Source organism: Streptomyces sp. NPDC088746, from assembly GCF_044751065.1.
GTDB lineage: Bacteria > Actinomycetota > Actinomycetes > Streptomycetales > Streptomycetaceae > Streptomyces.
The window spans coordinates 815,922-926,919 of sequence record NZ_JBIVLA010000003.1 but is presented as its reverse complement, the minus strand read 5'-3'; the positions used below and the strand labels follow the sequence as shown (position 1 = coordinate 926,919).

Annotated in this window: 111 protein-coding genes, 1 pseudogene and 1 riboswitch (1 of these 113 running past the window's edge); of the genes and pseudogenes, 53 read left to right on the top strand and 59 right to left on the bottom strand. The window is 71.3% G+C overall.

Annotated elements, in window-relative coordinates; all coding sequences use genetic code 11:
• Positions 1-776, top strand: partial view of an MFS transporter gene (locus ACIP63_RS18590; RefSeq protein ID WP_401516812.1) — the 3' portion only. 706 nt of this gene lie to the left of the window's left edge; 776 of the gene's 1,482 nt are visible here — the last part of the coding sequence; its start codon lies off the left edge, out of view; the stop codon is at positions 774-776.
• On the top strand, positions 773-1,837 hold the full coding sequence (locus ACIP63_RS18585) for a GDSL-type esterase/lipase family protein (protein WP_401516810.1): 1,065 nt from the start codon (positions 773-775) through the stop codon (positions 1,835-1,837). The genes ACIP63_RS18590 and ACIP63_RS18585 overlap by 4 nt, the downstream gene beginning before the upstream one ends.
• Before the next feature lie 84 nt (positions 1,838-1,921).
• Here the strand turns inward: ACIP63_RS18585 and ACIP63_RS18580 are convergent, their stop codons facing one another.
• Positions 1,922-2,413 (bottom strand): hypothetical protein, encoded by a 492-nt coding sequence (locus ACIP63_RS18580; RefSeq protein ID WP_401516809.1) that lies wholly within the window; start codon positions 2,411-2,413, stop codon positions 1,922-1,924.
• A gap of 293 nt (positions 2,414-2,706) precedes the next feature.
• Here ACIP63_RS18580 and ACIP63_RS18575 point away from each other — a divergent pair, with 293 nt between their 5' ends.
• The gene (locus tag ACIP63_RS18575; RefSeq protein ID WP_401516807.1) at positions 2,707-3,222 is read left to right on the top strand and encodes a shikimate kinase; all 516 of its coding nucleotides are present in this window, start codon (positions 2,707-2,709) and stop codon (positions 3,220-3,222) included.
• A 94-nt stretch (positions 3,223-3,316) separates the two neighbouring features.
• Here ACIP63_RS18575 and ACIP63_RS18570 read toward each other — a convergent pair whose 3' ends face one another.
• Entirely contained in the window at positions 3,317-4,153 is an 837-nt protein-coding gene (locus ACIP63_RS18570) for an alpha/beta fold hydrolase (RefSeq protein ID WP_401516805.1), read from the bottom strand.
• A gap of 238 nt (positions 4,154-4,391) precedes the next feature.
• Here ACIP63_RS18570 and ACIP63_RS18565 point away from each other — a divergent pair, with 238 nt between their 5' ends.
• Complete coding sequence (locus ACIP63_RS18565) at positions 4,392-5,279, top strand: LysR family transcriptional regulator (protein WP_401516803.1); 888 nt, start codon at positions 4,392-4,394, stop codon at positions 5,277-5,279.
• Positions 5,280-5,350: 71 nt separating this feature from the next.
• On the opposite strand, the gene ACIP63_RS18560 is transcribed toward ACIP63_RS18565, so the two are convergent.
• Positions 5,351-5,926: a TetR/AcrR family transcriptional regulator gene (locus ACIP63_RS18560; RefSeq protein ID WP_401516801.1), complete on the bottom strand. Its 576-nt coding sequence runs from the start codon at positions 5,924-5,926 to the stop codon at positions 5,351-5,353.
• A gap of 74 nt (positions 5,927-6,000) precedes the next feature.
• Between ACIP63_RS18560 and ACIP63_RS18555 the strand changes: the two genes are divergently transcribed.
• Positions 6,001-7,050 carry a zinc-binding dehydrogenase gene (locus ACIP63_RS18555; protein WP_401516800.1) on the top strand — a complete coding sequence of 350 codons (1,050 nt, stop codon included), beginning with the start codon at positions 6,001-6,003 and terminating at the stop codon, positions 7,048-7,050.
• 59 nt (positions 7,051-7,109) lie between these two features.
• Here ACIP63_RS18555 and ACIP63_RS18550 read toward each other — a convergent pair whose 3' ends face one another.
• The 6 genes from ACIP63_RS18550 to ACIP63_RS18525 all read right to left on the bottom strand — a co-directional run bounded on the left by ACIP63_RS18550 (position 7,110) and on the right by ACIP63_RS18525 (position 14,376).
• Positions 7,110-8,135 carry a hydroxyacid dehydrogenase gene (locus tag ACIP63_RS18550; protein WP_401516799.1) on the bottom strand — a complete coding sequence of 342 codons (1,026 nt, stop codon included), beginning with the start codon at positions 8,133-8,135 and terminating at the stop codon, positions 7,110-7,112.
• Positions 8,136-8,411: 276 nt separating this feature from the next.
• Positions 8,412-9,485 (bottom strand): hydroxyacid dehydrogenase, encoded by a 1,074-nt coding sequence (locus ACIP63_RS18545; protein WP_401516797.1) that lies wholly within the window; start codon positions 9,483-9,485, stop codon positions 8,412-8,414.
• Between the two features lie 2 nt (positions 9,486-9,487).
• Complete coding sequence (locus tag ACIP63_RS18540; RefSeq protein WP_401516795.1) at positions 9,488-10,441, bottom strand: carbohydrate ABC transporter permease; 954 nt, start codon at positions 10,439-10,441, stop codon at positions 9,488-9,490.
• Positions 10,438-11,358 (bottom strand): carbohydrate ABC transporter permease, encoded by a 921-nt coding sequence (locus tag ACIP63_RS18535; RefSeq protein WP_401516793.1) that lies wholly within the window; start codon positions 11,356-11,358, stop codon positions 10,438-10,440. Before ACIP63_RS18535 ends, ACIP63_RS18540 begins: the two co-directional genes overlap by 4 nt.
• A 463-nt stretch (positions 11,359-11,821) precedes the next feature.
• On the bottom strand, positions 11,822-13,138 hold the full coding sequence (locus ACIP63_RS18530) for an ABC transporter substrate-binding protein (RefSeq protein ID WP_401516791.1): 1,317 nt from the start codon (positions 13,136-13,138) through the stop codon (positions 11,822-11,824).
• 131 nt (positions 13,139-13,269) lie between these two features.
• A complete protein-coding gene (locus ACIP63_RS18525; RefSeq protein WP_401516789.1) occupies positions 13,270-14,376 on the bottom strand; it encodes a substrate-binding domain-containing protein in 1,107 nt (368 codons plus the stop codon).
• A gap of 182 nt (positions 14,377-14,558) precedes the next feature.
• Here ACIP63_RS18525 and ACIP63_RS18520 point away from each other — a divergent pair, with 182 nt between their 5' ends.
• The 10 genes from ACIP63_RS18520 (at position 14,559) to ACIP63_RS18475 (ending at position 25,926) form a co-directional block, all read left to right on the top strand.
• A complete protein-coding gene (locus ACIP63_RS18520; protein ID WP_401516787.1) occupies positions 14,559-17,012 on the top strand; it encodes a polysaccharide lyase 8 family protein in 2,454 nt (817 codons plus the stop codon).
• Positions 17,009-17,731 (top strand): heparin lyase I family protein, encoded by a 723-nt coding sequence (locus ACIP63_RS18515; RefSeq protein WP_401516785.1) that lies wholly within the window; start codon positions 17,009-17,011, stop codon positions 17,729-17,731. Before ACIP63_RS18520 ends, ACIP63_RS18515 begins: the two co-directional genes overlap by 4 nt.
• Before the next feature lie 38 nt (positions 17,732-17,769).
• Positions 17,770-19,512 (top strand): beta-galactosidase family protein, encoded by a 1,743-nt coding sequence (locus tag ACIP63_RS18510; protein ID WP_401516782.1) that lies wholly within the window; start codon positions 17,770-17,772, stop codon positions 19,510-19,512.
• 252 nt (positions 19,513-19,764) lie between these two features.
• On the top strand, positions 19,765-20,646 hold the full coding sequence (locus ACIP63_RS18505) for a HipA family kinase (protein WP_401516780.1): 882 nt from the start codon (positions 19,765-19,767) through the stop codon (positions 20,644-20,646).
• The gene (locus ACIP63_RS18500; protein WP_393765499.1) at positions 20,643-21,026 is read left to right on the top strand and encodes a DUF3037 domain-containing protein; all 384 of its coding nucleotides are present in this window, start codon (positions 20,643-20,645) and stop codon (positions 21,024-21,026) included. The genes ACIP63_RS18505 and ACIP63_RS18500 overlap by 4 nt, the downstream gene beginning before the upstream one ends.
• Positions 21,027-21,227: 201 nt before the next feature.
• Positions 21,228-21,989, top strand: a complete 762-nt coding sequence (fabG, locus tag ACIP63_RS18495) for a 3-oxoacyl-ACP reductase FabG (protein WP_037831334.1) — start codon at positions 21,228-21,230, stop codon at positions 21,987-21,989.
• A gap of 22 nt (positions 21,990-22,011) precedes the next feature.
• Positions 22,012-22,767, top strand: a complete 756-nt coding sequence (locus tag ACIP63_RS18490) for an SDR family oxidoreductase (RefSeq protein ID WP_356717139.1) — start codon at positions 22,012-22,014, stop codon at positions 22,765-22,767.
• Between the two features lie 119 nt (positions 22,768-22,886).
• Positions 22,887-24,467, top strand: a complete 1,581-nt coding sequence (locus tag ACIP63_RS18485) for an ABC transporter substrate-binding protein (protein ID WP_401516777.1) — start codon at positions 22,887-22,889, stop codon at positions 24,465-24,467.
• A 90-nt stretch (positions 24,468-24,557) separates the two neighbouring features.
• Positions 24,558-25,277, top strand: coding sequence for a uracil-DNA glycosylase (locus ACIP63_RS18480; RefSeq protein WP_393765495.1), 720 nt, complete (start codon positions 24,558-24,560; stop codon positions 25,275-25,277).
• 76 nt (positions 25,278-25,353) lie between these two features.
• The gene (locus ACIP63_RS18475) at positions 25,354-25,926 is read left to right on the top strand and encodes a hypothetical protein (RefSeq protein ID WP_401516774.1); all 573 of its coding nucleotides are present in this window, start codon (positions 25,354-25,356) and stop codon (positions 25,924-25,926) included.
• 63 nt (positions 25,927-25,989) lie between these two features.
• Here ACIP63_RS18475 and ACIP63_RS18470 read toward each other — a convergent pair whose 3' ends face one another.
• The gene (locus ACIP63_RS18470) at positions 25,990-26,628 is read right to left on the bottom strand and encodes a TetR/AcrR family transcriptional regulator (protein ID WP_401516772.1); all 639 of its coding nucleotides are present in this window, start codon (positions 26,626-26,628) and stop codon (positions 25,990-25,992) included.
• Between the two features lie 82 nt (positions 26,629-26,710).
• Between ACIP63_RS18470 and ACIP63_RS18465 the strand changes: the two genes are divergently transcribed.
• A complete protein-coding gene (locus ACIP63_RS18465) occupies positions 26,711-27,922 on the top strand; it encodes an FAD-dependent monooxygenase (protein ID WP_401516770.1) in 1,212 nt (403 codons plus the stop codon).
• 33 nt (positions 27,923-27,955) lie between these two features.
• On the top strand, positions 27,956-28,861 hold the full coding sequence (locus tag ACIP63_RS18460) for a Gfo/Idh/MocA family protein (protein WP_401516769.1): 906 nt from the start codon (positions 27,956-27,958) through the stop codon (positions 28,859-28,861).
• Here ACIP63_RS18460 and lnt read toward each other — a convergent pair.
• The 3 genes from lnt to ACIP63_RS18445 all read right to left on the bottom strand — a co-directional run bounded on the left by lnt (position 28,785) and on the right by ACIP63_RS18445 (position 31,933).
• Positions 28,785-30,413, bottom strand: a complete 1,629-nt coding sequence (lnt, locus tag ACIP63_RS18455) for an apolipoprotein N-acyltransferase (RefSeq protein WP_401516767.1) — start codon at positions 30,411-30,413, stop codon at positions 28,785-28,787. The two genes, ACIP63_RS18460 and lnt, sit on opposite strands and share 77 nt — an antisense overlap.
• A gap of 109 nt (positions 30,414-30,522) precedes the next feature.
• A complete protein-coding gene (locus tag ACIP63_RS18450; RefSeq protein WP_401516765.1) occupies positions 30,523-30,993 on the bottom strand; it encodes a nuclear transport factor 2 family protein in 471 nt (156 codons plus the stop codon).
• 76 nt (positions 30,994-31,069) lie between these two features.
• Entirely contained in the window at positions 31,070-31,933 is an 864-nt protein-coding gene (locus ACIP63_RS18445; RefSeq protein WP_401516763.1) for a universal stress protein, read from the bottom strand.
• 216 nt (positions 31,934-32,149) lie between these two features.
• Here ACIP63_RS18445 and ACIP63_RS18440 point away from each other — a divergent pair, with 216 nt between their 5' ends.
• Positions 32,150-36,286 (top strand): molybdopterin-dependent oxidoreductase, encoded by a 4,137-nt coding sequence (locus ACIP63_RS18440; RefSeq protein WP_401516761.1) that lies wholly within the window; start codon positions 32,150-32,152, stop codon positions 36,284-36,286.
• Between the two features lie 2 nt (positions 36,287-36,288).
• Here the strand turns inward: ACIP63_RS18440 and ACIP63_RS18435 are convergent, their stop codons facing one another.
• From ACIP63_RS18435 to ACIP63_RS18425, 3 genes are all read right to left on the bottom strand, one after another.
• Positions 36,289-37,071, bottom strand: a complete 783-nt coding sequence (locus tag ACIP63_RS18435) for an SGNH/GDSL hydrolase family protein (RefSeq protein ID WP_401516759.1) — start codon at positions 37,069-37,071, stop codon at positions 36,289-36,291.
• 781 nt (positions 37,072-37,852) lie between these two features.
• Complete coding sequence (locus tag ACIP63_RS18430; RefSeq protein ID WP_401516757.1) at positions 37,853-38,473, bottom strand: hypothetical protein; 621 nt, start codon at positions 38,471-38,473, stop codon at positions 37,853-37,855.
• Positions 38,473-39,117, bottom strand: a complete 645-nt coding sequence (locus ACIP63_RS18425; RefSeq protein ID WP_401516755.1) for a PASTA domain-containing protein — start codon at positions 39,115-39,117, stop codon at positions 38,473-38,475. The genes ACIP63_RS18430 and ACIP63_RS18425 overlap by 1 nt, the downstream gene beginning before the upstream one ends.
• A 197-nt stretch (positions 39,118-39,314) precedes the next feature.
• On the opposite strand from ACIP63_RS18425, the gene ACIP63_RS18420 reads away from it, so the two are divergent.
• Complete coding sequence (locus tag ACIP63_RS18420; RefSeq protein WP_401516754.1) at positions 39,315-39,854, top strand: hypothetical protein; 540 nt, start codon at positions 39,315-39,317, stop codon at positions 39,852-39,854.
• A gap of 251 nt (positions 39,855-40,105) precedes the next feature.
• Here the strand turns inward: ACIP63_RS18420 and ACIP63_RS18415 are convergent, their stop codons facing one another.
• The 3 genes from ACIP63_RS18415 to ACIP63_RS18405 form a co-directional block, all read right to left on the bottom strand.
• A complete protein-coding gene (locus ACIP63_RS18415; protein WP_401516753.1) occupies positions 40,106-40,978 on the bottom strand; it encodes an undecaprenyl-diphosphate phosphatase in 873 nt (290 codons plus the stop codon).
• 171 nt (positions 40,979-41,149) lie between these two features.
• On the bottom strand, positions 41,150-41,896 hold the full coding sequence (locus ACIP63_RS18410) for a TVP38/TMEM64 family protein (RefSeq protein ID WP_401516751.1): 747 nt from the start codon (positions 41,894-41,896) through the stop codon (positions 41,150-41,152).
• A gap of 204 nt (positions 41,897-42,100) precedes the next feature.
• The gene (locus tag ACIP63_RS18405) at positions 42,101-42,586 is read right to left on the bottom strand and encodes a hypothetical protein (RefSeq protein ID WP_401516749.1); all 486 of its coding nucleotides are present in this window, start codon (positions 42,584-42,586) and stop codon (positions 42,101-42,103) included.
• 465 nt (positions 42,587-43,051) lie between these two features.
• Between ACIP63_RS18405 and tuf the strand changes: the two genes are divergently transcribed.
• From tuf to ACIP63_RS18390, 3 genes are all read left to right on the top strand, one after another.
• On the top strand, positions 43,052-44,221 hold the full coding sequence (gene tuf / locus ACIP63_RS18400; RefSeq protein WP_401516747.1) for an elongation factor Tu: 1,170 nt from the start codon (positions 43,052-43,054) through the stop codon (positions 44,219-44,221).
• A 68-nt stretch (positions 44,222-44,289) separates the two neighbouring features.
• Positions 44,290-45,141: a patatin-like phospholipase family protein gene (locus ACIP63_RS18395; RefSeq protein ID WP_401516745.1), complete on the top strand. Its 852-nt coding sequence runs from the start codon at positions 44,290-44,292 to the stop codon at positions 45,139-45,141.
• 64 nt (positions 45,142-45,205) lie between these two features.
• The gene (locus ACIP63_RS18390) at positions 45,206-46,051 is read left to right on the top strand and encodes a spermidine synthase (protein ID WP_401516743.1); all 846 of its coding nucleotides are present in this window, start codon (positions 45,206-45,208) and stop codon (positions 46,049-46,051) included.
• Here the strand turns inward: ACIP63_RS18390 and ACIP63_RS18385 are convergent.
• Both ACIP63_RS18385 and ACIP63_RS18380 read right to left on the bottom strand, forming a co-directional pair.
• Positions 46,013-47,323, bottom strand: coding sequence for an MFS transporter (locus tag ACIP63_RS18385; RefSeq protein WP_401516741.1), 1,311 nt, complete (start codon positions 47,321-47,323; stop codon positions 46,013-46,015). The genes ACIP63_RS18390 and ACIP63_RS18385 overlap by 39 nt on opposite strands.
• A gap of 67 nt (positions 47,324-47,390) precedes the next feature.
• Positions 47,391-48,425: a hypothetical protein gene (locus tag ACIP63_RS18380; RefSeq protein ID WP_401516739.1), complete on the bottom strand. Its 1,035-nt coding sequence runs from the start codon at positions 48,423-48,425 to the stop codon at positions 47,391-47,393.
• Positions 48,426-48,534: 109 nt separating this feature from the next.
• Here ACIP63_RS18380 and ACIP63_RS18375 point away from each other — a divergent pair, with 109 nt between their 5' ends.
• Complete coding sequence (locus tag ACIP63_RS18375) at positions 48,535-48,972, top strand: DUF4442 domain-containing protein (RefSeq protein WP_401516947.1); 438 nt, start codon at positions 48,535-48,537, stop codon at positions 48,970-48,972.
• 131 nt (positions 48,973-49,103) lie between these two features.
• Positions 49,104-49,763, top strand: coding sequence for a DedA family protein (locus ACIP63_RS18370; protein ID WP_401516737.1), 660 nt, complete (start codon positions 49,104-49,106; stop codon positions 49,761-49,763).
• Positions 49,764-49,796: 33 nt separating this feature from the next.
• Here the strand turns inward: ACIP63_RS18370 and ACIP63_RS18365 are convergent, their stop codons facing one another.
• The gene (locus ACIP63_RS18365) at positions 49,797-50,330 is read right to left on the bottom strand and encodes a gamma carbonic anhydrase family protein (protein ID WP_401516735.1); all 534 of its coding nucleotides are present in this window, start codon (positions 50,328-50,330) and stop codon (positions 49,797-49,799) included.
• A 147-nt stretch (positions 50,331-50,477) separates the two neighbouring features.
• Between ACIP63_RS18365 and ACIP63_RS18360 the strand changes: the two genes are divergently transcribed.
• The gene (locus ACIP63_RS18360) at positions 50,478-51,230 is read left to right on the top strand and encodes an acyltransferase (RefSeq protein ID WP_401516733.1); all 753 of its coding nucleotides are present in this window, start codon (positions 50,478-50,480) and stop codon (positions 51,228-51,230) included.
• 37 nt (positions 51,231-51,267) lie between these two features.
• Here ACIP63_RS18360 and ACIP63_RS18355 read toward each other — a convergent pair whose 3' ends face one another.
• Positions 51,268-52,134: an EamA family transporter gene (locus ACIP63_RS18355; protein ID WP_401516731.1), complete on the bottom strand. Its 867-nt coding sequence runs from the start codon at positions 52,132-52,134 to the stop codon at positions 51,268-51,270.
• A gap of 93 nt (positions 52,135-52,227) precedes the next feature.
• Here ACIP63_RS18355 and ACIP63_RS18350 point away from each other — a divergent pair, with 93 nt between their 5' ends.
• Together ACIP63_RS18350 and ACIP63_RS18345 are read left to right on the top strand one after the other, a co-directional pair.
• Positions 52,228-52,812: a helix-turn-helix domain-containing protein gene (locus ACIP63_RS18350; protein WP_401516730.1), complete on the top strand. Its 585-nt coding sequence runs from the start codon at positions 52,228-52,230 to the stop codon at positions 52,810-52,812.
• Between the two features lie 31 nt (positions 52,813-52,843).
• On the top strand, positions 52,844-53,398 hold the full coding sequence (locus tag ACIP63_RS18345; protein ID WP_401516728.1) for a YbaK/EbsC family protein: 555 nt from the start codon (positions 52,844-52,846) through the stop codon (positions 53,396-53,398).
• Between the two features lie 24 nt (positions 53,399-53,422).
• Here the strand turns inward: ACIP63_RS18345 and ACIP63_RS18340 are convergent, their stop codons facing one another.
• Together ACIP63_RS18340 and ACIP63_RS18335 are read right to left on the bottom strand one after the other, a co-directional pair.
• The gene (locus tag ACIP63_RS18340) at positions 53,423-54,232 is read right to left on the bottom strand and encodes an aminoglycoside N(3)-acetyltransferase (RefSeq protein ID WP_401516726.1); all 810 of its coding nucleotides are present in this window, start codon (positions 54,230-54,232) and stop codon (positions 53,423-53,425) included.
• Positions 54,233-54,314: 82 nt separating this feature from the next.
• Entirely contained in the window at positions 54,315-54,731 is a 417-nt protein-coding gene (locus ACIP63_RS18335; RefSeq protein WP_401516724.1) for a CoA-binding protein, read from the bottom strand.
• Positions 54,732-54,813: 82 nt separating this feature from the next.
• On the opposite strand from ACIP63_RS18335, the gene ACIP63_RS18330 reads away from it, so the two are divergent.
• From ACIP63_RS18330 to ACIP63_RS18320, 3 genes are all read left to right on the top strand, one after another.
• The gene (locus tag ACIP63_RS18330) at positions 54,814-55,449 is read left to right on the top strand and encodes a YigZ family protein (RefSeq protein WP_401516722.1); all 636 of its coding nucleotides are present in this window, start codon (positions 54,814-54,816) and stop codon (positions 55,447-55,449) included.
• Positions 55,450-55,581: 132 nt separating this feature from the next.
• Positions 55,582-56,748 carry an exonuclease SbcCD subunit D gene (locus ACIP63_RS18325; RefSeq protein ID WP_401516720.1) on the top strand — a complete coding sequence of 389 codons (1,167 nt, stop codon included), beginning with the start codon at positions 55,582-55,584 and terminating at the stop codon, positions 56,746-56,748.
• Positions 56,745-59,798 (top strand): AAA family ATPase, encoded by a 3,054-nt coding sequence (locus ACIP63_RS18320; RefSeq protein ID WP_401516718.1) that lies wholly within the window; start codon positions 56,745-56,747, stop codon positions 59,796-59,798. The genes ACIP63_RS18325 and ACIP63_RS18320 overlap by 4 nt, the downstream gene beginning before the upstream one ends.
• Here ACIP63_RS18320 and ACIP63_RS18315 read toward each other — a convergent pair.
• Positions 59,788-60,234: an Lrp/AsnC family transcriptional regulator gene (locus ACIP63_RS18315; protein WP_401516716.1), complete on the bottom strand. Its 447-nt coding sequence runs from the start codon at positions 60,232-60,234 to the stop codon at positions 59,788-59,790. The genes ACIP63_RS18320 and ACIP63_RS18315 overlap by 11 nt on opposite strands.
• 93 nt (positions 60,235-60,327) lie before the next feature.
• Between ACIP63_RS18315 and ACIP63_RS18310 the strand changes: the two genes are divergently transcribed.
• Complete coding sequence (locus tag ACIP63_RS18310) at positions 60,328-60,813, top strand: rhodanese-like domain-containing protein (RefSeq protein ID WP_401516714.1); 486 nt, start codon at positions 60,328-60,330, stop codon at positions 60,811-60,813.
• 23 nt (positions 60,814-60,836) lie between these two features.
• Here ACIP63_RS18310 and ACIP63_RS18305 read toward each other — a convergent pair whose 3' ends face one another.
• The 3 genes from ACIP63_RS18305 to ACIP63_RS18295 form a co-directional block, all read right to left on the bottom strand.
• On the bottom strand, positions 60,837-61,706 hold the full coding sequence (locus tag ACIP63_RS18305; protein ID WP_401516712.1) for an ATP-grasp domain-containing protein: 870 nt from the start codon (positions 61,704-61,706) through the stop codon (positions 60,837-60,839).
• 82 nt (positions 61,707-61,788) lie between these two features.
• The gene (locus tag ACIP63_RS18300) at positions 61,789-63,477 is read right to left on the bottom strand and encodes a DUF885 domain-containing protein (protein ID WP_401516711.1); all 1,689 of its coding nucleotides are present in this window, start codon (positions 63,475-63,477) and stop codon (positions 61,789-61,791) included.
• A 56-nt stretch (positions 63,478-63,533) separates the two neighbouring features.
• The gene (locus ACIP63_RS18295) at positions 63,534-64,016 is read right to left on the bottom strand and encodes an Lrp/AsnC family transcriptional regulator (protein WP_401516709.1); all 483 of its coding nucleotides are present in this window, start codon (positions 64,014-64,016) and stop codon (positions 63,534-63,536) included.
• Positions 64,017-64,075: 59 nt separating this feature from the next.
• Here ACIP63_RS18295 and ACIP63_RS18290 point away from each other — a divergent pair, with 59 nt between their 5' ends.
• Positions 64,076-65,296: a trans-sulfuration enzyme family protein gene (locus ACIP63_RS18290; RefSeq protein ID WP_401516707.1), complete on the top strand. Its 1,221-nt coding sequence runs from the start codon at positions 64,076-64,078 to the stop codon at positions 65,294-65,296.
• Here the strand turns inward: ACIP63_RS18290 and ACIP63_RS18285 are convergent.
• From ACIP63_RS18285 to ACIP63_RS18275, 3 genes are all read right to left on the bottom strand, one after another.
• On the bottom strand, positions 65,226-66,623 hold the full coding sequence (locus ACIP63_RS18285; RefSeq protein WP_401516705.1) for a GNAT family N-acetyltransferase: 1,398 nt from the start codon (positions 66,621-66,623) through the stop codon (positions 65,226-65,228). The two genes, ACIP63_RS18290 and ACIP63_RS18285, sit on opposite strands and share 71 nt — an antisense overlap.
• 156 nt (positions 66,624-66,779) lie before the next feature.
• Positions 66,780-68,360 carry an alkaline phosphatase D family protein gene (locus ACIP63_RS18280; RefSeq protein ID WP_401516703.1) on the bottom strand — a complete coding sequence of 527 codons (1,581 nt, stop codon included), beginning with the start codon at positions 68,358-68,360 and terminating at the stop codon, positions 66,780-66,782.
• Positions 68,361-68,500: 140 nt separating this feature from the next.
• A complete protein-coding gene (locus ACIP63_RS18275; protein WP_401516701.1) occupies positions 68,501-69,988 on the bottom strand; it encodes a PLP-dependent aminotransferase family protein in 1,488 nt (495 codons plus the stop codon).
• A gap of 47 nt (positions 69,989-70,035) precedes the next feature.
• Between ACIP63_RS18275 and ACIP63_RS18270 the strand changes: the two are divergent.
• A pseudogene (locus ACIP63_RS18270) lies at positions 70,036-70,836 on the top strand (EamA family transporter); the annotation flags it as partial.
• 63 nt (positions 70,837-70,899) lie between these two features.
• On the opposite strand, the gene ACIP63_RS18265 reads toward ACIP63_RS18270, so the two are convergent.
• On the bottom strand, positions 70,900-71,706 hold the full coding sequence (locus tag ACIP63_RS18265; RefSeq protein ID WP_401516945.1) for an alpha/beta fold hydrolase: 807 nt from the start codon (positions 71,704-71,706) through the stop codon (positions 70,900-70,902).
• Here ACIP63_RS18265 and ACIP63_RS18260 point away from each other — a divergent pair.
• The 3 genes from ACIP63_RS18260 (at position 71,654) to ACIP63_RS18250 (ending at position 73,866) form a co-directional block, all read left to right on the top strand.
• Positions 71,654-71,833, top strand: coding sequence for a hypothetical protein (locus ACIP63_RS18260; RefSeq protein ID WP_401516957.1), 180 nt, complete (start codon positions 71,654-71,656; stop codon positions 71,831-71,833). The two genes, ACIP63_RS18265 and ACIP63_RS18260, sit on opposite strands and share 53 nt — an antisense overlap.
• A 100-nt stretch (positions 71,834-71,933) precedes the next feature.
• On the top strand, positions 71,934-72,818 hold the full coding sequence (locus ACIP63_RS18255) for an RNA polymerase sigma-70 factor (protein ID WP_401516700.1): 885 nt from the start codon (positions 71,934-71,936) through the stop codon (positions 72,816-72,818).
• Positions 72,819-73,098: 280 nt separating this feature from the next.
• Positions 73,099-73,866, top strand: a complete 768-nt coding sequence (locus tag ACIP63_RS18250; protein ID WP_401516698.1) for a GntR family transcriptional regulator — start codon at positions 73,099-73,101, stop codon at positions 73,864-73,866.
• Between the two features lie 217 nt (positions 73,867-74,083).
• Here ACIP63_RS18250 and ACIP63_RS18245 read toward each other — a convergent pair whose 3' ends face one another.
• The 3 genes from ACIP63_RS18245 to ACIP63_RS18235 form a co-directional block, all read right to left on the bottom strand.
• Positions 74,084-75,241: an ROK family protein gene (locus ACIP63_RS18245; RefSeq protein ID WP_401516943.1), complete on the bottom strand. Its 1,158-nt coding sequence runs from the start codon at positions 75,239-75,241 to the stop codon at positions 74,084-74,086.
• 133 nt (positions 75,242-75,374) lie between these two features.
• Positions 75,375-76,025 (bottom strand): response regulator transcription factor, encoded by a 651-nt coding sequence (locus ACIP63_RS18240; RefSeq protein WP_362927793.1) that lies wholly within the window; start codon positions 76,023-76,025, stop codon positions 75,375-75,377.
• A gap of 4 nt (positions 76,026-76,029) precedes the next feature.
• Entirely contained in the window at positions 76,030-77,208 is a 1,179-nt protein-coding gene (locus ACIP63_RS18235; protein WP_401516696.1) for a sensor histidine kinase, read from the bottom strand.
• Between the two features lie 107 nt (positions 77,209-77,315).
• Between ACIP63_RS18235 and ACIP63_RS18230 the strand changes: the two genes are divergently transcribed.
• The 3 genes from ACIP63_RS18230 to ACIP63_RS18220 all read left to right on the top strand — a co-directional run bounded on the left by ACIP63_RS18230 (position 77,316) and on the right by ACIP63_RS18220 (position 79,572).
• Positions 77,316-78,257: an ABC transporter ATP-binding protein gene (locus ACIP63_RS18230; protein WP_401516694.1), complete on the top strand. Its 942-nt coding sequence runs from the start codon at positions 77,316-77,318 to the stop codon at positions 78,255-78,257.
• Between the two features lie 5 nt (positions 78,258-78,262).
• Entirely contained in the window at positions 78,263-79,006 is a 744-nt protein-coding gene (locus ACIP63_RS18225) for an ABC transporter permease (RefSeq protein WP_401516692.1), read from the top strand.
• A gap of 128 nt (positions 79,007-79,134) precedes the next feature.
• Positions 79,135-79,572: a hypothetical protein gene (locus tag ACIP63_RS18220; RefSeq protein ID WP_401516690.1), complete on the top strand. Its 438-nt coding sequence runs from the start codon at positions 79,135-79,137 to the stop codon at positions 79,570-79,572.
• 136 nt (positions 79,573-79,708) lie between these two features.
• Here ACIP63_RS18220 and mug read toward each other — a convergent pair whose 3' ends face one another.
• From mug to ACIP63_RS18185, 7 genes are all read right to left on the bottom strand, one after another.
• On the bottom strand, positions 79,709-80,254 hold the full coding sequence (gene mug / locus ACIP63_RS18215; RefSeq protein ID WP_401516688.1) for a G/U mismatch-specific DNA glycosylase: 546 nt from the start codon (positions 80,252-80,254) through the stop codon (positions 79,709-79,711).
• Positions 80,255-80,273: 19 nt separating this feature from the next.
• Complete coding sequence (gene purB, locus ACIP63_RS18210; protein WP_401516686.1) at positions 80,274-81,716, bottom strand: adenylosuccinate lyase; 1,443 nt, start codon at positions 81,714-81,716, stop codon at positions 80,274-80,276.
• Between the two features lie 96 nt (positions 81,717-81,812).
• Positions 81,813-82,613, bottom strand: a complete 801-nt coding sequence (locus ACIP63_RS18205; RefSeq protein ID WP_401516684.1) for an SAM-dependent methyltransferase — start codon at positions 82,611-82,613, stop codon at positions 81,813-81,815.
• Positions 82,614-82,763: 150 nt separating this feature from the next.
• Entirely contained in the window at positions 82,764-83,600 is an 837-nt protein-coding gene (locus ACIP63_RS18200; RefSeq protein ID WP_401516682.1) for an SGNH/GDSL hydrolase family protein, read from the bottom strand.
• Positions 83,601-83,717: 117 nt separating this feature from the next.
• Positions 83,718-84,737, bottom strand: a complete 1,020-nt coding sequence (locus ACIP63_RS18195; RefSeq protein WP_401516681.1) for a hemolysin family protein — start codon at positions 84,735-84,737, stop codon at positions 83,718-83,720.
• Positions 84,734-86,071, bottom strand: coding sequence for a hemolysin family protein (locus ACIP63_RS18190; RefSeq protein WP_401516679.1), 1,338 nt, complete (start codon positions 86,069-86,071; stop codon positions 84,734-84,736). The genes ACIP63_RS18195 and ACIP63_RS18190 overlap by 4 nt, the downstream gene beginning before the upstream one ends.
• 210 nt (positions 86,072-86,281) lie before the next feature.
• Positions 86,282-86,701, bottom strand: coding sequence for a GNAT family N-acetyltransferase (locus tag ACIP63_RS18185; protein WP_401516677.1), 420 nt, complete (start codon positions 86,699-86,701; stop codon positions 86,282-86,284).
• A 120-nt stretch (positions 86,702-86,821) separates the two neighbouring features.
• On the opposite strand from ACIP63_RS18185, the gene ACIP63_RS18180 reads away from it, so the two are divergent.
• Both ACIP63_RS18180 and ACIP63_RS18175 read left to right on the top strand, forming a co-directional pair.
• Positions 86,822-87,049: an antitoxin gene (locus ACIP63_RS18180; RefSeq protein WP_073718784.1), complete on the top strand. Its 228-nt coding sequence runs from the start codon at positions 86,822-86,824 to the stop codon at positions 87,047-87,049.
• Positions 87,046-87,417, top strand: coding sequence for a fic family toxin-antitoxin system, toxin component (locus ACIP63_RS18175; protein ID WP_362927781.1), 372 nt, complete (start codon positions 87,046-87,048; stop codon positions 87,415-87,417). The genes ACIP63_RS18180 and ACIP63_RS18175 overlap by 4 nt, the downstream gene beginning before the upstream one ends.
• A 10-nt stretch (positions 87,418-87,427) precedes the next feature.
• On the opposite strand, the gene ACIP63_RS18170 is transcribed toward ACIP63_RS18175, so the two are convergent.
• From ACIP63_RS18170 to bioB, 4 genes are all read right to left on the bottom strand, one after another.
• Entirely contained in the window at positions 87,428-88,123 is a 696-nt protein-coding gene (locus ACIP63_RS18170) for a class I SAM-dependent methyltransferase (protein WP_401516675.1), read from the bottom strand.
• A gap of 66 nt (positions 88,124-88,189) precedes the next feature.
• The gene (gene bioD / locus ACIP63_RS18165) at positions 88,190-88,879 is read right to left on the bottom strand and encodes a dethiobiotin synthase (protein ID WP_401516674.1); all 690 of its coding nucleotides are present in this window, start codon (positions 88,877-88,879) and stop codon (positions 88,190-88,192) included.
• Position 88,880: 1 nt separating this feature from the next.
• Positions 88,881-90,185: an adenosylmethionine--8-amino-7-oxononanoate transaminase gene (locus ACIP63_RS18160; protein WP_401516672.1), complete on the bottom strand. Its 1,305-nt coding sequence runs from the start codon at positions 90,183-90,185 to the stop codon at positions 88,881-88,883.
• A complete protein-coding gene (gene bioB, locus ACIP63_RS18155; protein ID WP_401516670.1) occupies positions 90,178-91,341 on the bottom strand; it encodes a biotin synthase BioB in 1,164 nt (387 codons plus the stop codon). Before bioB ends, ACIP63_RS18160 begins: the two co-directional genes overlap by 8 nt.
• 143 nt (positions 91,342-91,484) lie before the next feature.
• Here bioB and ACIP63_RS18150 point away from each other — a divergent pair, with 143 nt between their 5' ends.
• Positions 91,485-92,633, top strand: coding sequence for an 8-amino-7-oxononanoate synthase (locus ACIP63_RS18150; protein WP_401516669.1), 1,149 nt, complete (start codon positions 91,485-91,487; stop codon positions 92,631-92,633).
• Here the strand turns inward: ACIP63_RS18150 and ACIP63_RS18145 are convergent.
• Both ACIP63_RS18145 and ACIP63_RS18140 read right to left on the bottom strand, forming a co-directional pair.
• Positions 92,626-92,832, bottom strand: coding sequence for a DUF397 domain-containing protein (locus ACIP63_RS18145; RefSeq protein ID WP_401516668.1), 207 nt, complete (start codon positions 92,830-92,832; stop codon positions 92,626-92,628). The genes ACIP63_RS18150 and ACIP63_RS18145 overlap by 8 nt on opposite strands.
• On the bottom strand, positions 92,769-93,722 hold the full coding sequence (locus ACIP63_RS18140) for a helix-turn-helix domain-containing protein (protein WP_401516666.1): 954 nt from the start codon (positions 93,720-93,722) through the stop codon (positions 92,769-92,771). The genes ACIP63_RS18145 and ACIP63_RS18140 overlap by 64 nt, the downstream gene beginning before the upstream one ends.
• Before the next feature lie 231 nt (positions 93,723-93,953).
• Between ACIP63_RS18140 and ACIP63_RS18135 the strand changes: the two genes are divergently transcribed.
• Entirely contained in the window at positions 93,954-94,385 is a 432-nt protein-coding gene (locus tag ACIP63_RS18135; RefSeq protein WP_401516664.1) for an ATP-binding protein, read from the top strand.
• 114 nt (positions 94,386-94,499) lie between these two features.
• Here ACIP63_RS18135 and ACIP63_RS18130 read toward each other — a convergent pair whose 3' ends face one another.
• Positions 94,500-95,414 carry a LysR family transcriptional regulator gene (locus tag ACIP63_RS18130; RefSeq protein ID WP_401516662.1) on the bottom strand — a complete coding sequence of 305 codons (915 nt, stop codon included), beginning with the start codon at positions 95,412-95,414 and terminating at the stop codon, positions 94,500-94,502.
• Positions 95,415-95,486: 72 nt separating this feature from the next.
• Between ACIP63_RS18130 and ACIP63_RS18125 the strand changes: the two genes are divergently transcribed.
• Entirely contained in the window at positions 95,487-96,128 is a 642-nt protein-coding gene (locus ACIP63_RS18125) for a LysE family translocator (protein ID WP_401516660.1), read from the top strand.
• Between the two features lie 18 nt (positions 96,129-96,146).
• Here the strand turns inward: ACIP63_RS18125 and ACIP63_RS18120 are convergent, their stop codons facing one another.
• The 3 genes from ACIP63_RS18120 to ACIP63_RS18110 form a co-directional block, all read right to left on the bottom strand.
• Positions 96,147-96,617: a C40 family peptidase gene (locus tag ACIP63_RS18120; RefSeq protein ID WP_401516658.1), complete on the bottom strand. Its 471-nt coding sequence runs from the start codon at positions 96,615-96,617 to the stop codon at positions 96,147-96,149.
• Between the two features lie 3 nt (positions 96,618-96,620).
• Positions 96,621-96,817, bottom strand: a riboswitch (cyclic di-AMP (ydaO/yuaA leader).
• 340 nt (positions 96,818-97,157) lie between these two features.
• Positions 97,158-97,466, bottom strand: coding sequence for a hypothetical protein (locus ACIP63_RS18115; RefSeq protein ID WP_401516656.1), 309 nt, complete (start codon positions 97,464-97,466; stop codon positions 97,158-97,160).
• Positions 97,467-97,473: 7 nt separating this feature from the next.
• Positions 97,474-98,109, bottom strand: a complete 636-nt coding sequence (locus tag ACIP63_RS18110) for an ATP-dependent Clp protease proteolytic subunit (RefSeq protein WP_401516654.1) — start codon at positions 98,107-98,109, stop codon at positions 97,474-97,476.
• Between the two features lie 79 nt (positions 98,110-98,188).
• Here ACIP63_RS18110 and ACIP63_RS18105 point away from each other — a divergent pair, with 79 nt between their 5' ends.
• Positions 98,189-98,488, top strand: a complete 300-nt coding sequence (locus ACIP63_RS18105; protein WP_401516652.1) for a type II toxin-antitoxin system Phd/YefM family antitoxin — start codon at positions 98,189-98,191, stop codon at positions 98,486-98,488.
• A 99-nt stretch (positions 98,489-98,587) separates the two neighbouring features.
• Here ACIP63_RS18105 and ACIP63_RS18100 read toward each other — a convergent pair whose 3' ends face one another.
• Positions 98,588-99,583, bottom strand: coding sequence for an ABC transporter permease (locus ACIP63_RS18100; protein WP_401516650.1), 996 nt, complete (start codon positions 99,581-99,583; stop codon positions 98,588-98,590).
• A gap of 106 nt (positions 99,584-99,689) precedes the next feature.
• On the opposite strand from ACIP63_RS18100, the gene ACIP63_RS18095 reads away from it, so the two are divergent.
• From ACIP63_RS18095 to ACIP63_RS18060, 8 genes are all read left to right on the top strand, one after another.
• The gene (locus tag ACIP63_RS18095; RefSeq protein WP_401516648.1) at positions 99,690-100,310 is read left to right on the top strand and encodes a TetR/AcrR family transcriptional regulator; all 621 of its coding nucleotides are present in this window, start codon (positions 99,690-99,692) and stop codon (positions 100,308-100,310) included.
• Positions 100,311-100,449: 139 nt separating this feature from the next.
• Entirely contained in the window at positions 100,450-100,752 is a 303-nt protein-coding gene (locus tag ACIP63_RS18090; protein WP_104790628.1) for an urease subunit gamma, read from the top strand.
• Positions 100,753-100,766: 14 nt separating this feature from the next.
• Positions 100,767-101,078, top strand: coding sequence for an urease subunit beta (locus tag ACIP63_RS18085; RefSeq protein ID WP_393756989.1), 312 nt, complete (start codon positions 100,767-100,769; stop codon positions 101,076-101,078).
• A complete protein-coding gene (locus ACIP63_RS18080) occupies positions 101,071-102,792 on the top strand; it encodes an urease subunit alpha (RefSeq protein WP_401516647.1) in 1,722 nt (573 codons plus the stop codon). The genes ACIP63_RS18085 and ACIP63_RS18080 overlap by 8 nt, the downstream gene beginning before the upstream one ends.
• A gap of 17 nt (positions 102,793-102,809) precedes the next feature.
• Positions 102,810-103,475 carry an urease accessory protein UreF gene (locus ACIP63_RS18075; RefSeq protein ID WP_401516645.1) on the top strand — a complete coding sequence of 222 codons (666 nt, stop codon included), beginning with the start codon at positions 102,810-102,812 and terminating at the stop codon, positions 103,473-103,475.
• Positions 103,476-103,519: 44 nt separating this feature from the next.
• Entirely contained in the window at positions 103,520-104,197 is a 678-nt protein-coding gene (ureG, locus tag ACIP63_RS18070; RefSeq protein ID WP_401516643.1) for an urease accessory protein UreG, read from the top strand.
• Positions 104,194-104,979: an urease accessory protein UreD gene (locus tag ACIP63_RS18065; RefSeq protein WP_401516642.1), complete on the top strand. Its 786-nt coding sequence runs from the start codon at positions 104,194-104,196 to the stop codon at positions 104,977-104,979. The genes ureG and ACIP63_RS18065 overlap by 4 nt, the downstream gene beginning before the upstream one ends.
• A gap of 154 nt (positions 104,980-105,133) precedes the next feature.
• Complete coding sequence (locus ACIP63_RS18060) at positions 105,134-106,714, top strand: alpha/beta hydrolase (RefSeq protein ID WP_401516640.1); 1,581 nt, start codon at positions 105,134-105,136, stop codon at positions 106,712-106,714.
• 78 nt (positions 106,715-106,792) lie between these two features.
• On the opposite strand, the gene ACIP63_RS18055 is transcribed toward ACIP63_RS18060, so the two are convergent.
• From ACIP63_RS18055 to ACIP63_RS18035, 5 genes are all read right to left on the bottom strand, one after another.
• On the bottom strand, positions 106,793-107,821 hold the full coding sequence (locus ACIP63_RS18055; protein ID WP_401516942.1) for an NAD-dependent epimerase/dehydratase family protein: 1,029 nt from the start codon (positions 107,819-107,821) through the stop codon (positions 106,793-106,795).
• A gap of 86 nt (positions 107,822-107,907) precedes the next feature.
• Complete coding sequence (locus ACIP63_RS18050; RefSeq protein WP_393756975.1) at positions 107,908-108,618, bottom strand: lysophospholipid acyltransferase family protein; 711 nt, start codon at positions 108,616-108,618, stop codon at positions 107,908-107,910.
• 522 nt (positions 108,619-109,140) lie between these two features.
• Positions 109,141-109,299, bottom strand: coding sequence for a hypothetical protein (locus ACIP63_RS18045; RefSeq protein WP_401516638.1), 159 nt, complete (start codon positions 109,297-109,299; stop codon positions 109,141-109,143).
• 67 nt (positions 109,300-109,366) lie between these two features.
• The gene (locus tag ACIP63_RS18040) at positions 109,367-110,317 is read right to left on the bottom strand and encodes a cytochrome c oxidase assembly protein (RefSeq protein WP_401516636.1); all 951 of its coding nucleotides are present in this window, start codon (positions 110,315-110,317) and stop codon (positions 109,367-109,369) included.
• A 111-nt stretch (positions 110,318-110,428) separates the two neighbouring features.
• Positions 110,429-110,998: 6-phosphofructokinase (locus ACIP63_RS18035; protein ID WP_401516635.1), on the bottom strand; the 570-nt coding region annotated here is incomplete at its 5' end.

Genomic DNA, 110,998 nt, shown 5'->3' with positions numbered 1-110,998 from the left:
GGGGCTCCGCCGCCACCGTGGGCGGCCTGGTGGCGTCCGTGGTGCTGCTCGTCGTCTTCGTCGTGATCCAGAGCCGGCGTACGGACCCCCTGGTCGACCTCTCGATCTTCCGCTCACGCACCCTGTCCACCGCCAACATCGTGGGTATCGCCTGGGCCTGCGCCACCATCGGCTGGCAGTTCATCGCCCTGCTCTACCTGCAGAACACGCTCGGCTACAGCGCCCTGAAGGCCGGTATGGCGATCGTGCCGATGGCCGTCTCCATCCTGGTCGCGGTGAACATCGCCCCCCGCCTCATCGGGAAGGTCGGTCTGCGCATCCCCGCCGTGGTCGGTCTGCTGCTCCAGGGTCTGGGCATCCTCCTCTTCCTGCGCGCGGACGAGAACGCCTCCTACGTCACCGTGCTGCTGCCGGCGCTGATCATCCACGGTCTGGGCAACGGCACGAGCTTCCTGGGCTTCAACATCGCGGGCGTCGGCGGGGTCGCCGACGACAAGCAGGGCCTCGCGGCTTCGCTGATCCAGTCGGCCGTGCAGCTGGGCGGCGGCCTCGGTGTCGCGGTCGGTGCGGCCGTCCTGGCCGCCGGGTCGGCGGGCGAGGTGAGCACGTACCACCACGCCTTCCTCGCGGTCGGCATCTTCTCGCTCGTGGGCGCGGCCGCCTCGGCCGTGGGTCTCGGCGCCTCCGGCCCGGCCGGGGGCGCCGAAGAGGAGCCGAGTGCCGGTGAGGCCGTGCAGCCCCAGCCGAAAGCCGGACTCGAGGGCGGGCGCGCATGAGCGGGCCCGCGGGGCCCGGGGCGGGGGACGGCGCCACCGAGTGGCTGTCGCCCGACGATCCCAGGCTCTCCTGGGACGGGGTCGCGCAGGCGGAATGGTCCCAGGGGGCGTGGCTGCCCCGGCGGATCCCCGGGGACCGGCTCGCCACCACGCTGTCGCCCAACTTCGCGCGCCTCGCGGCGATGCCCGCCGGCATCCGGTGCGGTGTCCGCACGGACGCGGAGGAGCTGCGGCTGCGGCTGATCGGGGAAGCGGGCAGCGCACCGGTGGACATCCGGGTCGACGGAGCCCTGGAACGCCGGGTCGAGATCTCCGGCGAGCGGGAGGTCGCCGTCCCACTGACCCCCGGCGCCGCCCCGTCGGCCGACGGCGGGCTCCGGGACGTGGAGGTGTGGCTGCCGAACCTGGGCCGCGCGCTCGTCGGAGGGATCGGCTTCCGCGGGCAGGGCACGGTGCTGCCCGCGGAGCGCACCGGCCCGCGCTGGGTCACGTACGGGAGCTCCCTCACGCACAGCATGTTCGCCTCGGGGCCGTCGGAGACCTGGACCGCGCTCGTCGCGGCGGAGCAGGGCTGGCGGCTGCACAACCTCGGCTTCGCCGGCGAGGCGCACCTCGATCCGGTGGTCGCGCGGACGATCAGGACCCTGCCCGCCGACCTGATCTCGCTGGAACTGGGGATCAACGTCTACACGCGGGACACGTTCTCGGTGCGCAGCTGGGCCCCCGCGGTCTGCGGTTTCATCGAGACCATCCGGGACGGTCATCCCGACGTACCGATCGCGGTGATCACCCCCCTGTCGTCACCGGAGCGCGAACAGGCGGCGAACAACGTCGGGTTGACGCTCGAGCAGGTGCGTGCGTACACCGAGGAGGCGGTGCGGGTGCTCGAAGGGCTCGGTGACAAGAACCTCCGTACCGTGGACGGACTCTCCGTCGTCCCGGTGGCCGAGGCGGCCGAGGTCTTCGCCGACGGCCTGCATCCGACGGCGGCCGGCGAGCACGTCCTGGCCGCGAGGATCGGTTCCGCGTTGCGCGAGACCCTGGCGCCGGTCGGTCCCTGACCCCGGCCGGGGTCGCCACGAACCACCCGCGGTGGCGGACGGGTACATCCCCCGGCCCGCCCGCCACCGCGGGTCTCCTTGTGCTCAGGCGGCCTCGTAACCGATCCGGGCGAGCACGCCCCACCGTTCGCCCTGCCGCGTCACGACGTAGACCGAGTCGAAGACGCCGAGCGGACGCCCCTCGGCGTCATGCCGGCTGAACCGCACCTGGGCGTGCACCTGATCGGCGGAGACCTGCGGGAACTCCACCTCGGCCCAGGCGCTGTGGTGCCAGCCCGACGCGAGCAGCGCCTCCAGTTCCGCCTGCGAACTCCGTATGTACTCCTCGGGATTCTGCCAGAGCGTCACAGCCCCTTCGTGGATACGGACCTGGGGGAAATGAAGCGTGCTGGTCCATTTCTCCAGATCATGGCTGTTGAGCCCGTCGAGAAAGGCATCGAGGGCGGCGCGGGCCTCCTTCACGACATGGGCGGAATCGGAGGAAGAGAATGCGGTCATGGTGAGCCTTTCGTGCGCGATCGCCAGGGCGACGCGTTGAGTTCGAGAAAGGTGTTCCAGAGCGGAAATCGCGGGCATGAAGCGGCGACTGTCAAAAATGTTAACCCACACCGGTCGGCCGGAGAGGCAATTCGGGGGCCGGCTGTGGTGCAGGGCGAAATGCCGTACGTGGACCTGGTCCTGAGACCAGTGGCAGACTGGTCGAAAGGCCGATGCCGAAAGGAAGTAGCGCGGTTGAGACTTGAGTTCCTCCGGTCGGCCGGATGCGCGGGAGACATGTCGATGAACAATTCCGGCCGACCGGAATTCAGAAGGGGTGTCATGACGATCCTGGCTGAACGCGCGACGGTCACCGAGCCTCCGTGGGTCCGATGAGCGGGCCGCGCGTCGTCCTGGTCGGCCCCATGGGTGTGGGGAAGTCCACGGTCGGCAGGCTGCTGGCCGGGAGACTCCGCTGCGGATTCCGGGACACCGACGAGGACATCGTGGCCGCCCATGGCCGGTCGGTCAGAGACATTTTCACCGAAGAGGGTGAACCGTACTTCCGTGACCTGGAGAAGCGGGCGGTGAGGGACGCGGTCGCCGGACACGGCGGGGTGCTCGCGCTCGGCGGCGGCGCCGTCCTGGACGCCTCGACCCGTGCCCTGTTGCTCCGCCACCCCGTCGTCCACCTCACGGTGGAGCATGCCGAGGCCATGCGGCGCACCGGGCTGGACACCCCCAGGCCGCTGCTGGGCGACAGCCCGCGTCGGCGCTGGCGCGAACTGATGGAGGCCCGCCGCCCCCTGTACGCCGAGGTGGCCCGGGTCGTGGTGGCCACCGACGCCCGCAGTTCCGAGGAGGTCGCCGAAGTGGTCCTCGACGCCCTCGGGTTGCACGAGGCGTGACGGCGGGACGCGGGCGCGCCTGCCGGCGACCACCACGGCACGCCCTCGCCGCGCTCACGGCCCGGGGTGTGGGCGTGTCGTCCCCGCGTCGAGCTCAGGAGGGCAGCGGGGGCAGCGTGGCCAGCCAGCGGTCGATCTCGGAGTTCACGTACGCGGGAATCTCCTGGTGGAAGAAGTGCCCGGCGCCCTGGACGGCGACGGCCTTGCTGCCCGGGTGGGTGAAGGACTGTTCATCGGCGCGCATCCGGGCCGTGTCGCGGTGCAGGGCCAGCACCGGCTGAAGCCGCCGGCGGAGCAGAGCGTCGGCTTCGGGCCGGAACCGGATGCTGCCCGGGTGGAAGGCGTTGTCACGGAAGAGGCGCGCCCGGGTCTCCGGCGACAGCCGCATGGCGGCCACCCGTTGCTGTTCGACGATGTGCGCGGGCGTGTCAGGTCCTTGGGCCAGGGTGGTGACGATCCTCGACGCGGCGGCCTCGGCCGAGGGGCCGTCGAGTTCGTCGGCCAGCGCCCGCAGGCCGGCCCGGCTGTCGTCGGTGCCGGCGTAGTCCGGGTCGACCGACACCAGGGCGTGCACCAGGTCGGGCCGGCGGGCCGCCAGTACGGCTGCCACGGATGCGCCCATCGAATGTCCGATCAGGACCACCGGGCCGAGCGCGAGCCGTTCGACGAAGGCTTCGACGTCCGCAGCATGACGGTCCGTCGAGTACCCGCCGGCGGACGGCCCGGTGCGGCCGTGCCCGCGCAGGTCGACGGCGAGCGTGCGGCACCGGGTCCGCAGACGGGGGAGCTGGTGGGTCCAGGTGTCGGCGCTGCCCCACAGGCCGTGGATCAGCACGGTCGGCAGGCCGAGGGCACCAAGGTGAGGGACGCCGGCCGGGGGGAGCCGGTCGATGTGGAACAGCGTCACGTCGGGCAGATCGATGAACGGCATCACGTATGCTCCCGCCTCGCGCGCGGAACGGTGGACTGTCGGGCCCCGGGACCGGACCGGCCCGTTCCTCCGCAGCGGAGACCCGCTCTTCGCTTCTCAGACTCGCCCGGCGCTCCGGACCCGCCTCGTGTCGCACGGTCCGCTCCATTAGAGACCGCTGCCCCCGCCTCGGTCCAAGTCCTTCGCGGCAGACCGGATATGCTCGCGAGGCATTACCGAGAGGTGTTCGGGAGACCGGATGGAACTGCGTCACCTGCGGTACTTCGTGGTGGCCGCCGAAGAGGGGTCGCTGAACCGTGCGGCACAGCGCCTGCTGCTCTCCCAGCCCTCCCTCAGCCGTCAGATCATTCATCTCGAGCGGGAGCTCGGGCAGCGATTGCTGCAGCGGACCTCACGGGGCGTCGAGCTCACACCGGCCGGCCAGGCCCTGCTGCCGCATGCCCACCAATTGCTTGCGATGGCCGACGCGACCCGGGAGACGGTGGCCGGTGCGAAGGCCGTCCGTCAGGCGGTCACCGTCGGCGTCCCACCGGGAACCGAAGGCTCCTGGCTGATGGACATCGTCGACGCCGTCCGGGCCCGGGCCCCCCGCGCGGAACCGGACTACGTCGAAGCCGGCAGTTTCGAACAGCTCCGGCTGTTCGGACAGGGACGGCTGGACATCTGCCTCGTGCACCAGCCTCCGCCCGAAGGGCACACGGTGCGGAGCGTGCGGCGGGACCCGCTCGGAATCGCCGTCCGGCCGGACCATCCCCTGGCAGCCGAGGAAACGTACCGGCTGAGCGACCTCGACGGCCTGCGGACCCTCCTGCACTCCCAGGACCAGGTTCCGGCCCAGCAGCACGGGCTCATCGCGGCCGCGCAGGCCGCCGGCATCCGGCCTCACTGGCACTTCTCCCGGTTCACCGAACACGCCCTCGCCCACGCCTACGCGACCGGTTCCGACGCGGTGCTGGTGGCCGCCCACACCGCGGCGGCCCAGCTGCCGGCATGGTGCTGGGGGCAGCTGGTCGACATGCCGCTGATCATGACGACCTGGCTGGCGACGGAATCCGACACCCGTGCGGTCGTGCGAGAGGTCGCGGAAGCGATCGTCGGGCTCTCCTCCGACGACGGTCCCACCTGATCCACCGGGACGGTCCCGCCTCATCCTCCGACGACGGTCCTGCCTGATCCCCCGACGGCCAAGGGCCTTGGTCAGCGGCTCCCGGGCGCACCGGCCCGGACCAGGGCTCGAGCCAGGTCGACGCTCGCCGAAAGGGTTTCGAGGAGGAGCGGCTGCGTGGCGAGAGCGCCCTCGTGGAGCAGGAGGAGCCGGGTGGCGAGAACGGCGGGCTCCGGGCAGCCCGCCGCGGTGGCCAGCTCGCCGAACAGGTTCAGCAGCCAGAGTTTCTGGTCCGCGGCGATGCGGTGCGCGGGATGCGACGGGTCCGGGAGCTCGGCCAGCGCGTTGATGAACGCGCATCCGCGGCTGTTGGTCCCGCTCCAGGTCCGCAGCACGTCGAAGGGCGCGGTGACGGCCTCGACGGGGCTGTCGGAGGCGTCGACGGCGGCGCGGACGAGTGACCGCCACCGCCGGTCACGCTCCGCGAGGTAGGCGGCCACCAGGTGATCCTTCGAACCGAACCGGTTGTAAAGGGTCCTCTTGGTCACGCCTGAGTGCGCAGCGATCAGATCCACGCCCACGGCCGTGATCCCGCGGTTGTAGAACAGCTCCTCGGCGGCCGCCACGATGCGGCGGCCTGCCGGTGTCATGGACTGTGCTTCCGGCATCGGGCGCCTCTTCACTGATCGGTGTAGGGTGGGTGAGGTATACAGATCAGTATACCTGTGAGGAGGTTCGAACGATGGGTGTCCCGGAGACCATGCGGGCGGTGCGGATCGCGGAGCACGGAGGGCCGGAGGTTCTCGAACTGACAGAGGTGGCCGTGCCGTCCCCGCGGGCGGGGGAGGTGCTGGTCCGGGTGAGCGCCGTAGCGCTGAACAACACCGACCTGTGGACCCGGGAGGGCGCCTACGGCCGCCCGGGAGACCCGAAGGCGCTGTCGGGCTGGCGGGGCCCGATCGCCTTCCCGCGCATCCAGGGCGCCGACGTGGCAGGCCGGGTCGTGGCGGTCGGTGCCGACGTGGACGGCGGCCTGGTCGGCCGACGCGTGGTCGTCGACCCGGCGATCTACGACACCGAAGGCCCGGACGCGAACCCGGTGGGCCTGATGGGGAGCGAACGCGACGGCGGCTACGCCGAGTACGTGACCGCGCCGGCCGCGCAGGTGCACGACGTGACGGAATCCCCGCTCACCGACGAACAGCTCGCGACGCTGCCGACGGCCTACGGCACGGCGCTTGGCATGATCGAGCGGGGCCGGCTGCGGGAGGGGGAGACCGTCCTGGTGTCCGGAGCGTCCGGCGGTGTCGGCCTCGCGCTGATCCAGATCGCCCGCGCGCGCGGGGCGCGGGTGCTCGCCGTCAGCAGCGGATCCAAGATCGACGCGGTGCGCGAGGCGGGCGCACACGACGTCGTCGACCGTGCGCACGACGTCGCCGGGCAGATCCGCGCCGCCGCCCCGGAAGGCATCGACGTCGCACTCGACGTGGTCGCCGGGGACCTGGTGAGCGAGTGCCTGCCGCTGTTGCGCGAGGGCGGCCGATGGGTCGTCGCCGGCGCGCTCGGCGGGTTCGACGTGGCTTTCGACGTGCGCCGCCTCTACCTGCACAACGCGCAGTTGATCGGCTCGGCGATGCACACGCCCACGCACTTCGGCCTCCTCATGGAGCTCGCCCGCCAGGCCGCGATCCAGCCCGTGGTCGCCGCGACGTTCCCGCTGGACCAGGCCGCGCGGGCGCAGGAACAGCTCGCCCGCAGGGAACACGTGGGAAAGATCGTCATTCGCCCCTGACGGCCGCCGTCCGTAGGAAGGGCCTGGTCTCCTGCCGGGGACGCGTACGGATACGACGCTCAGCGCAGCCGGACGAGGGCTTCGGCGGTGACGGCATGGACCGGCGGACGCCCCGCGAGCAGGCGCAGCACCTCGTTGACGGCGCTGGCGCCGAGCCGCTGCCTGCACTCGACGCTGCCGGCCCCCTGGTGCGGGGTGAGCAGCACGTTCGGCAGGGAGCGGAAGGGGTGGCCGACCGGCAGCGGCTCGGCGTCGAAGACATCGAGCGCCGCGTCCAGCCGGCCGCTGGTCAGTTCGGCGAGGAGCGCGTCCTGGTCGACCAGCCACGCGCGGGCGGTGTTCACCAGACCTGCCCCGTCAGGCATCAGTGCCAGCTGCTCGGCGCCGAGCATCCGGTGGGTCTCCTCGGTGACCGGGGCGTGCACGGCGACGATCCGGCTTCCCGTGAGCAGTGTCTCCAGCGGAACGGATTCCACGCCGAGCTCCCGGGCGTCGGCGTCGGAGAGGTACGGGTCGGTGACGCGTACCCGTGCTCCCATCGCCCGGGCCATCCGGATGTAGGCCCGGCCGGTGCGGGAGGCGCCGATCACCCCGATGTCGCTGCCGTGGATCTCGTGGCGCGGCGGTGCCTCGCTCGCCGTGGCCCAGTCCAGCCCGCCGCGAAGGGAGTGGTCGAAGCGCTGGATGCGATGGAGCAGCGAGAGGGTGAAGGCGAGCGCCACCTCGGCGACCGGGCGGGCCATCTCGTCACCGGCCTGGGTGACGAGGATGCCCCGACGGAACACGTCCTCGGTGACATAGGGGGCGACCGCCGAGCCGGTGTGCGCCACCAGCTCCAACCGGTCGGCGTGGGACAGGAGCTCGGCATCCACCTTGGGCGCCCGCCACGAGAGGATCAGCGCACGGGCGCCGGGCAGTGCGGCCGCCACCGCCGCCCGGTCGGTGTGCTCGTCGACGACCGTGATCCGCGCGAAGCGTTCCAGCTCCCGCCACACCTCGGGGGTGAAGAACTGGGCGCGCAGGTGCGGCGGTACGGCGACGACCACCCGGGAGGAGCGGTCGGCGATTTCAGGTGAGCCAGGCATCGGGTGCTCCGCAACGAAGGCGTCGTCGGTCACCCAGGGTAGGCCGGGGCCGCCGGGGCGATCTCCTCGGCCTGTCCGGGACGGCGTCCCGGCGCACCGCGAACTCCTGTGCCCCCAGGGCCTGTCGGCGGACGGCCGCTGCGTGCGGCCGGCCACCCGGCGGGCGACGGAACACGGAGGACGGGGCGGCCACCGCAGGCTGCCTCCGCATCCGTACGGGCCACGGTCACGGCGCCCGGCGCGCGCAACCGGTACGGCGACCGCTTCCGATTACCGTCACGCTGTCCGAGCCAGGTCCTGGGGCTCCACACTGTGGGCGAAGGGCATGCCCCGGGCGTAGCGGGTGATCTCGGCGGATGCGTAGTCGGTCATGCGGCCCAGCTCGCTGCCCAGCGAGCCGGCGATGTGCGGGGTCAGGAGCACGTTCGGCAGCCGGAACAGTGGTGATTCGACGGGCAGTGTCTCGGGGTCGGTGACGTCGAGCACTGCCTGGATGCGTCCGGACGTCAGGTGGACGATGAGCGCGTCCGTGTCGACCAGGGAGCCGCGTGCGGTGTTGATCAGTGTGGCCCCGTCGGACAGCAGGGCCAGCCGCCTGGCATCGAACATGTGGTGCGTTTCGGGTAGTTGAGGGGCATGGATGGAGATGACCTGACTGAGCCGGGTCAGTTCGTCGAGGCCGACGGACCGTGCCCCGAGGCGGGCGGCACCGGCGTCGTCCAGATAGGGGTCGTGGACCAGGATGGTGAAATCGAACGGCCGCAGTAGTTCGATCACGCGCCGGCCGGTGCGCGAGGCGCCGACGATGCCGACGACCCGCCGGTAGTTGCCGTGACCGGCGAAGTAGGGCAGCAGCGGGTACGGGGCGCGCCGATCACGGTAGGCACCTGCGCTCTCCAGGATCCGCTTGCCGGTGAGGAGGATCGCGGCCAACGTGTACTCGGCGACCGGCAGCGCGTTGGCCGCCGCGGCGCTGGAGACGGTGATGCCGCGCTCCCACACGGCGTCGGTCACATGGTGCTTGACGGACCCTGCGGCGTGGACGACGGCCCGTAGCCGGGGCATTGCCGCGAGCGCCCGCTCCGTCAGTGGCGGACATCCCCAGTGGGTGAGCAGCACCTCTGTCCGGCCGAGGGCCTTGGCGGCTGAGGGGTCCGCGAAGTCGGTGACCAGCAGGTCCGGATCGAGGTCGGCCACCTCGCGGAGCAGGTCGATGGCACCCTCGTCACGCAGGGCGTCGCGGGTCTCCCGCGACATCGCGAGGGCGGTGCGGGGACGCCGCGGACGGGGGCCGGGTGCGAGCGGGGGAAGGACCTCGGCGGCCGGCGCCGTGGTGTGCCGTGCGGTCATCGTCACTTCACCGCGCCCGCGGTGAGCCCGGCGCGCCAGAAGCGCTGGAGACAGACGAAGGCGATGATCAGGGGAAGGACCGAGACCAGCGCCCCCACGATCGTCAGCATGTAGAACTCCGGGTTCTGCTGGGAGGACTTGCTCCAGATCGCCAGGCCGAGGGTGACGGGGTAGAGCTTGTCGTCGCTCAGCATGTACAGGGGCAGGACGAAGTTGTTCCAGCTCGAGGTGAAGGTGAAGAGGAACAGGGTGACGAAGCCGGGCGCGATCATCGGCAGGCCCACCGAGCGGAAGACGCGCCACTCTCCCGCGCCGTCCATCCGGGCGGCCTCGATCACCTCGTCGGGGATGTACCCCTCTGAGAAGACCCGGGCGAGGTAGACGCCGAAGGGGTTGACCAGCAGGGGGACCAGGACGGCCCAGTAGGTGTTGTCCAGGCCCGCCTTGCCGGCCAGCAGGTACTGGGGCAGCACGAGGACGGCACTCGGCACGAGGACGCCCAGCAGCACGATGCCGAACAGCTTCTCCTTGTGCGGGAAGTCGTACTTGTCGAAGGCGTAGCCGACGGCCGTGCTGACGAGGGTGGAGGCCAGGCAGCCCAGGCCGAAGTAGAGGATGCTGTTGAGCAGCCAACGCCCGTAGATTCCGTCGCCGTAGGTGAACAGGTCACCGAGGTTGGCGAAGAGGTTGAAGTCGGCGAAGGTGAATCCGCCGGTGCCGACGAGATCACCGTGGTCCTTCGTACTGGCGACGAACAGCCACGTCAGGGGCATCAGGGTGTAACAGGCGAAGAGGGCGAGGAGGCCGTTGACGACGGCCTTGGAGGTCCACGAGCGGCTCGGGCGGGCGTGGCCCCGGCCGCCCGGGCGGGGGCCGGGCGGCCGGGTTCGCGTGGGTCCGCTCCCCTCGCCGGCCGTGCGGGGGGTGGGCTGCCCGGTGACGGTGTGCGTGGTCATGCTGCCTTCCAGCGGTTGCCGAGCTTGGTGACTGCGTAGGACAGAAGGCCGGCCAGGAGAGCGATCAGGATCGCCGCCGCGGAGGCGAGGCCGGGCTGGTGATCGACGAACGCCGCCTTGTGCACGTACATCACGGGTGACCAGTCGCGGTTGATGGCCTCCGACTGGGTCGTGAGCATGTAGGGCTCGTTGAAGAGCTGGATGGCGCCGACGCAGGTGAACAGGAGGCTAAGGACCAGGGCGGAACGGATGTGTGGCACCTTGATCCGCAGCGCGGTGCGGATTGCCCCGGCGCCGTCCATCATGGCCGCTTCGAGCGTCTCCCGGGGGATCGCCTGGAGCGCCGCGTAGAGGATCACCATGTTGTATCCGACGTAGTGCCAGGTCACGATGTTGACGACCGAGGGGACGGCCAGCGGCGAGGAGAAGAAGTCCACGCTGATGCCTGCGGAGCCGAGCCAGTCCATGACCGGGCTGAGGCTGGGGGAGTACAGGTAGACCCAGATGATCGCCGCGATGACGGTAGGCACCGTGTAGGGCAGGAAGAGGGCGAGCTGGAACAGCCGCTTGGCCCGTGCGACGGTCGAATCCAGCAGGAGGGCGAGCAACAGCGCCGTGCAGGTCATGAGCGGGATGTAGATCGCCACGTAGGCGGCGACGTTCAGGAACGAGGCGCGCAGTGCCGTGTCGCCGAGTGCGTCGGCGTAGTTGCCGAGGCCGACGAAGACGCTCTCGGTGCCGCCGAAGCCGAGACCGGAGGACTCCTCCTTGAACAGGCTGGTCCAGAGCGCGTAGCCGATGGGGGCGACCATGACGAGCGTGAAGAGGACGAAGAAAGGTACGAGGTAGGCCGCGGCGGCACGCTGTCGGGCGCGTCCGGCCGAGGGGCGAACAGGGGCTGGGGCCGGAACTGTCATGAAGTTCTCCTGACCGTGGCACCCGGGGCAGCGGGGCCGGAACAGTGGTGGATCAGGGGGCTAGGGCCTCTCGTTTGGATCATGCTGGGCTCGCGCGCCCTGGCACCGCACCTCGCGGCGTTGTCGTCAGTCGGCAACGCTCCGCGTTGACTCCCTCCTCCGCCTTGCGATGCACGGCACCAGACCCCGCTCCCTGATCCAGCCTGATCCAAACGAAAGACCCTAGGCGACCGGATGGGGCGGGCCGAGGTGGTGTGCCGCGGGGCCGACGTGCCTGAGATGGCGGGATCGGCGGCCTTCGTGGCGCGTCGACGTGCGGCGAGCCGGGCTTCCGCGGCGCTCGCGCCACCCGGGCCGGCCCACCAGGTCAGGCACCTCTGCGGGACCCATCCGCGGCGAGTGGCCGCCGCACCAGGCCGGGCCGGGGCGCGGCTGGTATGTCGCGGGTCCGCCGGGCGTGGGGTCAGCCGGCGGTCTTCAGTCCCCGGTCGTCGAGCGCCTTCAGCGCCGCACGCTGGGCCGCCTCGAACCCGGCCTCCCAGCCGCCCTTGGCCACGGTGCTCTCGAACGCCTCGTTCACCGAACCCTGCACCGGACCCCAGGTCCAGCCGTCGCCGATGGTGTCCACCTGGTCGGCGGCGACCTGGTAGAGGTCGTTGGCGAAGTAGCCGCCGGCGGCTCGGGTGAACTCCGTCGCCGCGACCTTCTGCATGCCGGGGTCGGCGGGCAGGACACTGCTCGGTGCCTCGGCGTCCGCGAGCCGGGCCTTCATCGCGGCCGGATCGGTGGTGAGCCACTCGATGAACTCGGCCGCGCCCTCGATGTGGTCGCTGCCCTTGGGTACGGCGAAGGAGGTGCCGCCCCAGGTTCCGGTGGCCGGTGTGCCGTCCCATGTGGGCAGCGGAGCCACGGCCCACTTCTTCTTCTGTTCGGGTGTCTGGGATATCAGGCCGGCTCCGCTCCAGGGGGCGCCGATGAACGCGGCGACTTGATTCTTCTTCTTGGCGGTGCTCTCCTCCTCGCTCCAGGCGGGGTGGTTGAACACCAGGCCGTCGCGCACCAAGCCGTCCCAGAACCCGGCGACCTTCAGGGCTGGCTCGTCGTCGATGTGCACCGTCCAGGCGTCGCCCTCGACGCCGAAGCCCTGCGAACCGGCCTGCCAGGCCAGTCCGTTGATGAACGGGATGTCGCCGCCCTTGGGGATGTTGAGGATGCGGGCCCCCTTGTCCGCGGCCTTGATCTTCTTCGCCGCCTTCTCGAACTCGGCCCAGGTGGCCGGGACTTCCACGCCTGCCTTCTCGAACAGGTCGGTGCGGTAGTAGAGAAGTTGCGGGGTGACGTCGAAGGGGACGCCCCACGTGCGGCCGCCGGGGGTGACCAGCGACTGGAGGCTCTCGGGGAATGACTTGACCAGTTTCCCGGAGTGTCCGGTCAGGTCCTCCAGGTTCCCCTGGCTGGCGAACTCGGGGAGCATCGCGTACTCCATGCCCACGACGTCCGGTGCGTTGCCGCCCTTGATCGCACTGTCGATCTTGGAGTAGCCGTCGGCGCCGGCGGTGATTTCGGTGTACTCGACCTTGATGTCCTCGTGGGTGGCGTTGAACTCCTCGACGACGTCTTTGGTGCCGACCATCCAGGACCACATGGTGAGGGTGACCGGCTTGCCGTCCGAGGCCCCGGATGTACCGCCGCCCTCGCCGCCGCAGGCGGTGACGAGGAGGGCCAGACAGCCCAGGGCGGCTGTGAGGGCGAGGCGGGGTATGCGGTGGGCGGGCTTCATCTGCACTGGCTCCTCGATGAGCAAGGCGCCTCAGCGACCGGAGGCGATTCCGCTCATCTTTTGCGCAGAACGATCGCCCGTCAAGAGCAAACAACCAATTCGATCAAAACAATCAACTGCTGCGCCCGGGATCAGCGCGGTGGAGCGCAGGACGCCCGCACGGTGAGCCGGGGCACCAGCGAGATGTGCCGGCTCGGCGCCGATGTACCGGGCCCCGCTCCGAGCCTGGCGAACATCATCTCGACGGCGGTCTCCCCCACGGCCTGCCGCGGCGGTGCCACAGCGGTCAGCGGCACGTCGGCCAGCGCCGCCATCTCGTCCTCGTACGCCACCAGCGACATGTCGCCCGGGAGGGAAAGGCCGCGTTCGCGCAGCCGTTGCACCACGCCGATCGCGGTCTGGTCGTTGTGGACGATCGCGGCGGTGACCCCGCCCTCCGCCACCGACCGGTACAACGACCGGGCCGCCGCCTCCAGGCCGGCCGGGTCCTCCGGATCGACGGTCACGGGCTGCGACGCCGAGAGGCCTCGCGCCGCCATGGCGGCCTCGTACCCCTCCCGGACCTGCGGTGACGTCGGGTTGTCCTGAGCGAGCAGGGCGATCCGCTCATGGCCCAGCCCGGCGAGGTGGTGGACGGCGGCGGCGCCCCCGAGTGCATGGTCGGAGCGCGCGCTGTCCAGTCCGGCCAGCCTGCCCCCGAGGGGGACGCGCCGGTCCACCAGAACGGCCGGGACCCGGAGCGCCAGCAGCTGTTGCTCCTGTTCGGGGCTGGGCACCCCGCGTTCCCAACTGGGCTGAATCAGCAGGCCGTCGACGCCGCCGTCGAGCATCCGTCCGATCTGTGCGGTGTCCTCCTCGGACCGCCAGTGGGCGATCCCGAGCACAAGTCGGCCGCCGCGCGCCGCGACCGCGTCCTGAGCACCCCTGACCAGCTCCGCGAAATAGTGCTCCATGCTGGGCACCACCATGCCCAGGACCGTCCCGGCGGCCGCTGCGACCGGGACGGGGCCGGGCTGCACGGGCTGCACGGGCTGCGCGGGCTGCACAGGCGGCTCGGGGCACGTGACCGAGCCGTGCAGCCGTACCAGCCGCCCCTGTTCGGCCAGCGTCTCGACATCGCGCCGCACGGTGACGGCGGAGACCCCCAACTCCTCCGCCAGCTCCGTGACCCGCAGTTCGCCTCGCCTGCACACGATCTCCAGCACCCGTTCGTGGCGCTGATTGACATGCGACCGCATCCGTCGTCCTCCTGATGATTCCCCCGATTGGTGCACGTTCCACCGTACTCCAATGATCGATTCTTACGAACCTTACGTATTGAGCATCTTGCGTCCCCCGTGCTAGAAATCCACCACCCGCACTCGCGCCTCTCCCTCCCGCGTTCCTCCTCGGTCTTCCTCCCTCCGTCTTTGGAGACGCCATGCCCACACCCTGGTCCCGCCGCGGATTCGTCAAGGCGACGGGAGGTGCCGCTGCCGCGCTGGGTCTCACCGGAACCGCCTCGGCGGCGATCCCGACCACTCCCGCCCACGCCGCGCCGACCGCGTCCGTCGAGTTCGAAAGCCTCAGAGCCACCTGGCGCGGCCTGATACTCGGCTCCGGCTTCAGCCCTACCGCGGAGCCGTTCGCCTCCAAGCTCGTCCAGTTGGGCACCAACGCCACCGGCTGGCGGACCACGATGCGGCCCGCGCCGGGCTCCCTGTGGCCGGGCATGGTGTGGCTGGACCCGGATCCCGACACGGACACCGAGTCGTACACCTACTCCGCGCAGATCCAGCTCACCTTCCAGCGGCTGCGTTCCATGGCGGAGGCGTATGCCCAGCCCGGCACCGGCCTGACCGGGGACGACGCCTTCGCTCACGATGTCGTGACCGGCATCCGGCACGTGGTCACCGACGTCTACCACGCGGGCCGAGCCCGCTACGGCAACTGGTACAACTGGCAGATCGGCGGGCCCCACGCGCTGCTGGACGCGGCGACCATCCTCTACGACCACCTGGACGCCGAGCTGATCGCCACGATCACGGAAGCCGTCCGCGCGTTCGTACCGGACAGCGCGGTGGCCTCGTACACGGGCACCTCGACCGGCGCCAACCGCGTCGACCTGTGCCGGACGATCGCGCTCAGCGGCCTGGTCGGCGAGGACGCGGACCGGCTCGCTCTCGCGTCCGGGGCCCTGTCCCCGGTCTTCCCCTACGTGACGTCCGGGGACGGCCTCTACCGTGACGGCTCCTTCGTCCAGCACACGTGGGTGCCCTACGCCGGGTCGTACGGCGCGGATCTGTTCACCGGCCTCAGCCTGCTGTGCGCGCTGCTCGCCGGCTCCCCGTGGGAGATCACCGATCCGGCGCGGGAGAACTACTTCGACGCCGTCGAACGGGCCTGGGCCCCCTTCCTCTACAACGGCCTGTGCATGGACGCCGTCTCCGGACGCGCCGTCGCACGGGGCCTGCCGCCCGGCGATCCCGGTGGCGCCAACGACGACCATCTGCGCGGCCACTCGATCATCGCCTCGATCGTCGCCCTGGGCCGCGCCGCGAGCCCCGAGCAGAACGCGCGCTGGCGCGCCCTGGCCAAGGGATGGATCCAGCGGGCGTACTTCAGCCCTCCGCACACCAACCCCATGCTCGGCGTCTACAAGCTCGCCCAGCTCCAGAGCGTCGTGGACGACACCTCGGTCAAACCCCTGCCCGAGCCGGTCGCACACCGGCTCTTCCCGTCCCAGGACCGGGCGGTGCACCGCCGCCGGGGGTGGGCGGCCTGCCTGTCCATGGCCTCCGACCGGATCGCGCACTACGAGTGGGGCAACGGGGAGAACCTGCGCGGCTACCACACCGGGGCCGGCTGGCTGTCCTGGTGGGGGGACGACTACGCCAACGAGCAGTACTCGCAGACCTTCTGGGCCACCGTGGACCCCAATCGACTGCCCGGGATCACCGCTTCCAGGAAGGAGCTCGCCGACGGCCAGGGCGGCCAGTGGGGCGCCGAACGCCCCGCGGCGAAATGGGTGGGCGGCACGACCGACGGCACGTACGCCGCGGTGGGCCAGCATCTCAAGGGTCTGGCCTCGACACTGGAGGCACGAAAATCCTGGTTCTTCCTGGACGAGGGCATCGTCTGTCTGGGCGCCGGCATCACCGCCACGGACGGCGAGGCGGTCGACACCGTGATCGACAACCGCCGCCTCGGCCCCAGCGGCACCCACGCCCTGACCGTGGACCGCCACCGCAAGCCCGGCACCCCGGGCTGGACCGAGACGCTGAGCGACCCGGGCTGGGCGCACATCGCCGGCCACGGCGGCTACGTCTTTCCGGCGGGCGGCCGCATCACGGCGCTGCGCGAGGAGCGCACCGGCCGATGGAGCGACATCAGAACCGGCTCGTCCACCGCCCCCCTCACCGACCGCTACCTCACCCTGTACGTCGACCACGGCGTCGACCCGGCCGACGGCGCCTACGCCTACGTCCTGCTGCCCGGCGCCAGTGCCGCCCGCACCGCGGCCCATGCCGCGGGCGCCCGGGGACTGCTCGGAACACTCGCCAACACGTCACGGGCCCAGGGCGTCCACGTCCCCTCCCTCGGCGTCACCGCTGTCAACTTCTGGGCGGCCGGAACGGTCGGCGACCTCACCGTGAGCGCCCCCTGCTCGGTGCTGATACGACACCGGAACGACGGCACCGCGGTCGTCTGTGTCTCCGACCCGACCCGCACCCTCACCACGCTCACCGTGACGTGGCGGCACCGGACCACCGCGGTCGTCTCCCGCCCCGCCACGGTCGAACAGGCCATACCCGGACGGGACCTGACCGTCACCTTCGGAGATCTCACCGCCGAGGCAGGCGCCACCCAGAAGATCACGGTGAGGACAGCATGACGGCGACGGCACGACGTACCACCGCCGTGCTGGCGGGTTTGGCCTGCTTCCTCGCTCCCGCCACCCCGGCGCGCGCAGCGACCGTCTGGGACGGTGACGCGGCACGGGGCGCCGGAGTGTTCGGCAGCGTGGAGTGCGACGAGCCCGGCAGTCTGGTCACCGCCGCCAACCAGGACGGCCACGGGACCGTCTTCCGGTTCACCAAGCCCGGCGGTCTCATCCGCTGCGAGTCCCGGGGCATCGCGGTGGGCGGTACCCGGTACGCCTTCGCGCCCGGCTCCACCTACTGGCTGGGCTGGGAGTCCCAGCTGTCCACCGTCAGCGGGGACTTCGTGGTGTGGCAGTGGAAGTCGTATCCCAACGCGGAGCAGAACTACCCGCTGATCATGACCGTCAAGGACGGCTCGGTGCGCCTTTTCCACGTCGGTACGGACGCCACGTGGCACCTGATCTGGTCGGCGCCGGTCTCGGCCGGGGCATGGAACCGATTCGCCCTTGGCATCCACACCTCCGCCTCGGCCGGATCAGGCTGGGTGGAGCTGTCCTTCAACGGGACCCGGCAGACCTTCACCGGCGGCGGCCCCCGCTACGCGGCACGCACCTGGGACAGCGCCAACGAACCCAAGTGGGGCGTCTACGACCGGGACACCCCACAGAGCGACGTCGTGAACCGACTGGACCGGCTGCGGGTGGGCACCACCTACGCGGACGTCGGTTGACCTGCCGTGCACGACGAGAGAGACAGAGGTGACCGTCGATGACCGAACGACCGGCGGACGGCGTTTTCACCGTGACCGACAGCGGATTCGCCCTGGACGGCCGGCCGGTACGGCTGCTGTCGGGCGCCCTGCACTACTTCCGGGTGCACGAGGCCCAGTGGGCGCACCGGCTGGAAACGCTGCGGGCGATGGGGCTCAACTGCGTCGAGACGTATGTGCCGTGGAACCTGCACGAGCCGTTTCCCGGACAGTACCGGGACGCGGAGGCGCTGGGCAGGTTCCTGGACGCGGCACACGCGGCGGGCCTGTGGGCCGTCGTCCGGCCCGGTCCGTACATCTGCGCCGAATGGGAGAACGGCGGGCTGCCGCAGTGGCTCACCGGCACCGTGGCAGGGCAGGTCCGCACCAGGAACCGGGCGTACCTGGAGCCGGTGCGCCGCTGGTTCGGCCGTCTGCTGCCCCAGGTCGTGGAGCGCCAGGTCCACCACGGCGGCCCGGTGGTCATGGTGCAGGTCGAGAACGAGTACGGCAGTTACGGCTCCGACCAGGAGTACCTGCGCGAGCTGGCCGAAATCCTGCGCGACGGCGGGGTGACGGTGCCACTGTTCACCTCCGACGGGCCCGAGGACCACATGCTCACCGGCGGTTCGCTGTCCGGTGTCCTGGCCACCGTGAACTTCGGCTCGGACGCGGCCGGTGCCTTCCGCACGCTGCGCCGGCACCAGCCCACCGGGCCGCTGATGTGCATGGAGTTCTGGTGCGGCTGGTTCGCCCACTGGGGCGCCGGTGAGCCCGAGCCGCGCGAAGCCGGGGACGCGGCGGCGGTACTGCGCGAGATCCTGGAGTGCGGGGCGTCGGTGAACGTCTACATGGCACACGGCGGGACGAGCTTCGGCGGCTGGGCGGGCGCCAACCGCGCGGGCGGCCTCCACGACGGCGCCTTCCAGCCGACGGTGACCTCCTACGACTACGGTGCCCCCGTCGACGAACGGGGCAGGCCCACGGAACTGTTCCGGCGCTTCCGCGAGGTACTGGCCGACTTCGCCGACACCCCGCCGCCTCCTGTGCCGGCCGCCTGGCCGGTCCTCACAGCACCGGCCACGGCCGTGCTCGACGCGTGGACGCCGCTGGACGAGGTGATGGACACGCTCGGCGGAACGGAGGGTGCCTTCGGGATGGCGCCGACTTTCGAGGAGCTCGATGTCGACCGGGGCCTGGCGCGCTACCGTGCCCGCCTTCCCGGCCCCCGCCCACCACTGCCGCTGTCCCTGCCCGGCGTACGGGACCTGGTCCGGCTGTCCGTCGACGGCGTCGAGACCCCGGTAGGTGCGGCGGTCGCCGGTCCCGCCGAGCTGGAGCTATGGGTGGAGTCCCTGGGGCGCGTCAACTACGGGCCCCGCCTGGGGGAGACCAAGGGGCCGACCGGCGGGATCCTGCACGAGCGGCAGTACGTGCACGGTGTGAGCGCACGAGGCCTGCGGCTGGACGCGTTCGACGACGGGAAGGCGGTCGCCGGGCTGCCGTCCCGCCTGCCGGAGCGGGGCGAGCCGGGCCTCTACCGGGGCAGCGTCGACGTACCGGGCCCCGGGGACGCGATGCTGGAACTCCCCGGCTGGGGAAGGGGCTTCGCCTGGATCAACGGCTTCTGCCTGGGGCGGTACTGGTCTGCGGGCCCGCAGACCGCCCTGTACGTCCCCGGTCCCGTACTCCGTCCCGGGGACAACGAGGTGTGGGTGCTGGAGACGGAGCGAACCGGTGGCACCCGGGTGCGGCTGGTATGAGCCCGTGGCCGTTGGGGTCGAGCCGGGCACTCCTCGCCCGCGATCACCCTCGGTTACTATGCACACTTCATGCCGGAGGCCGGAAGCAAGGGGCGCACTGCCATCGACGGACTGCTCGGGGACGAGAAGATCGGGAGGCCGGCTGAGACTCCCCAGATTCTCCCCAGGCCCGTTGACGGGTGATTCCCACTGTTGCATCCCTCCAGGGCTTACCGTGGATTACGAGGTTGAATAGATGGGTGGCCTGGGATAGTGCTGACAGAGGTAACCGCGACCCGCTATGTCACGCCCCTGCGTGAAGGCGGTTCGCTCCCCGGGATCGTCGAGGCGGACGATCTCGGCACGTACGTCATGAAGTTCACCGGTGCCGGACAGGGCCGCAAGACCCTGGTCGCGGAGGTCATCTGCGGAGAGCTCGGCAGGCGGCTGGGGCTGCGGGTGCCGGAGCTGGTGACCATTCAGCTCGACCCCGTCATCGGTCTCGCCGAGCCGGACCAGGAGGTGCAGGAGCTCCTCAAGGCCAGCGCCGGGCTGAACCTCGGGATGGACTTTCTGCCCGGCTCGCTCGGATTCGACCCGCTCGCGTACGAGGTGGGTGCGGCGGAGGCCGGGAAGGTCGTCTGGTTCGACGCGCTGATCAACAACGTGGACCGGTCGTGGCGGAACCCCAACATGCTCGTCTGGCACGGGGAGCCGTGGCTGATCGACCACGGGGCCACCATGATCTGGCACCACAACTGGCCGGGCGCGCAGGCCTCCGCGGCCAAGCCGTACAACGCCTCCGACCATGTCCTCGCACCCTTCGGTCCGGACATCGCCACTGCGGCCGCCGAGCTCGCCCCGCTGGTCACGGAGGAGCTCCTCACCGAGGTCGCGGCCGAGGTGCCGGACGAGTGGCTGGCGGACGAACCCGGCTTCGAGACCACGGACCAGCTGCGCCGGGCGTACGTGGAGCCGCTGCTGGCGCGTGCCGGCAGCATCCATGAACGCATCCTCATGGAGGGGCCCACGAAGACCCGGCCCAGTCAGGCCCCCGGGTGGCTCACCGAACGCCTGACCCCTTGGCCGCATCCCACCAAGAAGGACCGGGACGCGCAGGCGGGCGCCGGGAACAGCAAGGACGGCGGCCGATGAGCGAGCGCGATGTCTTCGAGTACGCGGTCCTGCGCGTCGTGCCGCGCGTGGAGCGCGGTGAGTGCTTCAACGCGGGCGTGCTGGTGTACTGCCGGGCCAAGTCGTTCGTCGCCGCGCGGACGCACCTGGACGAGCGCAAGCTCAAGGCGCTGGACCCGCGTGCCGACGTACTCGGTGTACGGGCCGCACTGCGGGCGGTCGAAGGGGTGTGCGGCGGTGGCGAGGCCGCGGGCCAGGCGGCCGGTGACGATCCGGGGCGGCGCTTCCGCTGGCTGATCGCGCCCCGCTCCACGGTCGTCCAGCCGGGCGTCGTGCACAGCGGCCTGACCACGGACCCGGCCGCCGAGGTCGAGCGGCTGCTCGATCTGCTGGTGCGCTGATTCCGGGGCGGTGCCGCCGTCCGGGAGCCACCGGGCGGCGGCACCGCCCGGTGTGACATGCGCCCGGGCCTCCGTGTGCCGTTGACACCGGGTGCCGGGGCTTCTAGCGTCTCGTCTGCTGAAGGTACTAAGCGGTTGCTCAGTTATCGGGAACTTCCTGACGTCCGCTGAGCCGCGATCCAAGGGCGAGGAGAACCAAGCATGTCCACCACCGAGCAGCGCGTCGCCATCGTGACGGGAGCGGCACGGGGCATCGGCGCCGCCACCGCCGTACGCCTGGCGGCCGAGGGCCGCGCCGTCGCCGTACTCGACCTCGACGAGGCGGCGTGCAAGGACACGGTCGAGAAGATCACCGCCGCCGGGGGCAAGGCCCTCGCCGTCGGCTGCGATGTGTCGGACAGCGCGCAGGTGGAAGCCGCCGTCGCGCGTGTCGCCGCCGAGCTGGGCGCCCCGACGATCCTCGTCAACAACGCGGGCGTGCTCCGCGACAACCTGCTCTTCAAGATGAGCGAGTCCGACTGGGACCTCGTGATGAACGTCCACCTCAAGGGCGCGTTCCTGATGGCCAAGGCCGTCCAGTCGCACATGGTGGAGGCCAAGTTCGGCCGCATCGTCTCGCTCTCCTCCTCCTCGGCGCTGGGCAACCGGGGTCAGGCCAACTACTCCGCGGTCAAGGCCGGTCTCCAGGGCTTCACCAAGACGCTCGCCAAGGAGCTCGGCAAGTTCGGCGTGACCGCCAACGCCGTCGCCCCCGGATTCATCGTCACCGAGATGACCGCCCAGACGGCCGCGCGGGTCGGCATGGGCTTCGAGGAGTTCCAGGCCGCCGCCGCGACGCAGATCCCCGTGCAGCGCGTGGGGCGCCCCGAGGACATCGCCAACGCGATCGCCTTCTTCACCGGCGATGACGCGGGCTTCGTGTCCGGCCAGGTCATGTACGTCGCCGGCGGACCGCTCAACTGACCCCGGAAGGGCAACGGACACCATGACTGTGCAGGACAGTGGCAAGGTCGCGCTCATCACGGGCGCGAGCCGGGGCATCGGCTACGGCATCGCGGAGGCTCTCGTCGCCCGGGGCGACCGGGTCGTCATCACCGGCCGTGGCGAGGACGCCCTGAAGGAGGCCGTGGAGAAGCTCGGCGCCGACCGGGCCGTCGGCATCGCGGGCAAGGCGCACGACGAGGCGCACCAGGCCGCGGCCGTCGAGCGTGCCATGGAGGCCTTCGGCCGGGTCGACTACCTGGTCAACAACGCCGGTACGAACCCCGTCTTCGGGCCGATGGCCGAGCTCGATCTCAACGTCGCCCGCAAGGTCTACGAGACCAATGTGATCTCGGCGCTCGGATTCGCCCAGCAGACCTGGAAGGCGTGGCAGCGGGACAACGGCGGGGCGATCGTCAACATCGCCTCGGTCGCCGGTGTCTCCGCGTCCCCGTTCATCGGCGCCTACGGCATGAGCAAGGCCGCGATGGTCAACCTGACCCTCCAGCTGGCGCACGAGTTCGCGCCGGTCGTGCGGGTCAACGCGATCGCCCCCGCCGTGGTGAAGACCAAGTTCGCGGAGGCGCTGTACGAGGGCCGTGAGGCCGAGGCCGCTGCGGCCTACCCGCTGGGCCGTCTCGGCGTTCCGGAGGACATCGGCGGAGCGGCGGCGTTCCTCACGTCCGAGCAGTCCGCCTGGGTCACGGGGCAGACTCTCGTGGTCGACGGCGGTATTTTCCTGAATGCGGGCGTGGCCTGAGACAGGCCTGCGCCGGTTTGGCCCTGATTGACTCAAGTGCCCCGCCGGGCCAGCGGATTGTCCCGGTGGGGCGCTGCGGTATGGTCTGCCGACCCCAAGGCTGATCGAGGAGCGTGCACGTGTTCTACCGGGCCAGTCTGCAGGCCGCTGCAGCCCTTGCTTCCCTTTCTGTGCTGGCCGGCTGCGGTCTGCTGTCCGACAGCAGTTCGGAAACGGACCAGCAGATATCGGTCGGAACGACGAGCTCGCCCTCGACCCTCGATCCCGCGGCCGCGTGGGACGGCTCCTGGGAGCTGATGAGGAACGTCTTCCAGACCCTGGTGAGCTTCCCGACCGGCAGCACCAGCCCCGAGCCGGACGCGGCGAAGGAGTGCCGGTTCACCGACGCCACGAGCATGGCCTACCGGTGCACCCTGCGTTCCGGCCTGACGTTCTCCAACGGCGAGAAGATCGACGCCGAGGCCGTGAAGTACTCCATCGACCGGATCACGAAGATCAAGGTCAAGGGCGGCCCGGCCGGCCTCCTGGGGTCCCTCGACCGGGTCGAGACCAAGGGTGACGACACGGTCGTCTTCCACCTCAGCAGGGCGGACGCGACCTTCCCGTTCATCCTGGCCACACCGGCCATGTCGATCGTCGCCCCCGGTGACTACCCCGAGGACAGCATCCGCGACGACGGCAAGGTCACGGGTTCGGGGCCGTACGTCATGGATGCGTACGAGCCGGGCAAGAAGGCCGAGCTGACCAAGAACCCCAGTTACAAGGGGTTCGCCGACCGGAAGAACGACGCGGTCACGATCCGCTACTTCACCGACTCCACCCCCATGGTGAAGGCGTTGAAGGACAAGGAGATCGACGCCACCTACCGCGGCCTCACCGCCGAGGAGGTCATCGGTCTCGAGGACAACAAGAAGGACAACGACGGCCTGCAGATCGTGGAGTCGGTCGGCGCCGACATCCGCTTCCTCGTCTTCAACCCCAAGGACCCGGCGGCGGGGAAGCTCCCCGTCCGGAGGGCCATCGCCCAGATCGTGGACCGGGACGCCCTCGTCGCCAAGGTCTACCGGGGCACCGCGGAACCGCTCTACTCCATGGTTCCGAAGGGCATCGCCGGTCACGCCACCAGCTTCTTCGACTCCTTCGGCGACCCGGATGTCGCCGAGGCCAGGGCGATACTCTCCCAGGCGGGTATCACCGAGCCGGTCGAGATGACCTTCTGGTACACCACGGACCGCTACGGTTCCTCCACCGCTCCCGAGTTCGCCGAGCTGAAGCGCCAGCTGGAGGCGTCCGGCCTGTTCCGGATCACGCTGAAGAGCGCGCCGTGGAAATCCTTCCAGGAAGGGTTCACCAAGGGTGACTACCCGGTCTTCGGCCGTGGCTGGTTCCCCGACTTCCCGGACCCGGACAACTTCGTGGCGCCCTTCGTCGGCGAGGACAGCGTCACCGGAACCCCGTATCTGGCGAACGAGATCACCCAGGACCTGCTGCCCTCCTCCCGCAAGGAGAGCGACCGCGGTGCGGTCTCCGACCAGTTCAAGCGGGCCCAGGAGATCCTCGTGAAGGACGTGCGGCTGCTGCCCCTGTGGCAGGGCAAGCTCTACGTCGCCGCGGGTGAGGACATCGGCGGAGGCGAGCGCGCGCTCGACCCGCAGACGGTCATGCAGATGTGGGAGCTGTACCGCAAGGCCAGCTGGTAGGAGGGCGACAGCGGGCTCGGCGGGCCGGTTGTCAGTGGGCCCCGGTAGGTTCTGTGGTCAAGAACCGATTGCTTACCGGAGGTTGTGGACGTGACCGACACCGACCTGCTGCCCGAGTCCTGGCGCGGCGTCCTCGGCGAAGAGCTGCAGAAGCCCTACTTCAAGGAGCTCATGGACTTCGTCGAGGAGGAGCGGGCCAGGGGGCCGGTGTATCCGCCGCGCGAACAGGTCTTCGCCGCCCTGGAGGCCACGCCGTACGACCGGGTGAAGGTGCTCATCCTCGGCCAGGACCCCTACCACGGCGAGGGGCAGGGCCACGGCCTCTGCTTCTCGGTCCGGCCGGGCGTGAAGACGCCCCCCTCGCTGCGCAACATCTACAAGGAGATGAACGACGAGCTCGGCCTGCCGGTCCCGGACAACGGATATCTGATGCCGTGGGCCGAGCAGGGCGTCCTGCTGCTCAACGCGGTGCTGACGGTCCGCGGCGGCGAGGCGAATTCGCACAAGGCCAAGGGCTGGGAGAAGGTCACCGACGCGGTGATTCGCGCCGTGGCCGAGCGGCCGGACCCGGCCGTATTCGTCCTCTGGGGCAACTACGCCCAGAAGAAGATCCCGCTGATCGACCAGGACCGCCATGTGGTCGTCAAGGGCGCGCATCCCTCGCCGCTCTCCGCCAAGAAGTGGTTCGGCTCCCGCCCCTTCACGCAGATCAACGAGGCCGTGGCCGCGCAGGGCCACGAGCCCGTCGACTGGCGGATCCCGGACCTGGGCCTCGGGACGACCCGGCCGACCGCCGGGGCACGCGCCTGAGCGTGATTGCCCATGGCTGCCGCTAGCGTCTGAGCCACCGGAACAGGCCGGGCGGTGATCAGGGGAGACCTCTGTAGTGGAGCAGCGGGAAGTGCCGGGGGACGCCGTCATGACCAGGATCGGCCAGGCGATCATGCTGCTCCACGCGGGGGACAGGGAGGAGGCCCGCAACCGGTTCGGGATCCTCTGGTCGGAGATCGGCGAGCGCGGTGCCGCCCTGCACCGCTGCACCCTCGCCCACTACATGGCCGACACCCAGGACGATCCCGGGGACGAGCTCGCCTGGGACCTCCGGGCGCTGACAGCCGCGGAAGGCCTGACCGGGGCGGTGGCCACGGACCCGGGCCCGAGCGCGGCCCCGGACGCGGACACCGACACCGGCACGGACCCGGACGCGGACACCGGCACGGACCCGGGCCCGGGCGGTGAGCGCCGGGAGGTGACCGCCGTGCGGGCCCTCGTCCCCTCCCTGCATCTCAATCTGGCGGCGGACTATCTGAAGCTCCAGCGCTTCGAGTCCGCCCGGGTCCATCTGGACCGTGCCTGGGACGCCGTGGGGGTGCTGGAGGACGACGGATACGGCGGAGGGATCCGCGCCGCCATCGGGCGGTTGGAGCAGCGCATGCGGGGCAACGCGGCGGGGGAGTGACGCGGGCCGGCCCACCCCCGGCGGCCCCGCTCCGGGCCGGTCAGGCGCCGGTCGTGCCGTCGCTCAGCCGGCGGCCCCGGTGCCGAGCATCCCCCGCAGCAGTTCGGCGCAGCCCCTGCGCAGCTCCTCCTCGGCCGGCACGGCCCGGTGGTACGAGCCCACGGCGCACGCGAACATCATCCCCTCCGCCCAGGCCACGACGGACAGCGCGTGGCGCTCCGGTTCGGACGATCCCGCCGCGGTCATGAGGGCCACCAATGGGTCGCGGAACCGTCGGCCCGCGTCGTCGTAGAACGCCCTGAGGTCCGGGCGCCGGGTGGCCTCCAGGGCGAGTTCGTAGCGGCAGACGAGGAGCTCGGTGGAGCCGGTCAGATAGCGGTGCAGCGCGTGTGCCAGCCCGGCGGCGGCTCCGGCCGGATCGCTGCTCGTGAGCAGTTCGCCCGGCGCGAGCACCCGCGCCTCCAGCTCGGCCAGGCGGCGGACGGCGGCTTCCAGCAGGGCCTGCCGGGTGCGGGCGTGGTTGGACGTCGACCCCTGGGGGAGTCCGGCCCGCTCGTCCACCGCCCGATGGGTCAGGCCTCTCATCCCCCGCTCGGCGAGAAGGGTGAGAGCGGTGTCGGCGATCAGTTCGGCGCGGGAGGGTGCGGACGGCCGGGCGGCGTCGGCGGGGGCGGCCGCCGGGGGCGTGGAGCGTGTGGGCATGGAACCAATCTACCGCCTCCACTACACCTGTAGTACGGTAGAGCTCACCTACTACAGATGTAGTTCCGAGGAGGAGTCGGTCATGACGACGTCCCGTGCGGTGGTCATCGGCAGCGGAATCGGCGGACTCACCGCCGCGGCGGCACTGCACCGGAGCGGGTGGCAGGTCACCGTGCTCGAGCGCGCCGCCTCACTGGAACCCGTCGGCGCGGGCATCAGCCTCGCCCCCAACTCCCAGCGCGCTCTCGACGTCATCGAACTCGGTGACGAGGTCAGATCCCTCGCGGCCTGGCAGGGGGACGGCGGCATGCGCACACCGTCGGGACGCTGGCTCGCCCGCACGGACAGCGCCGCCGCGGCGGAGCGCTTCGGCGGGCCGCTCGTCCTGCTGCACCGCTCGGCGCTCGTCGACCTGCTGCGCGCACGGCTCCCCGAGGGCGCCGTGCGCACCGGGACACCGGCGCGACTCGTGGATCCGGGCCGGGCGGGCGGAAGCCCGGCCCTCGTCAGGACGGCCGCCGGTGACATCGAGGCCGAACTGGTGGTCGGTGCCGACGGCATCGGCTCGGCCGTGCGCACCGAGCTGTTCCCCAGTCATCCCGGTCCCTCGTACAGCGGCTTCACCACCTGGCGCGTCCTCGCCCCCGGGCTGGGCCGCGCCTTCAGCTCGCACGAGACCTGGGGCCGCGGCGCACTCTGGGGCAGCCACCCCCTGAAGAACGGCGGGATCTACGCCTACGCCGCGGCAGCGGTCCCCGCCGGAGCCCGGGCCGCCGACGACGAGAAGGCCGAGCTGCTGCGCCGGTACGGCGACTGGCACGACCCGATCCCCGCGATCATCGACGCCGTCGAGCCCGACCATGTCCTGCGCCACGACGTGTACCAGCTGGCCGATCCGCTGCCGTCGTTCCACCGGGGGCGCACCGTCCTCGTCGGCGACTCGGCGCACGCCATGGTGCCCTTCCTCGGCCAGGGCGGTAACCAGGCCATCGAGGACGCCGTCGTGCTCGCCCACCACGTCACACCGGACGGTGACCTGGGAGCGGGTGTGGCCGCCTACAGCGCGGCCAGGCACCCCCGTACGACCGCCATGGTCCGCAAGGCGGCGCAGGTGTCCCGGATGACAGGGCTGTCCGCTGCGCCGGCCGTCGCCCTCCGGAACGCGCTGATGTCCGCCGTCTCCCGTCTGGGCCCGGGGCTCGTCCTGCGCACGTTCGACGGGATCTGCGACTGGCAGCCGCCCCGGCGCACGTATGCTGCCGGGACCAGGGAAGGACAGACGACGCGACCGTGACAAGGCCCTGGTCAAGGCGACAGGGAGAACTTCGTGAAGGTCGGCTGCATCGGGCTCGGCGACATCGCGCAGAAGGCGTATCTGCCGGTACTGACGACTCTGCCCGGCGTCGAACTGCATCTGCAGACCCGCACCCCGGCCACGCTGGCGGCTGTCGCCGGGGCCCACCGGATTCCCGGGCCGCAGTGCCACGAGGACCTCGGCTCGCTGCTCGACGTGGGGCTGGACGCCGCGTTCGTGCACGCGCCGACCGCCGCGCACGCGGAGATCGTGGGCCGGCTGCTCGAAGCGGGCGTCCCCACCTACGTCGACAAACCCCTCTCCTACGAACTCGCGGAGTCCGAGCGGCTGGTGTCCCTCGCCGAGGAGCGCCGTGTCTCCCTCGCGGTCGGGTTCAACCGCAGGCTCGCCCCGTCGTACGCGCAGTGCGCCGAGCACCCGCGGGAGCTGATCCTCCTGCAGAAGAACAGGGTGGGCCTGCCCGAGGACCCGCGCACCATGGTGCTGGACGACTTCATCCACGTCGTCGACACCCTGCGCTTCCTGGTTCCCGGCCCCGTGTCGAACGTCGTCGTGCGGGCACGGATCGCCGAAGGGCTCATGCACCACGTGGTGCTCCAGCTGTCCGGCGACGGATTCACCGCCATCGGCATGATGAACCGGCTCAACGGATCCACGGAGGAGATCCTGGAGGTCTCGGGGCAGGACACCAAGCGGCAAATCCTCAACCTCGCCGACGTCGTGGACCACAAGGGGCAGCCGACCCTGCGGCGGCGCGGGGACTGGGTGCCGGTCGCCCGCCAGCGCGGAATCGAGCAGAGCGTGCTGTCCTTCCTGGACGCGGTGCGGTCCGGCGAGGTGCTCAGCGCGCGGGACGCCCTGGAGACCCACCGGCTGTGCGAGCGGGTGGTCCTGGACGCCGCGGAGCAGGCGTCCTGAGGGACCGCAGCCCCGCCGCACCGAAGAAGACGGCCAGCACCGCCAGCGCGCCGTACACGGGCCAGGCCCCCAGCCGGACGTAGAGGGTGGTGCCCTGGGTGAGCGGTACGTCGTAGACGGCGGCCCCGCTCGTGTCCGTACCCAGCGGTGCTCCCACCCGCTCACCCCGGGGGCCGTACGCCGTGCTCACGCCCGTCAGCGTGGCGTGCACCATCGGGCGGCCCGTCTCCGCCGCCCGCAGCGCCCCCAGCGAGGCGTGCTGCTCGGGGGCCCAGCTCCGCTGGAACGTCGAGGTGGAGGACTGGGCGACGATCAGCTGGGCGCCGTCCTTCGTCAGCTGCCGGCTCATGTCGGGGAACGCCGACTCGAAGCACACCAGGGGGCCCACCCGCAGCCCGTCCGGCAGCTCCATCACCACGGGCTCACTTCCCCGCAGCCGGTCCTCACCCGCGGCCTTGCCCACCGAGGTCGCCCAGCCGAGGAGCGCGCGGGCCGGGACGTACTCACCGAACGGCACCAGGCGCATCTTGTCGTAGCGGTCCCCGGTCGGGCCGTCCGGACCCACCAGCACCGCGGACTTGAAGATTCCGGCGCGGGCGGGGCCGTCCGTGCGCCGGGCGTCCATGTTGACCAGCACATCTGCCCCGACCAGACGGGACAGCGCGGCGACACGGTCCGCCGTCGCCCTGCTCCGCGACAGATCGACGGCCACGCTGCTCTCGCCCCACACCACCAGGTCCACGTCCCGGCCCGCGAGGCCCCGGGTCAGTTCCTCGCCACGCGCGAAGCGGCGTTCGATGCTGCCGGGACCCTCGACGACACCCGGCTGCACGACGGCGATCCGGGCCGTCCCGGTCTCGTCGGGCAGCGGCGCCCAGAGCACCGTCGCGCCCACACCCAGCGCCCCCGCCACCAGACACGCGGCCCCGGCCGTACGGGCCGCCGGCACGGCCAGCAGCAGCACGACGGCCGTGTTCACGGCCACGAGTCCCAGACTCACCAGCCACACACCCCCCACCGAGGCGACGCGCAGCGCCGGCGGGACGTCCCACTGGCCGGCACCCAGCAGCCCCCAGGGGCCGCCGAGCCCTTCCCAGGAGCGGACCAGTTCGATCATCAGCCATCCGGAGGGCACCACGGCCACCGCGGCCACCGAACGCCGGACGGACGGTGAGCCCCCCAGAAGCCGGGCCACGAGCACGCCCCAGGGAGCCCAGAGCAGCCCCAGCAGGGCGGCGAGCAGCAGAATGAAGACATGGAGGCTCGGCATCAGCCAATGGTGCGCGGCGAGCATGAAGCCCGTACCGCCGAGCCAGCCGTCGACCGCCGCACGGCGGTCCGTGGCCGCCGAGCGGATCAGCAGCAGCCAGGGCACCAGGGCGACGTAGGCGAGCCACCAGAGTGAGGGGGCGGGAAACGTCAGGGCGGGCAGGGCGCCCGCGCACAGGGCCACGGCGCCACGCCCCGTCCTGGACCGCAGCAGCCGCTCGTACGGCCGTGCGCCTTCGTCACCGGCCGGTTCGTCGCGAAGCCGCCCGCGCAGCATCGGCATACATGCCCTCCTCGCCGGTCGTGCGCCTGATCCCAGTGTGGTGCAGAAGATCAGCAGCGCACAGGGGGCGTGCCGCGGCCACCGGACGGGCGCCCCCGACGGCAGCGGATCAGCCGGCGACCGCCCCCGGCGCGTACCGCCACTTCCGGTGCGCCGTGACGGTCCGGATCCGCCAGCCCGGTTCCGTACGCACCAGCTCGAAGTCGTACCCGCCGCCGGTGACCTGGGCCGGAGCCGTCTCCCCCTCCCAGGCCGCCGGGCCCGTCGGGCTGAGGTAGTCGGCCCGCACCTGCGCCCGGTCACCGGGGTAGCCGCCCAGATCCTGGAGATCGAGGCGCCTGTTGACGATCAGGTGCTGGCGGGCGGGGTGAGGCCGCAGGCTCTCCGCCAGCCACCCCGCGGCCTCGGCGGCCGGCCCTTCGGCACCGCCCGCACCGCGGTAGTCGGCGTGTCCGTCCGGCGTGAACAGGGCGCCGTAGTCCTCCCAGGCCCCGTCACCCCATGCCACGGCGTAGTCGGTGATCACTGCATCGATGGAGAGCCGGTCCATCACCGTCGCGAGAGCCACGCGCTGTGTCATCGCCCAAGTCTCGGCCGTCGCACGCCGCACGCCAAGGGCCCGGGCACGGCATCTCGGCCCAGGCCGGGGACACGCGTCACGTGGGGACGACGGCCACCGGGCCGAGGGCGTGCGTCACCGTCGTCTGCGCGACGGGGGAGAGGCCCAGCCCGAGGGCCTCGCCGCCCCTGCGCCGCCCGACCACGGTCAGCGCGGCGGTGGCCGATGCCGTGACCAGGGTGCGGGACGCCGAACCCCGGACCGGTTCGCGCACGACCTCCACCCGCGGGTACCTCTCGCGCCGGCCCGCCGTGAGTTCGGCGAGCACCCGCTCGGCCGACTCCGCCGCCGCTTCGCTGTCGAACACCGGGCCGCCGGACAGCATCGAGGAGAACATCGTCCACCCGTGCACCAGCCGCAGCCGTGCACCCGGCCTGGCGGAGGCGGCCGCGTAGGCGAAATCGAGGACCGTGCCGCTGCTGTCGTCGGCGGCGACCCCCGCGACCACGTCCGGGAAGGCGTCCGGCGGCTCCACCCCGCCCTCGTCCGTCCTGCCGGTGTGGGCGACGACGACCGGACAGTGCGCCATCGAGGCGGTGGCCAGGCTGTTGGATCCGATCATCAGCGAGCGGAATCCGCCGAGACCACGCGAACCGACGACCACCAGCGAGGCGTCACGGCTGAGCGAGGTCAGCGCCGCCGAGGGAAAGTCCAGCGGCGCCAGCGTCGAGGTGGGCAGCTCGGGGGCGAGCCGGGAGGTCCGCAGCGCGGCCTGCGCCAGCAGTTCCTCGGCCTCCCGCAGCCCTCTCTCCTCCTCCGCACGCCGGGTGGGCGGCCTGACATGCACGATCAGCAACGGAAGACCGGTGCGCACCGCCTCGGCGGCCGCCCAGTCGAGCGCCTCCCAGCTGTGGGCGGAACCGTCCACGGCGGCGATCACGGGAAGGTCGTCGGCGGTCATGCACGCCTCCACGGGGTCGGAGAGCTTCCGGGCGGGGCGGGGCAGCCCCGAATCGTGATTATGACCCGGCCGGGCGCGGGGGGCCCGGCGGGCCCTCACCGGCGTACGCGTGGCACTGTGCAGCGGACGTAACCACGCCTGATCGTCCGGCGTGACACCCGGGAAACGGGCGTTTCGTACCGTCGCGACATCAGCGTCCCCCATGAAAGGCCGTCCATGACCGTGCCGAACCCGCAGCCGGACACTCCCGCCCAGGTGCGGACGGTCTGCTCGTACTGCGGTGTCGGGTGCGGGATGGTCCTGGACGTCGGGATGGGCCCCGACGGCCGGCGCACCGTCCTCAAGGCCACGGGGGACAAGGCGCACCCCACGAACGGCGGGCGGCTCTGCACCAAGGGGGCGACGAGCGCGGAGATGCTGGCCGCACCGGGCCGGCTGACGACGGCCCTGGTCCGGGCCGACCGCAGCGAGGAGCCCGCGCCGCTGCCCATGGAAGCAGCCGTCAAGGAGACCGCGCGACGGCTGCGCGCGGTCGTGGACGAGCACGGACCCGACGCGCTCGCCCTCTACGTCTCCGGACAGATGACGCTGGAGGCGCAGTACCTCGCCAACAAGCTGGCCAAGGGTTTCGTCCGCACGAGCTGGATCGAGTCCAACTCCCGGCTCTGCATGGCCAGTGCGGGCAGCGGCTACAAACTCTCGCTGGGCGCCGACGGCCCACCCGGGTCGTACGAGGACTTCGACCACGCCGACACGTTCTTCGTCATCGGCTCCAACATGGCCGACTGCCACCCCATCCTCTTCCTCCGCCTCATGGAGAGGGTGAAGGCCGGCGCGAAACTCATCGTCGTCGACCCCCGGCGCAACGCCACCGCCGCCAAGGCCGACCTGTTCCTTCAGATACGCCCGGGCACGGACCTCGCCCTGCTCAACGGTCTCATGCACCTCCTCGTGGAGAACGGCCACACCGACCCGGAGTTCATCGCCGAGCACACCGAGGGCTGGGAGGCGATGCCCGGCTTCCTGCGGGACTACGCGCCCGCCGCGGTCGCGGAGATCACCGGCATCCCCGAGGCGGACATCCGGCTGGCCGCCCGCTGGATCGGCGAGGCGGGCGAGTGGATGAGCTGCTGGACCATGGGCCTCAACCAGAGCACCCACGGCACCTGGAACACCAACGCCCTGATCAATCTGCATCTGGCCACCGGAGCCGTCTGCCGCCCCGGCAGCGGCCCCTTCTCGCTCACCGGCCAGCCCAACGCCATGGGCGGCCGCGAGATGGGCTACATGGGCCCCGGCCTGCCCGGGCAGCGTGGCCTGCAGTCCGACGAGGACCGCGCCTTCACCGAGGAGCTGTGGGGCGTCGCCCCCGGGACCCTGCGCACGGACGCCGCGGGCATCGGGACCGTCGACATGTTCCGGCACATGTCGGACGGCGCGATCAAGGCCTGCTGGATCATCTGCACCAATCCGGTGGCATCCGTGGCCAACCGCCGAACGGTCATCGAAGGGCTCGAGTCCGCGGAGTTCGTGGTCACCCAGGACGTGTTCGCCGACACCGAGACCAACGCGTACGCCGATGTCGCCCTGCCCGCCGCGCTGTGGGGCGAGGCCGAGGGCGTCATGATCAACTCGGAACGGAACCTCACGCTCGCCGTACAGGCCGCCGATCCGCCGGGGGAGGCCTGGCCGGACTGGCGGATCATCGCGCGGATCGCCTACGAGATGGGGTACGAGGAGGCCTTCGGCTACAGCAGCGCCGAGGAGGTCTTCGAGGAGATCAAGCGGGCCCACAACCCGGGGACCGGCTACGACCTGCGCGGAGTCACCTACGAGCGGCTGCGACGCACCCCCGTCCAGTGGCCCAGCGCCGCCCCCGACGGCCCGGCGCGCAACCCGGTCCGCTACCTCAACGACGGTGTCAGCCGAAACCGGGTCGTACGCGCCGACGGGAGCGTGCCACGGCTCGTGTTCCCCACCCCGAGCGGGCGGGCGGTGTTCTTCGCCCGTCCGCACATGCCGCCGGCCGAGATGCCCGACGACGACTTCCCCTTCGTGCTCAACACCGGCCGCCTCCAGCACCAGTGGCACACCCTCACGAAGACGGGGAAGGTCGCCAAGCTCAACAGGCTGAACCCCGGCCCCTTCGTGGAGATCAACCCGCGGGACGCGGCGGCCCTCTCGATCACGGAGGGCGACCCGGTCGAGGTCGCCTCGCGGCGCGGCCGGGCCGTGCTGCCGGCCGTCGTGACCGACCGGGTGCGGCCCGGCGACTGCTTCGCGCCGTTCCACTGGAACGATCTCTTCGGCGAGTACCTCAGCGTCAACGCCGTCACCAACGACGCCGTCGACCCGGTCTCCTTCCAGCCCGAGTTCAAGGTCTGCGCGGTGACGCTCGTGAAGGTCGCCGCCGTCGTGCCGGACGCCGCGCCGGCCCCCGCCGTCCCTGTCCCGGCTGCCGTGGACGGCCCCGCCGCCGCCCTCGCCGGGGTGTTCGGGATCGCGGACACGGCCCCGCCCGTACTGGCCGACCACGAGCGCCGCTATCTGTCCGGATTCCTCGCGGGACTCGGCACACAGCCTGCGGGCACCCCCGTACTGCCGGTGCACGCGCCGTTCGAACCCGGCCGTGCCCTGTGGGTCAACGGCGTACTGGCCGGCATGTTCTCGCGCGCGCCCGGCGATGCCTCCCGCGCCCCGGAGTCCGTCGGGACGGCCCCGGGGGCCGGCGCCGCACCGGACCGGCAGGTCGTCGTCCTGTGGGCCTCGCAGACCGGCAACGCCGAGGAGGTCGCCGCGGCCGCGGCCCGGCGGCTGACCGCCGAAGGCCGGACGGCGACCCTCCTGGGGATGGACGACAGCCCCCTGGACAGCCTGCCGCGCACAGCCGATCTGCTGGTCGTCACCAGCACGTTCGGCGACGGGGACGCGCCGGACAACGGCACCGGATTCTGGGAGTCGCTCAACGCACCCGGCACGCCCCGGCTGGACGGGGTCCGCTACGCCGTACTCGCCCTCGGGGACTCCTCGTACGACGACTTCTGCGGGCACGGCAGGCGGCTCGACGAGCGGTTCGGTGAGCTGGGTGCCGTGCGGCTCGTCCCGCGTACGGACTGCGAACCGGACTACGAGGAGCCGGCCGGGCGGTGGCTCGACGAGGTGTTCGCCGCCCTGGGCGCCCCGTCCGTCCCCGCCGGACCCACGGCTCCCGCCGCCCCTCCGGCGCCGGCCCGTTCCACCAGGACGGCGACCGGGCGGCTCGTGGGCAACCAGTTGCTCAGCCTTCCCGGCGCCACCAAGGAAGTGCGCCGGTTCACCTTCGCCACGCAGGACAGCCCCGTACCGCTCACGTACGAGGCGGGTGACGCACTCGGCGTGGAGGCGCTCAACTGCCCGGAACTGGTGGCGGAATGGCTGGCGGTGACCGGCCTGGACCCCACGGACACCGTCGAGGTGTCAGGCGTCGGGCCCGTGCCCCTGGGCGAGGCTCTCCACCGTCACCTGGACATCGCCCGGATCACCCCCGGGCTGCTGCGGCTGGTCGCCGAACGCACCCACGACCGCACCCTCAAGAAGCTCCTGCGCCCGGACAACAAGGGCGAACTCGCCCAGTGGACCTGGGGCCGGCAGGCCGTCGACGTCATCGCCGAGCACTCCGCCCGCGCCTCCGCGGCCGAGTGGGCCGGGGCCCTCACGCGCCTCCGGCCGAGGCTCTACTCCATATCGTCCAGCCCGCTCACCGACCCCGGCCTCGTGAGTCTCACCGTCTCCGTCGTCCGCTACGAGAACCGGCACGGCGCCGTCCGCAAGGGCGTGGCCTCCACTTTCCTCGCCGACGCGGAACCGGGCAGCTCCGTCCCCGTGTTCGTCCAGCGCGCCCCGCACTTCCGCCCGCCGGCCGACCCGGCCACCCCCATGGTGATGGTCGGTCCCGGCACCGGGGTCGCCCCGTTCGTCGGGTTCCTCGACGAACGCCGCGCCCTCGGCCACCGCGCCGCGAACTGGCTGTTCTTCGGCGAGCAGCGCGAGGCGACCGACTTCTACTACCGCGACGAACTCGACTCCCTGCGCCGCGACTCCACCCTCACCCGGCTGGACACCGCCTTCTCCCGCGACCAGCGGGCCAAGATCTACGTACAGGACCGGATGCGGGAGCACGGTGCCCAGCTCTGGTCCTGGCTCCAGGACGGCGCCCACTTCTACGTCTGCGGCGACGCCTCCCGGATGGCGAAGGACGTGGACCGGGCGCTGCGGGACATCGCCATGGCCCACGGCGGACTCCAGGAGGACGCCGCCGCCGCGTACGTCAAGCAGCTCGCCGCCGACAAACGGTATGTGCGCGACGTGTACTGAGCTCAGTTCCCCGGCACGGCGGCGCTGAAGGCCGGCAGATACGCGGACTCGTGGCCCTCGGCCGTCGGGTGGACGTTCGAGCTGCTGATCCAGGCGTCGCTCGTGCAGATCTCGTGCCCGGCGAACGCGGGCCGGCCGTCCGCGAACGCGAACCCGGCCGCCGCCGCGCGGCCCTCGATCGTCTCGTTGAGCAGATCCGAACCCTGGTTGACGGCCGTGCGCTTGGCGGAGCTGAGCCCGCCGAGGCAGAGGCCGCCCTCCTTGTAGAGGTACGGGTAACCGATGACGACGACCTGGGCGTGGGGCGCCCGGGCGCGGACGGTCGCGTAGAGGCTGTCCAGCTCGCCCGGCAGCTCGTTCACGACGTACTCCCCGGCCGTCTCCAGGGCCCGCTCGCAGGCCGACTGCGTGGAGTACTGACAGCTGAGCATGGTCGAGGCGAAGCCGGAGTCGTTGCCCCCGATGCTCAGACTGACCAGCGTGGTGTCCTCGTCCAGCTCATCCACCTGGTCGCCGAGCACGTCGGGGATCTTCGCACCACCGCAGGCGGCGAACGAGAACGAGGCCGGGTCGTTGGCCTCGGCCCAGAGAGCGGGGTAGGCGTTACGGCTCCGGGTGCACGCGACGTCGGAGTAGCTGCCGGCGCCGGTGCCGGAGGCGTACGAGTCGCCGAGGGCCACGTAGTTCACCTCGGCGGCCTCCGGGGCGGCTGCGGCGGTGGACGGGGTGACCGAAGCGATCGCGAGGGCCAGCAGTGCGGCACCGGCGGTACGGGGGAGGGGCATGGGTTCTCCGTGGTGTGGGAGGGAACGCGGCCGGCGCACGGCTGCCGCGCGAGGCGGACGGCCGTGACCACGCCCAACCTCCCGCCCCGGCGCGCCTGCGTCATCGGCGAAATGACCCGTCCCCCGGCGAGCTGCTACGGCGCTGCCCTCGGCCTCGCGGCCTGCACCGCCCAGCACCCTCCCGGAGCCGCCAGAACCCCGTCAGCCGGCGGACTCGCCCGCGTGGGGGCTCAGCGCACCCGCTCCGACCAGGATGAACAGCACGATGCCTGCACCGGGCGGTGCAGGGCGCGGACCCGATCGATGGAGGCAGTCAGACGTCGCATCTCCTCCGCCGCCGTCCAAAGCCACTTCATGGAGCGGACCCACCGTCTCCGGCTCAGGGCCGTCGGCCACCAGAGCTTGAGGGGCGACGCCCAGCGCCTCAGCGATCGAGACCAGGTCGTTGACTGTGATGCGGCGCCTGCCGACTTCCATCGACCAACGGCGTTGGCCCCTTCGAACCGAGGCGGTCGGCAAGGTCGCGCTGGCTGCGGATCGACTTCACGTTCGCGGCAACCCGCTGCTCGGGGGTGATCGGCAGCCCGGTGGTGGGGATGGTGATGCGGCGCCTCCAGCAAGGGCGTTGGCAGGGGCGGCGACGGGTTGCGTAGCGACCATCCTCAGGGCCATCCGCCCAGCTGTGCTCCTCGCGATGTCGATCCTCATGACACAGCGCACCCGCATGGTGATCCACGAGCAAGGACGCGAGAGGGCGGGGGAGTAGTAGCCAGTACGGGCGTTACTCGATCGTGCCGGCGAACTCCGGGAACGCGTCGAAGCCGTCATCGCTTGTCCGCTGCACCGTGACGACAATGTCCTTCCCGTACCGCTTCTCCAGGGCATTGTCGTCGGTCTTCACCGCAGACACCCCCGGAGCCAGCCTGCCCTCCAACGGGGCGCTGCCCTTCTCGAACGTCGAGTTGGACGCGGTGCCGCCGTTCGTCGCACCGTCCACGAGGATCGAGATGTAGCTCAGGTTGATGGTCTGGCGGCTCTTGTTGTCGAGCTTCAACTGGACCCGGAACTCAGTGTTCTTCGGGTCCGGCTCCTCGTATTCACCCCAGTCCGAGAACACAGCCGCTTCCACGACGGTGACCTCCAGGCCGTCCTCCCACGCGTAGGGCTTCCCGAACTCCAGGCCAGTACTCGGCCCGCCATCCCCGCCGGTCCCCGCGTCCTCACCCGAGCAGGCCTCCACCCAGTCCGCCTGGCTTAGCGACTTGTCGGAACAGTCGACCTCATGCACCGGGGTCGACGCCTTCACCGCGGACTTCGGTGCGACCGGCTTATCAGCACCACCGCAGGCCGCAAGCGAACAGGCGAGCAACAGGGTGACGGCAGCAGTGGTACGGGTGCGCATCAGCAACTCTCCTCGAACTTCACCGCAGTGAACTCGACAGGCTGACCGTTCAACGCAGTCCCAGGCGAGGGCGACTGGGTGCACACCTGCCAGTTGCTCTCCAGCAGAACCATGCGCCCTTCCGCGGCATCGGTCGTTGTGATCGACGTACCTGCGTCCAGGGCGCCGCGGGCCGCCTTGACCGACTTCCCGACGAGGTTCGGCATCGACGCTCCCGCCTTCTGGGGGGCTTTGGCGTCGTTCGAGGGGCAGGCCTCCTCAAGCTTGACTGTGCCGAAGACCAGCTCGGTATCGGTCGGTACCGTCTTGCCTGCCTTGACGCTCTGGGAGCAGACCTTCCAAATTCGGTCCAGGGCCTGAAGCCTGTCGCGGCCAGCACTGTCGTGGGACGTGAGCAGGTAGAAGCCTTCCGCCTGCGCCTTGTCCTGTGCGGACTGCAGGCCCATGCCAACGAAGTTGAGAACGGCCTTCGACTCGACGGGCTCCTCTTCCTTCTCGGACGGCGCCGTGGAAGGGGTGGGAGTGCTCGGCTCGGTGGTCGCCGGCGCGGCAGGCTTCGAGTCGGTGGTCGTCGCTGGTTCGCAGCCGACGAGAGTGCCTGCGGCAAGGCAGGCGAGAGCGGCGATCAGAGTGCGGGTGTTCAAGTTGTCCCCCAAGAGCGTTTCGTGAGGGCATGACCGTAGCCGGGCGCTATGCCGCGGGGGAGCGGGATGTTCCGGTGGTGACGGAGTTGTGACCAAACGGTGGGGGCGTAGTGTACGAGCCCTGCCACAGGATGGGGCGCCGCTCACCCAACTCGCGTACTCTGTAAGCGGCGCGGGGCCAAACGAACGGACCAACCATGTTCAAGATCCCCGACCGTGTCGCAGACCTCTTCGGTGACCACCGCATCCGGGACGAGTTCGAGCAGGCACTTAGGGCCGCCGACAGTTTCTATCAAGGCCAGCGCATTTACCTCGACGACGGACCCTTCTCCGGAGCCGTCCAGGTCGTGTATCAGACGCTCGAAGACATCGACCTCGCCGAGGTTCCAGAAGGTGATCGCAGCATGGTCGCAGGCGTGCGGGCTCTGGCGCGCCAGTTGAAGCTGTCGGGCTACGCCATGGGGCTGGCGCGCGATGCCGATGAGCGCGTGCGCGACGATTGGCGGGAGCTGCTGGCCTTCACGCGCACTGGGCTCGACGGCTGGGATGCGCAAGCGGACCATGACGGTCCGGTCTTGTGTGCGCAGTGGATCGTCGACCCCTGCGAGTACTACATGTCTGGAGCCGGGTCGGCCGAGGATAGGGACGACTGCTCCGCCGCCCTCCGCCAGCTTGCCACGCACTTCTCCGGGAACTCCGGCTTCCGCCCGGAGTGGGCCCTGCGGGTCAAGGAGTAGCAAAGCGCAGGAGGCCGGAGCACCCATGAGTGCCTCCTGCGCCTACTTCTCTCTGAATGGAGCCGGCCCGCTCCCCTGGATCTCTGCGCTTCCGGAGCCGGCGCCACCTGACGTCGCAATGAACTGCCCTCGCGCCCGTCCGGCACCGTAGCGTCGCAGGACCGTCATCGAACCAGCCGACGGACGGATCGGCTTTGAGTGAACCGGCCCACGGCCGCAGGCCGATGCCATCCGGAGCTGCGAGGGCCCCCTCAGCCGGCGGACTCGCCCGCGTGCGGGCTCAGCGCACCCGCTCCGACCAGGATGAACAGCACGATGCCCAGGATCACGCGGTAGATGACGAACGGCATGAAACTCTTCGTCGTGATGAACTTCATGAACCAGGCGATGACGACATAACCGACGGCGAACGCGATGATCGTCGCGAAGATCGTCGGCCCCCAGGAGACATGCCCCTCGCCCGCGTCCTTCAGCTCGAACGCGCCCGAGGCCAGCACCGCCGGGATCGCCAGCAGGAAGGAGTAGCGAGCGGCCGCCTCACGGGTGTACCCCATGAGCAGGCCGCCGCTGATCGTCGCGCCCGAGCGGGAGACACCCGGGATCAGGGCCATCGCCTGGCAGACGCCGAAGATCAGGCCGTCCCTGACGCCCAGTTCCTTCAGGGACTTGCGCTCCTTGATGGCCCGGTGCTTGCCGCCGGTCTCGTCGCGGGCCGCGAGCCGGTCCGCGATGCCGAGGACGATGCCCATGACGATCAGCGTGGTCGCGATCAGGCGCAGATCACGGAACGGGCCCTCGATCTGGTCCTTGAAGGTCACCCCGAGCACACCGATGGGGATCGATCCGATGATCACCAGCCAGCCCATCTGGGCGTCATGGTCGCCGCGCATCGAGGAATTGGTCAGAGAGCGGAACCAGGCCGAGATGATCCGGGCGATGTCCTTGCGGAAGTAGATGAGGACCGCGGCCTCCGTGCCGATCTGCGTGATCGCGGTGAACGCGGCGCCCGGGTCGTGCCAGCCCGCGAACGCCGCGGTCAGCCGCAGATGCGCGCTGGAGGAGATCGGCAGGAACTCGGTCAGTCCCTGAACGAGGCCCAGGACGAATGATTCGAACCAGCTCATGGGGCTTAGGCCATCCCGGAGGTACTCATGCAACGGCCGACGGACGCGAAGGCCGTCGGCGGCGTGCGGATGCGGTCAGAAAAGGGGACGGGACGCCACGGCCCCGGACATCCTCTGTCGGTTGCGCGCAGCGTATCGCCTACAGGTGAACGGACTCCCGACTGCCCCTGGCTACGCCGCGTCTCCCGCCCCGGGCGACGGCGCACCGTCCGTGCCGCCCAGCTTGTGCCGCCTGCGCCAGGCCACGAGCGCCGCACCCGCCCCGGACAGCACGATGAAGCCCATCGCGGCCAGGAACACCGGCGACGTGGGGGAGGAGGCCGAGCTGCCCGCGATGACGTACGCGGCCGTGTTCGGGATCGAGCCGAGCCCGGTGGCCAGCAGGAACGGCGGATAGCCCATGCGGGAGGTCGCCGCGCAGTAATTGGCCGCGGCGAACGGCACCCCGGGGAAGAGCCGCAGCGCCAGCATCGACCTGAACCCGTGACGGCTCAGCAGACCGTCCGCCGCCTTGAGGTACTTGCCGCGCAACAGGGTCCGGAGTGCGTCCTGCCCCAGCACTCTGCCGAGCAGGAAGGAGACGCCTGCACCGAGGACGGTTCCGGCCAGAGCCGCAGCGAGTCCGGCCTGGGCGCCGAACAGCGCACCGGCGGCCAGGTTGAGCAGTGGACGCGGTACGAAGGCCACGGTGCACACGCCGTACGCGAGCCCGAACAGCATCGCCGCGGCGGAACCCGTGAGTTGCGGTGGCCAGCCGGAGGCCAGCAACCGCTGTGGTTCGAACAGCAGCATGGTGGTCGCGGCGGCCAGCAGGACCGCCACGAGCAGGGAGAACCGGGACCAGGGGGACAGCAGCGCCCTCGTACAGCGCACTGCGAGGCCACCGGAGGGCCGTGTTGCGGGGACGGGGTCGAACATCTGGGGAGCCTAACCGAAACAGGTGTGTGATCGCCGTAATGTCCGTGCGAGGGCGAGGAGTCACTCGTCACGCACTTTGCTCCCTCCGGGTGGTGACCCCGGGCCCGGCCGGCCCGGAACAAGGCGCGGTGGCCCCTGTTCCGCGCCGGCCGCGAGCGCTCCGGAGCACGGAACTCCCGTTCTCCGAGGTGCGGCAGGCCGCGGTCAGTCGCCGCGCGGACCCCGGAAGTCCACCGAGGTGACGAGGGCGTAGTCGAAGTAGATCGGGTCCCCCTCCTCGTCCATCGGGTATTCGAAGCTGCTCTCGTTGGACAGGATCACCTTGAGGCGGGGAAGTGTGTCCACACCGCCGTCGTTCTGCTCGACGGTGTGGCCCCGTTCCCCGAGGCGCTCCAGCAGCTCGTCGGCGGGAGTCCGGAAGACGTCGAGCCCGTCGAGGACGACCGCGACATCGGCGTCCTCGATCTGGAACCGATACATATGGATGTCGGTCAGCGCGCCCTTGGTGAAGCCGAGATTGAACACCGTCCGGGACTCCCCGTGCTCGCAGAGCACCTGTCCGGGCGCGTCGCCGTGGTCCGGGTCGGACGGTGCGAAGCCCAGTTCGCGTGCGGCCCCGACCGCCTCGTCGGCCGACATGCCGAGCCTGAGCGTGGCTACCCCGACCTCCGGGAGCAGTTCCAGAATCATCGCCATTCCTTCCGACCGTCCGATACGGCCGCCTGCTCCATGTAACCCACGACGCAACAGACCCGTACCCGTTCGCGCTGCGATCTTCCGATGATCGATCTTGCGTGTGACGCGCCGTCGGATCAACCGGTTCCCTCCACAGTGCGGCGCGGCAGGCGGGTCCGGGCGGCGCGAAAATCATTCGACGCCGTGCCGCCGCTCCGCCATGATCAGGGCATGTTCCGGTACGCCTTCCTCGCAGCGCAGTCCGCAGTCGCGGACGCGCCGAAGGCTGCCGTGAACCTCGCGGCCGCATGCGACGCAGCAGTCGCAGCAGCAACTGACGCAGCGTTCGCCGCTGCCGCAGCGCCCTTCGGCGGCGCCCGAAGCTGACCCTCCCCCGACAGTCCGGCGGACCCCGCAAGGGGAGGGTCGGCGGGGCCCTGGGGTCTTCTCTTCTCAGCTTCGAAATCCAAGGAACGAGCCATGCCCAAGACGGCATACGTGCGCACCAAGCCGCACCTCAACATCGGCACCATGGGCCACGTCGACCACGGCAAGACCACCCTGACCGCCGCCATCACCAAGGTGCTCAGCGACCGCGGCACCGGCACCTTCGTGCCGTTCGACCAGATCGACCGGGCCCCGGAGGAGGCCCAGCGCGGCATCACCATCAACATCGCGCACGTCGAGTACGAGACGGACACCCGCCACTACGCGCACGTCGACATGCCCGGACACGCCGACTACATCAAGAACATGGTCACCGGGGCGGCGCAGCTCGACGGGGCGATCCTCGTCGTCTCCGCGCTCGACGGCATCATGCCGCAGACCGCGGAGCACGTCCTGCTGGCCCGTCAGGTCGGCGTCGACCACATCGTCGTCGCCCTCAACAAGGCCGACGCCGGTGACCCCGAGCTCACCGACCTGGTCGAGCTGGAGGTCCGTGAGCTGCTCTCCGCGCACGGTTACGGCGGGGACACCGTGCCCGTCGTGCGGGTGTCGGGGCTCGGCGCGCTCCAGGGGGACCCACGCTGGACGGCGTCCATCGAGGGGCTCCTGGACGCGGTCGACACGTACGTACCGATGCCGGTGCGCTACACCGACGCGCCGTTCCTCCTGTCGGTGGAGAACGTGCTCACCATCACCGGCCGCGGCACCGTCGTCACCGGAGCCGTGGAGCGCGGGACGGTGCGCGTCGGGGACCGGGTGTCGGTGCTCGGCGCGGACGTCGAGACGGTCGTCACCGGTCTGGAGACCTTCGGGAAGCCGATGGAGTCCGCCGAGGCCGGCGACAACGTCGCGCTGCTGCTGCGTGGCGTCGAGCGCGACCGTGTCCGCCGCGGCCATGTGGTCGCGGCGCCCGGCAGTGTGACGCCGAGCAGGCGTTTCACCGCGCAGGTGTACGTCCTCTCGGCTCGGGAAGGGGGCCGGACCACCCCGGTAGCCACGGGATACCGGCCGCAGTTCTACATCCGTACGGCGGACGTCGTCGGTGACGTCGACCTCGGCGAGGCGGCGGTGGCACGGCCCGGCGACACGGTCACCATGACCGTCGAGCTCGGCCGTGACGTCCCCCTGGAGTCCGGCCTCGGCTTCGCGATCCGCGAGGGCGGCCGCACGGTCGGCGCCGGTACGGTCACCGGTCTGCTCTGACGGCCCGGGCGCGCCCGTCTCCCCACCCCGGGGAGGCGGGTCGCGCGCCGTGCATCAGACTGGGTGCCATGGCAGACACAGCTCTCGTACTGGGTGCCGGAGGCGTCACCGGCACCGCCTGGGAAACCGGCATTCTCCACGGCCTCGCCAAGGCGGGTGTCGACCTCTCCACCGCCGATCTGATCGTCGGAAGCTCGGCGGGGGCCATCGTCGGGGCGCAGCTCGCATTCGGCCTCGCCGGCATCGACGACCTCTACGAGCGGCAGTTGGCCTCCCCGGAGAACGAGAAGGGAGCGGCCGGCCGGCTCGGGCCCGTCACCATCCTGCGGTACGCGAGAGCAGTGCTCTCCTCCCGCACACCCGACGAGTACGGACGCAGACTGGGCGCCCTGGCCCGGGACAGCCGCCTCGCGGCGACCGCGGACGAACGGCGCGAGTCGATCGCGAGCAGGCTCCCGTCGCCCGAATGGCCCGAACGGCACCTGCTGATCACCGCCGTGGACGCGCTGACGGGCGCACTGCACACCTTCGACAGGACGGGCGCGGTCGCGCTCACCGACGCCGTCACCGCGAGCTGCGCGGTCCCGGCGGTCTGGCCCGTGGTCAGCGCCGGCGGCGGGAGCTGGATCGACGGGGGCGTGCACTCCCCGGCCAACGCCCACCTCGCTTCCGGTTACGGACGCGTCGTCGTGATCGCACCCACCGCGAGCGGCAACAAGGTGATCGCCTCCCCCCGCGCACAGGCCGCCGAACTGGAGGCCGCGGGCGCCCGCGTCGAGGTCATCACCCCGGACGCCGGCACCCGGAAGGCCATCGGCCGCAACTCCCTCGACCCCGCACGCCGGGCCGCGGCGGCCAGGGCCGGCCTCGCCCAGTCCGCCGCCCACACCGAGGCGGTCGCCGCGGTGTGGAACGGCTGACCCTGCGGGCGAGAGGAGCCGGCGCCCGTCACCACAGGGGCTCGGCGCCCGTCACAATGGAGGGGTGAACGAGCCGATACCCGTCATCCGCGACACCGACCGCGGCACCGCCAGGCTGCTGCCCGACGTCGACCGGGACCGGGCCTGGCTGCTCACGGTCGACGGGGCCCCGCAGTCCTACGTCGATCTCGACGCGCCGGAGCACCTCGAATTCGAGTACGTACGCCGGCTCGGCCATGTCGTGGACCGGGCGGGCGCACCGGGAACGCCGCTGGACGCCGTGCATCTCGGCGGCGGCGCGCTCACGCTGCCGCGGTACGTCGCGGCCACCCGCCCCGGCTCGCGGCAGCAGGTGGCCGAGGCGGACCGGGGGCTCGTCGACCTGGTCCGCGAGCACCTGCCGCTGCCCCGGGACACAGGCGTCACCGTGCACGGCACCGACGCCCGGGGCTGGCTGGAGGAGGCGCCGGAGGACTCCGCCGACCTGTTGATCGCCGATGTCTTCGGCGGGGCGCGGGTGCCCGCGCACCTGACCTCCGTGGAGTACGCGCGTGCCGCCGGACGCGTCCTGCGGAAGGACGGCGTCTACGCGGCCAACCTGGCCGACAGCGCTCCCTTCACCTTCCTGCGGTCGCAACTGGCCAACTTCGCGGAAGTCTTCGACGAGCTCGCCCTCATCGCCGAACCGGCCGTCCTGCGCGGCCGGCGCTTCGGGAACGCCGTGCTGCTCGCCTCCCGCGCCCCGATCGACATCGCGCCGCTCACCCGGCTGTGCGCCGCCGACGCGTTCCCCGCGCGGGTCGAGTACGGTGCGGCCCTCACCCGGTTCATGCGCGGCGCGAAGCCGGTGCGGGACAGCGAGGCCGTGGCCTCACCCGAGCCCCCGGACGGCGCCTTCAGCATCGGCTGACTCCCGGGACCGCTCCGGGACGCTGACCTGCTTCACCGAGGTGCGGCGCGTCAGATTCCTGACATCCGGGACGAACAGCACGCCCGCCGTCACCAGCACGATCAGAGCGGCACAGCCCCAGAGGGCCTGGCTGCGCCCGACGAGCGTCTCGACGGGGCCGGCCGCGGCCGTGGCCAGCGGCACCATCGCCACCGAGCCGAACCAGTCGTACGCCGCGACCCGGGAGAGCTTCTCCTCCGGGATCTCCTGGTGAAGGGCCGTCATCCAGGAGACCCCGAACACCTCGATGGCGACCCCGGTCACGAACATCACCGCGCAGAGGCCTGCCACCGGCAGCGGGATCGCCAGCCCCGCGGACGGCAGGGCCAGCGGGAACACACAGAGCGTCCCGGCCAGCAGCAGCCGCCTGGGTTTCCACCGCATCATCAGCAGCGCCCCGCCCAGCGTGCCGACCCCGAACGCCGCGAGAGCGAATCCCCAGGGGCGGGCACCCCCGAGCTCGTCCCGCGCCACGAGCGGTCCGTACACCGCCTCGGCGGCCCCGACGACGGCCACGACCACGGAGAACTGCAGCACGACGGCCCAGAGCCAGGGGCGCCCGACGACCTCCTGCCAGCCGTCACGGAGATCGGCGAGCAGCCCGCCGCCAGGTGCGCGCGCGGGGATGTGGCTCACGTCCAGGAAGCCCCGGAGGACACCGGCGACGGCGAACGCGGCGGCGTCGACCGCCAGCACCCAGCCCGGGTCCATGGCCGCGATCATGGCTCCGCCGAGTGCCGCGCCGCCGATCGCGGCGCCGTGCATCGACATCCGGAAGAAGGCGAAGGCGCGGGCCGCCTGTTCACCGCTGACGCTGGACATCAGCATGCCCTCGGCCGCCGGGCCGAAGAAGGCCTGCCCGGTGCCGCAGAGCGCCGTCAGCAGCATCATGTGCCAGAGCTCGGCGCCGCCGGTCAGCACCAGCCAGGCGAAAACCGCCTGCGAGACACAGTTGAGCGTGTTCGCGGCCACCATCACCCGGTGACGCGGCAGCCGGTCCGCCACCGCTCCGCCGATCAGCAGGAAGAGCACCAGCGGCGCCGTACGCGCGGCCGCGACCAGGCCGACGTCGCCGCCGTCGCCGCCCGACTCCAGAACCGCGAACGCCGCCGCGATCAGAGCGCCGTTGGTGCCCAGGCTCGTGATGATCGCGGCGGCGGTCAGCAGACCGAAATTGCGGCCTTCCGGCAGGGAGCGGAGGGCGGGGGACGGTGAGGGGGCGGCGGAAGTCACCAAGGGACTATCCCCGGCCCGTCCCCCTCCCGCCAAATGGATCGTCCCGGCGGTGTGCGCCGGAGGCTCAGGACGCGGTCTCCGCGCCCTCCGCCAGACGCACGGTGCTGAGGATCTTCTGGATGGTGGCGTCCGGGAGTTCGTCGTCGATCCCCGCGTTCGCGTAGAGGATCCAGGACGAGTACTCGTCCTTGGCGTTCTTGAAGGTGAACGCGATCGACTTGCCGTCGGTGTCGCACTTGTTCTTGTTGGCCAGCCCCGTGGCGGTGGCCGTCACGACGCTGCCCGAGAGGCCCGACTTGGTCGTGTACGGCTTGGGCTTGCCGATCTTCACCTTGTCCTTCGGGTCCTCCTGCGCATAGGCGGCCCAGACCCAGTTGGCGGCCTCGTTCGTGGCCGCCTCGTCCGTGTTCTTGGCGCCCTGCCCGCCCTTGGTGCCGACGCCGGCCAGGCTGGTGTCGTCCGTGGTGCCGTCCTTGTCCGGGTCGTCGGTGCACCACTTGGTCTTGTAGTGCGCGGGCGCGGAGAAGCCGACCGCCGGAGGACCCGTGGGGTTCTTCACGTCCTCGAAGCCCGAGATCACGCCGGTGCCCGAGACCTCCCAGTCGCCGGGCACGTCGAACTGCGTGCCCCACTTGGGGTTGGTCACGACCTTCCAGCCCGGAACCGTGGGCGCCGCGTCCTCGCCGCCCCGCGGGTTGGCCGCGGGGGAGGACGACGCCGACTCGGACGCCTTCGCGGACGGCGACGAGGACGCCTTGCCGCCGGCCACGTCCGAGCCGCCCTTGTCGTCGTCCTTGTTCATCACGACGACACCGGTGACGACCGCCGCGACGACGACCGCGGTGGCCGCGACCACGGCGACGATGGTCGTCTTCTTCTTGTCGTCCGGCCGGGGCCCGCCCGGCCCGCCCGGTACGGCGTACTGCGGCACCGTGGGCTGCTGGTACGGGTTGGGCTGCGGATAGCCCGGCTGACCCTGCTGTTGGTATCCCGGCTGCTGATAGGGATTCGGCTGTTGGTACCCCGGCTGCTGGTACGGGTTCTGATTCTGGTCCTGCGGGTTCTGCTCGCCCCCGGGCGGCTGCTGTCCTGGCCACATGGCCAGTAACCATAGAGGGGCGGGGAGCCCTCTGCCACGGGCGCCCCTGTGAGGGGATGGTCAAAGAGTGCTACCCGCTAGTAACATCGCGGCCATGAGCACAGAAGAGATGACAGTCGGCGACATCCTGTCCGCGAGCGTCCCGATGGTCCGGACCCTCGGCATCACGTACCTCGAGACGACCGCGGAGCGCGCTGTCCTCTCGCTCCCCGACCGGGCCGAATACCACAACCACCTCGGCGGCCCCCACGCCGGAGCGATGTTCACGCTCGCCGAGTCGGCGAGCGGCGCGATCGTCGTCGCCGCGTTCGGCGACCAGATGGCCCGGGCCGTGCCGCTGCCCGTCACCACGGAGATGGCCTTCAGGAAGGTGGCCATGGGCGAACTCACCGCGACGGCGGTGCTGGGCCGCCCGGCGGCCGAGGTCGTCGCCGAACTCGACGAGGGGAAGCGCCCGGAGTTTCCCGTGAGTGTCGAGATCCGGCGCGCCGACGGCGCCGTCACCAGCGAGATGAGCGTGGTCTGGACACTGCGTCCGAACCGCTGACCGCCGCCGGGCCCCCGCACGCCCCGGTCGGGGGCCGCGGGGGCCGCTCCGGCCGTCCGGCCCGGTAGGCTGCCCGCCGTGCACCACCCGTGGGTGCACGGCCGCAGATCTCTTACGGGAAGGACCCCGCGTTGCACGTCCAGGAGTGGCTCGAGACCGTCCCCGCGGTCAGCATTTACCTCCTGGTGGGGGTCGTCATCGGACTCGAGAGTCTGGGCATTCCGCTGCCCGGCGAGATCATCCTCGTGAGTTCGGCGCTCCTCGCCTCCCAGCACGGCGACATCGACCCCGTGGTGCTCGGCGCCTGTGCGTCCGCCGGAGCGATCATCGGCGACTCCATCGGGTATGCCATCGGCCGCAAGGGAGGGCGACCCCTGCTCGCCTGGCTCGGCGGAAAGTTCCCCAAGCACTTCGGGGCGCCCCAGATCGCCATGGCGGAGCGGTCGTTCGAGAAGTGGGGCATGTGGGCGGTCTTCTTCGGCCGCTTCGTCGCCCTGCTGCGGATCTTCGCGGGACCGCTGGCCGGTGTCCTGCACATGCCGTACTGGAAGTTCCTCGTCGCCAACGTGCTCGGCGGAATCGTCTGGGCCGGCGGTACCACGGCCGTCATCTACTCGGTGGGCGTCGTCGCCGAGGCGTGGCTCAAGCGCTTCTCGTGGCTGGGACTGCTGGCCGCCGTGCTGATCGGCCTGGTCTCGATGCTGGTGCTGAAGAGCCGCGCCAAGAAGGCCGCGGAGCAGGCCGACCACCCGGTGCCGGCACCCGACCCGGACCCGGTCCCGGCCGACTGACCTGGCGTGGGCCCCTCGCGGGGCCCGCCGCCGTCAGTCCTCCTGGTGCGCCGCGCGGTGGGCCTTCGCCAGCTCCACGTAACCTGCCGCGTTGAAGGCGATGCCCTCGCGTTCCTCGGCGGTCAGCTCCCGCCTGACCTTCGCGGGCACCCCGGCGACGAGGGATCCCGGCGGCACCCGCATCCCCTGCGGCACGAGTGCCTGTGCGGCGATCAGGGAACCCGCTCCGATGTGTGCGCCGTTGAGCACGGTGGCACCCATGCCGACCAAAACGTCGTCCTCGATGACGCAGCCGTGGAGTACGGCGTTGTGACCGACGGAGACCCTCGCGCCCACCGTCAGCGGGAAGCCGGGGTCCGTGTGCACGCTGCAGTTGTCCTGGATGTTGCTGTCCGGGCCGAGGGAGATCGGGCCGGCGTCGGCGCGCAGCACCGCGTGGTACCAGACGCTGGAGCCCGCGGCCATCGACACATCGCCGATCACGACGGAGGTCGGGGCGAGGAAGGCGGCCGGATCGATGTCCGGCTCCCTGCCGCCGATACCGGTGACCAATGCCTGCAATGCCATCGCCTGCTCCTCCGGTGGGGTGTGGTGCGTCGGGGCCCCTTGCTCCGCACGAACCGTAATGGACGGTCCCGGCGCCCCGGACAGGTGGGGTGAACATCACAGCCCGTCGCGCGGACCCGCTCCGCCCGGGCGGACTACCGTGAGCGGGTGCCGAAGAACCGGAACTCGTTCTCCTCCCTGGCCCTCCGGCGGCGTGGCCTCGCGTCCCGCGCCGTCCATCGCGTCTGGGCCTGGGTGCAGGAGACCGGAGCGGTCACCGCGCAGCACCCCGGGCGCCTCCGGTTCCGCCGTATCGGCACGGGAACCCGGCTCGCCTTCCCGCAGGGCACCGTCTTCGGGGAGCCGTGGATCGAACTGGGCGACCACTGCATCATCGGTGAACAGGTGACGCTCACAGCCGGCCTGATGCCCGATCTGGATCTGGGGACCGAGACCGTCCTGACCCTGGGCGACGGTGTGGTGCTGGGCCGGGGCAGTCATGTCATCGCCGACACCAGCGTCTCGATCGGCTCGGACACCTACTGCGGTCCGTACGTCTACATCACCTCCACCAACCACAGTTACGACGATCCCCACGAGCCGGTCGGCAAGCAGTGGCCGCGCATGGAGCCGGTCGAGATCGGGCCGGGCTGCTGGATCGGCACCGGGGCGGTGATCCTCCCGGGGGCCAGGCTCGGCCGCAACGTGGTGGTCGCGGCAGGAGCCGTCGTACGCGGAGAGGTCCCCGACCGTGCGGTGGTGGCGGGCGCGCCCGCCCGGGTGGTGCGGAGCTGGGATCCGGAGAAGGGCTGGCAGCCGCCGCTGCGTACTCCCGCGCCGGTGCCGATCCCCGACGGGGTCACGTCCGAGCAACTGGCCGCTGTGGCGCTGCTGCTGGATGACGTGGCCGAGGGGGCCTGACTCCCTCCGCTCCCGCCCGCCCTCTCCCGGGAGCCCCTCAGCCTGTCGCCAGCAGGAGTGTTCCGAGCAGGGCCAGCCCCGCGCCCGCCGCCTGGACCCCGCGCAGTCGCTCACCCAGCACGCCTCGCGCCGCGAGCGCCGTCACCACCGGATACAGCGAGGCCAGGACGGCGGCCACGGTCACCGGGCCGTGCTGGGCGGCGATCGCATACGTGCCGTTGGCCGCGACATCGGCGAGCCCGACGAAGGCCAGCGCGGGGAGCGCGGCCCGGACGACGGCCGCCCCGCCGTCCTCGGGCAGCGCGCGGCCGCCCCGGCGTACGGAGACGTACAGGGCCGTTCCGCCGACCGCGATGTTCGTGAGCCGCTGGACGAAGAGGGCGAGGAAGAGACCGGTCACGGTGGTGGAGGCCTCCGCGATCAGGGCCATCACCGCACCGAAGCCGAAAGCGGCCAGCAGGGTCAGTACGACCGTCTGGCGCTGCACCGGCGCACCGCGCAGCTGCGGCCCACCGGCCATGACGACCCCGGCCACGGCGACCGCGACCCCGGCGAACTGCAGCAGCCCGGGCCGCTCGCCGACCAGCAGCCCCACTCCCACCGGGACCGCCACTCCGAGGGAGCCGAGCGGGGAGACCACGCCCATCGGGCCCAGCGCCAGGGCCTTGTAGAAGCTCAGCATCGCGACCGGGCCGACGGCCCCCGCCGCGACCGCGAACCAGAGGCGGCCGCCGGCCTCGCTCCAGCCGCCGGTCGCGATCACGAGGGTCCCGAGGACGACGGCGGCGATGCACTGCGACACGACGACCACGGTGAGGGCAGGCGTGCGCCGGGTCAGCAGGCCGCCGCCGAAATCGGCCAACCCCCACAGCAGGCTCGTGGCCAGGGCGAACAGTGCTGTCATCGGGCGCCTCGCAGTACAGTCTGGTGGTCCGGTGGGGACACCACACGGTAGTGCAGTATCTTCGACTCTGTCATCCAGAATATTGGACGGAATGTGTCTGACCTCGATCAGCTGACGCAGTCGCTCGCCCGCAACCTCAAGCGCTGGCGGGGCGAGCGCGGTTTCACCCTGGACGCTCTCGCGGCACGGGCGGGGGTCAGCCGCGGCATGATCATCCAGATCGAGCAGGCCCGTACGAACCCGAGCGTCGGCACCACGGTCAAGCTGGCCGACGCGCTGGGCGTCAGCATCACCACCCTGCTCGACTACGAGCAGGGGTCGCAGGTACGGCTGGTGCCGGAGGACCAGGCCGTGCGCATGTGGTCGACGGAGGCGGGCAGCTCGACCACGCTCCTGGTGGGCACGGAGGCCGGGGGACCGATCGAACTCTGGTCCTGGCACCTGATGCCCGGCGACAGCAGCGCCTCCGATCCGCACCCCGAGGGGACGGTGGAGCTCCTGCACGTCACGACGGGCGAACTGACCCTGGTCGTCGACGGTGAGGCCCATGTGGTGCCCGCCGGCACCTCCGCGACGTTCGAGGCGCACGTGCCGCACAGCTACCGCAACGACGGTCCCGAGCCGGTCGACCTGACCATGGCGGTCTCGATCCCGCCGGTCCGCCGAGAGGGCAAGTGAGCAGCACATGAGGGCTGTTAGCGTGAGCGGCATGCGCTCACTCCTGGCAATCTTCAGCGATGCCGCCCCCGCCGCCGACCGGCTGGACCTGCTCGTCCCTCCCGTCGCGGCAGCGGTGGAGACCGGCTGGGGCGGCATCCCGGCCGAGTCGGTCCTCCACGTCGACACCGACCCCGAGATCGCCGACACCGCCGTGTTCGCCGAGCGCTACGGCCCCGAGCTGCTCGACACGTCGGCCAACTGCGTGGTGGTTGCGGGCAAGCGGGGCGGTGACACGACCCTCGCCGCGTGTGTGGTGCTGTCGCGTGCCCGGGTCGACGTGAACGGAGTGGTGCGCAAGCACCTCGGGACCCGTAAGGCGTCCTTCGCCCCGATGGACGTGGCCGTGGGCGAGACAGGCATGGAGTACGGAGGGATCACCCCCATCGGCCTCCCGGCGGCCTGGCCACTCCTGGTCGACCCCGCGGTGGCGGACGAGGAGTGGGTCCTGATCGGCAGCGGCAGCCGCCGCGGCAAGCTGATCGTCCCGGGCAAGGCACTGGCCGCCCTGCCGGGAGCACTCGTGCTGGAGGGCCTCGGCGTTTGAGAGAGCGACGGCCGACGGGGACGCTCAACAGCCGCTGGGCCGACGGTCCCTGAGCCATTCCGCAGCGAAGTCCACAGCCGCGCGGAGAGGGAACAGGTGGCTCCGCGCCGCCCCCACCCGCCCGTTGCCGGCCACTCCGGCCCGCGCACGGACGAAGTCGGCCCCGAGTGCGGCGAAGTCGCTGTCGTCCAGAGCGATGTCCTCGTACTCCCACCAGCGGCGTCCGCCCTCCGACGCCACCACGCAGCGGTAGAGACGGCGGGGCGGCGCGGGGCGGCGGTACTCCGCCAGGTGGAAGGCGGTGCAGCTGTCGAAGCCCGTGCCCAGCAGCAGGACCTGTGCGTCCGCCTCGTACAGCCGGGCGAGGGGGGAGTCCTCGCCCAGGTGGCAGTCCTGGCGGTGGCCCGACAGCAGCTCCTCCGCGGCCGGGCCGAGGGCGGCGAACGAGGTCTGCGGATGGGTGCTGCGCAGTGCGCCCGGGGCCAGCCGCACCCACTCGGCGAGCGCGCCCATGCCAGGTGCCGGAGACGTCGCCGGGTCGAACGCAGGCATCGACGCACGCACCTCGGCGCGGGCCTCGTCGCTCAGGCCGCGGACCCGGTCGAGGTAGGAGCGCGAGGTGTCGGAATTCTCCGGGGTGAAGGCAGGGACGACCAGCGTCCCGTCCGGGCCCAGAGTCCGGCGCAGCGCATCGGCCATGCCTTCCGCGTCACCGCCCGCGGAGCGCATCGAGGCATGCGCCAGCAGGACGCCGCCCCGCCGCACGCCGAGCTCGTACAGCTGGGTGGCGGCGCGCTCACCGCCGAGGAGGAGATGCTGTGTCACAGCGCACATTCTCCCCGCCGGAGGCCTCCCACGACACCACGCCTCCGCACGGCGGGCGCCGGGCGCGCCGGAGGCGGCCCCGAGGCAGGCTTCAGCGGCGAGGGTCCAGGCGGGGTATCTCGATCGCGGGGCAGCGGTCCATCACCATGGCGAGACCGGCGGCGCGCGTGCGGGCGTACGCCTCCTCGTCGATCACGCCGAGCTGGAACCAGACCGCCTTCGCGCCCACCGCAACCGCCTCGTCGGCGACACCGCCCGCCAGGTCGCTGTTGACGAAGACATCCACCACGTCGACGGGGAAGGGTATGTCCGCCAGCGAGGCGTATCCCTGTTCGCCGTGGACCGGCTCCGCCTTGGGGTGGACGGGCACCACCCTCTTGCCGAAGCGTTTGAGGACCTCCGCCACCCCGTAGGCCGCGCGGGAGCGGTTGGTGGACAGGCCGACCACCGCCCACGTGTCACCCGTGTCCTGGAGAATCCTGCGAACCGTCTCGTCGTCTGCGTACATGCCCGGACAACGGACGGTCCCGCCGGACCATTCCCCACGGGAGGGTGAAAGTGCGGGGCGGCCCGGCGCATAGGGTGGTCCGATGCAGGAGCAGTACCGGACAATCGCCCGCGCGGGCGTGCACGAGACCGAGGTCAGCCGATCGCGCTTCCTCTGCGCGCTCGCCCCCGCCGCCACCGAGCAGGAGGCGCAGGAGTTCATCGCGCGCGTCCGCAAGGAACACCCCACCGCCAACCACAACTGCTTCGCCTACGTCATCGGCGCCGACGCCTCCGTGCAGAAGGCCGGTGACGACGGGGAGCCCGGTGGGACGGCGGGCGTCCCCATGCTGCAGATGCTCATGCGCAGGGAGGTGCGGTACGCCGTCGCCGTGGTCACCCGCTACTTCGGCGGCGTCAAGCTCGGAGCGGGCGGACTGATCCGGGCGTACGGAGGGGCGGTCGGCGAAGCGCTCGACGCGCTGGGCACGACCACCCGCCGCCGGTTCCGCCTCGCCACCGTCACCGTCGACCACCAGCGGGCGGGCAAGCTGGAGAACGATCTGCGGGCCACCGGAGTGGACGTCCGCGACGTGGCCTACGCGGAGGCCGTGACCATCGCCGTCGGGGTGCCGGACGCCGACGTCGACGGCTTCAGGGCATGGCTGGCCGACGCCACCGCGGGCTCCGCGACGCTCGAACTGGGTGGTGAGGCGTACGGGGACGTCCCGGGCGGATGAGGGGTCCGGGACCGCGCGGCATTAGCGTGGTCGGGCCGGCCGCGGAAATCCGCGGCGGGCGGAGTGCGGACCGGTCCGGTCCCGGGGGCGGAGGAAGTGGAACATGCGGGTCGGAGCAGTCGGAGTGATGCCATGAGAATTCTGCACACCTCGGACTGGCATCTGGGGCGCTCCTTCCACCGCGTCTCCATGCTCGACGCCCAGGCCGCCTATCTCGACCACCTCGTCGGGACGGTGCGCGAGCACTCCGTCGACGTGGTCGTCGTGGCGGGCGACGTCTACGACAGGGCCGTGCCGCCGCTCCCGGCGGTCCAGCTCTTCGACGACGCACTGCACCGGCTCGCCGCCGCCGGCGTACCGACCGTCATGATCTCCGGGAACCACGACTCGGCCCGCAGGCTCGGCGTCGGCGCGGGGCTGATCGCCCGGGCCGGGATCCATCTGCGCACCGACCCCGCCGACTGCGCCACCCCGGTCGTGCTGCGCGACACGCACGGCGACGTGGCGTTCTACGGCCTCCCCTATCTGGAGCCCGCACTCGTCAAGGACAGCCTGGGTGCCTCGAAGGCGGGGCACGAAGCCGTCCTGACCGCGGCGATGGACCGGGTGCGGACCGACCTCGCCGCCCGGCCGGACGGTACCCGGTCCGTGGTTCTCGCCCACGCGTTCGTGGCGGGCGGCGAACCCAGCGACAGCGAACGCGACATCACCGTCGGCGGTGTCGCCGCCGTCCCCGCAGGAGTCTTCGACGGCGTCGACTACGTCGCACTCGGCCACCTGCACGGCTGTCAGACGGTCACGGAGCGCGTGCGCTACTCGGGCTCGCCTCTCGCCTACTCCTTCTCCGAGCACACGCACCGCAAGACGATGTGGCTCATCGACCTCGGTCCCGGCGGGGACCTGGCCGCCGAGCGCGTCGACTGCCCGGCGCCGCGCCCGCTGGCACGGCTGCGCGGACGCCTCGGCCCGCTGCTCGAGGATCCGGCCCTCGACCGGCACCGGGAGTCCTGGGTGGAGGCCACGCTCACGGACCCGGCGCGGCCGGACGAGCCGATGGCCCGCCTGACGGAGCGCTTCCCGCACACCCTCAGCCTGGTCTTCGACCCCGAGCGCCCCCCTCAGGACCCCCTCGCTTCGTATGCCCAGCGGCTGCGGGGGCGTGACGACCAGCAGGTGGCGGAGGACTTCGTGGCCCATGTACGCGGCGGAAGCGGACCCAGCGCACACGAGCGGACGGTGCTGCGCGCCGTCTTCGACGACGTACGGGTGGGCGACGGAGTGGACGAGGTGTCCCGTTGAGGCTGCACAAGCTCACCCTGACCGCGTTCGGACCCTTCGGCGCCCCTCAGGAGGTCGACTTCGACGCACTGTCCTCGGCCGGGATCTTCCTGCTGCACGGCCCCACCGGCGCGGGCAAGACCTCCGTTCTCGACGCCGTCTGCTACGGCCTGTACGGGGCGGTGCCCGGCGCCCGGCAGAGCCCCGGCACCTCGCTGCGCAGTGACCACGCCCCGGTGGACCTGCCGACCGAGGTGTGCCTGGAGCTGACCGTCGGAGGACGCCGCCTGGAGATCACCAGGCGGCCCGCCCAGCCCCGCCCCAAGAAGAGGGGCGGCGGCTTCACGACCGAGAAGGCGCAGAGCTGGCTGCGCGAGTACGACCCGGAACACGGCTGGAAGGCTCTCAGCCGCTCCCACCAGGAGATCGGCGAGGAGATCGGCGGCCTCATCGGGATGAGCCGGGATCAGTTCTGCCAGGTGGTACTCCTGCCGCAGGGGGACTTCGCGCGGTTCCTGCGGGCCGACGCCGAAGCGCGCGGAAAGCTGCTCGGCCGGCTCTTCGACACCCGCCGCTTCGCCGCCGTCGAGGAGCGCCTGGCCGAACTGCGACGGGCGGCCGAAGCCCGGGTCAAGACGGGGGACGAGCAGATCCTCGCCCTGGCCCAGCGCATCGCCCAGGCGGCCGGTCCGGCGGCGGACGAGATTCCGCTGCCGGACGCGAGGCCGGGCGAGCCGGGCCTCGCCGAAGGGGTCCTGGAGTGGGCCGCCGTCGCGCGCAGCGGAGCCGGTGAACGGACCGACATCGCCCGGTGCGTCCTGGCCGGGGCCGAGGCCCGGGCCGCCGCCGCGCGCCGCGCACTCGAAGCCGAGCGTGAACTCGCCCGGCTCCAGCAGCGCTACGAGGAGACCCGGCGCCGTGCCGCAGGGCTGGAGGACCGCCGCGCGGAACGCGACCGCTGCCACGAACAGCTGGCCCAAGCGCGCAAGGCGGACCTGGTCGCGCCGGCGCTCGACCTGCGCGACGAGGCGGAGCGGGCCCATCGCACGGCTGTCGGGGCTCGCGAGCGGACCCGCGCGACGCTGCCTCCCGAACTGGCCGAAGCGGGCTTCGAGCAGCTGTCCGGCACGGAACGCGGACTGCGGGCGGAGCTGGGCGCGCTCGACGCCGCACGCCGGGCCGAGCGGCGCAGCCGGGAGATCGACGCCGAACGCTCCGGCCTGGAGAGGCAGTCCCGCTCCGACGACGAACTGGTCCAGGAGGCGGCGCAGTGGCTGGCCGGATGGAACGCCACCCACCGGAGCCTCAGGGAGCGCGTCGAGACGGCTCAGGAGGCCGCGACCCGCGCGGAACAGCTGGCCGGCCGCCTCGACCCCGCGCGCAGGAGGCTGGAGGCGGCACGCCGCCGTGACGCCCTCGGCGTCCGGGAGCGGACCGCGGCGGCGGCCCTGACCGCGGCCCGCGAGCGTGCCGTGGAGGCGCACGAGAAGTGGCTGGCGCTGCGGGAGCAGCGGCTGCGGGGCATCGCGGCGGAACTGGCGGCTCAGCTCGTCGAAGGCGTCGCCTGTACGGTGTGCGGCTCGGCGGAGCACCCGGATCCGGCCCGCGCGGAGGCCGGCCACGTGGACCGGGCCACGGAGGAGGCGGCGCTCGCCGCCCACCAGCGGGCGGACCGGGACCGCGCCGAGGCGGAGAACGAGCTCGGGGTGGTGCGCGAACGCCTCGCCGCGGCCCGGGCGGAGGCGGCGGACCCGGAGGACGTGCACGGGGCCACGGGGCAGGCCGGCCGGTCCCACGCCTCCGTGGCCGCACTGCAGGACGTCGTCGACCGGCTGAGCCGTGAGCACGCGGACGCGCACCGCCTGGCCGCGGGGACGCACGCGGCGCGGGAAGCACTCGCCGCCGCCGAGCGTGAGCACCTCGGCCGCATCGAGGACCAGCAGCGGGCCGAGCGGCGTGGAGCCGCCCGCACCTCGCAGCGGGAGGCGCTGGACCGTGAACAGTCCGCTTTGGAAGCCGAGTTGGTGAAGGCGCGGGGAGCCTGTGACTCCGTGGCCGAACACGCCCGGCTTCTGGAGCGCCGTGCCGGGCTGCTGGCCGACGCCGCCGAGGCACTCCGTGCGGAGCAGGACGCGGCCGAGCGGCTCAAGGAGGCCGACGGCAGGCTCGCCGACGCCGCCTTCAGGGCCGGTTTCGCCACCCCGGAGGCCGCCGCCGCGAAGCTCCTGGGCGACACCGCGCAGCGGGAGTTGCAGCACCGCGTCGACGCCTGGCAGACGGAGGCCGCCACGGTCGCCGACCGGCTGGCCGAGGAGGACGCCCGGGCCGCCGCGGACCGGCCGCCCGCGGAGCCGGACGCCGCCCAGGAGGCGTACGACCGGTCCGCGCAGGTGCTGCGCGCCGGCGCCGCGACTCATGCCGCCGCCGAGGAACGCGGCGCGGAGCTGGGCCGGCTCTCCCGTCGTACGGAGGAAGAGGTCCGCGCCCTGGGCCCCCTGCGCCAGGAGCACGAGAGAGTCGCTCGGCTCGCCGGTCTGACCGCGGGCACCTCCGCGGACAACGAGCGCAAGATGCGGCTGGAGGCGTACGTACTGGCGGCGCGCCTCGAACAGGTGGCCGCCGCGGCGACCGCCCGTCTCCAGCGGATGTCGGCCGGCCGCTACACGCTGGTCCACTCCGACGAGCGCAGCGGGGGCCGCAGGGCGGGGCTCGGACTGCATGTCGTCGACTCCTGGACGGGCCGGGAGCGCGACACGGCCACACTGTCCGGCGGGGAGACCTTCTTCGCCTCGCTCGCGCTGGCGCTCGGCCTCGCCGACGTCGTGACGGACGAGGCGGGCGGAGTGCGCCTGGACACGCTCTTCATCGACGAGGGCTTCGGCAGCCTGGACGACCAGACGCTGGACGAAGTGCTCGACGTCCTGGACTCGCTGCGCGAACGCGACCGCAGTGTCGGCATCGTCAGCCACGTGGCCGACCTGCGCCGTCGCATCCCCGCCCAGCTCGAGGTGGTGAAGGAGCGGCACGGATCGGCGGTGGTCCACCGGGCGGCCGGCACGCTCAGCGGCTGATCGCCCGACGGGGGAGGGGCGAGGAGTACACGATGCTGGTGGTCACGGAGCCGAGGGTGCCGATCCTCCCCGTGACCTCCTCCAGATGACGCATCGACCTCGCGGTCACCTTCAGTACGAAGCAGTCGTCCCCGGTCACATGGTGGGCCTCCACGATCTCCGGTGTCGTGTCCGTCAGATCGTGGAACGGCTTGTAGTTGCCGTTCGGATAGCGCAGCCGTACGAGGGCGAGGATCGGCAGGCCCAGCCGTTCCGGGTCCACCACCGCGGCGTACCCGCTGATCACCCCCGCCTCCTCCAGGCGGCGTACTCGCTCCGTGACGGCGCTCGGGGACATCGCCACCGCGCGGGCCAGTTCGGCGAAGGTCGCGCGTCCGTCGCGTTGCAGGACGTCGAGGATGCGCCAGTCCGTGGCGTCCGGGGAATACTCGGTCATGGGGTCAGACAACAGGGGAATGCCCCGCGGATCAAGTGATGTGCCGGGGATCACCGCTTCCGACGGCGGTGGACCGGCCGTAGATTTCTGGCCATGACCTCAGGGATACTCGCCACCGGCAACCCCGTCCTCCGTATACCCCCCGCCTCCCCGGCGGCCGCCGCCGCGTACTTCGGCGCCTCACTCGCGTTCCACGCCGACGTGTCCGACGTCGCCGCCGCCCTGGAGGCCGGCGGCGACCCCGGATTCGTCGTCCTGGACTCCCGGTCCACCGCGTCCTGGGACCAGGGGCACGTCCCCGGCGCGGTGCACCTGCCGACCGCCCTCGTCGCGGAGCAGGCCGCCGGACTCCTCGACCCGGCCGTCCCCGTGGTCACGTACTGCTGGGGGCCGGGCTGCAACGGCGCCACCCGGGCCGCCCTGGCGCTCGCCGAACTCGGCTACCAGGTCAAGGAGATGCTCGGCGGATTCGAGTACTGGGTGCGAGAGGGGTTCGCGTTCGAGACCTGGGAGGGGCCGGAGCGGCGCGATGCCGACCCCCTCACCGCGCCCGTCGGCGCCGACGACTGCGGGTGCTGAAGGGGGGCCGGCCCCGGGTGCCGTCAGGCCGCGGTGAGGGCTTCGAACAGGCCCTCGCCGTCGTCCCCCGCGGGGAGGCCGCTGACCTGACCGTCACCGACCTCCACCACCCGCCAGGCCCCGTCCTCCCGCAGCGCCATGTCGGTGGTCACCCACCGGCAGCCGAGAGCGCGCACGGCCTCGCCGACGGTGTCGAGGGCGGGAGCCGGGAGCAGGCCGGGCGTGTCCGGATGAGCCGTCACCCGCACCGCCTCGCCGTCCACCCACCACACCCGTGCCTCCCCGCCCGGCACGAACGGTTCGTACGCGCGCAGCACCACACCGCCGGCCAGGAAGTCCCCCTGCAGTTCGACGAACCGGCCTACGACGCGTGCCAGTCGTTCCTCGTCCCCCAGCTCCGGGACGAAGCACGCCTCATCCCATTCGTGCTTACGGGACTTCACGAAGTCCTTGACGATTCCCGGGCCGGAACCGAGACTCCGGGCGAGGCCCGACCACACGGACGGCTCCGGCAGCGCCTCACCGGCGGCCACGGCACGCCAGACGCTGAGGGGGGTGAGTTCGGCGAACACGTCGTACCAGCCGGGGAGTTCATGCGCGGTGCGATAGGCGGAGGCGTCGGTGAGCAGTGAGCAGCCACGGGCGGCGAGGGCGTGCTCCAGCTCCCCGTAGCGGGCGGGCGGAATCATCCAGCCCCGGTACCAGTACGGCCCCGAGTCCCGCGGCACCGGGCCGACGGCCGTCTCCGGGTCCCCGGCGAGCAGCGCGTCGTGGTCGACCAGGACGGTCCGCGCGCCTGCGCGCCGCGCCGCGGACGCCTCCTCGGCGAACGCCGGATCAGGGTGCCGCGGCCGCAGGGGGTCGCGGCAGAACAGGAAGCCGGGCGCAGGCACGTAGACATCATCCTTCAGGCTGTCGGCGGGGGAGGGAGGCGTGCGGGGGCCGGTGGCGCGCACCGGCCCCGCACCGCCGGGATCAGAGCCTGGACAGCTCTTCCACGAGGTCGTCCAGGCCGAGCGACCCCTGCGACAGGGCCGCCATGTGCCAGGCCTTGAGATCGAACGCGTCGCCGTGTGCCTTCCGCGCGTTCTCCCGGCCCAGCAGCCAGGCACGCTCGCCCAGCTTGTAGCCGATGGCCTGCCCCGGCATGGAGAGGTAGCGGGTCAGCTCGCTCTCCACGAAGTCGGCGGGCCGGCCGCTGTGGCTGCCGAAGAACTCCTCGGCCAGAGCCGGCGTCCACCGCTCACCGGGATGGAACGGGGAATCGCCGGGGATCTCCAGCTCCAGATGCATGCCGATGTCGACGATCACCCGGCAGGCGCGCATCATCTGCGCGTCCAGATAGCCGAGGCGGCGCTCGGCGTCGGGCAGGAAGCCCAGTTCGTCCATGAGCCGCTCGGCGTACAGCGCCCAGCCCTCCGCGTTGGCGCTGACCTGGCCGACCGACGCCTGGTAGCGGGAGAGGCTGTCCGCGACGTGCGTCCACTGCGCGATCTGCAGGTGATGGCCGGGCACACCCTCGTGGTACCAGGTGGACACCAGGTCGTACACGGGGAACCGGGTCTCGCCCATGGTGGGGAGCCACGTGCGGCCCGGCCGCGAGAAGTCCTCGGACGGCCCGGTGTAGTATGGAGCCGCGGCACCGCCGGCGGGAGCGATCCGGGACTCCACCTTCCGGACGCGCTCGGCGAGTTCGAAGTGGGTCCCGTCGAGCGCCTCGATGGCCTCGTCCATCAGGCTCTGCAACCAGACACGGACCTCCTCCACGCCCTCGATGTGCTTACCGTGCACGTCGAGATGGGCGAGCGCCTCCCAGGGGCCCGCGCCGGGGAGGATCTTGTCCGCCTCGGTCTTCATCTCGGCCAGCAGCCGGTGGTATTCGGACCAGCCGTAGGCGTACGCCTCGTCGAGATCCAGATCCGTGCCGTTGAACTGGCGTGCCCAGCGGGCGTAGCGCTCGCGGCCCACCGTGTCGGGGGCGCCCTCGATCGCGGGGGCGTAGACATCCCTCATCCAGTCCCGCAGGGCGACCAGGGACGCGGCGGCCTGCCCGGCCGCTTCGTCCAGCTCCGGGCGCAGTGACGCGGGTCCCCCGGCCACGAAGTCCTGGAAGAATCCGGGCCCGCCGTCCTCCCCGGCCCAGGTCCCCAGCTGGCCGATGAACGTCGCGGCCGGACGGGGGCCGCCGTACAGCTTGCGCTCCAGACCGAGGGCGAGCGACGCGCGGTACCCCTCCAGAGCCGCCGGTACCGCCCGCAGCCGGTCCACGACCGCGGCCCAGTCCTCGTCCGTCGCCGTCGGCGTCGCCGAGAACACGTCGCGGAGGCTGTGCGCGGGGGAGTGGATGTTGGAGACGGCCCGCAGTCCCTCCTCGGCCTCGTGGACGGCGAGTTCGGCCGTCAGGCGCTCCCGCAGCAGGCGCGCGCACCGCCTCTCCTCGTCGGTGTCCGCGCCCGGCACCTGCTCGGCGGCGTCGAGTTCACCGAGGGTGCTGCGGATGAGTCCGGCCATGGCGGCCTGGCCGGCGGGCGAGAAATCGGGCAGCCGGCGGGAGCTTTCCGCGACACCGAGATAGGTACCTGTGATCGGGTCGAGTTCGATGTATGCGTCGACGTAGGCGTCGGCGACCTGGCGCGGCAGTGCGCTGCTCGATGTGTCTGACATGTGGGACATCCTCGTACGGAGAAGGCCTCCGCGTCACGGGGAACAGGACTTCGGGATCACACGCCGGTCACCGGCGGCATCAGAGGGCCGCACTCCCACTGCTGGAAGATCAGCCGGGTCTCCACGCGTGCCACCTCGCGGCGTGAGGTGAACTCGTCCAGCACCAGGCGCTGCAGGTCCGTCGGGTCGGCGACGGCCACATGCACCAGATAGTCGTCGGGACCGGTGAGGTGGAAGAACGCCCTGGACTCGGGCAACGCCCTGATCCGTTCGACGAAGGGGCCGATGAGTTCCCTGCGGTGCGGCCGGACCTGAACCAGCAGGAGCGCCTCCAGGCCCCTGCCGAGCCGCGCCGGATCGAGCCGCAGCCGGTGTCCGAGGATCACACCGGACCGGCGCAGCCGTGCCACACGGTCCAGACACGTGGACGGGGCCACTCCGACTTCCGCGGCGAGCTCCCTGTACGTCGTCCGCGCATCGTTCTGCAGCAGCCGCAGAATGTGCAGATCAACCGGATCGAGAACGACGGATTCAGACATCGGGCGAACGTAGCACGGCGTACCGGTGCTCCAGGCCGGTTGCTGTTCAGGCTGGTGACATGGACACCGAAGCCTCCTCGCTGACATCCCGGCCCTCCTTCCGGTCCAGGGCGCTCGCCACCGAAGCCGTGCACGCCGGACGCGACGACCTCGCCTCTCTCGGCCTGCACGCCGCGCCGATCGACCTGTCCACCACCTATCCCTCGTACGACTCCCGGGGCGAGGCCGCGCGCATCGACGCCTTCGCCACCACCGGGGCCAGGCCCGACGGTCCGCCCGTCTACGCACGGCTCGACAACCCGACGACGGGCCGCTTCGAGACCGCACTTGCCCGGCTGGAAGGAGCGGCGGGCGCAGTCGCGTTCGCCAGCGGGATGGCGGCGCTCACCGCTGTCCTGCTGGCCCGCGCGAGCCTGGGGCTGCGTCATGTGGTCGCGGTGCGGCCCCTCTACGGCTGCAGCGACCACCTTCTGAGCGCCGGGCTGCTGGGCACCGAGGTGACCTGGACGGATCCGGCGGGCATCGCCGACGCGATCCGCCCGGACACCGGCCTCGTGATGGTGGAGACGCCCGCCAATCCGACGCTGGCCGAGATCGACATCAGGGCCGTGGCGCACTCCTGCGGCTCCGTGCCGCTCCTCGTCGACAACACCTTCGCCACGCCCGTGCTGCAGCGGCCCCTCGAACACGGGGCCCGGATCGTGCTGCACAGTGCCACCAAGTACCTGGGCGGTCACGGCGATGTGATGGGCGGAGTCGTCGCCTGCGACGAGGAGTTCGCCGCGACCCTGCGGCAGGTGCGGTTCGCCACCGGCGGCGTGCTGCATCCGATGGCCGGCTATCTGCTGCTGCGTGGGCTGTCCACCCTGCCGGTACGGATCCGGGCCGCGTCGGCCTCCGCCGCCGAACTGACCCGCAGGCTCTCGGCCGACCCCCGCGTCGCCCGCGTGCACTACCCGGAGGTGGGCGGCGCGATGGTGTCCTTCGAGGTGTTCGGGGACCCGCACAGGGTCATCGCGGGGGTCCGGCTGATCACGCCCGCCGTGAGCCTCGGCAGCGTGGACACCCTCATCCAGCATCCGGCCTCCATCAGCCACCGCATCGTGGGTGAGGGAGACCGGAGGGCCGCCGGTGTCGGTGACCGTCTGCTGCGCATGTCCGTCGGCCTCGAGGACGTCGAGGACCTCTGGGCGGATCTGTGCCAGGCGCTCAGTGAGGGAAGCGCTGCTCCGCAGGCGGTGCGAACTGCTCGGCAGGAACCGCGGCCAGCCGCGCGGTGATGACCAGGGTGCCTTCCTCGATCTGGTAGTCGAGAGGCAGCGAGAGCGCCCGCATGGCGGCCACCATCCCCGTGTTGTGGGCCTGCGTCACCGCGTAGACGCTCTCGCAGCCCGCCTCGACGGCCAGGGCCACCAGCCGGCCGAGGAGCTCGGAGCCGATGCCGCGGCGCTGCCAGTCGTCCTCGACGAGGAGGGCGACCTCGGTCTCGTCCCCGTCCCAGAGCAGATGGCCGAGCGCCACCAGACGGCCGGAGGCCGTCTGCACGGCGAGTGTGCGGCCGAAACGGGGACTGAGCAGGTGGTCCAGATACCGGTCGGCATCACGGACCGGACCGTGGTAGCGCAGGCCCAGGGTGTGCTCGGAGCAGCGTCCGTGCATGGCGAGGGCCGCGTCGAGGTCACCGCGGTCCGCCCGGCGCACGGTGATCTCGTTGCCCTCCGGCAGGGTGAGGACGTCCTCGCTGCGCGGGACGCGCGGGCCGAGCCGCGCGTCGAGCTCGACCAGCGCACGGGCGCGGGCGAACTCCGTCGGGGTGAAGGGGAGGTAGGGCCGCTCCACGGTGATGGCACCGCCCGACGGATCGCGCAGCCTCATCACGGTCTCCTCGAGGACCCCTTCCACCGGTGCGCTCTCCCCGGTGGGGCGGCCGGTGATGGACAGGGCGGGCAGCGAGTGGATGGTGCACCGGCCCAGGAGCTGGCGCAGGGCCAGCGGGAGTTCGGCCGCGTCCAGCGCGGTGCGGGTGGCGAGGCCCAGAACCCGGGTGGGCGTGTCCACCAGGTCGTGGGCGTCCGCGCGCTCGATCCAGGTGGCGGACCCGCCGGCGGCGGAGATCTCCCGGGTGAGCTGCTGGGCCGGCAGCGACGCGGGCGCCCGCAGCAGGAACTCGTCGACGGTGCCCTCGGCCAGCGGGTGGGTCTGCAGGGTCAGGATGTCGATCCGGTGACGGGCCAGGGCGATGCAGAGGGCGGCCAGGGCACCCGGCGCGTCCCGCACGGTCGTCCGCATCCGCCAGAGCACCGTCTCGGCAGGCTCGTCGGTCTCCACGGCCTCCTCGACGTCGGCGGCGAGACGTCCCGGGCCGGTATCGGTGTCCGGGGGCGGTGCGTGGCTGTGCCGTCGCGCCCACCACGTGTGGAAGGCGGCCGTGGCGACCAGAGCCACGGCCGACGCCATGAGCAGGTAGGGCCCGTCGGGCTGGTGCCCGATCAGGTTGGCGATCGCGTCGGCCACGGCTACGGCCGTGAAGAGGGCGGCCAGCTCGATCAGGTCCCGCCGCCAGTGGTGCGGACGGCGGGCGCTCTTCGCGGATGTCACATCAGTCATGCCTTCACTGTGACCGAACGGTGTTGCCTGATCGCGAACGCATTGTGACTGATGGGTTACGTGTGGATCTGGTCGCCTTCAGCACCTTTTTCGTGTCCTCGTCCTCGCACCGCCGACGAGCCCGTCCGGGCCCCGGTGTCCATCAGGCCGGGGCGCTCACTGCCCGGTGCGTCCGGGCTGCAGCACCTTGCTGAACAGGACCGTGCCTCCCTGCGCCCTAAGCCGCACGGTCAGCTCCCCGCTCCCGCCGTCGATGTCGACCTCTCCGAAGAACTGCGGCTGCTCCATGGGGGAGACGTTCTGCCGGTCGGGGGCCCGGACGAAGACCCGCTCCGGGCCGAACGTCCCGTCCAGCGCGTTGGCGGGGAAGCTGCCCGCGGCCAGCGGGCCCGAGACGAACTCCCAGAACGGCGCGAAGTCCTTGAAGGCCGCGCGCTCGGGGGCGTAGTGCTGGGCGGAGGTGTAGTGCACGTCGGCCGTCAGCCAGACGGTACCGGTGATACGCCGGTGCTTGATGTAGCGCAGCAGCTCCGCGATCTGCAGTTCGCGCCCCAGCGGCGCGCCCGGGTCTCCCTGGGCGACCGCCTCGAAGTCCGTGGCTCCGTCGGGGACCACCAGCCCCAGCGGCATGTCGGCGGCGATCACCTTCCACACCGCACGGGACCGTGACAGCTCGCGCTGGAGCCAGCGCAGCTGCTCGGCGCCGAGGATGCCCTGGGTGTCGTCGGGCTGCCTGCCGGGGGAGTTGGCGTCGCGGAAGGACCGCATGTCCAGCACGAACACATCGAGCAGCGGACCGTGCCGCACGACGCGGTGCATGCGCCGCTCGTCCGGCGATCCCTGGAGCGTCGTGACCGGGAAGTACTCGCGGAACGCCCGCATCGAGCGCGTCGCGAGGACGCCCACGTTCTTCTCCGTGTAGCGGGCGTCGTCGAGGATCTGCCCCGGGTACCAGTTGTTCCGCACCTCGTGGTCGTCCCACTGGATGACGGAGGGGACCTGCGCGTTGAACGCCCGCAGATTGTCGTCGAGCAGGTTGTACCGGAAGTTCCCGCGGTACTCGTCCAGGGTCTCGGCGACCTTCGACTTCTCCGGGGTCGTGATGTTGCGCCAGATTCGTCCGTCGGGCAGCGTCACGCTGGGCTCGATCACTCCGTCGGCATAGATGTTGTCGCCGCTGCAGAGGAAGAAGTCCGGGTCCAGGCGGCGCATTTCGTCGTACACCCGGTAGCCGCCGATGTCGGGGTTGATGCCCCAGCCCTGGCCCGCGATGTCGCCGGACCAGAGGAATCGCACCCCGTCACGCCGGCGCGCAGGTGCCGTGCGGAAGGTTCCGTACACCGGCTTTCCCGTGCGACGCGGGTCGTGCGGGTCCGCGAGCGTGACGCGATAGTGCACCTGCTCGCCGGCCGGCAGGCCGTACAGCGGGGTCGTGCCGGTGAAGTCCGTACGTGCGTCGACCAGCGGGCCGTGCCACGTGCGGGCGCGGCGGAAGGACTCGGTCGCGGAGGTCTCCACCACCATCTGCGCGGGGCGGTCCGAACGGACCCAGACCAGGGCGGACGACGCCGTGACATCACCGACCTGCACGCCCCAGGACGCACTCGGCCGGCCCGACAGCGCGAAGGCGGGAGCCGTAGTGACCGCGGCGGGCACGGCGACCGCCGCCGAGGCCAGGAGCGAGCCACGCAGCACGGTGCGGCGGCCGGGGGCCGGGACGAGGGGACGGTTCGACATCGATGCGCCTCCATGGGCGAGAGGGCTGCCGGGACAGCGGGGGCGTACAGGCTGACTGCATCCCTATGCCTAGTACCTGGTGGCGGCGGGCACGCCAACCACAGATGAACAACCGGTCGGTCCGCCCCTCCGCCCCCGCCCTATGCCCCGACCGCCGGGGCCTGGGGCGTCCGGCCGTGTCGGACCGCCTCGGCCAGGCGCCGGACACCGTGCTCCACGACGGCGGGCGTCAGGTGCGCGTAACCGAGCACCAGACGGACCGTGCTGTCCCGCGCCCCGCCCGCCGTGCAGTCGCTCAGCGGCCGCAGCGCGACGCCGGCGGCCGCGGCCCGTCGCAGGAACTCGTCCTGCGGGCCGAATCGTTCCGGCAGCCGGGCGATGATGTGCAGACCCGCGGAGATCCCGCTGACCTCCGCCCCGGGGAAGTGCCTGGACAGGGCTCCCGTCAGGGCGTCGCGGCGCTCCCGGTACGCGCGCTGACAGCGGCGCAGCTGCCGGTCGTAGCCGCCGCCGGCGACGAAGTCCGCCAGTACCGCCTGGTCGACCGACGGGTTGCCCAGGTCCATCGTGCGCTTGCGGGCGACGATGGAGTCGGTCATCGAGGCGGGGGCGATGAGCCAGCCGAGCCGCAGGCCGGGAGCCAGGGACTTGCTCACCGAGCCGGTGTACACGACATGTTCCGGGTCCAGACCCTGCAGGGCCCCGACCGGCGCCCGGTCGTAGCGGAAGTCGCCGTCGTAGTCGTCCTCCATGATCACGCCCGAGGTGCGCCGGGCCCAGTCGAGCAGTTCGCCGCGCCGCCCGGAGGAGTACGCGATGCCGGTGGGGAACTGGTGAGCCGGGGTCGTGACCACCGCGCGCACACCGGAGCGCAGCAGCGGTTCCGTCGCCAGCCCTTCGTCGTCGAGCGGCAGCGGAAGCGTCCTCAGGCCGGTGGAGGCGAACAACGAGGCGTGCTCGGGGCTGCCGGGATCCTCGACACCGACCGCTGTTTCGCCGCGCTCGCGCAGGACGAACCCCAGCAGGGTCGTGGCCTGGGCCACCCCCGAGCACACCACCAGCCGCTCCGGATCGGCCACCACGCCACGGCGCCTGGTGAGCAGGGAGGCCAGCGCCACGCGCAGCTCCGGCAGGCCGCGCGGATCCGGGTAGCCGAGGGAGCTGTGCGGCAGCCGGTCCAGGACCGTGCGATGAGCCGCCGCCCAGGCGGTCCGCGGGAAGAGCGCGAGGTCCGGGGTGCCCGGACGGAAGTCCACCCGGGGGCCGGGCGCCCGCGGTGACAGATCCCGCGTCCCCTGCGCGGCGGGGCGCACCGCTCCGCTCACCCAGGTGCCCGCGCCCCGGCCGGCGCGGAGGTAACTCTCCGCCGTCAGCTGCTCGTACGCCTCGGTCACCAGGCCGCGCGACACCCCGAGATCGGCGGCGAGCTCACGGCTGGCCGGCAGCCGGGTGCCTGCCGGCAGACGGCCCGAACGCACGGCGTCCCGCAGGGCCGCCTGCAGTGCGCGTCCCCGCCGGCGCGCGGGGGCGGAGGCGGCCGGGAGCAGCAGTTCCCAGGCGGCTGAAGCGGCCCCGCCCCCGTCGGGCGACGCCGGACCGGGCGGTGGATTGGTCCCCGAAGAAGTCATGGAAGTGGACCTTAAACGGGACCGCCACGGTACCTAGCGTCGCCCTCATGAACGCAACTCCCCTGCGCGGGGCCCTCCTCGCGGCCTTCGCCTGCACCCTCGTAGGCGCCTCCTTCACAGCGAACAGCGTCCTCGGCGACTACCCGTACGCAGGCGGGCAGGCAGTGCGGTACGGCCTGGCCGCCCTGCTGCTCCTGCCGTTGCTGCGCTCCGGCGGCGGTCCCCGGCCCGTCGGGGTCCTGAGGACACTCACCCGGGGGCAGTGGGGCCGCCTGGGGGCTCTCGCCGCCATCGGGATGGTCGGCTTCAACCTCGCCGTCCTGGCGGCGGAACGTACGGCCGAACCGGCTGTACCGGGAGTGCTCGTCGGGTGCGCGCCGATCGTCGTCGGCGTCCTCGTACCGGCCTTGGAAGGGCGCCGCCCCGCCCGGGCGGTCCTGTGCGCGGCGGGTCTCGTGGCCGTCGGCGCGTTCACCGTCCAGGGCTGGGGCCGGACCGACCTGGCGGGCGTCCTCTACTCGGTGGGCGCACTCGGTGGTGAGGTCGGCTTCGCGGTACTGGCCGTGCCGGTGCTGCGGCCCCTCGGACCGAAACTGCTGTCGGCGGTCGTGTGCGCCGTGGCGGCCGTGGAATCCGCGGTGCTCGGCTTCCTGCTCGACGGAGGAGACCTCCTGCGGGTGCCCACCGTGGGGGAGGCCCTGGCGTTGCTCTGGCAGGCGGCGGTGGTCACCGTCATCGGCTTCGTGTGCTGGTACAGCGGCATGCGGCGCATCGGGGCCGAGCGGGCCACGCTCTTCTCCGGACTGATCCCCGTATCGGCCGCGCTGACCGCACCGCTGGTCGGTACGGGGACGTACGGCGTGGGTCAGGGCGTGGGAAGCCTTCTGGTGGGTCTGGGGGTCGCGCTGGGCTCAGGCGTTCTGGGACGCGGCGGCACCGGTGCGCCGGCGGCTCGTGTCGAGGATGACGCGCGCGACGGCGGCCGGATCGTCGTTCATCGGGACATGGCCGCAATCCGGAAGCCGCACGAGGCGCGCGTCCGGTATCACGTGCTTGGCCCTGACGCCCTGCCGGCGCAGGAGCAGCCGGTCCTTGTCGCCCCAGGCGATGCTGACGGGGATGTCAGGTACGTCGTCGGTGAACGCGACGGTCAGACCGGCCTCCAGAGTCTGCCGGAAACCGGTGGCCTCGCGCAGGGCGACGGTCTCCGACACGACCGCGCCCGGTGAACGGCGGCCGGGGCGCGCGTAGATGGTGCTGGTCAGTGCGGCCCGGCCGGGTGAGCTCCGCGACAGCCGCTCGATCAGCGGCATCGGCATCGAGAGGGCCGCTCCGCGCATCGCCCGCAGCACCCCGAAGGCGTAGCGGCGCTCGCTCCGGGTCCAGAAACCGGCGGGGGACAGCGCCGTCACCGAACGAACCAGCTTCTCGCGGCCCAACTCCAGGGCCAGCAGGCCTCCCAGAGAGTTCCCGGCCACATGCGGCCGCGCCACACCGATCGCGTCGAAGAACGAGCCGAGTACCGGAACCATGGTCCGCAGGTCATGGTCCAGCCCTTGCGGCAGCGCCGGTGAGGCGCCGAAGCCGGGCAGGTCGACCGCTATGACGTCCCGCTCGGCCGCCAGGATGCGCACGACCGGATCCCACGCCTGACGGTGATGACCGATGCCGTGCAGCAGCACCAACGGTTCGCCCGACCCGGTCCTTTCGTACGACACGTCGACCGTACGCCGGCCGACGGGGGAGCCCACTGCGAACGAGATCGTGTCGGCCATGCTGCTCCTCGGGACGAGCCTGCCGGGGCGGGGCGGGGCGGGGCGGGGCGGGACGGGGCGGAAGGAATGAGACGCCCCGTCAACAATGATTACCGCCGGGTAGCGCGTAGTTCAAGGGGCGAGTGCGATTCCCGCTGGACACCCTCAGGCGCGTCGGCTGGGATGGATGAGTGACTGCCAACACCGTGACCGACCCCTTCGAAGAACACCGGCCCTTCCTCACCGGGGTCGCCTACCGCATGCTCGGCCGCGTCGCCGACGCCGAGGACGTGGTGCAGGAGGCGTGGCTGCGCTGGTCTTCGGCGGAGCGTGAGGATGTGCGGGAGCCGCGAGCCTTTCTCGTCCGTATCACCACGCGTCTGGCCATCGACCGGCTGCGCCACCTGAAGTCCCGGCGCGAGGCGTACGTGGGGCCGTGGCTGCCCGAACCCGTGGTCACCGAATTCGGTCCGGCCGTCCCCGACTCCGCCGAGCGCGTCGTGCTCGCCGACTCCGTGTCCCTCGCCGTGCTGGTCGTCCTCGAGACCCTTTCCCCGCTGGAGCGCGCCGTCTTCGTCCTGCGCGAGGCCTTCGGTTTCCCGTATGCGGAGATCGGCGCCGCTCTCGACCGGTCGGAGGCGGCGGTGCGGCAGCTGGCCGGCCGTGCCAAGCGCCACGTCGAGGAGCGCAAACCGCGCTACGACGTGGACCCGGCCGTGCGGCGCGATCTCACCGAACGCTTCCTCGCCGCCGCTTCGGGCGGGGACCTGGAGCAACTGCTCGCCCTGCTGGCTCCCGACGTGCGCCTCGTCAGCGACAGCGGAGGCAAGGCGAAGGCCCCGCGGCGGATCATCGAGACGGCTGACAAGGTCGGCCGCTTCCTCATCGCGGTGGGCCAGGACCGGTCGGCCGCGACGGAGGTCCGCATCCTGGAACTCAACGGCGGCCCCGCCCTGGTGTTCAGTGTGGAGGGAGAGGTGGACACGGTGTTCCAGGCCGAGGTCGGCGACGGAGTCATCCAGTGCGTCTACGTCATCCGCAATCCGGAGAAACTGGCAGCGGTGCGCGCGGGTTAAGCAGCGCGGGCGGTAGACCCGGCCCGGGGACACACGCGTTCCACCCAGCCCCACGACCCTCACCCGATGGTGTCGGCCGTGGGGCTTCGTGTTGCCTGCGCCCGTCGCCACACGAACGTCCCGTGAACGCTCTGCGGCAGGGGATCGTTTCGCTGTGTCACGGCGCGAGGATTGGTCTTGACCAAGGTGGTTCGCCGTCCTAAGGTCTGAACGATAAGGCAGGAACCTTTAATAAATAACGTCGCGGAATACAAGCCACCGGGCGGATGCGGAGGACAGGGTGGGGACCACGCAGCTGGAATCGGTGCAGGAGCCGAAGTACTGGCACCTCAAGACCGTGCTCAGTGAGGCACTCGACTCGGACTTCGCGGTGGGGGAGGTCCTGCCCAACGAGCGGGACCTCGCGGCGCGCTTCGGCGTAGCCAGGGCCACTCTCCGCCAGGCGCTGGAGCAGCTCGAACTCGAAGGCAGGCTGCAGCGGCGCCGCGGCGTGGGCACCACCGTCGCCCCGCCCCGGGTCGGGGTGGCTGTTGCCACCGCACAGCAGGGCTGGGCGGGCGGCGACACGGACGAGGCGTGGCAGCCCATCGAGTGCGGCACGGACACGGCTCCTGCCGCGGTCGCCGCGCTGCTCGGTACGGACGCCGGGGAACCTGTGCATGTGGTGCGCCGTATCCGGGTCGCCCAGGGGCAGGCCGTGGCGGCCGAACTCCTCTACGTGCCGACGTCGTCCGTGCCCGAGCTGTCGGCCATCGAAGCGCCGTCAGGGCCTGCCCGGGCCCGCAAGGTCCTGCGGGAACTGCACCGCCTCGACCTCGACGGCCAGGACCGCTCGGTCGAACTCGGTTCGGCCCGCGCGGACGACGCGAAGGAGCTCGACCGCCTCCCCGGCGCCCCGGTTCTCGTGGTCACCACCCGGCATTTCGCCGCCGCAGGCACGGCAGCGGTCTCTGTAGCGACATACAGGGCCGACACCTGCCGGCTCACCTTCGGGGATTCCGGCGCGCTGGAGATCAGCCACGACGAGCAGGAGCGCAAAGCCTCCTGACGTTCGGGAGACCTGCCCCGACGTCTCCGGGAGCCTGCTTCCCGGCCAGGGTTCCGTCACGGACTTCCGTTACCGATTTCCGTCACGGACGTCCGTAAGGGGGGCTCGCCCCGGACTTCCGGACAAGGGCCCGCCCCGGACTTCCGGACAAGGGCCCGCCCCGGACGTCCTGCCCGGGTGCAGCGGTCCGATCCCGCTTCTGCACGGCCCGTCGCTGTCAGCGGCGGGCCGTCACCGTTCCTTCCACGGCGAAGAGCTGTTCCTCCACATGGTCCAGGGCCAGCCGCAGCGCGCCCGTGGCGACAGCTGCCTCCCCGAGGAGGGAGAGGGTCACCCGCGGCGGCCGCAGGCAGTAGCGGGCGAGCTCGTCGCGGAGCGGGTCGAGAACACCGTCCAGGCCGGCGGCCCAACCGCCGATGACCACGAGCTCCGGATCGAGCGCCAGCACCAGAGCCGCGACATCGTGCACCAGACGCTGGATGAACCGTGCGACCGCGGCCTGGGCCCCGGCGTCGCCTTGCCTGGCCTTGGCGAAGACCGCGGCGACGGCGTGCTCGTCCAGGGGGTCCAGCGGGGTGTCCGTCGTGGAGAGCAGGTGCTCCGGTGTGACATCACGGCCGAGCAGATGCAGTGCGCCGATCTCACCGGCCGCACCACCGAACCCGCGGTGCAGCCGCCCGCCGATCAGCGACCCGGCGCCCGGGCTCAAGCCCGCCAGGACGAAGACGATGTCGTCCGACTCGGTCGCCGCGCCTTTCCAGTGTTCGGCCACCGCGGCCGCGTTGGCGTCGTTCTCCACCAGGACGGGGCACCGGAAGGAACGCCGCAGTCTCTCGCCGAGCGCGAGACCGGTCCAGTCCGGCAGAGCGGTGCCCAGCCGGACCGTGCCGTCGGCCTCCACGATGCCCGGGCTGCCCACGCCGACCGCGCGCAAGCTGCTCCGCTGCACGCCGGTGCGGCGCAGCACATCGGCGATCATGCCTCTGACCTGGTCGAGTCTGTCATCCGCACACGCCGTTTCGGAGACATCCCGTGAGCCTGCGCCGACGATCCGGCCGTCCAGCCCGGACAGCAGCGCGGAGACCCGGTGCGGGCCTATCTCGATGCCCAGCAGGTACCCGGCCTCGGCACGGAACCTGAATCGCCTGGCAGGTCGGCCCTGGCGCCTGGTTCCGCTCTCGTCAGGCAGTGCCTCCACCACCAGGCCCGCCGCGAAGAGCCCCTCGACGACACCTTCGACCGTGGGGCGCGACAGACCCGTGATGCGGGTCAGGTCCGTGAGCGTGGGCGAATCCGCCCCTCGCAGGGCATGCAGCACCACCGCGGAATTGATCCTCCGCAGCAGAGACGGGTCCCCACCGGTCAGCCTGCCCACCGTGTGTCCTCCCAGGTCGTGCCCCATGTCTGCCGGATCGTACTCGTTGACCCCGACCTCGGCGACCAGCACCCGGAGAGAGACAACCGGAACCGGTCCGGGCCGTGGAAGGGCGCAGCAGGAGCACCGAAGGTCAGCGGGGAGCTACGAAGCCCGACTCGTAGGCTGCGATCACTGCTTGTGTGCGATCCCTGGCACCCAACTTCGCCAGCACGGCGCTGACATGTGACTTCACGGTCTCCACGCCCACGACGAGTTCGGCGGCGATCTCCGCGTTGGACCGGCCCCGTGCCATGAGGCGGAGCACTGCCGCCTCGCGGTCGGTGAGCGCAGCCCGGACCATCGCGTCCCGCGCCTTGCTCGTGCCGTAGTCCGCGGCGAGCTGCCGGACCGCGGCGGGGAACAGCAGCGACTCCCCCTCGGCAACCAGCCTCACCGCGTGAACGATCTCCGCGGGCCGGGCCCGCTTGAGCAGAAACCCGTCCGCCCCTGCCCGCAGAGCCTCGTAGACGTATTCGTCGTTCTCGAACGTGGTCACCACCAAGATCTTCGGCGGATCGGCGACGGTGCGCAGCACCAGCCGGGTCGCCTCGATGCCGTCCATCAGGGGCATACGCACATCCATGGCCACGACGTCGGGCCGGAGGCTGCTGACGAGAGGGATAACGGCCGCACCGTCGGCGGCCTCACCCACCACCTCGATGTCGTCCTGCGCTTCCAGGACCGCGCGGAGCCCCGCGCGCACCAGGGGTTCGTCGTCGACGAGAAGTACGGTGACCGGCATCCGGTCAGCGTATGCGGTCCAGCGGAAGGCTCGCGTGCACGATCCATTCCCCTTCGTGCGGGCCCGTTCTGGCCTGGCCACCCAGCAGGGCGGCCCTTTCCCGTATACCCCGCAGCCCGCTGCCGCTGCTCGGGGCACGGGCCGATGCCGCGAACGGGTTGGCCACCTCCAGCTCCAGCCTCTCCTTCGCCACGGCGATCCTCACCCGTACGGGAACGGCGCCGGCATGACGCAGCACATTGGTGAGCGACTCCTGCAGAATCCGGTAGCCCTCACGGGACACAGGGCCGGGGACCAGATCCAGCGGCCCGGTCATTTCCACGTCCATCTTCACGCCGGAGCCACGGGCCGAATCCAGCAGCCGGTCGGCTTCGACCAGGGTCGGGCGAGCCCCGGCGGGAGGGTCCGACTCCCTCAACACGCGCAGGACACGCTCCAGATCGTCCAGTGCCTGGCGCCCCGTCTCCTCGATGGCGGCGAGGGCCCGCGCGGTGAACTCCGGATTGCCCGCCGTCCTGGCAGCCCCCGCCTGCACGACCGCGACCGTCAGCGCGTGTCCGATCGAATCATGAAGCTCGCGGGCTATGCGGTTCCGCTCCAGAAGCTGCTCGGTGCGCTCCTCCAGAGCGGTCAGCCGCTCCGTCGGCGAGGGCCCCAGCAGCCCGCGGGCGGCTGCGGTGGCCACCTCACCGCACAGGACGACCCATCCGAGAAGTATCAGGACCGGCAGCGGCGCCAGCAGCCCGCACAGCCACCGCACTTCGAGGACGTCCGTCAGCCAGTGCACGCTCGGATGCGCACCCACCGAGACACTGATGAGGTCGAACGTGGTCGTCGACAGCCATACGGTGGCGAAGCCCACCGCCGCCGTGAGCAGCAGCCTGACCTCGAGCCAGGCCACGGTGCGCCAGCGGTCTCCCCACGTGCCCGCGGGTGCGGCGGAGATGGTGGGGTCCGGCCGGCCGCGCTCCCCGGGTGTGAGGAGGAGCTGCGCCTGTATCCCTTCGGCAAGGCGCATCGCGGGCAGCAGCCCGACCGGAACCGCGAAGACGAAGGGCATCGGCACCCACGGAGTGTCGATGGCGATGAACATCCACAGGCTGACGACCGCGGACGGAATGAGGAGATGCAGCCAGCGGCTGTACGTGACGGGCGCGGCCAGCGGCCCGAGGAAGTGGCGCATGCCGCCATCGTCTCAGCGCACGGCTACGGAGGGCTCCCCCGAGCGAGGGAGACGAACCACCCTGGCGGGGGAGGCCGCAGCCGGCGGCAGGCAGCCAGGCTTGGCACATGACCAGCATCGACGTCCACGAACTCACCAAGGACTACGGCCCCACTCGCGCTGTGGACCAGCTCACGTTCAGCGTGAGACCGGGCCGCGTGACAGGCTTTCTCGGGCCCAACGGCGCGGGCAAGTCCACCACCATGCGACTCGTCCTCGGCCTGGACCGGCCCACAGCCGGTACCGCCACCATCGGGGGGCTGCCGTACGCCTCGCTGGGAAGTCCGCTGCGCCGGGTGGGCGCCCTGCTCGACGCCCAGGCAGCCCACGGCTCACGCACCGCGCGCGACCACTTGCTCGCGCTCGCGGTGAGCAACGGCATAGCCGGGAGCAGGGCCGACGAGGTCCTGGAGGAAACGGGCCTCGCAGCGGTCGCGAGACGGAGGATCAAGACGTTCTCCCTCGGAATGCGACAACGCCTCGGGATCGCGGGAGCGCTGCTCGGTGACCCGGACGTGGTGATGCTGGACGAACCGTCGAACGGGCTGGATCCGGAGGGCATCATCTGGATCCGTGAACTGATGCGCACCATGGCCCGAGAGGGCCGCACCGTCCTGGTCTCCAGCCACTTGATGAATGAGACTTCCTCGTTCGCCGACCATCTGATCGTCCTCGGCCGAGGACGGCTCCTCGCGGATCTGCCGATGCAGGAGTTCCTCGAATCCCGCGGCCGGCCCGGGGTCCGGCTCCGCACCACCGATGCCACCCGGCTTTGCGAGGTACTGATCCGCCAGGGATACACGCCGGTGCAGGAGGACGACGGACGCTGGACCGTCGACGGGGCCAAGGCGGAGGAGGTCGGCGCCGCAGCCGCGGACGAAGGCATCCCTCTGCTCGAACTCATCGACCGGCGGCCGACCTTGGAAGAGGCCTACCTCGATCTCACCACGGACGACTCAGAATTCGCGGCGGCCGCATCGCCCGCCCCACGCCCAGGCCGGGAGGTCTGATCATCGTGACGACTCCGGCCACGGCGGTACTGCGCTCCGAATGGATCAAGATCAAATCGGTGCGGTCCGTACTGTTCTCACTGATAGCGGTGTTCGCTGCCACGCTGGCCGTCACGGTGCTCGCGTTTGCCACCGTGGGGCAGACGGAGGCTGACGACGCCGGCCACGATCTGCTGCTCTCGGCCTTCTACGCACTGAACTTCGGCCAGATCGCGGCCATCAGCTTCGGGGCGACGGCTCTGTCCTCCGAGTTCCTGAACGGGGCTCTGCGTATATCCCTGTCGGCCGTCCCCCGACGAGGCATTCTCTACGCCGCGAAGATGTCGGTGGTCGGCGGTCTCGCCCTCGCCATGGGGATGGTCACCAGCTTCGCCACGTTTCTGGTGGGACAGATGTTCATGGGTGAGTACGCCATCGCGCTGGGGGACCCCGGGGCGCTCCGCGCGTCGTTCGGAGGCGGGATCTATCTCGCGCTGATCGCCCTGTTCGCCGCAGGACTGACGGCGTTGCTGCGCAGTGCTGTTGCCGTGCTCAGCACGCTCATCCCCTTCCTGCTGATCGTCTCCTTCGTTGTCGGCGACATCGCGGGGGGCATCGCCCGATATCTGCCTGATCAGGCAGGGCAATTGGTGCTCCACCAGAATCCGGACGGAAGTCTCGGGCCGTGGGCGGGTCTGGCGGTGACCGCGGTATGGGCCGGTACCGCACTGCTCGCCGGCTGGTGGAGACTCCGGACGCGAGACGCCTGAGGGTGCGGTAAGAGGGGGTGCGACAGCCCGGCCAACGAGGTGCCAGGAGGCCGGCTTCCTTCACCTGGGAAAGGCGGGGGAGGGGCGGTCTGACGCCATGTGTCAGTGCGGGGCGGTTTACTGACGGTATGACCACCGCACATCATCTCCGCCTCATCGACGGGATGCGCACCAGGGACTTCCCCCTGCAGCGCGTCCCGACGGGCTCGGGAATCAGCGGACCTGGCTACCACACAGCGCTCCTCCTCAGCGAGGACGACCACGGAGACGGGGACGAGGCGGACCGCCTCGAACTCCGCGCGCAATGCCTGGCGGAACACGACGCCCTGCTCGCACTGCTCACCGTGCGCTGGGGGGAACCGCAGCTCGTCAGCCTGTGGAGCGCGCAGGAACGGATGATGGCGGGGGAGGTGATACCCGAGCCCTGGGCCGACCCCGTCGCGAGTTGTGAGCATCTTCAGCTGTGGCGCGCGGAAGACCGGTGGATCGCCGTCCTGCTCCATCTGGAGGACGACGGACCGGGCTGCGAGTTGGGCGTACTGGTCACGGTGGTCGACCCGCCCTGACCCATCTGCGAAGCTGCAAGCGCGCTGTCCGTACGCGCCCGCATGTCGCCCGCGTGCCCGTGGCGTACGGCGCGGAAGCCGGCGCCCGCGCACGAAGCCCTGTCACGTGACTCGCCACGGGCCCGTCGCGTGCCTGCTACGAGCCGTCCTGCTCAGCCGCCGCCGACAGGCGGGCGTACTCGTCCGCCATGGTGCGCACGGTCCAGTGTGCGTTCAGGCCGCTCGGGTTGGGCAGCGCCCAGACGCGCGCGCCGCCGATGGTCCGCTCCTGCGGGCCGATCCGGGCACGACGGTCGCCGAAGGCCGAGCGGTAAGCGGTCACCCCGACCACGGCCAGCCACAACGGGCCCAGCGCTTCCACCTTGGCCGACAGCACTTCTCCGCCCGCACGGAATTCTTCCGGCCTCAGCTCGTCCGCCCGTGCGGTGGCTCTGGACACCACATTGGTGATGCCCAGGCCGTAGCCCAGCAGCTGATCCTGTTCCGACGGTTTCAGTTGCCTGGGTGTGAAACCCGACAGATGCAGCACCGGCCAGAACCGATTGCCGGGATGAGCGAAATGGTGCCCCGTAGCCGCGGTCATCAGACTCGGGTTGATTCCGCAGAACAGCACACGCAGACCGCCCGCGACCACATCGGGTACGACGCGGTCGCGGGCGGCGAGCAGCTCATCGGGTGTCATACGGCTGTGGAGCCGGCCGTCAGAGAATGGAGCCGGGGGTGTACGCCGCGGCCTCCGGGTGCTGCTTGGCGATCTCCTCGATCCTGGACACCAGAACGGCGACCTGATCGCCCGCCGCGCCGGTGAACGAGAGCTTGTCCGCCATGAGCGCGTCGAGCTCACCGCGGTCGAGCGGGATGCGATCGTCGGCGGCCAGCTTGTCCAGCAGCTCGTTGCGCTCCGCGCCCTGCTCCCGCATGGCGAGAGCCGAGGCGACCGCGTTCTCCTTGATGGCCTCGTGCGCGACCTCGCGGCCGACCCCCGCCCGCACCGAGCCCATCAGCACCTTGGTCGTGGCGAGGAAGGGGAGGTAGCGGTCCAGCTCACGCGCGACGACCGCGGGGAACGCGCCGAACTCGTCGAGCACGGTGAGGAACGTCTCCAGCAGACCGTCGAATGCGAAGAAGGCATCCGGCAGCGCGACCCGGCGGACCACGGAACAGGACACGTCGCCCTCGTTCCACTGGTCGCCCGCCAGCTCGCCCGTCATCGACGCGTAGCCACGCAGGATCACCATCAGCCCGTTGACCCGCTCGCAGGAGCGCGTGTTCATCTTGTGCGGCATCGCCGACGAGCCGACCTGGCCCGGCTTGAAGCCCTCCGTCACCAACTCGTGTCCGGCCATCAGCCGGATGGTCTTGGCGACCGAGGACGGCGCGGCCGCCAGCTGCACCAGCGCGGTGACCACGTCGTAATCGAGGGAACGGGGATAGACCTGGCCGACGGAGGTGAAGGCGTGCGCGAAACCGAGGTGACCGGCGACGCGCTGCTCCAGGTCGGCGAGCTTGCTCGCGTCTCCGCCCAGCAGGTCCAGCATGTCCTGCGCCGTCCCGACGGGGCCCTTGATGCCGCGCAGCGGGTAGCGGCCCAGCAGGTCCTCCAGGCGTCCGTACGCCACGAGCAGCTCGTCCGCGGCGGTGGCGAAGCGCTTGCCGAGCGTGGTCGCCTGCGCGGCGACGTTGTGCGAGCGCCCCGCGATGACCAGCTCGCTGTACTCCGCCGCCAGCTTGCCCAGCCGCGCCAGAACCGCCACCGTGCGGTCGCGCATCAGCTCCAGCGAGAGCCGGATCTGCAGCTGCTCGACGTTCTCGGTGAGGTCACGGGAGGTCATGCCCTTGTGGACCTGCTCATGGCCGGCGAGAGCGTTGAACTCCTCGATCCGCGCCTTCACGTCATGCCGGGTGACCTTCTCGCGCTCGGCGATCGAGGCGAGGTCGACCTGGTCGATCACGCGCTCGTAGTCGGCCACGGCCGCGTCGGGTACCTCGATCCCGAGGTCCTTCTGAGCGCGCAGCACCGCCAGCCACAGCTGGCGTTCCAGCTTCACCTTCTGCTCGGGGGACCAGAGGACGGCCAGCTCCGTAGAGGCATAGCGGCCGGCCAGGACATTGGGGATGCGAGGCTTCGCAGACACAGCAGTCACGTGTCCGGATTCTACTGGCGGTTTCTGCAGGTCCGCGCCGCGGGCCGGTATGTGGCTTCCTACGAGGACGGAACCGGTCGCCGGTCCGCCGGCTTTTCAGGGCTTGGCGGCCACGAAGCCCCACTGGTCCACGGGCTCACCCGCCGGAGGCTCCTCGGGGCGCCACAGGCTGATCGACCCGAATCCGGGTTCGACGAGATCGAGCCCGTCCGCGAAGGAACGCACGATCTCCTTGGGGCGCGAGATGTACGGCATGGCACCACCGTCGGCGTACTCGTTCGAAGCCGCCCGGGTCTCCTCGGTCTCGATGGTGTCGCACAGCATCAGGAAGCTTCCCGCGGGGACCGCGTCGAGGTAGCCGCGCAGGAGGGCGGCAGCCTCACCCGGGTCGGCGATGTGTCCCAAGGTGGAGAGCACCATCAGCGCCACCGGCTGCCGGAGATCCAGGGTCCGGGCGGCCTCCCGAAGCACGGCGTCCGTGTCCCTGAGATCCGCGTGCACGTAGTTCGTGGCGCCCTCGGGGCTGCTTGTCAGCAGTGCGCGTGCGTGCGCCAGCACGATCGGGTCGTGGTCCACGTACACCACGCGCGACGCCGGTGCGACAGCCTGCGCGACCTCGTGCGTCGCGTTCGCGGTCGGCAGGCCGGTGCCGAGATCGAGGAACTGCCGGATCCCCGCCTCCTCGGCCAGATGACGCACCGCCCGGGCCTGGAAGCGGCGGGAAGCCCGGGCGATGTCGATGATCTGCGGATAGAGCTCTTCCATCGTCGCGCCGAGCCGACGGTCCACTTCGTAGTTGTCCTTGCCGCCCAGCCAGTAGTTCCAGACCCGTGCCGAGTGAGGCGTGCCGGTGTCGATCCCGTCCGCCGGTTCCTGGACGTCCGGTACGCCGCTCATGGGCACTCCCCGCTCCGGCGCCCAGGGTGTTCCTGCGCGCTGAACGCCCATGCTGCCCCACCGGTCACATACGCAACAGGAACAACTGCGCCAACCGGTCAGCAGTCCAGGCGGCGTGAACCGGCCAGCCGTCCACTCGACGCCGACCGGTCAGCCGTCCAGCCGGCGCCAGCCGGTCACCGGCCCCGGGCTCACCGGGTCCGCGGGAGTGATCCAGTACGCCCTGCCCAGCTCCGAGTCGAACTGCGCCCCTGCCCGGCCGTCCCCGGACGAGCGCCCGGTGAGGCGCCGTCCGATCCAGGGCATCAGATGGTGCCGGGCGAACCGTACGTCGTCGATCCTCCGCTGCGCCCACCGCGCGGGCGCGGACACCGGCATCGGGGTCTGCCAGTCGCTCTCCGCAGGCAGCCCCAGCGTCTGCCAGACCGCCTCCGCGACCCTGCGGTGCCCCTCGGCCGTCAGATGCAGCCGGTCCACGTCCCACATCCGCGGATCTCCCAGCGACGGCGCTCCGTACAGGTCGGTCACCACCGCGCCATGGCGCTCGGCCAAGTCGCCGACCAGCGAGAACAGCTCCTCCATACGCGGACGGAAGCGTTCCATCACCGGACCGTTCCGGCCCGGGCTGCGCATCAGCACCAAGGTCTTGCACGCCGGCGCGAGTCGCTCCACCGCCTCCTCCAGCCGGCCGCGGACCATGCCCATGTCGCACTTCGGCCGCAAGGTGTCGTTGAGCCCGCCGACGAGCGTGATCACATCCGGCTGCAGTGCGGCGGCGACCGCGACCTGCTCGTCCACGATCTGGCCGATGAGCTTTCCCCGTACGGCGAGATTGGCGTACCGGAAGCCGGGCGCGCGTGCCGCGAGACGGGCGGCGAGGACGTCGGCCCAGCCGCGGTAGGACCCGTCGGGGAGCAGATCCGACATGCCCTCGGTGAACGAGTCGCCGACCGCGACAAGACTGGTGTAGGAGGCATTCAATTCCATGGCGCTGCCGATCGTACCGCGACCCCGGCCTCTCACCAGGGGCCGCAGGAGCACGGAAGAGGGGCGCGGCCGCAGCCCCGCCCCTCCCCGTGCCGTCACCCGACGCCGACGCGACCGTCAGCGGGGCTGCGGCCTGCCCACCAGCTCACGGAGTACGTCCTCCATCGTGATCATGCCGGCCAGCCGGCCGTCCTCGTCGAGCACGGCCGCCAGATGCGTACGGCTGCGCCGCAGCGCGGTCAGCACGTCGTCCAGAGGCGTCGCCGCACGCACCCGGGCGATCGGCCGCAGAGCCGTCACCGGGAAGGGCACATCGCGCGGCGTGGCGTCCAGAGCGTCCTTCACGTGGAGGTACCCGATGATGCGCTGCTCGCTGTCCATCACGGGGAAGCGCGAGAAGCCGGATTCGTGGGAGAGCCGCTCCAGCTCCTCCGGGGTCGTGCCGACCCTGGTGTAGAGCACCCGGTCGACAGGGAGGAGCACGTCCTGGACCGGGCGCCGGCCCAGTTCCAGCGCGTGGCGCAGACGGTCGGCCGAGCGGTCGTCGACGAGCCCGGAATCCTCGGCGTCCTTGACGAGGCGCGCCAGTTCGTCGTCGGAGAAGGTCGCGGAGACCTCGTCCTTGGTCTCCACCCGCAGCAGCTTGAGCAGCGCGTTCGCGAAGGCGTTGATCGCGAAGATCACCGGCTTCAGCGCCCTCGCGAGCGTGACCAGCGGCGGTCCGAGCAGCAGCGCCGTGCGGACCGGCTCGGCCAGCGCGATGTTCTTCGGCACCATCTCGCCCAGCAGCATGTGCAGATACGTCGCCACGGCCAGGGCGATGACGAACGAGATCGGGTGAACCAGCCCGTGCGGCACCCCCACCCCGTCGAAGACGGGCTCCAGCAGATGGGCGATGGCGGGCTCGGCGACGATGCCCAGCACCAGGGTGCAGAGCGTGATGCCCAGCTGCGCCGCGGCGAGGAGCGCCGACACGTGCTCGAGCCCCCAGATGACACTGCGGGCCCGCCGGTTCCCGGCTTCGGCCTCGGGCTCGATCTGACTGCGGCGTACGGAGATCAGCGCGAACTCCGCGCCGACGAAGAAGGCGTTGACGACCAGGGTCAGCAGGCCGATGAAGAGCTGGACGGCGATCATCGTTCGTCCTCCGCCGTCTCGTCGCTGCCGGGCAGCGGGGCGTGCAGCAGCGCACGCGCGGCGCGATGCCCCGAAGCGTCCACCACGTCGATGCGCCACCCGGCGAGCTCGACGGTGTCGCCGACCACCGGGATGCGGCCCACCTCCGTCGCGATCAGACCGGCCAGTGTCTCGTACGGTCCGTCCGGCACCCGCAGCCCGATCGTGCGGAGCTGGTCCGTGCGGGCCGCTCCGTCGGCGGACCACAGGGTGCGTCCGTCCGCGTCCTCGCCCGCGGCGGCCAGGTCGGGGGTCTCGTGCGGGTCGTGCTCGTCCCGCACCTCGCCGACCACTTCCTCCACGATGTCCTCCAGCGTCACGACTCCCGCCGTGCCGCCGTACTCGTCGATGACGACGGCCATGGCCAGCTTTCCGGAGAGCCGGTCCAGCAGGCGGTCGACGGTGAGTGTCTCCGGCACGAGCAGTGGTTCGCGCAGCATGTCGGACACCCGCTTACGGGGCCGCTGGTCCGCGGGTACGGCCAGCACGTCCTTGATGTGGGCGACGCCGACGACCGTGTCCAGGCTGCCCCGGTAGACGGGGAACCGGGACAGGCCGGTCGCCCGGGTGGCGTTCGCGACGTCCTCGGCGGTTGCCTGGACCTCGAGGGCGGTGACCTGGACGCGGGGGGTCATCACATTCTCCGCGGTCAGTTCGGACAGGTTGAGGGTGCGTACGAAGAGTTCGGCGGTGTCCGCCTCCAGCGCGCCCTCCTTGGCGGAGTGGCGCGCCAGGGCCACCAGTTCCTGCGGGCTGCGGGCCGAGGCCAGCTCCTCGGCCGGCTCGAGGCCGAAGCGCCGCACGATCCGGTTGGCGGTGTTGTTGAGGTGGCTGATGAAGGGCCGGAAGACCGCCGTGAACGCGCGCTGCGGCGCTGCGACCGTCCGGGCGACGGCCAGGGGGGAGGAGATCGCCCAGTTCTTCGGGACGAGCTCACCGACCACCATCAGGACGACGGTGGACAGCGCCGTGCCGATGACGAGCGCCAGCGAGGAGGACACACCGGGCGACAGCCCCGTCGCTTCCACCGGCCCCCTGATCAGCTTGGAGATGGACGGCTCGGAGAGCATGCCCACGATCAGGTTGGTGACGGTGATGCCGAGCTGTGCGCCGGAGAGCTGGTAGGTGAGGCTGCGTACGGCCTTGAGTGCTCCGGCCGCACCCCGGTCCCCTCGCTCGACGGCCCGTTCGAGATCGCCGCGCTCCACGGTGGTCAGGGAGAACTCAGCCGCCACGAACGCTCCGCAGGCGAGGGAGAGCAGCACCGCCACGAGGAGCAGGAGCACTTCGGTCATCGGTTCACCTCCGTCCCATGATCGGGCAGGGGCGGAAGGTTCGCGCGATGTCGGCAGTGTCTACTACTGGGGGGCTCGCCCATGGGCGGACGCTCACACCTTTCGAAAGGGTCGGACGGTCGAGAGTACATGGTAAAGGATCGGCAAAATGCCCTGTACGGGCGGACGGCTCGCGCCCCGCTCAGGGGTGTTCGGCGGTTCCGGGTGCGGTCAGAGTGACTTGACCCAGCGCCGCCAGTGGTCCTCGCGATGGTAGCCAGCCGCGCCCCACGCGTGATGGGCCCGTTCGTTGGATTCCAGCACCATGGCATCGACCCGGCGGCCGCCCAGGGCCATGAATCGTCGTTCCGCGGCTTCCAGCAGCGCGGTCGCGACGCCCTGCCGGCGGCAGGCGGGGTGCACGGCGAGCCGGTACGCGGAACATCGCCATCCGTCGAAGCCGGCTATGACGGTCCCGGCGATCCGGCCGTCGCGTTCCGCGAGGAGCAGGGCCTCGGGGTCCCGTGTGATCAGCCGGGCGACCCCGTCGTGGTCGTCGGTGATGCTGGTGCCCTCCGCTGCCTCGCGCCAGAACCGCAGCACGTCGTCGATGTCTGAGAGGGCCGCGCAGCGGATGTCGAGATCGGTCATGGCCAGAGCCAATCAGAGCGTCCGGGGGAAGGGCGAACTGTTTCGTCCCGGGCCCTGCCGGGTGCGCCGTCCCGCCCGCTCCTCTTGCGAGTGCTAGCGCGCACGCGCTAGCGTGATGGCGTGCCCAAGACTCAGCTGAACGTTCGAGTGGACGAGGCCACCGCCGAGGCGGCGCGACAGCGCGCCCTCCAGCGGGGGATGAGCGTGAACCGCTACATAGAGGAGCTCGTCAAACAGGATGCGGGCGAGGTGGGACACACCTTCGTCGAGGCCGCGGCCGACTTCATGAAGCAGTACGAGTCGGTGTTCGCCGATGAGTTCGGCCCGGAGCGCGAAGGCACCCGTTGAACCTGCAGATCGACCTCTCCTGGCTGCTCATGGTCGCCGAGCACAAGACGCCCGGTGATCCGCAGGTCGTCGACTGGGGTGCGCTCGTCGCCGCAGTCAGCCGGCACGAGGCGGAGATCTTCGGCAGCCCCGTCTACAGCGACCCGCACTCCCGGGCGGCCGCCCTGCTCCAGCTGCTCCTGCACGTGCCCGCGCTCGAGCACTCCAACGCCATGTTCGCCTCCGCCGTCGCCTACGGCTATCTCGTCGCCTCGGGGCTGAAGGTCATCACCTCTCCCGAGCAGGTGCGCGATCTCGCGCGGCTGGTGAAGGAGGGCAAGGCCGACGTCCGGACCATCGCCGAAGAGCTCCGCCGGTGGAGCCTGTGAACGGCGTTCCTCACCCTGCCTCCGCCGCGCGGTCCACCACCGCCGACCGGCGGGCCACGCCGAGCACACACGGCGAGCTCGGCAGCTGAACGCCTTTGTCCGGGATACGGAACCTGCGGCACATGCCCAGCTCGAAGCCGGCCTCCTCGATGGCCGCCACCGTGTCCCGCGCGGTGTGACAGCCCCCGAAGAGCAGTGGCCAGAGCGTGCGGTCCGCCGCCCGCTGTGCGGCCGCCAGCCCCCGGCCCGGGGCCAGGGTGTGCTCGAAGAAGCGCAGCTCACCGCCCGGCCTCAGCACCCGCTTGATCTCCGCCAGCGCCCGGGGCAGGTCCCGCACGGTGCACAGGACCAGTGAGGCCACCGCCGCGTCGAACGCCTCACTCTTGACCGGCAGCGCCTCGGCCGTGCCCGGCACCACGTCGACCGGCACCTCCGCGCGCAGCGCCGCACCGGCCGCCAGCTGCCGCAAGCCGCGCTCGGGTTCGATCGCGACGACTTCGGACACGGCTCCCGGGTAGTGCGCGAAGTTGAGCCCGTTGCCCGCGCCGATCTCGATGACACGACCGGAAAGACCCGCGAGAAGCTCGTCGCGACGGTCCGCCACACCCCCCTTGAGGTCGGCCGCCACGCTCATCCTGGCGTAGAAGCGGGCGAAGACCGGGTGGTGCACCGCGTCACGGGGGACAGGTGTGCTGCGTCGACGCATGATCGGGCCTCCTCGGAGGGCACGTGGATACCGCTCTCCTTCGATTCTCCCCCGTACGGCCCCCGCTCAGCCGCTCATACGGTGACCGCCGAGCTCCGGTGCCAGCCAACCCGCCGCCCGCGCCCGGAAGTCGGCCGGTTCGAGCGCCCCGGAGCCGGCCGGCACCGCGCCGAGCAGCGGGGCGCCCGCGCTGACCGGGAGGTCGTCGATGTTGCAGCGCGAGGCCAGGTCCGGATCGGCCGGCATGCTCCCCACCACCACTCCGGGACACGTGAGTCCTCGCGCCCGCAGCGCCTCCGTCGTCAGGGCGGTGGCGTTGAGCGTGCCCAGGCCCGCCGGTGCCACCACCAGCACGGGCGCCGCCATCAACCGCGCGGCGTCCGCGAGCGTGCCCCCCTGCTCGTCGTAGCGGACGAGCAGCCCGCCCGCGCCCTCGACCAGCACCAGGTCGTGCTCCGTCGCCAGCTTCTGGGCGGCCTCGGCGATCTCGTACGGGCGTACGGGGGTGAGGCCTGCCCGGCGTGCGGCTGTCTCCGGTGCCAACGGCTCCGGGAAACGGGCCAGTTCGACGGCCGTCACATGAGCTCCGGCCAGCCGTGCCACCTCGGCGGCGTCCCCCGGCTCGCCCGGTGCGAGACCCGTCTGGGCGGGCTTGAGGACCGCGATCCGGCGGTCCCGGTAAGCGGCCGCGACCGCCGCGGTCACGATCGTCTTGCCGATCTCGGTGCCCGTGCCGGTCACCACGAGAATCGTCATCTCAGCCCTCCCTCGCCGCCGCGCACACGGCCCGGCAGATCCTTGCCACATCGTCGTCACCGGTCACGTACGGCGGCATGGTGTACACGAGATCGCGGAACGGGCGCAGCCAGACGCCCTCGCGCACCGCGGCCCGTGTGGCGGCCTCCATGTCGACCTCGTGATCGAGCTGCACGACCCCGATCGCACCCAGCACCCGGACATCCCGTACGCCCGGCGTACCGGCGGCCTCCGCCAGCCCCTGGCGCAGTCCCGTGCCGATCCGCTTCACCTCCAGCTCCCAGTCCTGGCCCAGCAGGAGATCGACGGAGGCGCAGGCCACCGCCGAGGCGAGTGGATTGCCCATGAACGTCGGCCCGTGCGCGAGCACCGGCACATCCCCGCTCGAGATGCCCTCCGCCACCCGCGAGGTGCACAGCGTCGCAGCGAGCGTCAGGTAGCCCCCGGTCAGCGCCTTGCCGACACACATGACATCCGGGGAGACCCCGGCGTGCCCCGCGGCGAACAGCTGTCCGGTACGGCCGAACCCCGTCGCGATCTCGTCGAACACCAGAAGCACGTCATTCGCGTCGCACGCCTCGCGGAGCACCCGCAGATACGCGGGGGAGTGGAAGCGCATCCCGCCCGCCCCCTGCACCACGGGCTCCACGATCACCGCAGCCGTCTCGTCCGCGTGCGCGGCCACCAGCTCGCGCAGATGCCTCACGTAGGTGTCGTCGGGCTCGGCGTCGAAACCGTCCGGAGGGGCGTCCGCGAAGATCTGCCGGGGGAGGGACCCCGACCACAGCTCGTGCATCCCGCCCTCGGGATCGCACACCGACATCGGCTGCCAGGTGTCACCGTGATAGCCGCCGCGCCAGGTCAGCAGCCGTTGCTTGGCGGGCCGCCCCGCCGAACGCCAGTACTGCAGGCACATCTTCACCGCGACCTCTACGGAGACCGACCCCGAATCGGCGAGGAAGACGTGCTGCAGCGGCTCCGGAGTGATCTCCACCAGCCGGGTCGCCAGCCGGACGGCGGGCTCGTGCGTGAGCCCGCCGAACATCACATGACTCATCCGGTCCAGCTGGCCACGGGCGGCCTCGTTGAGCACCGGATGGTTGTAGCCGTGGACCGCGGACCACCAGGACGACATGCCGTCCACCAACTCGCGTCGGCCGTGTGCGGGTTCGGCGAGGCGGAGACGGACCCCGGACGCGGACTCCACGACGAGCGGCTCCTGCCGGCCGGGCATCGGGCCGTAGGGGTGCCAGACGTGGGCCCGGTCCAGGGCGCGGAGTTCGGCCGGGCGGAGCGGATCAGGCATTGGGCGCGAGGTCCGTCCCGGTACCGCGACGGCGGACCGTCACCAGATCCGTACGCGCCGCCAGGACCTCGGACGGCTCCGGAGCGGCCTGGGGAGTCTCGCCGCACGGAGCGCAGCCGCCTTCGTGCGAGCCGCAGCCGCCGCCCGTCGGGGCGCGGTGTCCGGGAAGCGTCGTGGTGTCCGCCCCCTCCACTTCGAATCCGGCGTCCGCGATCATGTCGAGGTCGGACTGGCCCGACTGGCCCTCTGTGGTCAGGTAGTCACCCAGGAAGATCGAGTTGACCAGGTTCAGTGCGAGCGGCTGCATCGACCGCAGATGGACCTCACGGCCGCCCGCGAGCCGCACCTCGACGTCCGGGCAGACGAACCGGACCATCGCCAGGATGCGCAGGCACCGCTGGGGAGTGAGGTGCCACTCCTTGGCGAGCGGGGTGCCCTCGATGGGGATCAGGAAGTTCACCGGCACCGAGTCGGGGTCCAGGTCACGCAGCGAGAACACGACGTCCACCAGATCGGCGTCGCTCTCACCCATCCCGGCGATCAGCCCCGAGCACGCCGAGAGGCCGGCGGCCTGGGCCTGCTGCACGGTGTCCACCCGGTCGGCGTACGTGTGGGTGGTCGTGATCTGCCCGTACGTCCCCTCCGAGGTGTTGAGGTTGTGGTTGTACGCGTCCGCGCCCGCCGACTTCAGCCGGTCGGCCTGGCCCTGCGAGAGCAGGCCGAGGCACGCACACACCTCGACGTCCTCGTGCTGCTCCTTGATCGCCTCGATGGTCTGCGACACCCGGTCGACGTCCCGGTCCGTCGGCCCCCGGCCGCTCGCCACCAGGCAGACCCGCTTCGCGCCGCCCGCCACCCCGGCGGCGGCGGCCTTCGTGGCCTCGTCCGGTTTCAGCCAGGTGTACTTGAGGATGCCCGCCTCGGAACCGAGCCGCTGCGAACAGTACGAGCAGTCCTCGGGGCAGAGCCCGGACTTCAGGTTCACCAGATAGTTGAGCTTCACGCGCCGCCCGAACCACTGACGGCGTACCTTTCCGGCCGCGGCCACCACGTCGAGCAGTTCGTCGTCGGACGTCGCCAGCACGGCGAGCGCTTCTTCACGGGTCGGCAGTTCGCGCCGCAGCCCCTTGTCCACCAGCGTATTCAGCAGGTCCATGGCCTTGATCCTGACGTACGGCACCGTGATCGGCCAAGGAGGAACCGGACAGTAGAGCCCGTCGACACTGTGTGTATTGCCACACCCTGGCCTGTTGCGCACCCGGTTAGGGTCTGTGAGCTGCCTACAAAAAGGGACCGCTCATGTCCTACGCCCCGTTCGACTGGATCGACGACGAGGCCCGGCGCCGTGCCGGCGCCGGACTCGTCCGGACGCTGCGCCCCCGGCCCGCCGACACGGAACTGATGGACCTCGCGAGCAACGACTACCTGGGTCTGAGCCGGCACCCCGAGGTCACCTCGGCAGCCGCCGAGGCGGCACGGACATGGGGCGGAGGTGCCACCGGCTCACGGCTCGTCACCGGATCCACCGCGCTGCACGCCGAACTCGAACGCGAACTCGCCGACTTCTGCGGATTCGAAGCCGCCCTGGTGTTCTCGTCCGGCTATGCGGCCAACCTCGCCGCCCTCACGGCGCTCACCGGACACGAGTCGCTGATCGTGTCCGACGCGGGCAACCACGCCTCGATCGTGGACGGCTGCCGGCTCGCCCGGGCCGCCACCGCCGTCGTGCCGCACGCTGACCCCGAGGCGGTGCGAAAGGCGCTCCACGACCACCCCGGACGGGCTCTGGCCGTGACCGACTCCGTCTTCTCGGTGGACGGGGACGCCGCTCCGCTGGCAGCACTCGCCGGGGTCTGCCGCGAAGCAGGCGCTGCCCTCCTCGTGGACGACGCGCACGGACTGGGTGTCCTGGGCGAGGGCGGGCGCGGCGCGCTCGCGGCCGCCGGACTGGCGGGCGGCGAGGGGGTCGTCGCCACGCTCACCCTCTCCAAGTCGCTCGGCAGCCAGGGAGGAGCGGTGCTCGGCCCCGCCCGGGTCATCCGCCACCTGGTCAACACGGCCCGTACGTTCATCTTCGACACCGGTCTCGCGCCGGCCGCCGTCGGCGCGGCCCTGGGCGCTCTGCGGCTGCTGCGCCGCGAACCCGGACGCGCGGCGAGGGCCGGCGCGGTCGCCGTCGAGCTGTACGGCCGGCTGACGGCGGCGGGGCTGACCGCCGTGCGCCCCGACGCCGCCGTCGTATCGGTCCGCGCGCCCTCGGCGGAGTCCGCGGTGCGGTGGGCGGCCGACTGCCGCGCGGCCGGCCTCGCGGTGGGATGCTTCCGGCCTCCGTCGGTGCCGGACGGGATCTCCCGGCTGAGGCTGACAGCCCGGGCGGACCTGACGCAGGAGCAGGTCGCGACAGCGGTGGGCACGGTCCTCTCCACCGCGCCGGGGCCCGTCAGCTGACCCGGCGGGAGTCCAGTCCGGCGACGAAGGACGTCCATGCCGTCGCGGAGAAGCGAAGCGGCGGCAGGGACGTGTCCTTGGAGTCCCGCACGGCGAGTTCTTCGTCGCCGGCCGGCGCGGTTTCCACGCAGTTGTTCATTCCGGTACTGCGGCTGCTGCGCCGCCACCTGGGTGCGGGCTGTGCGAGACGGTCGGACATCGTGGCCCCCTCGGGCAGTCTGAAGGTTCCGTCTGATCACCGCGGCCTAGTGCGGCGATGAGGTCCAGCGAACGCTCGGGCGACAGCGCGTGAGCCTGCATCGTGCGGAAGGCCGAGCTGTACGCCTCAAGGTCTTCTTTCCGCTCCAGATAGAGACTACTCGTCAAGTGGTCAAGAACGACCACGTCTAGATCAGAAGTGGTCGGAAATGAAAAAATAACGAACGAGCCTGTGAGGCCGATGTAGCTCCCGGCCTCGAACGGCAGTAACTGGAGCGTCACGTGCGGAAGTTGCGCGACCTGTGACAGATGGAGGAGCTGTTCCTCCATGACCCGGGGGCCGCCGACCACTCGCCGTAACACGGCTTCGTCGAGTACGGCGCTGAGCCGCAGCGGCCGGGACGCGTGGAGGACGCTCTGCCGGGCGAGTCTGACCTCCACCAGGGAATCGAGCTGTGCGGGCGGCAGTCCGTCCAGCGAGGAACGGGTCACCGCCCGCGCGTAGTCGGCGGTCTGCAGCAGGCCCGGCACCACGGAGGTCTCCAGCGTGCGGGCGGCGTCGGCCTGGGACTCCAGGCTGATGAAGTCGCGGTACTGGGGCGGGATGAGCCCGCGATAGGCGTGCCACCACCCGCTTCCGCCTCCGCCCGCCGAGCCGGCGAGCGTCTGGAGCAGGGAGCGTAGTTGCCGGTCGTCCACGCCGTAGGCGTCCAGCAGGCGGGTCACGTCACCGGGCGTCACGCCGCTCGCCCCCGTCTCGATCCGGCTCACCTTCGACTGGTGCCAGCCCAGCATTCCGGCGGCGTCCCGGCTCGTGAGTCCCGATGTGTGACGCAGGCTGCGCAGCTCCTCCCCGAGCTTGCGACGGCGTACCGCTGGGCCGTTTCGCATGGCGGTCTCCTCCCGTTGTGCGGAGAGCCGTCCCGGGCGGATCCGGCTCGGAAAGGGGCCAGTGTTACGCCCGTACACGGCTCAGGAGACGGAGTTCACCGTAATGAGGGACAGATATATGCATATCTTGGTGGATCGCCGTCATGGAGGCCGGCATCGGTGGCAGTCTGGCGCGAAGCACAATCCAGGCCGGCCACGGGCCGGTCAGGGCGGGAAAGGGACGGCGTCGCCATGGCAGACCATCAGGAAGCAACCGTCACTCTGCCGAGCGATCCGGCCTCGGTCTCCGCAGCCCGGAGACACGTGGCCCGGGTGCTCGCCGAATGGGGCCTGTCCGAGGACGGCGACACCGCTGACGCCATTCGGCTGATCGTCTCGGAACTGGCCACCAACGCCGTCCAGCACACCTTCGGGCAGTCACCCACCTTCACGGTGGACCTCCGTCTCGACCGGGACGTGGAGTTCTATCTGGGCGTGACGGACAGTCACCCCCGCTGGCCCCAGCGGCTGCCCGCCGCGGTCAGGCAGGACAACGGCCGCGGCATGGTGATCATCCGGGCCCTGACGAAGGAGCACGGCGGGCGGCTCAGCGTCAGTCCCACCCCGGACGGGGGCAAGACCGTGTCGATCGCCCTACCTTGGCCGGTTCCCGCCCAGGCCTGACGCCGTCGGGCAGCCCCCCCGGCGGCGCGGGCGGGGCGGCGGTGCGGGCCGAGCGGTGGTGCGGGCGGGCCGGTGGTGCGGGCCGAGCGGTCCGGGCCGTGTGGCGGGCCGTCCTCACACGGCGGAGGCCCGGCCGAAGCCGCTGCGCAACAGGGCCATCAGCGTCGTCGCGGCCGCGGTGTTCCGGTCCCCCCGGTGCACCACGGAGATCGTGCGCCGGAAGGCGGCGGGTTCCAGGCGCCGGACGGCGAGCGGCGCGGGGGACATAGCGGCCACCATCTCCGGCACCACCGCCACGCCGATCCCCGCGCTGACCAGGGCACACACCAGCGCGTAGCCGGGCGACTCGCACACCACGGCGGGGGTGGCCCCCGCCTCCGCCAGCGCACGCTCCACCCCGCGACGCGGCGGATGGTCGGGTGCGCTGCTGATCAGCGGGCGGCCCGCGAGTCCGGCCACGGGCAGCGGGCCGCTGCCCTCGGACAGCATCTGCCCGAGCGCGGTGACCAGCACCAGTTCCTCGACGAGCAGCGGCTCGGCGGACACCCCCGCCGGGAGCGGCTCGGCGGCGGCGGGTTCGTACGCGTGGGTCAGCGCCAGGTCCACGTCACCGGCCGCCACGGCGGCGACGCCGGCGGGCGGCTCGTAGTCCGTGACGGCAAGTTCCACGTCGGGGTGGGCGCGCCGGAACGCGGTGAGTACCGGCGGCAGCAGATGGATCCCGGCCGTCACGAACGTGCCGACCCGCAGCCGGCCGCCCGACAGCCCTGCCAGTCCGGCCAGCTCGTGCCGCGCCTGGTCCATCTCGTCGAGGATGCGTCTGGCCCGTCCTGCCAGCAGCTCACCGGCGGCCGTCAGCCGTGCCCCTCGGTGGCGACGGACGAGGAGTGCGGCTCCGGTCTCCTTCTCCAGCTTGGCCAGCTGCTGCGAAAGGGCGGGCGCGGTGTACCCCAGCCGCGCCGCTGCACGCGTGATCGATCCGGCCTCGGAAACCGCCACCAGCGCGGCCAGCCGTGTCGGGTCGTACATTAAGCGTTCCTTTTGGCAGACCCAGAAGATTGCAAGTACATGCTAAGGGCTGCGATCGGTCAGGGTGGACCCATGGACGCACAACTGCTTGCCTTCGTCGCCGTGGCCGCGGGAATGGTGGCCCTTCCCGGCGCCGACTTCACCGTGGTCGTACGCAACGCGCTCACATCCCGGCGGTCCGGGCTCGCCACCGCCATGGGGGTCGCCGGAGGGCTGGTGGTGCACACCGCGCTGGCCGCGGCCGGACTCGCCGCCGTGCTCGTGACGATGCCCGCCCTGTTCCGCACCGTTCAGCTGCTCGGCGGCGCGTACGTGCTCTACCTCGGGCTGAGCGGCCTGTACGCGATGCGCCGGCGGGCCACCGCCGGCACCGCTGCCGAGGAGGAGAGCGGGGGCAGGACGCAGTCGGGGGCCGGAAGGTCACTGCGCCAGGGCTTCCTCACCAACGCCCTCAATCCGAAGGCGCCCGTGCTCTTCCTCAGCCTGCTGCCCCAGTTCGTCCCCGAGGGGCAGCCACCGCTGCCCAGGACACTGCTGCTGGCCTCGGTGGTCGTCCTGCTCGCGCTCGTCTGGTTCCCGGCCGTCGCCCTGCTGGTGGACCGCATGGGCCGGTGGCTGCGCCGGCCGCGTGCCACCCGGGTGATCGAGGGGGGCAGCGGCACGGCGCTCACCGCGTTGGGACTCGTACTGGTGACGGGCCCCCTGCTGCACTGAACGGCGAAGGGAGGGACCTCAGCGGACCCTCCCGTACAGAACGTTGCCGGACCAGATCTTCTCCAGCCGGACCACGGCACCGGTCTTCGGCGAATGCCAGATCTTCCCGCTGCCGGCGTAGATGCCGACGTGGTACACGCTGCGGCCCGCGTGGAAGAAGACCAGGTCGCCGCGTTTCCGCTGCGACCTGGAGATATGGCGGGTCTTGTTGTACTGCTGCTGAGCCGTGCGGGGCAGTTTCTTGCCGGCCTTCTTGAACGAGTAGAGCGTGAGCCCTGAGCAGTCGAACCTGTGGGGGCCCGTGGCGCCCCATCTGTAGGGCGCGCCCTTCTTCGAGGCCGCGATCTTGAGTGCGGTCGCCGAGTGGGCGGCGGCCTCGGCGTCGTTCACGAGGCCAGGGGCCATCATGGTGGTGCCTACGGCGAATGTCAGAACCGAGGCCGTACCGACCCGGGCGAACAGAGACGGGACATGAACCTGCGCAGTCATGCGCAACCCTTCGTCAGCCGCCTGTGAAGGATGACCTGTCGGGTTCGGGCTGGCGAAGTTGCCCGGCCGCGCGAAGCGGCTTCACCCCGAGGGCCGTCCGGAACTTCGGTCGGCCCGTTGTGCTCGGGTCCTCCACTCCTGCCGATCCACTCCTGTCGACCAGGCATCCGGACGGCGGCAGGACTCGGCGTCCGCCCGGACCGCCCCGCCGCGGTGGCGGGGGCTTGTCGTCCCAGGGATCTTTACGCACACGCCGCCGGATTTCCTCGCTGAAGTGGCGATATGTGAGAGTCGTCACGACTGATCCGATCGGGTGGACGCGGCCGGCCCGGAGTCGGGGCGACCGCGCCGGACCAGGCGCGCACCAGCGGCGGAACAACGAATTCCGTTCAGTGTCCGCGCCTGTCGCGCAAGTTGGGCTGTCCCTCGGGCGGGGGACCTCCTACGCCGATCGAGCGAGGAAAACTCGTCAGGTCGCCGGGCGTGTCGAAAAGAGGCGCCGAAAGGCGGGTGCGGCAGCCGAGTCGGGCGCCGCGGCTCTCAACTCGACGACGCGGGAGGCACGGCGACCCGTCCGGCGCGACGCTCGCCGTCCAGCAGCCGCAGTGCCCTGGCGAGAGTGTCCGCGTGGATCTGTGACTCGCCCCGCTCGTGCATCAACACGAGTGCGTCGCGGAGGGCGGTGGCCCGGGACGCGAGGGCCTGAGCCGCCCGGAGCGCCCCGTACGTGTCGCTGCCGCGGGCGGGGTTGATGCGGCCGAGCTGGTCGAGCACCTCCAGGTAGCAGTCGATGTACTCGGCCTCGGCGCGGGTCAGGGCGGGCAGCGGCGGGAACTGGGGTGAGAGCATCGGGCGTTCACCTCGCGGGATGCGGCGGCTGGGACGGTGTGCGGTTCTCCACGACGTGGTCCACCAGTCCGAACGCCAGGGCGGCCGGGGCGTCGAGGATGGTGTCCCGTTCGATGTCTGCGCTGATCTCCCGTGTGGAACGCCCTGTGTGACGGGCCAGCATGGCCGTGAGCATCTCGCGCTCACGCTCCAACTCGCGGGCCTGGATCTCGAGATCGGAGGGCTGGCCCTGCACCGGCTCTTCCAGGGCGGGTTGCTGAATGACTACCCGGGCGCCAGGCAGGGCATGTCGGCGTCCGGGCGCGCCGGCCGCGAGCAGCACCGCGGCGCTCGAACCCGCCTGGCCGAGGCAGAAGGTCTCCACCTCGCAGGCCAGGAAGTGCATGGTGTCGTAGATCGCGGTCATGGCGTTGAAGGAGCCGCCGGGCGAGTTGATGTAGAGGGACAGGGGCCGGTCGGGGTCCGCGTGCTCCAGATACATGAACTGCGCGATCAGGTCGGTCGCCGCGGTGTCGTCGACCGGCGTGCCGAGAAAGACGATCCGCTCGGACAGCAGCTTCGAGTACGGATCCATGCTCCGGGAGCCGTAGGCGGTGCGCTCGGTGAACTCGGGCAGGACGTAGCGGGCGGCGGGACGGAACATGGCGATGCCTCTCCTCGGACCACAGCGAATCGCAGTACGTAAAAAATGTACAGGACGTACAGGAGGTTAAGATGGGGCTATGGCCTACGAGATTCCGGTGACGCAAGCCCGGGCGGAGCTCGCCGAACTGATCAACCGCGTCGTCTACGGGGGTGAACGGGTCGTGGTGACGCGGCACGGAAAGCCCCTGGTGGCCCTGGTTTCGGCCGCTGACCTGCAACGACTCGAGAGCGGTGAGGCTGCGGCGCAGGAGGTGGCGGCCGAGGAGCAGGTGATCAGTTCGGTCTCCTCGTTCCGCTCCGTGTCGTCTGCTGAAGGCGAACAGCACCGATTCGGGCTCGCGGCGGAGTACCGCGGCCACGAGGACCGGGACCGCTGACGCCGTCCGCGGAACCCCGCGCCCCTGTCTGCCGCCGAACCGCGAAAAGCCGAGCCCTCGCCTGTCCTGGCGGGGGCTCGGCTCATCCGGAGGCGTCCGTCAGTCCGTGAGGACCGGTTCCCGGCGCCGGCCGGGGAGTTCGGCGGGGCTGCCCGCTTCCGGCTCCCGACGGCCGCCGAACAGCACGGCCGCAAGGCCGAGTACGGCCCAGACCGTCAGGGTCAGCGCGGCCCCGCCCGCCGCGGCGCCGTCGAAGAAGGCCACCGACCTCAGCAGTGAGCCACCCGCGCCCGGCGGGAGCCACTGGCCGATCGCGCCGACAGGTTCGGGGAGCATTTCAGGCGCGCTCGTGACGCCCGAGAAGGAGTTGCCGAGCAGCACCATCAGCAGCGCGCCCACGCCGATGCCCTTCGAGCCGAGCAGTGCCGCGAGCCCTCCGACGCCGGAGGCGATGGCCAGCACGGTGAGCCCGACGACGCCGGCTTCCGTCCACCAGTCACCTGTCACCACGCCCAGCCAGCTGTGGGCGACGGCCGTGGCGGCGATGCCCACCAGTCCCGCCGCGCCGACCAGGGTCACGGCCGCCCTGGCGCCGCGCAGTCTCATGACGGTCACCATCGCCCCCGCGGCGACACCGGCGAGTGCCAGCGGGAGGATACTCGCGCCGAGCGCCGCGCCGCGTGGATCCGTCGCGGGTGCGGCGACGACATCCGTGACCGGTACGGCTGTCCCCGACGGAGCCGCCCCCTTGGCCGCCTCGGTCAGCAGCTGGGAGACGACGGGGCTCGCCGCCGAGGCGGTGAGCAGCCGTGGGCCCTCCTCGGTGACGACGACGGCGCCGTATACGACCCGGTCCTCGATCGCGTCGCGGGCCGCTGCCTCGTCGTCGTAACGGTGGATCTCGAAGGCTCCCGCACGCTGTTCGAACTGCCTCTGCAGCTGGTCGGCCGCCGGTGCGGCGCCCGCGACGCCCACGGGCAGGTCACGCGGGGCCATCCGGGCGGCGGGCCAGGAGAACGCCCAGAGGCTGAGTGTCACGATCAGCGGGACGAGGAGGATGACCGCGACCGCGCGGCGGTTCGGCGCAGCAGGCATGACGACTGCCTCAATTCAAAGAGAAGGATCGTTCGTTTTAAGTACCGCCACTGTCTCCCCGGCCCGGATGCTTGTCAAGAAGGAACGTTCGTTTTAAGTTGGGGTCATGGCACGTGTATCCCAGGAGCACCTCGACGCCCGCCGCCGGCAGATCCTCGCCGGCGCCGCGCGCTGCTTCGCCCGCAACGGCTTCCACGGCACCTCCATGCAGGACGTGCTGAAGGAGGCCGGACTGTCGGCCGGAGCCGTCTACCGCTACTTCGCGGGCAAGGAGGACCTGATCGCGGCCATCGCCGACGAAGCGTTCCGCTCCATCCGGAGCGCCTTCGAGGAGGCTGCGGAGCTCACACCGCCCCCCATGCCCGACGTGCTGCTCGGCAGGGTGCTGCGCGGGGTCTTCGAGGAGCAGATGTACGGGATGGAGCGCCGCGCGTGCGCCGCGCTCATCGTCCAGGTGTGGGCCGAGACGCTGCGCAACGACCAGTTGGCGCGGACGCTCGGGGACGGCTACGCCGGCATGCGCGCGGCCTGGTCGAAGCTGGTGGACGCGTACCGCGCGGCCGGCATCATGCACTCCGACGTACCGGCCGACGACGTCGCCCGCACCATGATCGCAACCGCTCAGGGGTTCATGGCGCAGGAGGCCCTGTTCGGGGGAGTCGACCCCGCCGTCCTGGAGAACGGGTTGCGGGGGCTGATGTCCATGGACCAGTCAAAGATCAGTTAACGCGACGGAAAAACTTCCGCCCTAACGTGCAATACCTGGTCGCGGAATCCTCTTCATCGTTCAACAGAGTGTTGAAGGCGGGATAGGGTCCCGCTGCGTCCGGGGCAGGTACCGGGCGGGAGACGAAGAGGGTGGAAGCGTGCAACTGACTCCGCACGAACAGGAACGCCTGCTCATTCACGTGGCGGCCGATGTCGCCGAGAAGCGCAGGGCGCGCGGACTGCGCTTGAATCACCCCGAGGCGATCGCGCTGATCACGTCGCACCTCCTGGAAGGCGCCCGCGACGGCCGGACCGTGGCCGAACTGATGGCCTCCGGCAGGAAGGTCCTCACCCGCGACGACGTCATGGACGGCATCCCCGAGATGATCCACGACGTCCAGGTGGAGGCCACCTTCCCGGACGGCACCAAGCTCGTCACCGTCCACGAACCGATCGTCTGACGGGGGACCGACCCATGATTCCCGGAGAGATCCTGTTCGCGGAGGGGCGGATCGCGCTCAACGAGGGGCGCCCCGCCACCCGTCTCACCGTCCTCAACGCCGCTGACCGGCCCGTCCAGGTCGGCTCTCACTACCACTTCGCCGAGGCCAACCCCGGCCTGGACTTCGACCGCCGCGCCGCCCACGGGCTGCGGCTGAACATCGCCGCCGGAACCGCTGTGCGCTTCGAGCCCGGCATCCCCGTCGATGTCGAACTCGTTCCGCTCGCAGGTCTGCGCATCGTCCCCGGACTGCGCGGCGACACCGGAGGTTCCCTCGATGCCTGAGCTCAGCCGCCCCGTGTACGCCGACCTGTTCGGGCCCACCACCGGCGACCGCATCCGGCTCGCCGACACCGATCTCGTCGTCGAGATCGAGGAAGACCGCTCCGGCGGCCCCGGACGGGCCGGTGACGAGGCGGTGTTCGGCGGTGGCAAGGTGATCCGCGAATCCATGGGGCAGGCGCGGACCACCCGCGCCGAAGGAGCACCCGACACCGTCATCACCGGCGCCGTCATCATCGACCACTGGGGAATCGTCAAGGCCGACATCGGCATCCGTGACGGCCGGATCACCGGGATCGGGAAGGCAGGCAACCCGGACACGATGGACGGCGTCCACCCCGAGCTGGTCATCGGCCCCGAGACCGAGATCATCGCGGGCAACGGCAAGTTCGTCACCGCCGGTGCCATCGACGCGCATGTCCACTTCATCTCGCCGACCCTCGTCGACCAGGCTCTCTCCTCCGGGATCACCACCCTCGTCGGCGGAGGCACGGGCCCGGCCGAGGGGACCAAGGCCACGACGATCACCCCGGGCCCCTGGCACCTTGCCCGGATGTTCGAGGCACTCGAGGCCTACCCGGTCAACATCGGTCTGCTCGGCAAGGGCAACACGATGTCCCGGGAGGCCATGCACTCCCAACTCCGTGCGGGTGCGCTGGGGTTCAAGATCCATGAGGACTGGGGAGCGACCCCCGCCGTCATCGACGCCTGCCTGAGCGTGTGCGAGGAGACCGGCGCCCAGCTCGCCATCCACACGGACACGCTCAACGAGGCCGGGTTCGTCGCCGACACGCTGGCCGCCATCGCGGGGCGCTCCATCCACGCGTACCACACCGAAGGCGCGGGCGGCGGGCACGCTCCCGACATCATCAGCGTGGTCTCGGAGCCCTACGTCCTGCCCAGCTCCACCAACCCGACCCGGCCGCACACCGTCAACACCATCGAGGAACACCTCGACATGCTGATGGTCTGCCACCACCTCAACCCCACGGTGCCGGAGGACCTCGCCTTCGCCGAGTCCCGGATCCGGCCCTCGACCATCGCGGCCGAGGACATCCTCCACGACCTCGGAGCCATCTCGATCATCTCCTCGGACTCCCAGGCGATGGGCCGCATCGGCGAGGTGATCCTGCGCACCTGGCAGACCGCCCATGTGATGAAGCGGCGGCGCGGAGCCCTGCCGGGGGACGGTCACGCCGACAACCACCGGGCACGTCGCTATGTCGCCAAATACACGATCAATCCCGCGGTGGCGCAGGGACTGGACCGGGAGATCGGGTCCGTCGAGACCGGAAAGCTCGCCGATCTCGTGCTGTGGGACCCGGTGTTCTTCGGCGTCAAACCGCAGACCGTCATCAAGGGGGGCCAGATCGCCTACGCGCAGATGGGCGATGCCAACGCGTCGATCCCCACCCCGCAGCCGGTCATGCCGCGCCCGATGTTCGGCGCCGTGGGCCGCGCACCCTCTGCCAACTCCCTCAACTTCGTCTCCTCGGCCGCCGTCGAGGCCGGGCTGCCGGAACGTCTGGGGCTCGGCAAGGAGTTCGTGCCGATCACCAGCACCCGAGGCGTCACCAAGGCGGACATGCGGGAGAACGACGCCCTGCCCCGGGTCCAGGTCGACCCCGACAGCTTCGCCGTCACCATCGACGGGGATCCGGTCGAACCCGCCCCCGCCGCGGAGCTCCCCATGGCCCAGCGTTACTTCCTCTTCTGAGGGCGGGACAGCACTTCATGACAACGCGCGCAGCCCTGCTCGTGCTCGCGGACGGCCGGTTCCCCGCAGGTGGGCACGCCCACTCCGGCGGAGCCGAGCCGGCCGTCAAGGCGGGACGCATCCGGAACGCGGAGGACCTGGCGGACTTCTGCCTGGGCCGGCTTCACACCACCGGGCTCACCTCCGCCGCCCTGGCCGCCGCGGCCGCCCACGGCCTGGACCCGCTCGCCCTCGACGAGGCCGCCGACGCCCGGACGCCCTCGCCGGCACTCAGGAACGTCGCCCGCAAGCTCGGCCGGCAGCTGATGAGAGCGGCGCGAGCCACCTGGCCGAGCGCCGAACTGGCCGCGCTCGCCGAGGCCCGGCCGCGCGGCGCCCACCAGCCCGTCGTCCTCGGACTCACGGCGCGGGCAGCCGGCCTCGACCCCGCCGACGCCGCACACTGCGCCGCCTACGAAGCGGTCAGCGGCCCGGCCACGGCGGTGGTCCGTCTGCTGTCCCTGGACCCCTTCGAGGCCACCGCGGTCCTCGCCCGGCTCGCGCCCGACCTCGACCGGGTCGCCGAGCAGGCCGCCGACGCGGCCCTGCACGGCATCGACGCCCTGCCCGCCGCCTCCGCCCCGCTGCTCGACATCACCGCCGAGGCCCACGCGGCCTGGCCCGTCCGCCTGTTCGCGTCCTGAACACCGCGAACCTCAGCTCACCGTCATCACCAGGAGCCGCACCCATGCACCTCGACCACGCGCACAACGGCCCGGCCGCCGTCAGCGCCGATTCCACCCGCCCCGACGGCACCCGCCGCGCGCTTCGGATCGGCCTGGGAGGACCGGTCGGATCGGGCAAGACGGCCACCGTCGCCGCCCTCTGCCGCGCACTGCGCGACCGGATCTCCATCGCGGTCGTCACCAACGACATCTACACCCGCGAGGACGCCACCTTCCTGCTTCGCAACGCGGTGCTGCCGCCCGAGCGCATCCAGGCCGTCGAGACCGGCGCCTGCCCGCACACCGCGATCCGCGACGACATCTCGGCCAACCTCGAGGCGGTCGAGGATCTGGAGGCCTCCGTGGGCCCCCTCGACCTCATCCTCGTCGAGTCGGGCGGCGACAACCTCACCGCGACCTTCTCCAAGGGCCTCGTCGACGCGCAGGTGTTCGTGATCGACGTCGCGGGCGGCGACGACATCCCCCGCAAGGGCGGTCCCGGTGTCACCACCGCCGACCTGCTCGTCATCAACAAGACCGACCTCGCCCCCTACGTCGGCTCCGACCTGGGCAGGATGGCCCGCGACGCCGCGGAGCAGCGCGGTGACCTCCCCGTGGTGTTCACCTCCCTGACCGGCACCGACGGTGTCGGTCCCGTCGCCGACTGGGTGCGGGCCCGGCTCGCGGACTGGACCGCATGAGCGTCACGGCAACAGCCCGGATCACGGCGTGCGCCGACGGACGCGGATCCACCGTTCTGCCGGTCCTCGAGAGCGAGGGCCCGCTCGCCCTGCGCCGGACCAGATCCCCGGATCCCACGCACACACGGGTCACCGTCGTCGGCGCGATGAGCGCGCCCCTCGGCGGGGACCGGCTCACGATCGAGACGAGGGCCGAGGACGGCGCCCGGGTGACCGTGGACTCCGCCGCGGCCACCGTGGCGCTCCCCGGGGCCGGCCGGGACGCCCGCCCGGCCTCGTACGACGTGCGGCTGAGTGTGGGGGAGGGGGCCGAACTCCACTGGCTCCCCGAACAGATCGTCTCCGCCCACGGCAGCGATCTCGGCATGACCACCCGGGCCGAACTCGCCGGCAGCGCCCGCCTGGTGCTCCGAGAGGAACAGATCCTGGGCAGACACGGTGAACCCACCGGACGCCTCTCGACGCGTCTGACCGTGCGTCGAGCCGGCCGCCCGCTGCTCGACCAGCAACTGTCCTACGGCCCCGGAGCGCCAGGAGGCTGGGACGGCGCGGCCGTCCTGGGCGGTCACCGCGCCGTCGGGCAGCTGCTCGTCGTCGATCCCGCCTTCGACGACGGCCTTCCCGCACCGCGGCTGCTCGGCCCCACCGCGGCGCTCACCCCACTGGCCGGGCCCGCCGTCCTGGTGACCGCGCTCGCCGCTGACGCACGGCTGCTGCGCGCGGTGCTGGACGAGGCGCTCGAGGGTCTGCTGAAGGAGGCAAAGGCCCTTCGGGAGCCGTGAGTTCGCTCAGCGGGACAGAGGGCACCGGTTATTGGTTCGGTAAAGAAACATGCGTACGCCCTGTTCTCAGCAACCTCACAGACGACAGGATCCTCCTGGACATGTGAACCAGCGCGCCGCGACCGGCGGCGCATCACGCAGGGGGAGGTTCCACTTGAGACGCACAGCGGTGCTCGGTTCGGCCGGCACTCTGATCGCGGGCACGCTCATAGCGGGGGCGATAGCCGCACCGGCCGCCGGTGCCGACAGCAGCCGGCACCACGGCGGCCAGGAGGCGCGCGGTGTCCAGATCGCGGCGGCCCGGGCCGCGAAGGCCGGAATCGACTGGGCGGACTGTCCGGCCGACTGGGCGATCGCCGCACCCATCCAGTGCGGCTGGGTGAGCGTCCCGCTCGACTACGCCAAGCCGGACGGCAAGCAGATCAAGCTCGCCGTCGACCGGCACGTCAGCACGGGCACGAAGGACGAACGCCAGGGCGCGCTCGTCTACAACCCCGGAGGCCCCGGCGGCTCGGGCATGGCGTTCCCGAAGCGCATCGTCACCAAGAACCCGCTCTGGACGAAGACCGCGAAGGCGTACGACTTCGTCGGCTTCGACCCGCGCGGCGTCGGCCACTCCGCGCCGATCTCCTGCATCGATCCCCAGGAGTTCGTGAAGGCCCCGAAGGCCGATCCGGTGCCGGACAGCGAGGCCGACAAGCGGGCCCAGCGCAAGCTGGCCGCCGAGTACGCCGACGGCTGCGCCGAGCGCAGCGGCGACATGCTGCCGCACATGACGACGCCCAACACCGCACGCGACCTGGATGTCATCCGCGCCGCGCTCGGTGAGCGGAAGCTCAACTTCCTGGGTGTCTCCTACGGCACCTACCTGGGCGCGGTCTACGGCACGCTCTTCCCGTCGCACGTACGCCGCATGGTCGTCGACAGCGTGGTCAACCCGGCGAAGGACAACATCTGGTACGAGGCCAACCTCAACCAGGACATCGCCTTCCAGACCCGCTGGAACGACTGGAAGGCATGGGTCGCCGAGAACGACGCTGCCTACCACATCGGTGACACGCCCGAGAAGGTCGAGCAGGCGTGGCTGACCCTGCGCGCCGCGGCCAAGAAGAACCCGATCGGCGGCGTCCTCGGCCCCGCCGAACTCATCGGTTTCTTCCAGGGCGCCCCGTACTACGACTCCGCCTGGGCGCCCACCGCCCAGGTCTGGAGCGACTACCTGGGCGGCGACACCCAGGCGCTGATCGACGCCGCGGCACCCGACCTGTCGGACACCGCCGGCAACATCAGCTCGGAGAACAGCAACGCCGTGTACACGGCGGTCGAGTGCGCGGACGCCAAGTGGCCCACCAGCTGGAAGAAGTGGGACCGCGACAACACCCGGCTGCACAAGGACCACCCGTTCATGACCTGGGCCAACGCCTGGATGAACCTGCCGTGTGCGACCTGGCCGTCCAAGCAGCAGACTCCGCTGGACGTCCGCACCGGCAAGGGCCTGCCTCCGGTACTGATCGTGCAGTCCACCCGCGACGCCGCCACCCCGTACGAGGGCGCCGTCGAGCTGCACAAGCGCTTCAAGGGCTCCCGTCTCATCACCGAGAAGGGCGCCGGTTCGCACGGTGTCACGGGCCTGGTCAACCCCTGCGTCAACGAGCGGGTGGACACCTACCTGCTCACGGGGAAGACCGACCGGCGCGATGTGACGTGCACCCCGCACGCCACACCGACTCCGTGATCACCACCTGACGTGAGCGGGCGGCCGATGTCATCCGGCGGCCGCCCGCTCACCCCCCTCGGGCCGGTGCGGTGCCGCTCATGCCCCCCGGTCGTACCGCTCCAGCCAGGCGTCCTCCGCCGCGTAGTCGAAGAGCGCCTCGCCGTAGTTGCGGGCCATCTTCGGAAAGGCCTGCTTCCAGTCGCGTCCGTCGAGCTCTGCGACCAGCCATTCGACGGTCTGCGGCAGCGACTCGGCATACCCCGTGACCGGCCGGTAGCCCAGCTCCCGTTCGGCAGCGGCCATGTCGTACACGACGGGATGCGCACCACTCCACGGCGTCTCCCCGATACCGCCCTCGGGCGCCGCACCCGCCACCAGTACCGTCTCGGTCTCCACACCGAGCACTTCGTCGACGGCCGCGCCGATCTCGGCGACGGTCGGTGCCTCCGGGTCCGCCGCGTTGAGCACCCGGGAAGCCGGGCGCGCAGCGGCGAGGCGTATCAGCTCGGCGATGTTGGACACATGGGCCGGATGGAAGCGGCTCGCCCCGTCGTACGCGAGGACCCTCCGCCGGCGCCCGTCCACCAGCCGCTTGACGAAATACAGCTCACGCGGCGTCCGGCAGTGCGTCCCGTGGATCGCGCCCGCCCGGAGCAGCGTCACCGGCAACGCGTCACCGGCCGCGAGCAGCTCCCGCTCCAGCGCGATCTTCCGCGTCCCGTACGTCGCGTCCCCCGGGGCGACCGTGCGCTGGGTCTCCGGGACCGGCACGGGATACTCCGGGAAGCCGTCCGGCTCGCCCTGTGTGTCGAAACCGCGGCCCCGGTCGTCCTCGTACACCGCGCCGCTGGATATCACGACCGCGGACCCGACCCGGCCCGCGAGCCCGGCGAGCTGCGTGGCGTGGTCCCGGCCGAAGGCGACCATGTCGACCAGGACGTCACAGCCGTCGCCCAGCGCCCCCTCCAGCGCCCCCTCCTTCTCGCGGTCCACCGCGACGGCGCGGACCCCCTCGTCCCAGCCGATGTCCCGGCCGCCTCCGCGTGAGGCCGCGATCACCTCCCAGCCGTCCTCGGCCAGAGCCCGCACCGCGGGACGGCCGATCTGTCCCGTGGCTCCCAGCACGAACGCTCGTCCTCTGCTCATGCGGGAAACGCTACGGCGGCCTCAGCGGCCGGACCAGCAAAATCGGCCCTCAGCAGATTCCCCGCTCAGCGTGGCCGACGTGGGAACTTCTTGGTCTCCTCGGCCTGCGCCGCCTTCGCCTTGACCGCGTACTCGTCGACGTACTCCTGACCGGAGAGGCCGAGAATGGCGTACATGATCTCGTCCGTGACGGCCCGGATCGCCGCCTTCTGGTCCTCCAGGCCGGCGTAGCGGGAGAAGTCCAGCGGCTCCCCGAACCGGATCGTGACCCGCTTGATGCTGGGCACCTTCTGGCCGGGCGGCTGGATCTCGAACGTGCCGACCATCGCACAGGGGATGACCGGTACACCCGCCCTGATCGCCATCACCGCGACCCCGACCTTGCCCTTGTACAGCCGCCCGTCGTGCGAGCGGGTGCCCTCCGGGTAGATGCCGAGCAGTTCCCCCTTGCTGAGCACCCCCAGCCCCTCGCGGATGGCCGCCTGCCCGGCCTCCTTGCCGGACCGGTCCACGGGGATCTGCCCGATGCTGTGGAAGAACGCCGCGGTCAGCTTGCCCTTGATGCCGGGGCCGGTGAAGTACTCGGCCTTCGCGAGGAACGTGATGCGGCGCCGGAGGATGGCGGGCATCAGGAAGTGGTCGGAGAAGGAGAGGTGGTTGCCCGCGACGATGGCCGCGCCGTCGTCGGGAATGTGTTCCAGCCCCTCGATGCGGGGCCGGAACACCAGCCGGAGCAGTGGTCCCAGCACGACATACTTCAGGACGTAATAGAACACAGCTTCTCTCCTAGCCTTCCGGACCGGGCTGTTGGCCGCGTTCTGCCAGGTCACGCATGATGTTGTCACTCGTGTGGCCGACTCGTCGGCGCGGCTGACGGCGGACCGGCCTCTTCCGACTGGTACCCGCTTCTCGCCGCCTCACCTGACGCCTCATCAGTCGATGGTGCGTACGGATCCGTCGCTTCTCTCCGGCGGAGATCGTAGCCCCGTTCAGGGCGCTTCCGGGAAGTCCCGCGGAACGGGGGCGGACAGGCACCCGCCTCTTCCCCGGCGTCGTGACGTGGCGGGAGCCCGCGGAAGGGCCCTCCGAACCTGTCGGAGGACCCTCCCGGACGTGCCCCTCGCTGCTCTCGTGCCAGGTCAGTCCCGGTGGATGTCCGCACCCGGGCCGAGAGGCAGGTCGAAGCCGCAGAAGACACCCAGCGCGATCCGTACGGGTTCAGCGGCGTGATCATCTGGGTCGCAGGCCCGCCCGCGCCGGCGGTGGGATGCGTGGCAGCGGGCCGGCCGCTCTTCTCCTCAGGTGTCGCGGGTGGCGAGCATCCCCAGAGTGGCGAGCCCGAGGACCACCCAGCCGAACCAGAGCCAGCCGTTGCTCCCCAGTGCCACCGTGTACGCCGACACCGCGACCAGCGCGCCGACCGTGAGCACTCCCATGGTTTTCGTGGATCCAGGCATGAGCGCACGCTCCTCACCCGGCCGCACGGCCGGTGAAGCCATGGTCACCCCTCGGGGGCACCCACCGCTACTGGCCGCGCGCCTGCAATGACGCGAGATAGGCGTTGTACGCCTTCAGTTCCTGGTCGCCGTCCCGGTCGGCGGCACGGTCGGAGCGCTTGGCCGTCCGCTGCTCGGAGCGGTACCACTGGAAGACCAGCGCGATCAGCACCAGCACGGACGGGATCTCGCTGAAGGCCCAGGCGATCCCGCCGGCCGCGGACTGGTCGCCCAGGGCGTCGATACCGAGCGAGGCCGGAGGGTTCTCGTACGCCTTCACCATCGGCTGGCTCGCCATCATCAGCGCGATCCCGAAGAACGCGTGGAACGGCATGCCCGCGAAGAGCTCCAGCATCCGCATCACGTAACCGGGCCGGTGCGGGCCGGGGTCGATGCCCATGATCGGCCAGAAGAACACCAGGCCGACCGCCAGGAAGTGCACCATCATCGCGATGTGGCCCGTCTTCGACCCCATGAGGAAGTCGAACAGCGGAGTGAAGTAGAGCCCGTACAGGCTTGCGATGAAGAGCGGGATCGTGAAGACCGGATGCGTGATGATCTTCATGTAGCGGCTGTGGAGCAGCTTGAGCAGCAGCTCGCGAGGTCCTGTGCGGTCCCGCCCGGCCACGGGCAGTGCCCGCAGCGCCAGCGTCACCGGGGCGCCCAGCAGCATCAGGATCGGCGACACCATGCTGATCACCATGTGCTGCACCATGTGCACGCTGAACATGACCATGCCGTAGTCGTTCAGTCCCGTACACATCACCAGGGCGATGGACAGCACACCGATGACGAAGAACACGATCCGGTTCACCGGCCAGCCGTCGCCCCGGGCGCGCAGCCGCGCGACCCCGTAGCCGTACAGGGCGAGGGCGGCGACGCAGCCGACCAGGAAGAACGGGTCCGCGGAGAACTCGAGCCCGCGTCCCAGCGTGAACGGCGGCAGATCCATGTTCATGCCGTGCCCGCCGTGATCCATCTGTTCACTCCCGCTGGGGACGTCCCCGTTTCGTGCCGGTTGTCCGGTCCAGACTAGAACCGCCCCCGGCCGCGGGTGCGGCCGGGGGCGGTTCATCGGGTGTCGTGACGGTCAGAGCACGACCTGCGCCTCGGCGTAGCGCTCGGCAGGGACCGTCTTCAGGGTCTCCACCGCGGCCGCCAGGGGGACCATCGTGATGTCCGTGCCGCGCAGCGCCGTCATCATGCCGAACTCGCCGCGGTGAGCGGCCTCCACCGCGTGCCAGCCGAAGCGGGTGGCCAGGACGCGGTCGTACGCGGTCGGGGTGCCACCGCGCTGCACATGGCCGAGGATCACCGGGCGGGCCTCCTTGCCGAGGCGCTGCTCCAGCTCGCCGGAGAGCTGCGTCGCCACGCCGGCGAAGCGCTCATGGCCGTAGATGTCCTTCTTGCCCTGGTTGAACTCCATGGAGCCCTCCCGCGGCTTCGCACCCTCCGCGACGACGACGATCGCGAACTTCTTGCCGTCCGAGAAGCGCTTGCCGACCAGTGCGGTCAGCTCGTCGATGTCGAAGGGCCGCTCGGGTACGACGATGGCGTGCGCGCCGGCCGCCATGCCCGAGTGCAGCGCGATCCAGCCGGTGTGGCGGCCCATGACCTCGACGATCAGCACCCGCTGGTGCGACTCCGCCGTGGTCTTCAG

Bases quoted from the DNA above. Each gene is read 5' to 3' on its own strand.
- ACIP63_RS18585 (WP_401516810.1), top strand. From the start codon at position 773: ATGAGCGGGCCCGCGGGGCCCGGGGCGGGGGACGGCGCCACCGAGTGG.
- ACIP63_RS18580 (WP_401516809.1), bottom strand. From the start codon at position 2,413: ATGCCCGCGATTTCCGCTCTGGAACACCTTTCTCGAACTCAACGCGTC.
- ACIP63_RS18575 (WP_401516807.1), top strand. From the start codon at position 2,707: ATGAGCGGGCCGCGCGTCGTCCTGGTCGGCCCCATGGGTGTGGGGAAG.
- ACIP63_RS18570 (WP_401516805.1), bottom strand. From the start codon at position 4,153: ATGCCGTTCATCGATCTGCCCGACGTGACGCTGTTCCACATCGACCGG.
- ACIP63_RS18565 (WP_401516803.1), top strand. From the start codon at position 4,392: ATGGAACTGCGTCACCTGCGGTACTTCGTGGTGGCCGCCGAAGAGGGG.
- ACIP63_RS18560 (WP_401516801.1), bottom strand. From the start codon at position 5,926: ATGCCGGAAGCACAGTCCATGACACCGGCAGGCCGCCGCATCGTGGCG.
- ACIP63_RS18555 (WP_401516800.1), top strand. From the start codon at position 6,001: ATGGGTGTCCCGGAGACCATGCGGGCGGTGCGGATCGCGGAGCACGGA.
- ACIP63_RS18550 (WP_401516799.1), bottom strand. From the start codon at position 8,135: ATGCCTGGCTCACCTGAAATCGCCGACCGCTCCTCCCGGGTGGTCGTC.
- ACIP63_RS18545 (WP_401516797.1), bottom strand. From the start codon at position 9,485: ATGACCGCACGGCACACCACGGCGCCGGCCGCCGAGGTCCTTCCCCCG.
- ACIP63_RS18540 (WP_401516795.1), bottom strand. From the start codon at position 10,441: ATGACCACGCACACCGTCACCGGGCAGCCCACCCCCCGCACGGCCGGC.
- ACIP63_RS18535 (WP_401516793.1), bottom strand. From the start codon at position 11,358: ATGACAGTTCCGGCCCCAGCCCCTGTTCGCCCCTCGGCCGGACGCGCC.
- ACIP63_RS18530 (WP_401516791.1), bottom strand. From the start codon at position 13,138: ATGAAGCCCGCCCACCGCATACCCCGCCTCGCCCTCACAGCCGCCCTG.
- ACIP63_RS18525 (WP_401516789.1), bottom strand. From the start codon at position 14,376: ATGCGGTCGCATGTCAATCAGCGCCACGAACGGGTGCTGGAGATCGTG.
- ACIP63_RS18520 (WP_401516787.1), top strand. From the start codon at position 14,559: ATGCCCACACCCTGGTCCCGCCGCGGATTCGTCAAGGCGACGGGAGGT.
- ACIP63_RS18515 (WP_401516785.1), top strand. From the start codon at position 17,009: ATGACGGCGACGGCACGACGTACCACCGCCGTGCTGGCGGGTTTGGCC.
- ACIP63_RS18510 (WP_401516782.1), top strand. From the start codon at position 17,770: ATGACCGAACGACCGGCGGACGGCGTTTTCACCGTGACCGACAGCGGA.
- ACIP63_RS18500 (WP_393765499.1), top strand. From the start codon at position 20,643: ATGAGCGAGCGCGATGTCTTCGAGTACGCGGTCCTGCGCGTCGTGCCG.
- fabG (WP_037831334.1), top strand. From the start codon at position 21,228: ATGTCCACCACCGAGCAGCGCGTCGCCATCGTGACGGGAGCGGCACGG.
- ACIP63_RS18490 (WP_356717139.1), top strand. From the start codon at position 22,012: ATGACTGTGCAGGACAGTGGCAAGGTCGCGCTCATCACGGGCGCGAGC.
- ACIP63_RS18470 (WP_401516772.1), bottom strand. From the start codon at position 26,628: ATGCCCACACGCTCCACGCCCCCGGCGGCCGCCCCCGCCGACGCCGCC.
- ACIP63_RS18465 (WP_401516770.1), top strand. From the start codon at position 26,711: ATGACGACGTCCCGTGCGGTGGTCATCGGCAGCGGAATCGGCGGACTC.
- lnt (WP_401516767.1), bottom strand. From the start codon at position 30,413: ATGCCGATGCTGCGCGGGCGGCTTCGCGACGAACCGGCCGGTGACGAA.
- ACIP63_RS18450 (WP_401516765.1), bottom strand. From the start codon at position 30,993: ATGACACAGCGCGTGGCTCTCGCGACGGTGATGGACCGGCTCTCCATC.
- ACIP63_RS18445 (WP_401516763.1), bottom strand. From the start codon at position 31,933: ATGACCGCCGACGACCTTCCCGTGATCGCCGCCGTGGACGGTTCCGCC.
- ACIP63_RS18440 (WP_401516761.1), top strand. From the start codon at position 32,150: ATGACCGTGCCGAACCCGCAGCCGGACACTCCCGCCCAGGTGCGGACG.
- ACIP63_RS18435 (WP_401516759.1), bottom strand. From the start codon at position 37,071: ATGCCCCTCCCCCGTACCGCCGGTGCCGCACTGCTGGCCCTCGCGATC.
- ACIP63_RS18430 (WP_401516757.1), bottom strand. From the start codon at position 38,473: ATGCGCACCCGTACCACTGCTGCCGTCACCCTGTTGCTCGCCTGTTCG.
- ACIP63_RS18420 (WP_401516754.1), top strand. From the start codon at position 39,315: ATGTTCAAGATCCCCGACCGTGTCGCAGACCTCTTCGGTGACCACCGC.
- ACIP63_RS18415 (WP_401516753.1), bottom strand. From the start codon at position 40,978: ATGAGCTGGTTCGAATCATTCGTCCTGGGCCTCGTTCAGGGACTGACC.
- ACIP63_RS18410 (WP_401516751.1), bottom strand. From the start codon at position 41,896: ATGTTCGACCCCGTCCCCGCAACACGGCCCTCCGGTGGCCTCGCAGTG.
- ACIP63_RS18405 (WP_401516749.1), bottom strand. From the start codon at position 42,586: ATGATTCTGGAACTGCTCCCGGAGGTCGGGGTAGCCACGCTCAGGCTC.
- tuf (WP_401516747.1), top strand. From the start codon at position 43,052: ATGCCCAAGACGGCATACGTGCGCACCAAGCCGCACCTCAACATCGGC.
- ACIP63_RS18395 (WP_401516745.1), top strand. From the start codon at position 44,290: ATGGCAGACACAGCTCTCGTACTGGGTGCCGGAGGCGTCACCGGCACC.
- ACIP63_RS18380 (WP_401516739.1), bottom strand. From the start codon at position 48,425: ATGTGGCCAGGACAGCAGCCGCCCGGGGGCGAGCAGAACCCGCAGGAC.
- ACIP63_RS18375 (WP_401516947.1), top strand. From the start codon at position 48,535: ATGACAGTCGGCGACATCCTGTCCGCGAGCGTCCCGATGGTCCGGACC.
- ACIP63_RS18365 (WP_401516735.1), bottom strand. From the start codon at position 50,330: ATGGCATTGCAGGCATTGGTCACCGGTATCGGCGGCAGGGAGCCGGAC.
- ACIP63_RS18355 (WP_401516731.1), bottom strand. From the start codon at position 52,134: ATGACAGCACTGTTCGCCCTGGCCACGAGCCTGCTGTGGGGGTTGGCC.
- ACIP63_RS18345 (WP_401516728.1), top strand. From the start codon at position 52,844: ATGCGCTCACTCCTGGCAATCTTCAGCGATGCCGCCCCCGCCGCCGAC.
- ACIP63_RS18340 (WP_401516726.1), bottom strand. From the start codon at position 54,232: ATGTGCGCTGTGACACAGCATCTCCTCCTCGGCGGTGAGCGCGCCGCC.
- ACIP63_RS18335 (WP_401516724.1), bottom strand. From the start codon at position 54,731: ATGTACGCAGACGACGAGACGGTTCGCAGGATTCTCCAGGACACGGGT.
- ACIP63_RS18330 (WP_401516722.1), top strand. From the start codon at position 54,814: ATGCAGGAGCAGTACCGGACAATCGCCCGCGCGGGCGTGCACGAGACC.
- ACIP63_RS18325 (WP_401516720.1), top strand. From the start codon at position 55,582: ATGAGAATTCTGCACACCTCGGACTGGCATCTGGGGCGCTCCTTCCAC.
- ACIP63_RS18315 (WP_401516716.1), bottom strand. From the start codon at position 60,234: ATGACCGAGTATTCCCCGGACGCCACGGACTGGCGCATCCTCGACGTC.
- ACIP63_RS18310 (WP_401516714.1), top strand. From the start codon at position 60,328: ATGACCTCAGGGATACTCGCCACCGGCAACCCCGTCCTCCGTATACCC.
- ACIP63_RS18300 (WP_401516711.1), bottom strand. From the start codon at position 63,477: ATGTCAGACACATCGAGCAGCGCACTGCCGCGCCAGGTCGCCGACGCC.
- ACIP63_RS18295 (WP_401516709.1), bottom strand. From the start codon at position 64,016: ATGTCTGAATCCGTCGTTCTCGATCCGGTTGATCTGCACATTCTGCGG.
- ACIP63_RS18290 (WP_401516707.1), top strand. From the start codon at position 64,076: ATGGACACCGAAGCCTCCTCGCTGACATCCCGGCCCTCCTTCCGGTCC.
- ACIP63_RS18285 (WP_401516705.1), bottom strand. From the start codon at position 66,623: ATGACTGATGTGACATCCGCGAAGAGCGCCCGCCGTCCGCACCACTGG.
- ACIP63_RS18280 (WP_401516703.1), bottom strand. From the start codon at position 68,360: ATGTCGAACCGTCCCCTCGTCCCGGCCCCCGGCCGCCGCACCGTGCTG.
- ACIP63_RS18275 (WP_401516701.1), bottom strand. From the start codon at position 69,988: ATGACTTCTTCGGGGACCAATCCACCGCCCGGTCCGGCGTCGCCCGAC.
- ACIP63_RS18260 (WP_401516957.1), top strand. From the start codon at position 71,654: ATGCCGTGCAGCAGCACCAACGGTTCGCCCGACCCGGTCCTTTCGTAC.
- ACIP63_RS18240 (WP_362927793.1), bottom strand. From the start codon at position 76,025: ATGCCGGTCACCGTACTTCTCGTCGACGACGAACCCCTGGTGCGCGCG.
- ACIP63_RS18235 (WP_401516696.1), bottom strand. From the start codon at position 77,208: ATGCGCCACTTCCTCGGGCCGCTGGCCGCGCCCGTCACGTACAGCCGC.
- ACIP63_RS18230 (WP_401516694.1), top strand. From the start codon at position 77,316: ATGACCAGCATCGACGTCCACGAACTCACCAAGGACTACGGCCCCACT.
- ACIP63_RS18220 (WP_401516690.1), top strand. From the start codon at position 79,135: ATGACCACCGCACATCATCTCCGCCTCATCGACGGGATGCGCACCAGG.
- mug (WP_401516688.1), bottom strand. From the start codon at position 80,254: ATGACACCCGATGAGCTGCTCGCCGCCCGCGACCGCGTCGTACCCGAT.
- ACIP63_RS18205 (WP_401516684.1), bottom strand. From the start codon at position 82,613: ATGAGCGGCGTACCGGACGTCCAGGAACCGGCGGACGGGATCGACACC.
- ACIP63_RS18200 (WP_401516682.1), bottom strand. From the start codon at position 83,600: ATGGAATTGAATGCCTCCTACACCAGTCTTGTCGCGGTCGGCGACTCG.
- ACIP63_RS18195 (WP_401516681.1), bottom strand. From the start codon at position 84,737: ATGATCGCCGTCCAGCTCTTCATCGGCCTGCTGACCCTGGTCGTCAAC.
- ACIP63_RS18190 (WP_401516679.1), bottom strand. From the start codon at position 86,071: ATGACCGAAGTGCTCCTGCTCCTCGTGGCGGTGCTGCTCTCCCTCGCC.
- ACIP63_RS18185 (WP_401516677.1), bottom strand. From the start codon at position 86,701: ATGACCGATCTCGACATCCGCTGCGCGGCCCTCTCAGACATCGACGAC.
- ACIP63_RS18170 (WP_401516675.1), bottom strand. From the start codon at position 88,123: ATGCGTCGACGCAGCACACCTGTCCCCCGTGACGCGGTGCACCACCCG.
- bioD (WP_401516674.1), bottom strand. From the start codon at position 88,879: ATGACGATTCTCGTGGTGACCGGCACGGGCACCGAGATCGGCAAGACG.
- ACIP63_RS18160 (WP_401516672.1), bottom strand. From the start codon at position 90,185: ATGCCTGATCCGCTCCGCCCGGCCGAACTCCGCGCCCTGGACCGGGCC.
- bioB (WP_401516670.1), bottom strand. From the start codon at position 91,341: ATGGACCTGCTGAATACGCTGGTGGACAAGGGGCTGCGGCGCGAACTG.
- ACIP63_RS18150 (WP_401516669.1), top strand. From the start codon at position 91,485: ATGTCCTACGCCCCGTTCGACTGGATCGACGACGAGGCCCGGCGCCGT.
- ACIP63_RS18145 (WP_401516668.1), bottom strand. From the start codon at position 92,832: ATGTCCGACCGTCTCGCACAGCCCGCACCCAGGTGGCGGCGCAGCAGC.
- ACIP63_RS18140 (WP_401516666.1), bottom strand. From the start codon at position 93,722: ATGCGAAACGGCCCAGCGGTACGCCGTCGCAAGCTCGGGGAGGAGCTG.
- ACIP63_RS18135 (WP_401516664.1), top strand. From the start codon at position 93,954: ATGGCAGACCATCAGGAAGCAACCGTCACTCTGCCGAGCGATCCGGCC.
- ACIP63_RS18130 (WP_401516662.1), bottom strand. From the start codon at position 95,414: ATGTACGACCCGACACGGCTGGCCGCGCTGGTGGCGGTTTCCGAGGCC.
- ACIP63_RS18125 (WP_401516660.1), top strand. From the start codon at position 95,487: ATGGACGCACAACTGCTTGCCTTCGTCGCCGTGGCCGCGGGAATGGTG.
- ACIP63_RS18120 (WP_401516658.1), bottom strand. From the start codon at position 96,617: ATGACTGCGCAGGTTCATGTCCCGTCTCTGTTCGCCCGGGTCGGTACG.
- ACIP63_RS18115 (WP_401516656.1), bottom strand. From the start codon at position 97,466: ATGCTCTCACCCCAGTTCCCGCCGCTGCCCGCCCTGACCCGCGCCGAG.
- ACIP63_RS18110 (WP_401516654.1), bottom strand. From the start codon at position 98,109: ATGTTCCGTCCCGCCGCCCGCTACGTCCTGCCCGAGTTCACCGAGCGC.
- ACIP63_RS18105 (WP_401516652.1), top strand. From the start codon at position 98,189: ATGGCCTACGAGATTCCGGTGACGCAAGCCCGGGCGGAGCTCGCCGAA.
- ACIP63_RS18100 (WP_401516650.1), bottom strand. From the start codon at position 99,583: ATGCCTGCTGCGCCGAACCGCCGCGCGGTCGCGGTCATCCTCCTCGTC.
- ACIP63_RS18095 (WP_401516648.1), top strand. From the start codon at position 99,690: ATGGCACGTGTATCCCAGGAGCACCTCGACGCCCGCCGCCGGCAGATC.
- ACIP63_RS18085 (WP_393756989.1), top strand. From the start codon at position 100,767: ATGATTCCCGGAGAGATCCTGTTCGCGGAGGGGCGGATCGCGCTCAAC.
- ACIP63_RS18080 (WP_401516647.1), top strand. From the start codon at position 101,071: ATGCCTGAGCTCAGCCGCCCCGTGTACGCCGACCTGTTCGGGCCCACC.
- ACIP63_RS18075 (WP_401516645.1), top strand. From the start codon at position 102,810: ATGACAACGCGCGCAGCCCTGCTCGTGCTCGCGGACGGCCGGTTCCCC.
- ureG (WP_401516643.1), top strand. From the start codon at position 103,520: ATGCACCTCGACCACGCGCACAACGGCCCGGCCGCCGTCAGCGCCGAT.
- ACIP63_RS18065 (WP_401516642.1), top strand. From the start codon at position 104,194: ATGAGCGTCACGGCAACAGCCCGGATCACGGCGTGCGCCGACGGACGC.
- ACIP63_RS18045 (WP_401516638.1), bottom strand. From the start codon at position 109,299: ATGCCTGGATCCACGAAAACCATGGGAGTGCTCACGGTCGGCGCGCTG.
- ACIP63_RS18040 (WP_401516636.1), bottom strand. From the start codon at position 110,317: ATGGATCACGGCGGGCACGGCATGAACATGGATCTGCCGCCGTTCACG.